Below are 99,431 nucleotides of genomic sequence, written 5' to 3' on the forward strand. Positions count from 1 at the left end.
CATGCCGTTCAACGGCTTCACTGGACGAGGTTAAGTGCTTGCAAAAGCTGCAAAATAGGCGCGTTTATGGACGGAAACTAGCTAGGATATTTTCCAGCAGGCATCCGCCATCGGGCGGGTGCCTATATCGCCCGGCCTTACCGGCTTGCAGCGACCGCCTTCCTGGCTTCCTTCATATTCGGAAGGAACACGGTCAGCAGCCCAAGCAGCGGCAGGTACGAGCAGACCTGGAAGACATAATCGATGCCCTTCATGTCGGCGACCACGCCGAGCACGGCAGCCGCGATGCCGCCCATGCCAAAGGCGAAGCCGAAGAAGATGCCGGCGATCATGCCGACACGTCCCGGCACCAGTTCCTGGGCGAAAACGACGATGTTGGAGAAGGCCGATGACAGGATCAGGCCGATCACCACCGTCAGCACCATCGTCCATTCCAGGTTGGCGTAGGGCAGGGCGAGCGTGAAGGGCAGCACGCCGACGATGGAGAACCAGATCATGGCCTTTTGTCCATAGCGGTCGCCGAACGGGCCGCCAAGCAGGATGCCTAGCGCCGAGGCGCCGAGGAACAGGAACAGCATGACTTGCGACATCTGCACCGAAACGCCGAACTTATGGATCGAATAGAAGGTGTAGTAGCTGGCGAGGCTGGCGATGTAGGCGTTCTTGGTCAGCACCAGCAGCGTCAGCACCGCCAGTGCCCACATCACCTTGCGGCGCGGGAAGGGCGAGACGAAGCTTGCCGTCTTGCGATTGCCCTGTGCTGCGCGCAGCCGGCTGTACCAGCCGCCGACCCGCCACAAAACGATGATGCCGATCAGCGAGCCGCCTGCGAACCAGGAGATGCTGGTCTGGCCGAAGGGCACGACGATGAAGGCAGCCAACAGCGGCCCCATGGATTGGCCGAAATTGCCGCCGACCTGGAATAGTGACTGCGCCAGACCGAAGCGGCCGCCAGAGGCGAAGCGGGTGATGCGAGAGGATTCCGGATGGAAGATCGCCGAGCCGATGCCGATCAGCGAGGCGCCGACCAGGAGCAGCGAATAGTGCCCGGCATAGGCGAGCACGACCAGACCGATCAGCGAAGACGCCATGCCGTAGGGCAGCGAATAGGGCATCGGCCGCTTGTCGGTGATCATGCCGATCACCGGCTGCAGCAGCGATGCGGTCACCTGGAAGGTGAAGGTCAGAAGGCCGATTTGCCAGAAATCGAGGCCGTAATTCTCTTTCAGCAAGGGATAGATGGCCGATAGCAGCGACTGCATGATGTCGTTGATGCAATGGCAGAAGCTCACCGCCAGGATGACGGTGAAGGCCGTCGCCTGGGCTGAAGCGTGACTGGCGGTCGGTGGGGCGACGCTGGCGGCTGTCGTATCGGTCAAGGTAGACTCCGTGATCTTTTTGGCGGCACGCCCGCAGGGCAAACTGGCGGACGCTGCTGAAGGCCGCCTAAGGAACGGGTTGCCTTATAAGCTGCTTGCAGGGTGACTTCTTTCGTGGTTTGGTCCAATAGTTTCGCAAGTGGGCCATACAAGATGCCGCACGGCAAAGAAGTCTTCCACGCCGGCAGTGCCGATCTCGAGCAGTTGCACGAGCGCCGCTGGCAGTGGTTGGAGCAAGTGGCCGGGCCGGCGGTGGCGCTGCCGACCGAATATCCTGACGGCTATCGTGTGCCGCTGCACCGCCACAGCCGTAGCCAGCTGCTGCATGCGCTGGTAGGCGTCGTGCTGGTGACCACGCGATACGGTCGCTGGATGGTGCCGCCCGACCATGCGATGTGGATTCCAGCCGGCACCGAGCATTCCGTCGAGATGCTGGGCGATGTTTCGATGCGTTCGGTCTATGTCATGCCGCAGGCGATACCCGGGCTGCCGGAAGGGTTGCGCGTCGTCGGCGTCACCGACCTGATGCACAGCCTGATCGTGGAATCGGAAAAGCTGCCACAGGGCGGCGAGTTGGAAGGGCGCGGCGGGCTGATCATGAATCTGCTGCTGCACGAAATCCCGACCCTGCCGGAACGGCCGCTCGGTCTGCCGTTCCCGTCCGATCCCAGGCTCTCGGCACTCTGTCGGCGCTTCGTCGCCGCACCTTCGCCGCACGCGACGATCGACGAGTGGGCCGATGCCGCCGGCATGAGCCGCCGCTCCTTCACCCGCGCCTTCCAGCGCCAGACCGGCCTGTCGCTGTCGACATGGCGCCAGCAAGCCTGCCTGTTCGCGGCGCTGCCGCGGCTGGCCGATGGCGAACCGATCACCAGGGTGGCGCTCGATCTTGGCTATGACAGCGTCCCGGCCTTCATCACCATGTTCAAACGCATGCTGGGCGCGTCGCCGCGCGGCTATATGCGCGGCGCACGCGAAAGCTCGAAGTCGCTCGTCGCCTGATTGGCCCGGTTCGACTGGAGAGTCCTGCGCCGTAAGGTCAGGTATCGGTCTTAGTCGAAGAGGCTGGACACCGATTCCTCGGTCGCCGTGCGCGAAATGGCTTCGCCCATCAGGTCGGCGATAGAGATGACGCGGATGTTGGGAGCATCGAGCACGCCTTGGGTCGGCTGGATGGAATCGGTGATCACCAGTTCCTGCAGTTTCGAGCCGCTGATGCGGGCAACCGCGCCGCCCGACAGCACGCCGTGGGTGATATAGGCGGTGACGCTGGTGGCGCCGTTGGCCAGCAGCGCATCGGCGGCGTTGCACAGCGTGCCGCCAGAATCGACGATGTCGTCGATCAGCAGGCAATCCTTGCCGGCAACCGCGCCGATGATGTTCATCACTTCCGATTCACCGGGTCGCTCGCGGCGCTTGTCGACGATGGCGAGTTGCGCGTCGAAGCGCTTGGCCAGCGCGCGCGCCCGCACGACGCCGCCGATGTCGGGCGACACCACCACGACGTTGCCGAGCTGCTTGTATTTGGCCTTCACGTCGCGGGCCATCACTGGCACCGAGAACAGATTGTCGGTCGGGATGTCGAAGAAGCCCTGGATCTGGCCGGCGTGCAGGTCGAGCGTCAGAACACGGTCGACGCCGGCGCGGGTGATCATGTTGGCGACCAGCTTGGCCGAGATCGGCGTGCGGCCGGAGGCGCGGCGATCCTGCCTGGCGTAGCCGAAATAGGGGATGACCGCCGTGATGCGCTTGGCCGATGAGCGCATGAAGGCATCGATCATGATGAGCAGTTCCATCAGGTGATCGTTGGTCGGGAACGAGGTTGACTGCAGGATGAAGACATCCTCGCCGCGCACATTTTCCTGGATTTCGACGAAGATTTCCTGGTCGGCGAAGCGCCTGACAGTGGCCTTGCCCAGCGGGACGTTGAGGTACCGGGCGACCGCTTCGGCCAGCACCCTGTTGGAATTGCCCGCGAAGAGTTTCATGCACCGTTCCTGGTGGAGGATGGAAAGCCCTGACGGACTCGCCTGCGCCCTTTAACCGGGCTTTTAGCGGCCCGCGCCGGTATTGCAAGCACCGAGATCGGGAATCCGTCGGATAATCCTAGGAAAGCCTTGCACCATCGCCGGTAGAAATCATTTCAGCCCGCCTTGCCGCCAAGCCAGGCCGCGAACTGGTCGATGGTCTGGTCGGCGATCGCCTGCATGGTGGCTGGCGAGACCCCCTTCCAGCTGTCACCGGCCCCGCTGGCGCCGCCACTAACCGAAGGCGCCTTCTGCTGGCCGTTGATGCGGTGCAGGCGGTTGCCTGCCGGGTCATAGACGTCCCAGACATAGATAACGGTGGTATCGGTGCCTTCAGACATCGTCGAGAAATAGCCTTTGAGCACATGCGTCGCGGTCTGGTCGGCGCTGCCGGCGAGCGTGATGCCGCGCTGCCGGGCGCGCGTCTGCAGTTCCGCCGTCAGTGGTGTCGCGGCCTCGACCGACGCGCCGACAATCGGCGCGATCTGCAGCCGGGTCCTCGCCAGGGCGGCGGCGCTTTGGGCTGATGTGACCGGTGTGGTGGTGGTTGCAGGAGCGCCCGCCACGGTGGAGGCAGGGCCGCCCGGGGCCGGAACAGCGGCTGCCGTGTTGCCTGATGTGGCGGGCAGTGTCTGGGTCGACGTTGCCGGCGGGGTGATGGCAGAGGGTTCGAGCACGTCCTTTGCGTTGGTGCAGGCGCCAAGAGCCAATGCCACAAGCAATGACACGGTCGTCACATGCGATCGTCTCATTTGCCTTCTAACTCCTTGGCGAAGAACGCCTCCCATTATGGATTCACTGTACGATCAAGTCGAGATCATGGCGGGACAGCGGCTTCGGCTGGGATTCGGTGGTCAGGTAGGTGCGGCCAAGCGTCATTGCCGTCTCGGTGTCGGAATCCATGATGATCATGTGGGCGAACAGCGTCATGTTGGGCGCGATCGGCTCGGGATTGCCTTGGTAGAACATCGGCATGTCCATCCAGGATGGCGTGAAGCGGGCTCCGACCGAATAGCCGCAGGCGTTCAACCGGTGCTTGGTCAGGCCGTGCGCCTCCATGGTGCGGGCGTGGGCGTCGAACACGTCGCCGAAGCTGTTGCCCGGCGTCATCGCCTTCTCGACGGCCAGAAGGGCGGCGCGGGCGGCGTCGAAGAGCTCCTGATGGCGCTTGGAGACCTTGCCGGTCAGCACCGTGCGCATCATCGGCGCATGGTAGTGGTTGAAGACGCCAGCCCATTCAAGCGTCAGCTGGTCGTTCTTTGTGAGCTTGCGGCGGCCGGCCTTGTAGCGGCACAACAGGGCGTCGACACCGGAGCCGATGATGAATTCGTTGGCTGGATAGTCGCCGCCGCCGGCGAAGATCGCACCTTGCATGGCGGCCAGGATCAAGGCTTCGTCGCCACCCTGCTTGATCAGCGGCAAGGCCGCGTCGAGCGCGTCGTCTGAGAGATTGGCGGCCTTCTCGGCCTTCGCGATTTCGGCTGGGCTCTTGAACAGGCGCAGCCGGCCGACGATGCCGGATGCATCGGCGATCTGGCCGAAGGTCTGCAACTGTTCGTCGAGCCGGCGGCCGTTGAAGGCGGTCAGGCCGTGAGTGTCGTATTCGACGCCAATGCGAGCGCCGAGCAGGTCGAGTTCGTTGAGAAGATTGCGCAGGTCGACCGCCGGATTGGCGCCATCGCGGTCGGTCCACAGAACGATGTTGTCGATGATCGAGGTCTGGCGCGCCTGACGCAGATCGGCCGAGCGGGTCAGAAGCACCATCGAACCGTCGGCCTTCACCACCAGGCACTGGAAGAAGCAGAAACCGAACGTATCGTAGCCGGTCAGCCAGTACATGCTCTCTTGCGCGAACAGGAGGATGGCGTCGAGCTTCTTCTCGGCCATCTCGATCATCAGCCGGTCGCGCCGCGCGTCGAATTCGGATCGTTCAAAATGCAGCGCCATTATTCCCTCTCCAAAACGATTGCCGAAACCTGCCGGCCGTAATCGGGCTCCTTGCGGTGCGTGGCGCGCCGGTAGGAGTAGAACAGATCTTCCTCGGCATAGGTGCAGCGTCCGAGGCCGTCGGCTATTACACCGGCCTTGGCCAGCCGGTCGACCGTGTAGCGGTTGAGGTCGAACATCGCATGGCCGGCGTTGGCGGAAGGCGCGAAATAGCCGATGTTCTCGGCGTCGGCCTCAACGAAGCGGGCAAGGAATTCCGGTCCGACTTCATAATTTTGCGGGCCGATCGAAGGGCCGAGCACGGCGATGATGTTTTGGCGATGGGCACCGAGGCTTTCCATGGCGATGACGGTGTTTTCAAGCACGCCTGTGAAAGCGCCTTTCCATCCGGCGTGTGCGGCGCCGATGATGCGCGCCTGCGGATCGGCGAAGAGCACCGGACCGCAATCTGCGGTCGAGGCGCCGATGGCGACGCCCGGCCGGTCGGTGACGATGGCGTCTGCCTTGGGGCGCTCGCCGGCAAAGGGTTCCCGGGCGATGACGACATCAGGTGAGTGGATCTGCCAGGCGGTCAACAGATGGCGTGCCGGCACGCCCATCCACGCAGCGACCCGGGCGCGGTTCTCGGCCACCAGGGCCTGATCGTCGTTCGATCCGGTGCCGATGTTGAGGCCGTGATAGATGCCGCTGGAGACACCGCCAATGCGGGTAAAATAGCCGTGGCGGATGCCTTGTGCCTGCGCCTTGTCCAGCAGCGGCGACCGAACGGGATCCGGTTTGGTCTGATTCAGCATGCGGGCGTTGTTGTCCGTGTGGGCGGTTTCGTCAAGAAGAAGGTGCTTCGTCGATAAGGAGGCGGGGCTGGGCGGTGTGACCGTCTCTTTTCGCCGGACGGGAGATTGGGAGGGGCGGCGGTGAAAAGTCAATCCGCCGCGAAGGTCGTTGTTGCAGAGAGTGGGACGGCCACGCCGCGCGGCAGCACCGCAAGCACCTTGAACAGTGCGCCCATGTTTTGCGGAGCGGCGAGGCGCTCGACGGCCTCAGTTATGTTGTCGCGTGTCGCCTGGTCGGCATCGGCGCCGAGGCGGCCGGCGCGTTCGAGAATTCCCATGCCGAGCAGGAAATCGCCCTGCGTCGACAGATGGGCGTCGAGGCCGTGCGCTCGAACGGCTGCGGCAAGGGCGGCGAAATCGACATGGGTGGTGAGGTCGGCCTCGCCGGGATTTGCCAGCACATCTTCGCGATTGTGGCCGCGCAATGCCTGCAGCGTGTCGCCGACGCCCGGCTGGAGATGTCCATAGTCGAGGAACAGGCCGGCACCGCCATGCCTTGATATGCGCTCTGCGATGGCCGCCATCAGTGCCGTGCGGGCAGGCGCCACTTCGACGATAGCGCCTTGCGGTGCGCCATCGGCATCGGCGGGCAGCAGCGTCGGGTCGACCGAGCCGGCACCGGCGAAGAAGCGCAGTTCGTTGGTGTCATCCAGACCAATCATGCGCTCGCGCCAGCCGGCGCCGGCGCGGACGAACTGGCGGACGGGCACGGCGTCGAACAGTTCGTTGCCGACGATGAACAGCGGCTGCTGCGGCAGCGTCTCAATGGTTTCGTGCCAACGAACCGCGAAAGGTGTGACGCCAATCGTCCGTTGCTGGACTTCTGTCAGGCGTGGGCTGGTCTCGATCATGGGGAAGGTGGCGCCGTTGGCGAGTTCAGGATCTAGCCGCGACAGCGTCCGCAGCATGTCCTTCATCAGCGTACCGCGGCCGGGGCCGATCTCGGCGATGGTGGCCGGCAGCGGCCGGCCGCTCGCCAGCCAGGCCTGGTACACCCACACAGCGACCAGTTCGCCGAACATCTGGCTGATCTCGGGCGCGGTGATGAAGTCGCCGGCCGCACCGAAGGGCTCGCGCGTCATGTAATAACCGTCCTGCGGGTCGAAGAGGCACAGCGCCATGTATTCGTTGATGGGAAGTGGCCCCAATGCCTCGATCAGGTCGACGATGCGGGTCTTCAGCCGGGTCATATCGGCTGCGGCTGTGCCACCGGCTTGGCGGTCAGCATCGCCCAGATGCCGGCCAGCACCATCGGAGTCGACAGGATCATGCCCATGGTCAGCCAGTTGGTGCCGAGGAGATAGCCGAGCTGCTGGTCGGGCTCGCGGAAGAACTCGACGAAGATGCGCGACAGGCCGTAGCCGCAGATGAAGGCGCCGCCGACGAAGCGCGGCGTCTTCAGCTTGAGGCGCCAATGGGTGAGGATGCGCAGCGCGAGGAACAGCACCACACCCTCGAGCAGCGCCTCGTAGAGTTGGCTGGGGTGACGGGCAAACGGCCCGCCATTGGGGAATTCGAACGCCCAGGGCACCTCCGTCGGCCGGCCCCACAGCTCGGAATTGATGAAGTTGGCGACGCGCACCAGGCCAAGGCCAACCGGCACGCCGGCCGCCACGACATCGAACAGCGACCATGTGCGGATGCCGCGCTTGATCGAAAACAGCGTCATGGCGAGGATAACGCCAAGCAGGCCGCCATGGAACGACATGCCGCCTTGCCAGACCGCGAAGATATCGAGCGGGTGCGCAATGTAGCGCGGCAGATCATAGAACAGCACATAGCCCGTGCGGCCGCCCAGCACGACGCCGATGGCCGCCCAGACGATGAAATCGTCGAGGTCCACCGGCTTCATCGGCAGGACGCCGTTCGGCCACAGCTTGGCACTGGCGGCAAGCCGCTTGGCATACCACCAGGCAAACAGGATGCCGACGATGTAACCGACGCCGTACCAATGCACCGCCAGCGGCCCGATCTGGATGAGGATCGGGTTGATGTTGGGGAAGGGCAGGGAGGCCAGCGGCTGCAGGAAATATTCGTTCAACGGGGAACTCTCGGTTGCAAAACGCGTTTTCGCGCGGACCATGCGGCAGGCTTTTGGCACGGTCAAGGCAAGGTGGGCGCTCTCGACTTGATGCCGCAACGCAGCGCAACATGCTTGCATTCGACGCGCAGCGCCACTACGTCAATTTGTGCAAGCGCGAGGATTTGCCATGTCTACCGGACCGAACCGCATTCTCGATGAATTCGCCAAGCTGATGACCGATGCCGCCGGCGCCGCCCAGGGCGTGCGCCGTGAGGTGGAGACCGCCTTCAAGGGCCAGGCCGAGCGCATTCTCAACACAATGGACGTGGTGCAGCGCGAAGAGTTCGAAGCCGTGCGCGAGATGGCCGCCAAGGCCCGGGAAGAAAACACCCGGCTTTCCGCCCGCATCGAGGCGCTCGAGACCAAGCTTGCCGAACTGGCCGGTGACGCCTCACCGGCGGCGGCGGCCAAGCCCCGCGCAAAAAAATAATCGTTAAACTTTTCCACATAGCCCGATCCTGAAAAGCGCTTTGCCGTGAATCGCTTAACGGCATTGCATGAATCTTTGTGACAGCGGCTTTCCACATGCGAATGACGCAGTGCGAAAAATTGGGCTGTTCACGCGACTCCCGATCAATAGACTGAATTTGTTGCATGATTCGGAGCAGGGTCATGTGGCCGGGCGGTGGGGTCCGGTCCGGGGTCTTTGTGTCGAGAAGTGGTCTTTGCGCGAAGAAAGTCCTGGCCGTCCGAGTTCTAGACAAGATTGTTCGTTGTGTGTGCCCTCCCGCTGAGCGTGTGGCGGCGCTCGTACAGAACGACAGGAAGCATTCCATGGAACTTCTCGAACTCGAATTCTCCCGCGAAATCCATCCGGTGGATGTTATCGAGCAGGTGGCCCACAACAACGACTGGTCCTTTGAGCGGGCCGGCGACGACGAAATTTCGATTTCGGTTGCCGGAAGCTGGACCGACTATCACGTTTCCTTCTCATGGATGGAGGATTTCGAGGCGCTGCACCTGGCCTGCGCCTTCGACATCAAGGTGCCGGAGACCCGCGCGCTGGAAGTGATGCGGCTCTTGTCGCTCATCAACGAACAGATGCTGTTTGGCCATTTCGACCTCTGGGAGCAGGAGGGCGCGATCATGTTCCGCCAGTCGCTGCTGTTGGCCGGCGGGGTCGAGCCGTCGAGCCAGCAGGTCGAGGTCTTGCTGTCGTCCGCGCTGGAAGCCTGCGAGTGCTATTTCCAGGCGTTCCAGTTCGTCGTCTGGTCGGGAACCTCGGCCAAGGACGCGCTGGCTGGCGTGCTGTTCGAGACCTACGGCAACGCCTGAACCAGCAGAAACGGAAGATGAGTTCGAGCAGCGCGCTTAAGCCCGAGATCAGTTTTGCCGATTTCGATCGTGTCGACATCCGCGCCGGCACCATCGTCGAGGTCGAACCGTTCCCCGAGGCGCGCAAGCCGGCATTCAAGCTGAAGATCGATTTCGGCCCCGGCATTGGCGTCAAGAAGTCGTCGGCGCAGATCACCAAATACTATACGCCGGAGACATTGGTCGGCCGGCAGGTGTTCGCGGTGGTCAATTTCCCGCCGCGCCAGATCGGGCCGTTCATGTCGGAAGTGCTGACGCTCGGCTTTCCCGACGAGGAGGGCGCGGTGGTGCTCGGCGCCATCGAGCGCAAGGTGCCGGATGGCGGCAGATTGTTTTAGACCGTTGCGTTCCTTCGCGCCGGTTCCGAGCATTCATTGCGGTTGCGCCTCCGTCAGGCCGCCAGCTTCCGCATCGCGCCGAGCGCCTCTTCGACCGTGTCGAGAAACATTTCGGCACAGGCTTTCCAGCTGTAGCGCATGGCGCGTTCGCGTGCTTCCGCACGATCTACGCTGAGGGCGGCAAGCGCTGCCTCGCGCAGATCGTTCGACACCGCGCCGCCAAAACCGTCGCCGACGATATCGATCGGCCCGGTCACCGGGTAGGCGGCGACCGGGGTGCCGCTGGCCAGTGCCTCGATGATGACGTTGCCGAACGTGTCGGTGCGGCTTGGGAAGACGAAGACATCGGCCGAGGCATAGATCTCGGCCAGTTCGTCATTGGGGCGGTGGCCCAGGAAATGCGCTTGTGGGAATTTCGCCTTCAGCCTGGCAAGCTCCGGACCCTCGCCGACGACCACCTTGCTGCCGGGCAGATCGAGTTTGAGGAACGCACCCAGGTTCTTTTCGATGGCGACGCGGCCGACGCAGAGGAAGACCGGCCCGGGGAAGCCGAGGTCCTTCTTCTTGTCCGGCCGGAAATGGTCGGTGTCGACGCCGCGCGTCCACGGCCGCAGCTTGTTGAAGCCGCGCGCCGAGAGGTCGTCGGCGAGCGACTGGGTGGCGACGAGCGTGCCCTGCCCGGAATTGTGGAAATCGCGCAGCCAACGATAGGTCCAGCTCTCCGGCACCGGCAGGCGGGCGCTGAGATATTCGGGAAAGCGCGTGTGATAGCTGGTGGTGAACGGCCGGCCGGCATTGCGGCAATAGCGCCGCGCCATGATGCCCAACGGACCCTCGGTGACGATGTGGATGTGGTCGGCCTTGCCGGCGTCGATCAGGCGCGCGACATGGCCGGGGGTGGTCAGTGCCAGCCTTATGTCGGGGTAGGTCGGCAAGGGTAGCGTGCGAAAGATGTTGGGCGTCAGGAAATCCACCGCGACATCGAAGGATTTCAGCGTCTCGGTGAGCTGCTCCAGCGTGTGGACGACGCCATTGACCTGCGGGCGCCAGGCGTCGGTGACCATCAATATGCGCATGGCGGCCCTTTGCAGGAAAGGTCGACGGTTGCTTTGAGACGATGCTTGAACGGCGACCAGCCGGCCGCCCTCGCTTCGCTCCAGCGCACCCGGGCGGGCACGGGGTCGAAGTGAGGCGGCAGGGCCGAATCGACTGAGGTCGCGCGCTTCATGGGCGTCCTTGATCATGGTTTCATGACGGGCGGATGAAGCCCGTGTTCCGCCGACTATGCTGGAACCTTGATGACGGCGCGCAGGCCGCCGAGCGGGCTGTCGTCCAGGGTGATATCGCCGCCATGGCTGCGAGCAATGTCGCGGGCAATCGACAGGCCGAGCCCAGTGCCGCTGGCGTCGAGGTTGCGCGCCTCGTCGAGCCGCACGAAGGGCTTGAACACCTCTTCGCGCCTGTCGGCCGGAATGCCTGGGCCGTCATCGTCGATGGTGACCAGCAGCGAGCCGCGGCCATGGGTGGCGTTGACCTCCACCGTCTTGGCATAGCGGAAGGCGTTGCCGATGACATTGGACATCAGTCGGGCGAAGGCGTTCGGCCGCACATGCACATCGCGGTCGCCGGCAAGCGTCGTCGACAGCTTGCGCTTGCGCAGCCTGGCTTCCTCGCCGAGCTTCTCGAAATAGGCTTCGAGATCGAACCGCCCGGCGTCTTCCGAAGCTTCGCCACGGGCAAAGGCGAGATAGCCTTCCAGCATCGACTGCATGTCGTCGATGTCCTGGTCGAGCGCCGCCTTGGTCTCGGCCTTGCCGCCGGCCAGCGCAAGCTGCAACTTGAAACGGGTGAGGATGGTTCGCAGATCATGGCTGACGCCGGTCAGCATGGCGGTGCGTTGCTCGATCTGGCGTTCGATGCGCTCGCGCATCTGCATGAAGGCAAAGCCGGCGCGGCGAACCTCCTCGGCGCCGCGCGGCCGGAAGTCGCGCGGCATCGGCCGGCCCTTGCCGAAGCTTTCGGCAGCTTCGGCAAGCATCAGGATCGGCCGGATCTGGTTGCGCAGGAAGGGGATGGCGATCATCAGGAGCACGAGCGAGGTGCCGACCATCCAGATCAGGAAGATGTGGGTGTTCGAGGCGTAGGCCTGGCTGCGGCGCACGAAGACGCGCAGCACCTTGTTCTCGAGCTGGACGCGCACCTCGACGATGTTGGAATTGCCGACCGTGTCGATCCAGAACGGGCGGTTGATCTGGCGGGTGATTTCGGACGAGAGAACATCGTCGAGGATAGAGAAGAAAGGTTTGGGTCCAGGCGGCGGCAAGGGGTCGGGCGGCAGCAGGTCGACCTTCAACTGCATGCGATCCTGGGCGATGCGGATGATGTTGGTGTAGTCGGCGTCGTGCGGATAGGTCTCGATCAGGTCGATGATGGCGGCGATGTCGCGTACGGTGGCCTGCGACAGGCGCTGCGTCACGGTTGCCCAATGGCGCTCCATGAAGACGAAGGCAACGACCGATTGCAGCAGGATCATCGGCGCGATGACGATAATCAGCGAGCGGGCGTAAAGCCGCTTTGGCATATAGAGCGACACGAGGCGCCAGAAGCGGTTCCAGGCGCGCGGCACAGCCTTCAGCGTCCGCGTGGCGCGTGCGCTCAAGCCGCCATTGCCCGGCTGTTCCAGTTCCGTGGTTGCCATTCGCTCTTTTCGCTCACCCGCAGCCGTTCAGCCGGCCGCAGGCGGCATTCTATTCCACGCTGAGCCGATACCCAATACCGCGCACGGTCTGCAGCCAGACCGGATTGGATGGATCGCGCTCGATCTTGCGACGCAGCCGGTTGATCTGGACGTCGATGGTGCGCTCGCCGACTTCCGAATCGTCGCCGACAAGCTCGTGGCGGGGTATGGTCTCACCTGCCCGCGCGGCAAAGATCGCCAGGATCTCCTGCTCGCGATCGGTCAGCTTCAGCGCCTCGCCGCCACGCTTCAATTCGCGCCTGGCGATCTGGAAGGTGTAGGGGCCGAAGACCAGCTGCTCGACCTTCGGCGTGCTCGTCGGGCCGCCGCGGCGCAGGATATTGTTGATGCGCAGGATCAGCTCGCGCGGATCGAAAGGTTTTGGCAGATAGTCGTCGGCGCCGGCCTCCAACCCGCTGATGCGGCTATCGGTCTCCGACAGCGCCGTCAGCATCAGGATCGGTACGTTCTTTTCGGCGCGCAGCGACTTGGTCAGGTCGACGCCTGTCTCGCCGGGCATCATGACGTCTAGCACCAGAAGGTCGAAGTCGAGGCCGGCAAGTTTGCGCCTGGCTTCGCCGGCATTGCCGGCGACGGTAACGCGAAAGCCGTTTTCAGTCAGATATTGCTTGAGAAGATTTCGGATGCGGGTGTCGTCGTCGACCACAAGCAGGTGCGGTGCGTCGTCGTCCGGTGCGGCCGCGTGATCTACCCGTTCAGTGCTCTCCATGGTTTTTCCCTGACATTTTTGCGGACCCCAGGTCGATCTGCGCCCTCAGTTCCGGATCGACCATCGCTTCGAGGAACCGTTCCACCAAGGTCCGTTCGGTTATTCCGGAATCTTCCAATGCAGCATGGATGCGGCGCGACTGTGGCCGCGCCAGCGCCAGCGCCAGCGCACGGCCCCTGGCCGTCGGATAAAGCTCGCGCTGGCGGCGGTCGCGTGGACCTTGCAACTGCACGACATGGTCGGTGTCGATCAATTGCTTGAGCACGCGAGCCAGGCTCTGCTTGGTGATCTTCAGCACGTCGAGCAGTTCGGCGACCGTCAGGCCCGGCCTGCGGTTGACGAAATGCAGCACCCGGTGGTGGGCACGGCCGAAGCCGTAGTCGGCCAGGATCTGATCCGGATCGGAGGTGAAGTCACGATAGGCAAAGAAGAGCAATTCGATGATGGCGAAGTCGATGCCGTCCTCGTCTGACATCGCGGTTCTGATCGGTTTCCCGGCTGCGTGGCTACGATCCGTCATCATTTCTCCGTGGGAAAGAGAGATTATGTCAGTACTATTGACGTAATTTCCCTGCAATGGTAATTTTTGACAAGCTTTTGGGCGAATTGCGAACGAAAAGGCAAGCCAAGCCGGCTTTTCCGGAACTTCCTTAGTTTGCCAGAGCGCAATTATCCGCCTACGCTCCTGAAAAAGCCGCCTTCCATAGGCGACAAGAACACACAACGACACAACGCTATGCGGGCTGCCGCCCGCGGGAGGTTACCATGGCATCCGTTCCCTTCGATCAACTGGAAGGCTTCATCTGGATGAACGGCGAATTCGTCCAATGGGGTGACGCCAAAATCCATGTGCTGACCCATGGTCTGCATTACGCCAGCGCCGTCTTCGAGGGCGAGCGCGCCTATGGCGGTGAGATATTCAAGCTCAACGAACACACCGAGCGCCTGCATGAATCGGCGCGCATGCTCGGCTTCAAGATTCCCTATTCGGTGGCCGAGCTCAACGACGCCTCCACCACGCTTTTGAAGAAGCAGGGTTTCCAGGACGCCTATGTCCGGCCGATCGCCTGGCGCGGCAGCGAGCAGATGGGCGTTTCGGCGCAGAACAACCGCATCAACTGCGCAATCGCCATCTGGCAGTGGCCGAGCTATTTCGATCCGGCGCAGAAGCTGAAAGGCATCCGCCTCGACGTGGCGGAATGGCGCCGGCCCGACCCGCGCACCGCACCGTCCAAATCGAAGGCCGCCGGCCTCTACATGATCTGCACCATGTCCAAGCACGCCGCCGAGGCCAAGGGCTATGCCGACGCCATGATGCTCGACTGGCGCGGCCAGGTCGCTGAAGCGACCGGCGCCAACATCTTCTTCGTCGAGGACGGCAAGATCCACACGCCCATGCCCGACTGCTTCCTTGACGGCATCACCCGCCGCACGGTCATTGGGTTGGCCAAGGATCGCGGTCTGGAGGTGATCGAGCGCGCAATCCTGCCGGAAGAGCTGGAAGGCTTCCAGCAGTGCTTCCTGACCGGCACCGCAGCGGAAGTAACGCCGGTGTCGGAGATCGGACCTTACCGATTCGAGGTTGGTGAAATCGCCAAGAACCTTATGGATGACTATTCTGCCGCCGTTCAACCCAAGCACGCGATCGCTGCAGAATAACGATAGTCACAGCTTTTTTAGCAAGCAGGGGCAGTTTTAGCGCCGCCCCTTCTATTTAAGCATTCTTGCATTTGACTTTCGTCCAATTCGGCGTCTCATGATGCTGTCGGCCCGGGAGGCTGGCAGTTATGGAGGGACTAATCATATGGACATGAACACGCTTCTTCCGATCATTGTGCAGGTGATTACAGGCATCATCGGTGGTCAGGCAGTCGGTGCGGCGCTCAAGACGGCGGCGATGGGTCAGCTTCCCAAAATCCTGGGTGGAGCCATTGGCGGCGTCGGCGGCGCGGCGATCCTCGGCAGCCTGCTTGGCGGCGGCGCGGTTGATACGGCGGCTGCGGCAGCAGCAACGAGCGGTCTCGGCAGCGCGCTGAACCTGCAGAATATCATCGGCGGCGCCGGCGGCGGCGCGATCCTGACCGGCATTCTCGGCGCGGTCATGGGCGCGATGAAGAAGTAAGCAGCGGCCATTCGGTCTTTCAAATGGGCGGCTTCGTTCGCCCATTTCCGCTTTGGAGCTACTAACTGTTCGTCTTTCGAGGGGTGGACGCCCTTCACCAGCGTCTCTAAATCACGGCTGGCATAGCGAAAGGACGATCATGGGTCAGCTCAATGCCGGCATCGTGCCGGTCACACCGTTCCAGCAGAATTGCACCATCCTGTTCGACATGGACGACAAGCACGGTGTCGTCGTCGATCCAGGCGGTGACATCGACAAGGTGCTGGCGGCGCTGAAGGACCATGCGATATCAGCCGGTGCGATCTGGATAACGCACGGCCATATCGACCATGCCGGCGGCGCCATGGAGTTGAAGGAAGCGCTCGGCATCGAGATCGTCGGACCGCATGAGGCCGACAAGCCGCTGCTCGACAATCTGGAAAACCAGGGCAGGCGCTACGGCATTGCCGGTGCGCGCAACTGCGTGCCCGACCGGTTCCTGGCCGAAGGCGAGACCGTCTCGTTCGGCGGCCATGTTTTCGAGGTGTTGCACTGCCCCGGCCACGCGCCTGGCCATGTCGTTTACTACAACCGCGCGGCCAAATTCGCCCATGTCGGCGACGTGCTGTTTCGCGGTTCTGTCGGCCGCACCGACCTGCCGGGCGGCGACCACGCGGCGCTCATCGCGTCGATCAAGGACAAGCTGCTGCCTCTCGGCGACGACATCGGCTTCATCTGCGGCCACGGTCCTGGCGGACGCTTCGGCGAGGAGCGGCGCACCAATCCCTTTCTGGTTTAAGGTGGAGCGATATTGAGCGCGATCCTGAAAAGCAAAAAGCGCCAACCTCGCGGCCGGCGCTTTTTGTTTGGGGGCAGGGAAGCCCTATAGTTTAATTTGCCGTGCAGAAATGCTGTTCGCCGTCACTGCCGGTGAACGTGCCGGTGCGGGCGTTGAACGTGCGGTAGCGGTCCGAGCAATACTCGTACCAACCGCGGGTCCACGGCTCGGCGTAGCCTTCATTGTAAACGACCCTCGGCTCCGCATAGTAGCGGCGGACCGGGGCCGGGCGCACCACTACGTCACGATCGTAGTAACTGTCGTCGTAGTAGCGGTCAGCGTAGGGCGGGGGCTGGTCGTTGGCCAACGCGCCACCGATCAGGGCGCCCGCCGCGAGGCCGAGGACGCCGGCGGCAATGGCATCGCCGTTGCCGTGATGGCCATGATGGTGGCGCCAGTCACCTGCATTAGCCGCGGGCAAGGTCACGAGCGTGGTGGCGACCACGGCTGCGGACAGGGCGGCGATCTTGAAAACTCGGTTCATCTTGGTCTCCTTCGTACCGGCCCGTGCAGTTTCGGGGGATGCGGTCCGGCTTTACCAAAGACTAATATGCGACCGTGGCTGAACAGGGGCTGAACGGATTTCGATGTGTTAATTCAAAAAAGGCGTAAATGGTCACACGCTCTCAACGGGGCGAAACTGCTTGCCGTCGACGGTCTGAGGCGGCTCAGCCGACCGACAGGTTGACGGCCTTCGGACCCTTGCCACGCTTGTCCGGCTCGGTGTCGAATGTCACTTTCTGCCCATCCTCGAGACCGGGAAGACCTGACGCCTGCACGGCTGAAATATGGACGAAAACATCCTTCGCGCCATCGTCGGGCGTGATGAAGCCGAAGCCTTTGGCATGGTTGAAGAATTTCACGGTGCCGGTCTGCGGCATGGGAAGCTCCTTTGTCCCATAAATTCCAGTCTCGGGCCGGCAAATGCCCGAATGGAAATTTGTCCTTTATTTTAGCGTCATCGGCAAGAGAAAGTTTTGCAGGCGGCCAAAGGGCGTCGCGGCGCGCCTCAGGTCCTTGCTTTCATGCATATCGGTCCCCCGAACCAGCCATTTTTGGGCGACAAGCATTGGTCTGCACCTTCGGCACGAAAAAGGCGCGACGAAGATCGCCGCGCCTTTCAAAAATCCAGATCCCTCTCCAAGCCAGGTTCAGGCGTTGGAGCTTCCGTCGCGCGTCCGAGAGACGCCCGAATGGCTCAGGCAGCGCGGAGGTTGACGGCCTTGGGTCCCTTGCCCATGCGGTCCGGCTCGACGTCGAAGGTGACCTTCTGGCCGTCGACGAGCGTGCGCAGGCCCGAGGCCTCGATCGCGGAAATATGGACGAACACATCCTTGGCGCCGCCGTCGGGCGTGATGAAACCGAAGCCTTTGGTCGCGTTGAAGAATTTAACGGTGCCGGTCTGGGCCATTGGGGAAACTCCTTCACCCGTTCAGTCTTTGGTGGTCCTGCCCGCCGCCTGGCGCAAAGGGCAGTTCCCGGTGGTTGCTTCGGCAGTCATGCATTGGCGCATGGTCAAACCCCCCGCCGAAAACGGGGCCGTCAGAGATTCACAGTATCGGGGAAAGGTCGTCCAAAACGTTCCGCTCTCCGGGTCGCAAATGCCCGAACACGGAATTTATCGCACGGAAACGTGATGGTTGCAAGATAGCGCCGCGGGCCGCCGCATTGGCGCATCCCGACGCATGGATCGACTGACCTGAACATCGATCGGCTCGGCATAGGCTGGCTTGCCGGTTGGGTCATCGGCCAGAGCCGGGGCACGAATAGGCCAGTTGTCGAGGTGGCTGGGCAAGCCGACGCCGGCCATGGTCGAGACGCCGTTTCCGTCTGAGGGGACTGCAAACAGGGGTTGCATTTGGCAAGGTAATGGCGAGGATCGGCAACCGGGGACGCGATCGTGGGAGATCAACATGCCATTTCTGGCGGCAATCTTTTCGCGACAGGGTTTTGCCATCCTGTTGCTGTCGACAATTCTTGCCGCTTGCACCGTCGTCGTCGATGACGGACCGGGGCCGCGTCCGCCACGTCCCGAACCGCAATATTGCAGCCGGCAGTACGAGCCGGTCTGCGCCCGCCGCGGCGGCGACCGCCAGACCTTCGCCAACGCCTGCCTTGCCGACCGGGCCGGCTATCGCATCGTCCGCGACGGTCCGTGTCGCGACGGAGGCGACGGCGGCGCCGGCGAAGAACAGACGTTCTGCACCCGCGAATATGCGCCGGTGTGCGCTCGCCGGCACGGCGAGATGCGTACCTTCCCCAACGCTTGCGAGGCTCGGGCTGCGGACTATCGCGTCGTTGACGACGGGCCGTGCTGAGAAGGCAAGGCGTGCCTTGCCTTCTCACCTTTTTGTTGGAGAAAGTGGCCGAGCGAAGCTCGGTCCTATGAGTTGGGCCGGCCTCAACCGTTTCGGTGCCGCGCGCCAATTCACCGCTTGGGCGGGGCGGGAGCCTCGCCGGCCCTTCGGGCCCCCCAAGGGGAGAATGAAAAACCGAGGCGTTCGGTCAAATTCCCGTCGGATAGGCTCCATCAGCCGGGCCGGCGTAAAGCTCGCTGCCATTGTCGTCGGAAATGCGCAGGCGATCGGGGATTTGCGGCATGGCCAGCGTGTGGAACAGCGCGGCGGCACCCTGCAGGGCGGCGCGCAGGTTCGGCGCTTCCAGCGACACCTTGTCGAGCGTGGCTTCGTCGGCGTCGCGCGACCGGTAGAACTCGATGACTAAGTTCAAGCGCGCCTCCGTAGTGGGCAGATGTTGCGCAGGCCTGCTATGTCAGTCCGTCGCCTCACATAGGGCGACAGAGAGGGCGCACGAGGCGCGCCCTCCGGTTTGTCAGCCCTTCGACTTCGGCTTCAGGCTGCTCTCGGCCTGCTTGACCGACGAGCCGAACGGGGAGGCGGGCTTGGCCACGACCTTGTTCTTCTTCGGCTTGCGCGTTTCGCGGTTGCTTCGCTGTTGACCCTTGGACATATCGTGCTCCTGTTGCGTGCTGACTTGGCTTTGCTGGGGTCTCAGACAATCGGGTTGTTAGCAGCAACCGGGTCGTTGGCAACGACCGGGTTGTCGGCCGGTTCGAGATTGTCTTCGGTGGTGACCCGCTCATGGGTCTCCTGCTCGCTGCGGATGCGGTATTGCGGCGAGCCGTCCTTGACCGGCAGCCTGCTCTTGATCTGGAACAGTTCGGCGGTCTTCTGGACGAGGCCGATACGGCTCTTCATGCGCACTGTCTGACCGATCGCAAACTGGTGCGCGGGCGTGTCGGTGCGCGGGCGCGCATTCTGCTGGAAACGGATCATGCTGCATTCTCCCTGTCGCGCTTCAGCGCTGTTTCGAGTTCGAGGTAATCGATGGCGACAAGCTGGCGGGTGGGCGGGTTTTTCACTGCCCTTGCCGGCAGATGGATGAAAGTGGCGACGCGGCGCCAGGCAAGTCGTGACATGCCCTCGATCAACTCTTCGTCGTGATCGATGTCGTAGTCGCCGGCCGGCAGTATCCCTTCCAGCCCGCCGAGCACGAAGGGCGTCGCGAAATGCGCGATGGAGTGGGTGGTGCGGTCCGGCATTGTCTTACCTATGCAAAGCAGCGGTCCTGAAAGCAAAAAAGCGGGGACGAACCCCGCTTTCCTATTTCCGGCAGTCGCTGGAAATAAGCCGCTTTCGAGAGCTGCCAGTACATCCGTGGTCAGCGTTCATCGAATTCGGCCGGATCAGATCAATTGCAAATTGGCGGCCGACTCGCGGCCCTTGGTGTCGCGCTCCAACTCGAACCGCAGCTTCTGGCCTTCGGCGAGGCCGGGGAAGCCGGCGCGCTCCAGCGCGCTGACATGGACGAAAACGTCCTTCCCGCCTTCGGTCGGCTGAATGAAGCCAAAGCCCTTCTGGCCATTGTAGAACTTTACGGTTCCGGTGTTCATATGGATCTTTCGAAAGAATGAGACATGGCCGCGGAGCAAAACGGACCGCGCGCCCGATATCGATGATTGGAATAAGAATGGCGGGTCGAGAACCTCCGACGCCGCGAGATGCCAATTCTGGCCCAAAGCGATATCGTAACATAGGCCGATAGGGCCCGTTATTCAAGAAGATTTATGAAAAACACTGACGATGGCAAAAAAATAGATCGCTGTAACTATTTGAAAAAGTCTGATATGGGTCGGCGACTTTCAAAAATTGCTTAAAGTCACGCTGGGCCGATTGTCCAGGAACTTGCATTTTATTTATTTCTGGAAGGATGAAAACCATGATTTCCGTCAGAACCCCGAGAGGCATGACCGTAGCGATCAACCCGATCATCAAGCCAGCCGTCATGCACACCATCGCCGCTGACCCGGCCGGCAAGCCGATGATCGTCAAGTCGGCACGACTGACCATCAGGAGCGACGAGGCTGCGAGGCGAAGGATCGCCGACACCGATGGAACAGTTCGGCGTGCCAGGCAGGTCGCCGAGACCAACCGGCTAATTTGATCCCTTCCACGCCGTTGCAACGAGCGAGACACCAAGCGAAGCCTTGAACCTGCCGCGCCGATGGCCTAGATCGCCACAGGCGTACAAAACACGGCAGGTTCCCATCAACAGAGATCAGAGACGAGCGGCGGGCGCGGGAGCCAGATCTGGCGCTGGAGGACAGCCGCCGTTGGGGCTCGACCAGCGTGTCCAGCAGGCGCTGCAGCTGCATCAGGCCGGGCGTCGGCAAGAGGCCGAAGCGATCTACCGGCAGGTGCTGGCGCAGAAGGCCAATCACGCCGCCGCGGCGCATTTCCTGGGGCTGCTGCTGCACCAGACCGGGCGCAGCGCCGAAGGGCTGGACCTGATCGAACAGTCGGTGCGCTTGCAGCCCGGCAATCCGGATTTTCAAAACAATCTAGGCACGGTGCTGCGCGACCTCGGCCGGGTCGCCGCTGCCGTCGACTGCTTCCGCAAGGCGGTGGCGCTGCGGCCCGATCAACTGGCGGCGCGCGACAATCTCGGTTCATCACTGAAGCAGCTCGGCCAGTTCGAGGGCGCCGAAGAGATCTATCGCGGCACGGTCGGGCGCAACCCCTTCCATGTCCGCGCGCGCATCGGTCTTGCCGAAACGCTGCAGGAAGCGGGACGCCTGGACGAGGCGCTTGCCGTCTTCCGCGAAGCGCTGGCGATCCGGCCCAAGGATGGCGACCTGCTGCATGGGCTCGGCGTCGGGCTGATGGAAAAGGGCAAGCTCGATGAAGCAGCCGAGCTGTTCCGGCAGGCGCTGGCGGTCGACCCCGGCATGGCGAGAGCCTGGCTGATGTTGACGCAGGTCAAGCGCCAGAAAGAACGTGATAGCGAATTGACCAGTATGGAAGCTCAGCATGCCAAGGCGCCGCAGGACAGCCTGGCGCGCATGCAGTTGTCCTTCGGTCTCGGCAAGGCCAATGACGATCTGAAGGATTATGGCCGAGCCTTCGACTATTTCGCCGAAGGCAATGCGATCCGCCGCAAGGGCATCGACTACGATGCGGCCAAGACGCGAGCCGAATTCGAGGCGATGAAGGCAACCTTCACCGCCGGCTTCTTCGAGAAGCACAAGCCGAGCACGATCGAGGACGACACGCCGATCTTCGTCGTCGGCATGCCGCGCTCGGGCACGACGCTGGTCGAGCAGATCATCGCCAGCCATCCCCATGTCCACGGTGCCGGCGAGCTCAGCATCCTGAAGACGGCGGTCGGCAAGCAGTTTCCCCTGACCATGAAGGGCGGCTTCCCGGCAGGGATTGCCGACATGCCCGACAAGGCTTTCGCCGAGGCCGGCGAGGCCTATCTCGACATGCTGCACGCCCGCTATCCCGGCTTCAAGCATGTCACCGACAAGATGCCGGGCAATTTCCTGCTGATCGGGTTCCTGCATCTGATGCTGCCGAAGGCCAAAATCGTCCATTGCGCGCGCGATGCGGCGGCCACCTGCCTGTCGATCTACAAGGTGCATTTCCGCAGCGACAGTCACCGCTATGGCTACGATCTCGGCGAACTGGCCGATTTCCACAATCTGTACACCGACATCATGGCGCATTGGCACACGGTGCTGCCAGGCGTCGTGCATGATGTGCGCTACGAGGATTTCGTCGCCGACCAGGAAGGCCAGACGCGGGCGCTGATCGCCCATCTCGGCCTGCCTTGGGACGATGCGGCGCTATCCTTCCACAAGACCGACCGGCCGGTGCGCACGGCTTCCGCCGCACAGGTGCGCCAGCCGATGTACCAGGGCTCGGTCGATCTGTGGAAACGCTATGGCGACAGGCTGAAGCCGCTGCTGGATAAACTGGATTAGCGGCCTGGCTACAGTTTATCCGAAGCCCCACGGGCGGAGCAGCCGCGAAGCGGCGTCGCAGAGACCCGAGGATCCATTCCGTGACCTCGATCGAAGGATGCAAACGGGGCAGAATTGTTCACCGTTTTCAACGTTTTAACGTCACCGCATGGATCCTATGGTCTGCGCCGCGTCGCCTCGCTCCTTGCTCCGCCATAGGATAACGAAGCGATGGGCACTCGGGCCAGTCTCCAACACCTACGATCAGTCAGACAGGCGCCAGCTACTTACTTAAAGCTCCATGAACGTTTCGAAGCCGCCGAAGATCATACGATTGCCGTCGAACGGCATGGTCGACCAGTCCGGCTTCATGCGCGGATCGGCCATCACCTTGGCCATGATTTCGTCGCGGCTCCTACGCGATCCATAGACGACCCAGGAGAAGACGACGATCTCGTCGTCCTTCGCCTGCACGGCACGCGGGAAGGACGTGACCTCGCCGTAGGGCACGTCGTCGCCGACGCATTCGACATAGGCGAGCGCGCCATGCTCCTTCCAGACAACGCCGGCGGTGTTGGCCAGCTTCTTGTAGTCGTCGAGTCTTGCCTTTGGCACGGCAAGCACGAAGCCATCGACATAGGACATTGTTGGTCTCCTGTTGCTGGAATCGGGCGCCGGGCCGGCAGCCCGGCGCAGATGAGCGCATCACCCCGTGGGGTAGGGCGTTGCTGCTCGCTAAATCTTACTTGACCGGTGCGTTCATCGCCCAGGCCACGCCGAACGGGTCCCTAACCTGACCCCAACGGTCGCCCCAGAACATGACCTGCAGCGGCACCACTTCCTCGCAGCCTGCATCGATCGCGCGTTGCCACCAGGTTTCAATGGTGTCGTCCTGGAGGTGCAGCTGCAGCGTGTAGCCCTGCGCATCCTTGTGCGGATGGCCGTGTTCAGGATAGGCATCGCCCAGCATCAACGTCGAACCGTTGACGTATAGATGGATGTGCATCGTGCGGCCTTTTTCGTCCGGCGGATAAGCAAACACCTGCTCGGCGCCAAAGGCCTTCTTATAGAATTCAGCGGCCTTGAAGGCGCCGTCAAGTTGCAGATAAGGGGTCAATCCGCCGAGCACTTTAGCGGCGGGCTGAACGGGGGTCTGATCAGTCATGTCTTGCTCCTTTTGCGTTTGGCCTTGCGAGCCATAGGACGGATGAGGCGGCGGCAATGCTACATGGCCGCCAAATTTTTTCGGCGGACCGGCCCTGGATAGGCCAAGCTTTCGAATGCGCATGTCGATGCAGGCGACACCGCTTTAGACGGTCGCTTCGGTCAGGATTCTCTGCGGATATGAGGAGCATTTTGGGCGTCGATCACGATTTCCGGCCAGCCGATGTCCTTGCGCAATTCGATCGGCAATGAAAGGAGGACGCGTTCGCTGCGATAGCGGGCGCGAGCCTGCGCGTAGCGGGTGGCGGCGTGACTTATGGATGACAGGGTGAACATGATGCTTTGTCCTCGGTTGAAGCCGGCATCATCGTGTCGGCATTCCAAGGACGTGGCGCGTGGTGGTCATCCGACAGACGGTCGATTTTTTTAGCTGCCTCCGTAGTCGGCTCAAGGCAGGTGTTGCCAACGCGGTTTACTTCAGGCAGCCGTTTCCAAACGTTCGATCGTTTCTAGATCGGCCTTCTTGGCCTCTCCCTCGATAGCCAGGTCGTAGCTCGCCTGCATGTTCATCCAGAACTGCGGCGTGGTTCCGAAGAATTTCGCAAGGCGTAGCGCTGTGTCGGGCGTCACCGGTGTTGTCTCGCTGGCGAGGCGCTCGATGCGTGTGCGCGGCACATGCAGCTTCTTGGCCAGCGTGTAAGGTTTCAGGCCAAGCGGCATGAGATATTCCTCGCGGAGGATTTCTCCCGGATGAATAGGTGGGTTGATGTTCAGCATTTGAAAACCTCAATGGTAGTCGGTTATTTCGACATCCTCGGCTTGTCCATCCACCCAGCGAAAGCAAATGCGAAACTGATCGTTGATGCGGATCGAATGCTGACCGGCACGGTTGCCTTTCAGCGGCTCAAGCCGGTTGCCGGGAGGCGTCTTCAGGTCCGATAGTTCGGCGGCATTGTCGATCATGAACAGCTTTCGCTGGCTGACCGGACAAGGTCCGACGGGAACCCCTTCGGAGCCTTGCCGTTCGAAACGGCCTCGCTGGTCTTGTCCTTGAACGAGCGTATCATCTGCCGTATCCGAGCAGCGTACCTTCACATGATACGCTTCGTAAGTCAAGAAAACGTCTCATATCGTGATACGAAATTTTGAACTGATGTCGATCGGCCGAAATTTCACAGGCATGGATACCGTCACGCCGCCAAAATCGTTACCCTTCCGCCTCAGCCACCGAGCGGAAGAAATCCTCCGGGTCCTCGACTTCTATCAGCCGCCGCTTCTCGATCAGCCAGAAGCGGTTGCCGATGGCGCGGATGAAGGAGCGATCGTGCGAGGCGAGCAGGCAGCTTGCCTGATGCGCCAGCAGCTCCGCTTCCAGCGCTTCCTGGCCGTCGATGTCGAGATGGTTGGTTGGCTCGTCAAGCAGATAGAAGTTGGGGTTGGCGAGCCTGAGCGCCAGCATCATCAGCCGCGCCTTCTGGCCGCCGGACAGCACGCCGATCTTTTTCTCCTGCATCTCGATGACCACGCCGGCGCCGGCCAGCAACGAGCGGGCGCGCTGCTCGCCGACATCGTAGCGGCGCGAGACCAGCCCCAGCGGCGTGTCGTCGCCGCTGATGCCGGACAGCGCCTGATCGCTGTAGCCGAGCACCGTCGACGGCGTCACCTTCACATTCCGCACCGTGTCCGGTTCGACAATGGCGTTGCGGATCAGGGTGACGAAGCGCGACTTGCCGACGCCATTGCGGCCGAGCAGGACGATGCGGTCGCCCTGGCAGATGTGGCGCTTGCCAGTCCTGAACAGCAGCGTGCCGTCGGGCGTTTCGACAGCCACGTCGTCAAGCGTGATCAGCACTTTGGCGTGCGTGCCGCGATTGGCGAGTTTTATGGCACCGGCCGACTTTTCGCGATGTGCCGGGTTCGCCGCTTCTTCGAGTCTTTCCGCGCGCTGGTTGAGCTGCTTGGTCTTGACCGTCAGCAGGTCGCTACCTGAATTGATGCCGATGTTGTTGAGCTTGGCCGCCTGCCGGCGCAATTGCTGCGCCACCTTCATGTCGCGCTGGAACTTGCGCTCCGTCGAGCGTCGACGTCGTCGAGCGCCTGCCTGGCGCGTGAATAGGGCAAGGCAAACACCGGCGACCGTTCAGGGCGCAGGAACAGCGTCCGGTTGGTGGTGGCGTCGAGAAAGGCGCGGTCGTGGCTGGCGATGACGACGGGCACCTCGCGCGGCAGCGTGTTCAGCCAGGTCTCAAGTTGGCTGATGCGGGCAAGGTCGAGATGGTTGGTCGGCTCGTCCAGCAGCAGCACATCCGGATCGGTGACCCAGACGCGGGCGATCAGTGCCAGCCGCTGCCAGCCGCCGCTCAGTGCCTGCATTGGCCGTTCGCGCATCGGCTCCGGCACGTCTAGCGAATCGAGCACCACGTCGACACGCCACACCTCGCTGTCGGCCTGCTCCGGCTGCAGGGCGTCGGCCACCACCTGATGGAAGGTATGGCTGAGAAGGGCTGGAGCGACGGACTGTTCGACATGGCCGACGCGCAGGCCGCGCGTGCGGGTGATGTCGCCCGAGGTCGGCTCCATCGCGCCGGTCAGACATTTGAGCAAGGTCGACTTGCCGCGGCCGTTGGCTGCGACGATGCCGAGCCGGTCGCCGCCGCCGATGGTGAGGTCGAGCTTGGAGAACAGCGGCGCACTCATGGTGACGCCGAGGGATTTGAGGCTGATCAGGGCCATTTTGATTTCTCTGGTCTTGGCCGCCTCTTTGTCGGAGCATGATCTTTTCCGAAAACCGGTTCCCACTTTTCGGGATCATGCTCTAGCGGCTCAATGCACTTTGACGGTGCGCCCACCGGCCATCAGGTTCGGCGTTGCGGCACCACGAAGGGCAGACCAAAAAATCGAAGCGGGAAAACCCGGACCGTCCCTGGTCAGCCCTGCAAGCAAGCTCGCAGGGCAGAAATCGGGCCACGCTGACGATGGTGACGAGAAAAATCGAACACGCAGCCCTCCTTTCAAGACGTTCGAGTGTGCGGACTGACTACACCAAGGGCGTGGCGGATGGCAAGGCTACCGCTTTCACCCGGCGCGGGAACGGATCGAGCACCAGTATGCAGCCGCCGATGATCGCGACAGCGCCGAAGCCCTGGATTACGGTCAGCGACTCCCCAAGCATGCTGGTGCCGACCAGCACCGCGATCACGGTCACGGCGAATTCGACGCTGATCGTCCTGGTCGCGCCGATACTGGCAACCAGCCGAAAATAGACGATGTAGGTCAACGCGCTCATCATGCAGGCGAGGACGGCGAGATAGAGGAAGTCGATGGCGCGCGGCATCGCCGGCACCGGTACGGCGAGAAGCAGTGGCAGCGTCATCAGGCCGCCTAACAGGAAGGCGGCACTGGTGAGTTCCCACGAGCCGGCCGAGCGCAGATGTCGGTTTGCATAATTGCTGCCGAAAGCGGCCGAGAAGGAACTGAACAGCGAGGCGGCGCAGCCGAAAGCGAAGGATGCTGTGATCGGCACCGCGGGAAAACCGACCAGGACGATGATGCCGAAGGCGCCGAGCAGCAGTCCGGCCAGCCCGCGAATGGTGATGCGCTCAAGCCCCCACAGCTGGCCGAGGATCATCGAGAACAGTGGGATCGCGGCAACAAGAATGGCCGCCACCGCCGTGCCGATGCGCGGGGTGGCATAGGATAGGCCGATAAGCTGCGCGGCAACCGTCGTCGCGCCGACAACGGCGAAGCGCCGCCAGCCGGCGCTGAAATCGAGCCGGCGCCGGGTCGCGGCGGCAAGCAGCAGGAGCGTGATGCCGGCGATCAGCGAGCGCAAGGTGACCGCGCCGACCCAGCCGAAGGCGTGCACCACCTTGAGCAGAATAAGGAACGACAAGCCCCAGGTGATGGCCAGGAAGATATAGGCGGCGATGTCCTTGGGTTTCATTCTGCGGGCGGCCGTGGGAGTTTCTTGCGGTTGGGAGCGGAGAAGCTGCCGTGGCCCGTATCGCTTCGACTGGCAACTGACAAGGCTGGGGGCGTGGCCCAGCCAGTCGACAGTGTGACTCCAGGCCCTACCGTCCCGGTCTGCCTGTCTTCCCCGGCCGGCGCTTTTCCCGGCGGGCGTCGCCAGGATCTTCATACGAGCCGATGCCGGCGCGCTCACGCTTGACCGGCTTGTCACCCTCGATCGGCGTCTCGGTTCGCCGCACGGTCATCTCATCGAGTGAGTTCTTCTTGAACAGCGGTTTGACCGGCTCGCCGGGAATGCCGAAATCGCTGCCATGTGCCTCTTCGGCCGACTGTTTCTTGAATAGCGAGCGCGATACCGCACCGGCCGGGGTCGGCATGTCCGTGCCTGGACCCATGTCGTCAATCGAAGGTTTGGCGAATAGCGGCTTCTTCGCCGGCACGGCGCCATCGGCGCCCATCTCGTCAAGCGCCGGCTTGCGGAAGAGGTTGGGGCGGGCAGCCTTGGCCGCCTCTTCGGCGGCACGCACTTCGTCGAGCCTGCGAAAACGCTCCTGTTCCTCGGCCGTGCGATGCTTGGCTACGCCCTTGTTGTGCTTGCCCTTTTCGCGGCCAGAGACCGGGCTTTCCATGTCGGCGTATTTGGCCAGCGGGTCATCGGAGATGGACAGTTCCATCTCACGCAGCCGCTTGATCTCGTCGCGGATGCGGGCCGCCTTCTCGAAGTCGAGATTGGCTGCGGCGTCGCGCATCTGCTTCTCCATCGCGTCGAGATGGGCCTTCAGATTGTTGCCCATCATGGCGCCAGCGCTGTCGGTGAACTGCGAGATGTCGGCGCGGACGTGATCCTTCTCATAGACCGAGTCCAGAATGTCCGAGATGCGCGACTTGACCGATTCCGGAGTGATGCCGTTGGCGGCGTTCCACTCCATCTGCTTCTCGCGGCGGCGGTTGGTCTCGGCCATCGCCCGTTCCATTGAGCCGGTGACCTGGTCGGCATAGAGGATGACCTTGCCGTCGACGTTGCGGGCGGCGCGGCCGATGGTCTGAATGAGCGAGGTCTCGGAACGCAGGAAACCTTCCTTGTCGGCATCGAGAATGGCGACGAAGCCGCATTCGGGAATGTCGAGGCCTTCGCGCAAAAGGTTGATGCCGACCAGCACGTCGAAGGCGCCGAGGCGCAAATCGCGCAGGATCTCGATGCGTTCCAGCGTGTCGATGTCGGAGTGCATGTAGCGGACGCGGATGCCTTGTTCGTGCAGATACTCGGTCAGGTCCTCGGCCATGCGTTTGGTCAGCACCGTCACCAGCGTGCGATAGCCAGCCTTGGTGGTGTCACGGATTTCGCCGACGACATCGTCGACTTGGCTCTTGGCCGGGCGCACCTCGACCGGCGGGTCGATCAGCCCGGTCGGGCGGATGACCTGTTCGGCGAAGACACCGCCGGCCTGTTCCATCTCCCAAGCGCCCGGGGTTGCCGAAACGGCGACGGAGAGCGGGCGCATGGCGTCCCATTCCTCGAAGCGCAAGGGCCGGTTGTCCATGCAGGACGGCAGGCGGAAACCGTACTCGGCCAGCGTCGCCTTGCGTCGGAAGTCGCCGCGATACATGCCGCCGATCTGCGGCACGGTGACGTGGCTTTCGTCGATGAAGACCAGCGCATTGTCGGGAATGTACTCGAACAGCGTCGGCGGCGGATCGCCCGGCTGGCGGCCGGTGAGATAGCGCGAATAGTTCTCGATGCCGGCGCAGGAGCCGGTGGCCTCCAGCATCTCCAGGTCGAAGCGGCAGCGCTGTTCCAGCCGCTGCGCCTCCAGCAGGCGGCCGGCGCGCTCCAGTTCCCCCAGCCTGTGCTTGAGCTCTTCCTTGATCGACTTGATCGCCTGGTTCAGCGTCGGGCGTGGCGTCACATAGTGCGAATTGGCGTAGATCTTGACGCTCTTCAGCTCGCCGGTCTTCTGGCCGGTCAGCGGGTCGAACTCGGTGATCTGCTCGATCTCGTCGCCGAACATCGAAATGCGCCATGCACGATCTTCCAAGTGGGCCGGGAAGATCTCGATCGTGTCACCGCGCACGCGGAACGAGCCGCGAACGAAATTGACATCCTGTCGCTTGTACTGCTGGGCAACGAGATCGGCGAGCAGAGCGCGCTGGTCGAGCCGGTCGCCGATCTGCATCTGAAAGGTCATCGCCGTGTAGGTTTCGACCGAGCCGATACCGTAGATGCAGGACACCGAGGCGACGATGATGACGTCGTCGCGCTCGAGCAGCGAGCGCGTCGCCGAATGGCGCATGCGGTCAATCTGCTCGTTGATCGAGGATTCCTTCTCGATGAAAGTGTCGGTGCGCGGGACGTAGGCTTCCGGCTGGTAATAGTCGTAATAGGAGACGAAATACTCGACGGCGTTTTCGGGGAAGAATTTCTTGAACTCGGAATAAAGCTGGGCTGCCAGCGTCTTGTTCGGCGCCAGGATCAGGGCGGGGCGCTGCGTCTCCTCGATCACCTTGGCCATTGTGAACGTTTTTCCGGAGCCGGTGACGCCGAGCAGCACCTGGGTGCGGTCGTTGTTGGCGACGCCTTCGACCAGATCCTTGATCGCCGTCGGCTGGTCGCCGGCCGGCTCGAAATCCGACACCATCTTGATGGCGATGCCGCCTTCGGACTTTTCCGGGCGGGCAGGGCGGTGCGGCGTCCACAGCACGCCGTCCTTGTGCAGCGGATTGCCGGACTCGATCAGCGCCGACAGCGCGGCGACGGTGGCGGTGACGCTGCCCGAGGCCATCGTCTCGGCGTCTTCCAACGAAATGTCGAGACCGGCGACCGGATTGAGGCCGGCTGCCGTGCGCTCCCTGGCTGATGCCGCGCCACCCATCGAGGTGCCGCGCGCGCTGCGCCCCGGCGAGCTCGAGCGCTCGGGTATCTTCTTCGACTTGGCGCTTTCCCTCCCCCTCGAGGGGAGGGTGGCGGCGGAGCCGCCGGGTGGGGTCGGTTCGACCGGGTTCGACGTCCCGGCGGTGCCTTCTGTGACGACCCCCTCTGTCGTCTTCGGCGACATCTCCCCCTCGAGGGGGGAGATCTGGCGACGTCCTTCCTTTTCGGCTTCCTCCTCGATCTGCTCGGCCCAATCCGCAATTGAACTGGTCAGCGGCGTGCCCGAGAGCTCCGGCTGCGGCATCTCGGCGAAACCGCCTCTGTGCAAGGGCTCCGAGGCGTCGAGGAAATCGGTCAGCGGACTGCGCCGCTTCGGCGAAGCGCGGTCGTCATTCGCCGTCGGCGGCGTTTTCTTATCGGGAGATTTGGCCATGACCCGAATATGGGATTTCCTGGCCAAAATGGAAAGAGTGGGATGAGATGAAGCGCTTCGCCAGATGCGGCTCCTGACAGTAGGCTGTCAGGAGGAAACGGCGGCCGCGTGCCTGTCCGGAAGGATCAGGCGCCGCGCGCGTTATCCGCCGCAACGCGGGTCGGCGATCCGTTCAGGCGCGGCACCACGACGAGGCGGTTGATCTTGCCCTTCTTGTAGGCGGCGAGGAAGCGCGCATAGTCCTTGAAGGCGACGCAACCGCTCGACTGGCCGTAGCGGCCCCGAAGCAGGTAGGTATGGGCCAGAAAGCCGTCGCGATTGTATTTGTTGCGGCCATCGGCCGGTGTCAGGCGCAAGGCCTCCACACCATGAAAGCGCGTCTCGCGCAGCGACAGATTGTAGGTATTGGGCGGTGTCGGTCCGCGGTTCTTCTGGTCGGCATAGCGCGGCTGGTCCGTCATGGCGCCGATGCCCGAATGCGCCTCGAGCCTCGAACCGTCAGGCATATAGACGGTCCCGGCGCTGATGTCGTAGACGGCGACGCCATTGCCGGCTCCGCTCCTGGACCCCGGCGAGTTGAACAGGTTCCTGAAAGCCTTGCCGAGGCCACCCGACGGCGTGTCCGGCTTGGCATAGGCCAGCACACCGCTGCCATCGGCCGGCCGTCCTTGCCGGTCCGGTTTGGCCGGTCGGGCAGTCTGGGCTTGCTGGACGGTTTCGCGAGCCGGCTTCGGTTGCTGATCAGGCTTCGTCTGCTGAACAGGTTTGGACTGCTGTACAATCTTGGGCTGCGGGGTGTCCTTGGGCTGCGGGGCGTCGAACTGCGGGCGACGGGTCGGCAACGGCACGTCGTCGGTGAGCGCGTCCGGCAGCGAGGCGGCGTCGCCTGGTTGGTCCTGCTGGGTTTCGACAGGCGAAACCGCGACGTCGGCCGGGGATTCCTCGATCGGCAGCGGCGAGGCGAACGCCTCGTCGTCGACTGGCAGCGACTGCACGAGGGCCAGCGCCAACTGCGAATTGTCTGGCGTCTGCGTGTCCGACTGGGCAAAGCCCATCGGTTGCGGCGCGGTCTGCACGACGTCCGAGCCGTTATCCAGCCGCGCGAAGCGTTCGGCCGCTGGAGCGGGCATGTCTTCCGAGAGGCTGGCCATAACCTTGACGGATGGCACCAGCGACGCTTCGGCAATTTGCGGCGCGACGGTGGAAATAACAGGGTGCACCGGCGCGTTGGCCACGACCACGGGCTTTCCAGCGCCGGCAAAGGCAGCGGCGAGCTTCATCGGCGAAAGCGATGCTTCGATGCGCTCGAAACGCTCCTGCGACTTCGACTTTGCGGCAGTGGGAACGGGCTTTGCCTGCGCCACGAGGCGCGCGGATTTCTCCGCCCGCGGGCTCAACCGGGCAAGCTTGAAGCAGCTGGCACCGCACTGCACGGCATGGTCGTGAAGGGCTTGCGTGCCGCCATTGGCATTGGCAAGCACGAAGGGTGCTCTCAGAAAATGCTGCTTGAACGGATCGGCCAGGGCGAGCGATCCCGGCATCGACAGGGTCTGCGGGAGGCCACCCGATGTCGCCGAAAGCGAGGCGCCGACGGAACTGAGGCCAGCCATGGTGCCTATCAACCACAGGCCAACGGCAGCACTGGCGCCGGGCACCGCGACCCAGCGGACGATCCGTTCAGGGGTGAAGGAAGAGGCACGTGGCGCGTCACAGGCGTTCTCGCCGTCCCAACGCTCGTCCCCGACAATTTTTTTACTCAACAACGCCATGCAACCAATCTTGCTCCAAGCGGCTCCCACGTCCGCGGCTGTAATAGCCGCGACGACCATTCTGTGAGTGATCCCAGGTGGTCCCCGACGCGTTTGCCGCGTCTGTCATTGGTTGCCGATTGCTTCAAAATATGGACAAAGTTGGTTAATCAATCCCTCTCAAAACCAACGACGAAATGTGGATTTAGGCCAAATAAGGCTTCGTCCACGGCCAGGAAAGTGGTGTTGTCGCCCTTCCGACGCAGTTTTGCTGCCTGCTTTTGATCGCCGAGTCAAGCAAAACAGCCGTTTCTAAATTTTTTCGCGGCGCGGTCAGCGATAAATGGAACGAAGCGGCTGCCGGTGAAAATTGCCCAAATGGGCGCCTGTCTCAGGTAGAACTGTTGCCTGCCTGTCACAATTTCTTCGCCTGGACGGCCGCCTTCAGTGGCACCTCAATTGAACCACAGGGCAAAGGTCAGAAAACCACCGCCGCCGAATTGGCGCTGGATCTGGTCGAAATCGTCGCTGGTCAGGATCCTGCCGCTTTCGAGATAGGGCGCGATTGCCGGGCCGGTGATCGACAGGACCAGGTCGAAGTTTTTGGGCTCGTCGAAGAACCGCTTCATGTTGATGCCCTTATCGACAATGCGGAAATGCGGCAGCAGCACGCGGCCTTCCAGGAGGTCCTCGGCCATGGTCAAGGTGGCGAGCCAGGCCTGGACCTGCTCCTCGCCGACGTCGAGGCCTGTGAGCGGGTTCTCGCCTTTCTGCTGCGGACCCGGCAGCCATTCACGGTCATTGTCGGTCTCGGCGCGGATCGCCTTCCAGTCCTCGCGTGACAGCCGGATCATTTCCAGCAGATGGCGGCGCGCCGCTTGCCGGCGCTCCGGCTCGATCACCGGCCAGTTGACGAGATGCACCAGCGAGATGAAATCAGCGATGCGCCACTCCGAGGAGAAGATGCTGCTGCCCATATCACCGGCCGGCGGTACGAGAATGTCCTGCAACGGCAGCTTGGCGCGCGGGAACAGCATGTGGAACGAGCCGTCAAAAGTGCTCCTGAAATCATGCGCCAGCCAGAAATCGGTCTGCGCCATCAGGAACTCCGCATAGCCCTGCAGCCAGAAACCGTCGGCGCGGTCGAAGCGGAATGTGAGGGTGGGGGCGGCGGCGTCCGACGAGATGCCGCCGTGTGACAGTGAGGTAATGATCGCCGCCATGCTTTCATCAGGTGCGATCGTGCCGTCCTCGTTGAGGTCGATGCCGGTGTGGGTGAGGTCGATTACGATGCCGATATCGGCGTTCGCCGGCACCGCCGCAAACGTTGCGGCGGATTTCTCCAACCGGTCGCGGAAGGCGACCAGGATGGCACGGAATTGTTCATAGGTCAGCGGCTCGGGGTTGGGATTGTCGGGTACCGGCAGCCGCATCAGCGGCAGCATGAAGGATTGCGGGCTCTCGAAGCCATGGCGATGGAGGCCGCTGGCCAGGATTTCCAGCGCGGTGAAGAACTCGCCGGCGCCGGCGGCATAGGCTGATGCCGGGTCTTTTGGCGCGGCGGCCTCCAGCGTCGACAGCGCGCTGTCGCGCCCGGCCACCGTTTTCGCCTCGAACAGAGCGGATGCCGCTTCGGGCATTGCCGCCGATGCGGAAGACAGCGGCAGAATCAGCATGAAAGCGGATGTCAGCAGGCTAGCCAGTCGTGTCATCTTTCCCCCCCAATATTTTGTCGCGCAGAGCAAATATACACCATTTGGAGCGTCGCGCTTCAACCCGTCCCGAGGACGGTCTACACAAGGCAAACAATTGGGCGCCGCGTGTCGAATTATCCGTTTTCCTACAAGCTGTCCTGGCTACCGCGTTTTCTGAAGCCGTCGCTGGCCGGCGACGCGCAAGACTTTGCGCCGATGGCGGGAACGCTGATGGATCCGCCACCAAAGCGGGCGGTGCGGCTGGTCTTCGTCGGCGACATCTCGGCGGTGGCCAACCGCAGCGCGCCGGACTGCGATCCGGAGATCAAGGCGCTGCTCGGCGCGGCCGATCTGGTGATCGGCAATTGCGAAAGCCCTGTTGTGGACAGACTAAGCGCGGTGCTGGGGACGAGGCTTGGTACCCATCATGCGATGAGCGAGCGGTTCCTGGCCGCAGCGCTGGCGGCGGCTGGTATTGCGCGCGAAAAGCTCGTGCTGTCGCTGGCCAACAATCATGTGTTCGACCAGGGCGTCGCCGGTTTCGACGAGACGGTCGGGGCGTTGCAGCGACTTGGGATCCGCACGGTCGGCCTTGCCGCCAATGGCCCGGTGGTGCCTGTCCAGGTCGGACCGCTTGATATCGGCTTCGCCGCCTTCACGCTGTGGCGCAACGCCGATGAAAATCTGTTCGCCGGGCGCGTATCGATGGACAGTGACGAGGTCCGCCGGCGGCGTGACGGTGTCGATCTTCTTTGCGCCGTGCCGCATTGGGACTGGGAGTTCAGGCATTTTCCGCGCGCTGAAACACGAGCGTTGGCCAGGCGGCTGGTCGGGCAAGGCGTCGGGCTGATCGCCGGCCATCACGCCCATGTCGTGCAGCCGGTTGAGCGGATCGACGGGACGATCGTTGCCTATGGGCTTGGCGATTTCCTAGGCACAGCCCTTGCCCGCCAGCCATGGCCCGGTCGCATCGGTGGCATCCTTGTCGTCGATGTCAGTGCCGATGGTGGCTCGCGCGGTGCCGTTGCGTCTTACCGGCTGCATCCCTTCATGCGCCTGCGCGCCGGCGACCATGAGCGGCTGGTACCGGTGGAGGCACTGGTGGGGCAAATGCGCGGCAAGGCCCAGGGTCGGCTGAGAGCGATCTTTCCCGCCTCTTCAAGCGAAGAGGGCGTCGCCGCTTAACCGTCTGGCGGCTCCTGCAAAACCGACTATCATGCGACGGCAGAGGCAGGCTTGCGGGGGCGGCGGTGGAAACAGCGGATTTCATGCCGAACGAGGCGGTGATTGCCGGCATCCGGAAGGATATCGAGGCCTATGAGGCAGCGAGGGCCTCGGCGGTCCGCCAGGTGCGCTGGCGGGCGCCGGTGTTCGTCGGGCTGGTGCTGGTGTTCGTGATGCTGGTCTCCTGGCTGTTCAACAAGGTCGCCGACCCCAACGAGCAATGGTTCTCGACGCCGCATGTGTTTCTCTATGGCACCGGCCTGGTGGCTTCGAGCGTGCTCTACTTCCAGGCCATGAAACCGGCGACGCGGCTGCAGCAATCTTTCCGCGAGACGCTGCTGCCAATCATCTTCGGCTTCATCGCGGATATGCGCTACCAGCACGGCGTGACGCCGAACTCTTTCGACCGGCTGCCGCGCGAGGCGGTCGGCGCCTTCAACAAGCAGTCGTTCGACGATGTCGTTTCGGGCCGTTACGAAGAGTTTCCGTTCGAGCTTTACGAAGCAGAACTGCGAGTAGGGTCGGGCAAGGATTCATCGACAGTCTTCAAGGGTGTCATTGTCGCTTTCGAAGCGATCGAGCCGTTCCCGGGGGTATTGGTGGCGACGCGCCGGACCAATGCGGTCGTCGGCTTCTTCCGCGGCATGTTCGCCGGCAAGATGCAGGATTTGTCGTCCGGTGTGCCCGAACTCGACGCTGCCTATGAATTCCGCACCGACAACGCCGAGCCGGCGCGGCCGCTGGTGACAGGTCGCCTGGCGCAGGCCCTGAAATGGCTTGGCGAAACCTGGCCGGACGACCCGGCCCGCGTCGCGCTCAACGGCAGCGACGGCTTCCTGCTGTTACCGCTGACGAAGAACTTCTTCGAGCTGCCGGTTATTTCGGTGCCGCTCGACTACACCACGCATGTCGCGCCGATGATATCAGACATGGGCGCGATGCTGGCGACGGCGGCGCTGGTGCGAAAGATCGGCGCGAAGGACGAGATCAGTTAATCGGGCCTCGCTGTCAGCAGTCGAAGCCATATTTGTCGCGCATGTAGTCTGCCCCTTCTTTCGACATTTTCTTGAACATCACGCAGACGGTGAAGCTGCCGACCTGATGCCCGTCGCTTGTGTATCCCCAGTCGGAAATTTCGTCCCTGGTGAATTCTATGTTCTGGCCGAGGACGACGTTGCGTACTTCCTCCGGCTGGTTCGCCAAAATGCCGGCAAATCCGGTCTCGGTGCGGCGGAACGGTATGACCCAGAAATGTTCGGTGACATTCCCGTCCCGTACCTTGACCTTCAGTTTGAACCTGTCTGTTCCGGAGGGAGGAGCCTCGGACAGCGCCAGGAATTCATCCAGGCTGGCGAGTGCCTGGGCGATCGCCGCCGCCATGTCGGTATCGCCCGGGGTAAAGATAATCGTCTTGTCGTCGCCTGGGTCCGCGCCTTGTGCACCGGCCGATCCCGTAGCAAGCGCCAGCATCAGGGACATCATGGTCCGGATTGCAAGCTTCATGGAAGGCCCCTCACCGTAGTCGCGGCCACCATGGTGCATTCATTCCGGATTTGCAACCCAAGCGCGAGTTTCAATCGGTTTTTGGCGTAATTGAGCCGACCATAATTCATATCGATTTTCTGGCGGAACGCTCTTCCGACCGACCGCTATGGTTTTTGCCAGGAGGCCGCGCTATCCCTTGGCCAACGGGGGATATCCATGGCTGGGCAACAAAAAGAATTTCGGCTGTCGCGGCGATTGCTACTCGGTGCGGCTGTCGTTGGCGGCGCGGTGCTGTGGGGCGGCAACACCGTGGCACGGCTGGCGCGCGGGCCTTTGGGACCGAAGAACGCAGGCCGCATCGCCGATATCGACGGCATCGCGCTGCCGCTGAAGTCGCTGGAGAATGCGCCGGCCTTTGACGCATCGCTGCCCTGGTCGGCAAAGGGCGGCGACATCAACGATGCCAGCGGCCTGTCGCAGACGCCGGTCTATGGCGTGGTGGAAGTCAGTGAGGAAGAGCACATCGCCAAGGCGCTGGCCTTCGCGCGCGCCAATGGCTTGAAGGTCTCGCTGGCGGCCATCCGCCATTCGATGGGCGGGCATGCCTTCGACGACAATGCGCTGGTACTCGACCTCAGAAAATTCAACAAGGTGACCGTCGACGCCGTGGCGGAGACCATGACGCTGCAGCCGGGTGCGCGCTGGCACGACATCCAGAACCTCTTGCATCCGCGTTTCGCGGTGAAGGCGATGCAGTCGACCGACATCTTTTCGGTTGGCGGCTCGCTGTCGGTCAATGCGCACGGCATGGACCATCAGGCGGGTTCGGTGGCAAGCTCGATCCGCTCGATGCGTGTGATGCTGTCCGACGGTTCGGTGACGACCTGTTCGCCCAGCGAGAATATCGATTTGTTCCGCCACGTCGTCGGCGGCTACGGCCTGTTCGGCGTTGTGCTGGAGGCGACTCTCGATATCGTCGACAACGCCGTCTACCGGACCTCTCGCGAAATCATCAAATCCGACGATTTCCCGAAATTCTTCGCCGAGGTGCTGGAGCCGAACAGGACGATCGGTCTGTTTTACGGCCATCTGTCGACGGCGCCGGGCAATTTCCTCGAGGACATGATCGTCTACCGCTATGACAAGGTGGCCGACCAGCCGCCGGCGGACCAGCCTGGTATCGGCGAGCCGGGTTCGGTCGGGCTGAAGCGCGTGATCATCAACATGGCGAAATGGGGCAGCCTGTTCCAGGAGCTGAAGTGGTTCACCGAAAAGACGCTGGAGCCGAAATTCGAAAGCTGCACGGTGGCGCGCACCTCGGCCATGGCCGAAGGCGAGGCCTGCCTCGTCACCCGCAACAACCCGATGCACGATTCGGTGCCTTATCTGTTCAACGACCTGACTGACGAGACCGACATTCTGCACGAATATTTTATTCCACGCGCCGCGTATAATCCATTCATCACGGAAGCCCGCGAGATCTTGCGCAATCAGTCGCTGCCGGTGCTCAACGCCTCGGTGCGCATCGTCCACAAGGAGGATGTCGCGCTGACCTACGCGCCGGAGCCTGCCTATTCGCTGGTGCTCTACATCAACCAGCCGACCGATGCCGACGGCAATGCCAGGATGCGGACGCTGACCCGGGCGCTGATCGACGTGACGATCAAGCATGGCGGCCGGTTCTTCCTGCCCTACCAGCTGCATTACACGTCCAAGGAGTTGCTGGCCTCCTATCCCGAACTGCCGGCCTTCCTGGCGACAAAGCGGCAATATGACCCGACGGAACTGTTTTCCTCGACCTTCTACCGTGCCATCAAGGCGCTGAGCGGGGTGGCATAAAAAGCAGGAGAACAACCCATGCGGATGGTATCGGCGGCGGCACTCACCCTCATTGCGCTGTGCGCTGGACCGGTCCAGGCCGAGGATATCAAGGCTTTCAAGCTGACCATCGACGGCGTGACCGTCGATATCGATCCCGGCGAGAGCACAAGCATGACGCTGCCCGGCGGCAGAAAGAGCAAGGTGACGCTCGAGCGCAACGACTTCGCCACCTTTGCCGGCAGCGATTTCTCGTTTGTCCATCCGAGCGACATCTCGGTGACCAAGTCCGACCTGGGTGAGAATATCACGCAGTATCTGATGGCGTCGGCGCTGGGTACCATCGTCATCGTCCAGGAGTATGGCAAGATGAATCCGGTGTCGCTCAACCAGCTGATGCTGCAGGAGATGACCAAGGACTCGGTGCAGGCCGGCGCCACGCTGACGCAGGAGCCGACGACGCGCAAACTTGCCGACGGCAAGGAATTAACTGGTATAAAGGCCGTCGTGAAGACACGCAGTGACACGGCCGATTTCGAGATCGTCGGCTACGGCGTTGCCGAACAGGGGCTGTTGTTCATCACCCGCATTGCCGGCGAGGACGTGGCGACCGAAAAGCCGCTGATCGACAAGTTCTGGCAGAGCCTGAAGGTCAAGCTGTAGGAGATCAGGGTCGTGTCCCAGTTTGGATTTCGGCTGGGGGTCCACTCTTTTGCGTAACGGCGGCCCCAGTTATTCTGAAGACCCTGAATTGGAGGTCTTACAGCATGGCGAAGCTCATTTTCAGAATGAACCAGTCCCTCGACGGCTATGTCGACCACCAGAAAATGCCGTCAGGGCCCACGATCTTTCGTCACTGGATAGAGCAAGTGCGCAACCTGAGCGGCAGCGTGTACGGTCGCGGCATGTACGAGGTGATGCGCTATTGGGACGAAGACAGTCCAGAGTGGAGCGCGGAGGCGCGTGAATTCGCGGCCGCGTGGCGGAGCCAACCGAAATGGGTTGTGTCGCGCACGCTGAAGTCGGTCGGCCCCAACGCCACCCTTGTCGCGGACGACGTCGAGGCAGTGATACGTGGGCTTAAGGCCCAACTCGTTGGGGAGATTTCAGTTTCTGGACCAAACCTGGCACGAAGCCTGACCGACCTTGGTCTTATCGATGCGTACCAACTCTACCTCCATCCGTTCGTGCTTGGTCATGGTAAGCCATTCTTCGCCGGCCCCCGGCCGCCGCTTCGCTTTGTGGCCAGCGACCTGATTGGCGATGACGTGATCAGGTTGACCTATGTGCCTGCCTAATCACGGACACCCGGTGCGACGATAGGATGCCGCATGTTGCGGTCGTCAAACCGAGACGCTTGCGGGATTACAGGCCCTTCGGCACAAGTCCGGCCAGCCAGTTCACAGAGCGTTTCGCGGCGTCGGCGGTCGCCGAGGCGGCGCGGCCGAGATCGGTCTTGACCAAGGCATAACCGTTTTTCGTGCGATAGAGCACGCCGGTTCCGCCATCGACCACTTGTTCATAGGCGACGGGCCGGGCGGCGTCCGCTTCCATGGCCGTCGTCGGCGAACCGACCGAGACGCTCGGCCGATGGCTCAGTTCAGGCGGCAACGGGCTTTCGGTTCTGACAACGCGGCTGGCGGGCTTCAGTTCAGGGCGCGACGCGGTCGCGGCCAGCTGCGAAGAGGACGACGAGCCCTTGGTGCGGCAGATGCCGGAGACGAGCGGATAGTTGAAATTGCGCTCGTGCAGCATCTGGCTTCTCATCGCCGCTTCGCACTCGGCGACGGTCGACCACTTGGCCGGCGTCTCGCCGATATATTCGCAAAGCTTGGCGTCGCAGTCGCAGCCGACGATGGTCATGGCGACAAGGGCGGTCTTGATCACGGTCTCGTCCCTTCGAGATGGCTCCCCGGCAGCTCATTCAGGTGCATGCAACATTCCATCGCGCGTGAACAAGGCGGGATTTGGCCGCGATTGTGGAATGAGCGTGGCGGGGCGCTCGCGATAGCCGATCCTTGCGGAACGTGGCCGGATCGTCTCAGTAGTCATAGACATGTTCGAGCCTAGCGCCCGACTTGATCAGCGCCGGCAGCACGAGATGCAGCTTGCGTACGGCGACGATCATGCCGGTGCGGCGCGTTGCTGGATCTGCCGGCAGAGGATAGCTGAACAGGATGCGCATGCCTTCGGGGATGGCGATCGAGTCGGTGGAGAGCATGGTGACCATGATCTCGTCGTTGCCGCCGATCTCAACGAACGACACGCCCTTGTCGATCAGGCGCGGAATCATTTCGGTGAACACCTCGTGATCGAATTCATCCGCTACCGCTTCCAGGACGTCAGGATCACCGTCGATGACAGCGCCCCGGTCGAGGCGCGCATGGCGCTAGTGGCGGTGGCCAATGGCAAATTCTTCGGCGGCGGCATGATGATCGCCCCAGATGCCGATTTGACCGACGGGCAGTTCGACATCGTTATCTTGCGGGCCGCCGGCAAGCTGAAGCTGATCTGGGATATCCGCCTGCTCTATGGCGGCCGGCACCGCAATCATCCAGCGATCACCATCCTGCGCGGCAGGAAAGTGGTGGTCGAGCCGCTCGGCGATGTGGAGAAGAACGGTGCGCTGGTCGATATAGACGGCGAGTCGCCCGGACGCATACCCGCGACCTTCGAGATCTTGCCCGGCGCGCTGACGCTCAGATACTGAATCAAGTCGTTAACGGGTTGATTCAGATGGATTCGCCCGCCCATACAACATATTGAAATCGCTTGGTTTTCTGCATGGAGTCAGATCGCTAGTTTGGCCGGAAAGCCAGGGGCACGCAGGTCGGTGCCGACGGCATCTTCCAGCAACTTGACGATCTGGGTCGACCAGGCGCTGCCGCCATAGGCAGCCTTGCCCTGTTCGAAAATCGTATTGACGCGCGTGGCGAGGTCGAGTGGCACGCCTGACTGTTCGCCCATGGCGAGAGCGAAGCCAAGGTCCTTCAGCGCCAGATCCATGGTGAAGCCGATGTCGTAGGAGCCGTTGAGAATGAGCTGGCTTTCGGTCTCGTGGACGAAGCTGCTGCCTGAGGAGGCCACGATGGCGTGGTAGGATTGGGCGAGGTCGAGACCGCCTTGTTTGGCCAGCATCAGCGCTTCGCCGGCGGCGACAAGGTGGATGAAGGCGAGCATGTTGGTGATGACCTTGATCACCGCCGCCGACCCGATTGGTCCCATCAGGAAGGACTTCGCGCACATCGCTTCGATCGCCGGGCGATGACGCTCGTGGAGCGCCGCATCGCCGCCGACCAGCGCGGTGATCTTTCCGGCCGCCGCCAGGTGCACGCCGCCGGTGACCGGGCATTCCAGCGTCTCGACGCCATTGGCCGAAGCGAGGGCAGCGAGGCGAAGAATCTCGTCGCGGCCATTGGTGGACATCTCGATCCAGGTGCCACCCTTCGGCAGGCCTTCGAGCAATCCACCGGGGCCGGCCAGCACCGCTTCGCTGACCTTCGGCGACGGCAGGCACGTGATCGCGTTGCCGGCCCGTGCGGCGGCGTCGGCGGGGCTGTTCGCAGCGGAGGCGCCGAGTGCAACGAGGCACTCGACAGCGGCGGGATCACGGTCGAAGACGGTCACGGAAAAGCCGTTGCGGATCAGGCTGGCGGCAAGGTTGCCGCCGAGATGGCCAAGGCCGATGAAGGCGTAGCTTTCGCTCATGGCATCAGCGGCGTCTGCATCATCTGCAGATGCAGTTCCTTGCCCGTGTAGGGATGCGCGTCGCAGACCGCCTCGTCGAGTTCGACGCCGAGGCCGGGCTCCTTCGACGGGATGACGTTGCCGTCCTGCCACTCGATCTTCTTCTTCAGCAGCGTGGCGTGAAACCCGTCCCACTGCTTCAGCGATTCGAGGATGAGGAAATTGGGCAGCGTCACCGCCAACTGGATGTTGGCGGCACCGACGATCGGTCCGCAGTAGCAATGCGGGGCGATCTGGATGTGGTAGGCCTCCGCCATGGCGGCGATCTTCTTGGTTTCCAGGATGCCGCCCGAGCGGCCGAGGTCCGGCTGCAGGATGGTCGCGGCGCGGTTCTCGATGACGCGAGCGAACTCGAATTTAGTCGTCAGCCGTTCGCCGGTGGCGATCGGGATCGAGGTCGCGCGGGCCACTTGGGCCATGACCTCTGGCATGTCAGGCGGCACCGGCTCTTCGAACCAAAGCGGATCATAAGGCTCGATGGCGCGCGCCATGCGTAGCGCGCCGGAGGCGGTGAACTGGCCGTGTGTGCCGAACAATATGTCGGCGCGCGTGCCGACCGCCTCGCGGATCGCCTTGACCATACGGGTGGACAGGTCGATGTCGACAAGCCGCGGCTGGTGGCCGTCAAAGGCGGTGTAGGGGCCGGCTGGATCGAGCTTGACGGCGTTGAACCCCTGCTCGACATATTCGAGCGCGCAGGCGGCGGCGAGATCGGGATCGTTGTAGACGTTCTTGCCGTGCGCGTCCTCGGAATGGACGCTGCCGGTGTGCGGGTAGAGATAGGTGTAGGAGCGCAGCGTCTCGTGCACCTGGCCACCGAGCAGTTTGTAGACCGGCTTGTCGGCCTCCTTGCCGATAATGTCCCAGCAGGCCATCTCCAGCGCCGAGAAGCAACCCATGCCGGACACATCGGGACGCTGGGTGAAACCCGAGGAATAGGCGCGGCGGAAGAAGTTCTCGATGTCGTGCGGATCGCGGCCGACGAGATAGCGCTCGGCCATGTCCTCGACCATCCTCGCCGTGACATGGGCCGAGAAGGTGGCGTTGTAGGCCTCGCCATAGCCGACCACGCCGCCGTCTGTGGTGAGCTTGACGAAGATGAAATACTTGCCGCCGATGCCGGGCGGCGGGTTGCCGACAACCCAGGTCTTGACGTCGGTGATCTTCATCTTTGGTCCTCCAGAACCAACTCGGCGCCCTTCCAACCGGTCATGATCGAGGCGGCGTTGGTGTTGCCGGTGATGTTGTCGGGAAAGATCGAGGCATCGATGACGCGCAAGCCTTCGACGCCGTGCACCTTGAGACGCGGATCGACGACGGCGCGCGCGCGATCCGGCCCCATGCGGCAGGTCGACACCGGGTGATAGACGGTCCCCGAGCGCTTTCGGAAATCCTGTATCAGATCGGCGTCGGAAGTGATCGACGGACCGGGCAGGACCTCTTCCTCGATGATCTCGGCCATGGCGGGCATCGAGGCGATCTTGCGCACGAATTTCACCGCTGCCAGCATCTCCTGGACATCGGCATTGGTGGAATAGGCATTGGCGACAATTTTGGGGTAGTCGCGCGGGTTGCTGGAGCGGATCATGATCTCGCCACGGCTCGACGGGCGGCAATTGGACAGGCCGATGGAAAAGCCCGGCCATGGATCCGGCGTCAGGATCGGGCGCTCTCCGCTCTTGGGAATGACGGTCGAGAAGGCCTGGAAATAGAGCTGCATGTTGGGCCGGCTGGCCGCCGGGTCGGTGCGGAAGAAGCCGCCGGCATTGTTCATCGACAGCGACAGCGGGCCCGAACGCGTCAGGATGTATTGCATGCCGACCAAGAGCTTGCCCCACCACGGACGCAGGATCTGATTGAGCGTCGGCAGCCGGCCCTTGAAGGTATAGTTGATGCCGACATGATCCTGCAGATGCGCACCGACATTTTCGTTGGCGTGAACGACGGGAATGCCCAGCCCCCCAAGCAGAGCGGACGGGCCGACGCCGGACAGCTGCAGCAATTGCGGCGAGTTGACCGAACCGCCCGACAATATGACCTCGCGGCCGGCACGCGCCGTCTTCGTCTCGCCGTTCTGCAGATATTCGACGCCAACGGCGCGCTTGCCCTCGAACAGGACCCTGGTCGCCAGCGCGTTCATCTCGACGCGGACATTGGCGCGTCTCATTGCCGGACGCAGGAAGGCGCGCGCCGCCGACATGCGGCGGCCGTTGCGGGTCGAGATCTGGTAGACGCCGACGCCTTCCTGGACGGCACCGTTGAAATCCGGGTTGAGCGCCAGGCCGGCCTGCTGGCCGGCAGCGAGATAGCGCCTGGTCAGCGGGTGGACGGCGTCGGCACAGTCGGTGATGTGCAGCGGTCCGCCGATGCCGCGCCATTGGTCGGCGCCGGCCTGGTTGTCCTCGAGCGCCTTGAAGGCGGGCAACAGGTCGTCATAACCCCAGCCGGGATTGCCGGCGTCGCGCCAGGCGTCGAAATCCTCGCGCGCGCCCCTGATCCAGACCATGGCGTTGATCGAGCTCGAACCGCCGAGCAGCTTGCCGCGCGGCCAGTGGTCGGCATTGCCGGCAAGGCCCGGGTCCGGCTCGGCCTTATAGTTCCAGTTGACATCAGGATCGAAGAAGGTCTTGCCGTAGCCGAGCGGCATCTGCACGTAGAAGCGGCGGTCGGTGCCGCCGGCCTCCAGCACCAGCACCGAAAAGCGCCCGGAGGCCGAGAGTTTGTCGGCCAGGACCGAGCCGGCCGAGCCGGAGCCGACGATAATGAAATCATAGGTCTGCATGATGGTCTGCACGATTGGTTTGGGCGGCGCCGGAAATCTGGCGCAGCCTAGACGCCATGGGTTCACCGCGTAGCCGTGCCTTCCGGCATCAGTTGTGAAAAAAGCGACCGTCGAAATGGTCGGGTTCGAGGGGATTCCGGACAATCGTGCTTGATATGCACCGGCTCGACGGCCTATGCGATGGCATTACTTTGGCGCATGATTTTTTCCGAAAAGTCTGCAACTTTTCGGAATCATGCTCTGGCCAATCTGCGGAAGGCAGGAAATCATATGCGGACCCTTCCTGACGCGTTCATTCCCGAACTGCCGGGCCACTACAGCGGCAAGGTCCGCGAAAACTACGATTTGGCGGATGGCAGGCGCATCATCATCGCAACCGATCGCCTCAGCGCCTTCGACACCATCCTGACTTCGATCCCATACAAGGGAGAGATCCTCACCCAGACGGCTCGGTACTGGTTCGAGGAAACAGCCGATATCTGCCCGAACCATGTCCTGGAGTATCCCGACCCGAACGTCGTCGTCGGCACAAGGCTCGACATCCTGCCGGTCGAGATCGTCGTGCGTGGTTATCTGGCGGGAACCACCAGCACCTCGATCCTGACCCGCTATCGTCGCGGCGAACGGGAGATGTACGGGATGCGCCTGCCGGACGGGCTGCGCGACAATGAAAAACTGGCGGAGCCGATCATCACGCCGACCAGCAAGGCTTCGCGGGGTGGTCATGACGAGCCCCTGTCCAAAGCCGAGATCCTTGAACAGGGCCTGCTCACGAAGGCGCAGTGGGATATCGTATCGGGCTATGCCTTACAGCTGTTCGCTCGCGGCCAGCAGCGCGCCGCCGAGCGAGGCCTCATCCTCGCCGATACGAAATACGAATTCGGCACCGATAGGAACGGCACCATCATTCTTGCCGACGAAATCCATACGCCCGACAGCAGCCGGTACTGGATCGCGGCGAGTTACGAACAGGCGCTCGCCAGCGGCAGCCGGCCGGAGAGTTTTGACAAGGATTTCATCCGTTCTTGGGTGTCGGCTAGGTGCGATCCCTACAGCGACCCTGTCCCCGAGATACCCGACCAGATCGTCGAACAGGCCTCCAGGGTCTATGCGCAGGCTTATGAGTCGATCACGGGCAAGGAGTTCTCTCCCGATCTTTCCGGGGACACAGTCCTCGATCGCATTCGCACGAACCTTGAGCGTTACTTTTAGCGGCCAAGTGAGCCTTCGCCGGGGGCAGTCGGCAGTGGCGCGTTGACCTGTCGGCGCCATGACGTTACGGGATCGAGGGCAACCGGTCTCGAAGGATTTTCCCCATGGTGCACTATGCGGATGGACGGCCGATCGGAGACCTGACGTTGCGCACGCTGGCCATGCCTTCGGATGCCAATGCAGCCGGCGACATCTTCGGCGGCTGGGTGATGGCGCAGATGGACCTGGCCTGCGGCATCCGCGCTGCCGAGCGCGCCAAGGGCCGCGTGGTGACGGCGGCGGTCAAGGAAATGTCTTTCGCCAAGGCGATGAAGATCGGCGACACGCTGTGCATCTACACCCATGTCGAGCGCGTCGGCCGCACCTCGATGACGCTCAAGGTCGAAGCCTGGGCGCAACGCTACCTTTCCGACCTGATGGAAAAAGTTACCCATGCCGATTTCGTCATGGTGGCGCTGGACGGCGAGGGCAAGCCGAAAGCGGTTCCTGCCGAAGGCTGATGGAAGCCGGTTCTCCAGCGCTCAGTCATTTGTAACACCAGGTGATGCGCTTCGGGACATACACGCTTCGTCGCTCACCGCAAATTCCGGATACCTTGCCAGGCAAGGATTTCAGGCATGCATACCGTCGAATTTTTCACGTGCGGCCCGCACGCGCGCGGTGTTCCTGCGCGCCCATTCACCAAGCGCGCTGACCGGGATCAGCAACTCGTGACCGAGCTCGGTCAGTTCGTAGTCGACACGCGGCGGGATGGTCGGGTACACGGTGCGGGTGACGAAGCCGTCGCGCTCCAGCCCACGCAAGGTCGTAGTCAGCATCTTCTGTGAAATGCCGCCGACGGCTGCGCGCAATTCGTTGAAGCGCAGCGGTCCGTCGCCCAGCTTGCCAACCACCAGAACGGTCCATTTGTCACCGACGCGCTGCAGGATTTCGGAGATGGCGCGACAATCCTCGGTGCGGTGCGGGTGCCTCAGTAACAAAAAGGTGCCTCCTTGCGTCGGGAGTTGACAGTATCTCATATAGCGCCGGTATCTAAATGATACCAGCTTTTACTGAATGGAGAGCCCCCATGTCAAAACCCAAAATCGCCATCGTCATCGGTTCGACACGCGCCGCGCGTTTCGCCGATGTGCCGACCGAATGGATCGCCAAGATCGCCAAGTCACATGCCGACATCAACGTCGAGATCGTCGACCTGCGTGACTTTCCGCTGCCTTTCTTCGACGAGGTTGCATCCTCTGCCTGGGTGCCGTCGACGAATGAAGTGGCACAGCGCTGGCAAAGGAAGGTCGCCGAATTCGATGGCTTCATCTTCACCGCCGCCGAATACAATCATGGTCCGACGGCTGTGCTGAAGAATGCCATCGATTACGCGGCCAACGAATGGAACAAGAAGCCGGCCGGGTTTGTCGGCTATGGCAGCGTCGGTGGTTCCCGCGCCGTCGAGCAGCTCCGCCTTCATGCGGTCGAATTGCAGATGGCGCCGGTCAAGTCCGCCGTCCATATCGCCTGGGGCGATTTCCTTGCCGTCCGCCAGGGCGAGAAGAAGCTGGAAGATCTCGAGCATCTGAACCAAGCCGCTACCGCGCTGGTCAACGATGTTGCGTGGTGGGCCAAGGTGCTCAAGGCAGCGCGTCAGGCCGATGCCGTTGCCGAGGAAGTCAGGGCGGCCTGACCGCCGGTTCGAATTATCCTCCCAAGGATCAAGGGCGGCGCTTGCGCCGCCCTTTTCAATTGTTAGAGGCATGTCAATTGTCAGAGGCGGCCGCCTCCCGCGCCTGTCTTGACCGGACGATGCGGTCGGTGAGCGATCCGCCTCGTTGAGTTCGTCCGCACGGTGCCGACCCCATTGGCAGAGCGCCAGCAGGACCTGAAGGCGATGATCGGCCGCAACCAGTCGCTGAAAGGCTTCGCACTGCTGCCGTTGCTGTCTCCGACGTGCTGAGAACCAGCCTGTCCGAGCTGTTCCAACTGGCGGTCAGCGGCCGGCTTCGGGCAGCGATCAGCGGCTGCTTCCGGCTCTACCGGCCCGGCGAAGCGCACCGGTTGCTTGAGGAGCGCCGCTAGACGGGGAAAGTGGTGCTGGTGCCTTGGCGCCGCGGCGGACATGACGTCAATCGGGATTGGACCTCCATATGGGCGGTCCTGCCATCTGGTGCCGCCCTTTGCTCTGAGATATCCGGCTGCAATCCGTCACATGAGTTGAAGCCGTGAAGACATCCAGCCTGACCGGCGCCGTTTCCCCGATGATCCCGGTGCTCGTCTGCGCGCTCGGGATCTTCCTGCTGTCGGGGATGGACGCGGCGATGAAGACGCTGGTCATTGCGGTGGGCGTCTATAACACGGTGCTGTGGCGCAGCATGCTGGCGACCGTGGTCGCGGGTGCTGCCTGGTCGACAGGGCCGCGCTCAAAGCCAACCTTTCCGGTGCTGAGGCTGCATGCGCTGCGTGCCGCAATTGTCGGCATCGTTCTGATATCCTTCTTCTGGGGTCTTGCCAGGCTGCCGCTGGCGGAGGCGATCGGGCTCAGCTTCGTGGCGCCCTTGTTCGCCCTTTTCCTCGCTGCGCTGCTGCTGGGCGAACGAATCCGGCGCCAGGCAATCTGGGCATCGTTGGCCGGCATCGCCGGCGTCGCGATCATCATGGCCGGCCAGTTCGGGCATGCAAGCACTACGCAGGATGCCGTGCTTGGCACGGCGGCGGTCCTTGTATCAACGGTGTTCTACGGCTACAATCTGATCCTCGCCCGGCAACAGGCGCAGTTGGCCAAGCCTATCGAGATCATGTTGTTCCAGAACCTTTGCGTTGCAATCATCGTCGGTCTCGCGGCACCTTGGCTCGCCGTCGCCCTGCCGAATAATCTTTGGCTGCCGCTGGCCGGGGTGACGGGGCTGTCACTTGCAGGGCAATTCCTGATGAGCTGGGCCTACGCCCGCGCCGAGGCGCAATATCTGATCCCGACCGAATACTCGGCTTTTATCTGGGCGGTCGCGCTTGGCTGGTTCTTCTTCGGCGAGGAGGCGACCTGGACCACGCTGACCGGAGCATGCCTGATCGTCGCCGGCTGCCTGATCGCCGCGCGGGCAAATCCCCGGCTTGCCGAACCAATCGAAGCGGCGGTTTGAGGACGCACGTCCGTCCGCTCGGGACTCCGCCTGCGCGTCATTCCGGAAGACCGGCCTTGCGGAAGCCATCAACGAAATGCTCCTGAATGGCGGCGTCGCGAAACGGTTCCGTCATGACCCAGTGGCGGGTCGTAAAATGCGGGTTGCTGATGAGGAACATTTCGACCTCCGCGCGCGCCTCTTCGAACCGGCCCAGTTGCGCAAGGCTTGCCGCAAGGAAGCGGCGCGAGCTTGTGCGATAGGTTTCGTCCCGGCGCAGTGTCTCGACAGCGGCTTCGTATTCACGCGCCGCATATTGCGCCGCGCCGAGCGTCAGATAGTACCAGCTTGCGGGAAACGGGTTCAGCCGAAACGCCTTGCGAATGTGCTCCAGGCCCTCCTGGACCCGCCCGGCGAGGACCGCGATGTCGGATAGTGTCGCCCAGGCGTCGGCCTCGTTCGGGTCTAGCTCGAATGCTTTGGCGAATTCCGCATCTGCCTCGGCGAAGCGGCGTTCATAGGCGAGCAGGTTGGCAAGGACCCAGCGGCAGCCGGCATCGTTGGGATCGATCGCCACGGCCTTGCGCGCCAACTCCAAAGCAACACTACGGTTGGGCTCGATGGGTTCGCCCCAATGCACCCATCCCATCCAGTGGTTCATGGCAAGCCAGCGATAGGCCTCGGCGTAGTCCGGATCGAGGGATACCGCACGCATGAGCATGAGGTGCGCTTCCCGCGCCGTCTGCGGCGAATCATCGATCAGCTTGCGCGCCCGCACGCAGAGATCGTAGGCCTCGAGATTTTGGGGCCGGTTGCGCGGCAGCGGTGCGCGCAGCCGGCCAAGCAAAGCCTCGACGATCTTGGCCGTGACCTCGTCCTGAACCGCAAAGATATCCTCCAGGCTCCGATCGAAGCGTTCCGCCCATAGATGTTCGCCGCTCACCGCATCGACCAACTGGGCGTTGATGCGCACGCGATCCGCGGCGCGTCTTGCGCTGCCTTCCAGCAGATAGCGCACGCCAAGATCCCCGGCGATCTCGCGCACGTCCATCGCCTTTCCCTTGTAGGCAAAGGTCGAGTTGCGCGCGATGACGAACAGGCCGGAGATCCTTGAAAGGTCGGTGATCAGGTCCTCGGTCAACCCATCCGCGAAGGAATCCTGCTCGGGATCGTTGCTGAAATTGACGAAGGGCAGCACGGCTATCGACGGTTTGTCGGGCAGCGGCAGAGGTTTTCGCTTCGCGCTGCCGAGCTGTTCGACGGCGCCCGTGAAGCGGTAGCCGACGCGCGGAACGGTGGATATCCATTCGCTGCCATCGGCTGCCGGACCAAGCAACTTGCGCAGTTGTGCGATCTGGACGGTGAGATTGCCTTCCTCGACCGCCGTCCCCGGCCACGCCGCGTCCATCAACTCGGCTTTGCCCAGGACTTGCCCGGGCCGTCCGACGAGTGCCGCAAGCAGACTTAGCCCGCGGTAGCCAATAGCAACAGGAACATCGTTCCGAAGCAGCGTACCCGCACCCGGATCAAGCACGAACGGACCAAAGGCAAAACGCGATCCCTGCATAGGGCGCATCTATAGCCGGTTTGGAAGTTTTGAGAACTATTTGGGAGGGCTTAATTACGGCGCTGTCCGTATCGCGCAGAATTCAACCTCATTTCGATCGAGAACCCCTGAGCCCTCAAATCAGATGGAGGTTGCGATGACCAATACCCGTGCCTCGGCCCCGCATCGCGCAGCGCGGCTGGGAACGCGCGTGGGGCCGGCGTCGCGCCGGCTCCTGACGACCTTGCGAAGCATTATCACGACCCTGCGCGAGCGGAGCTGGCGCGAGCGGATACGCTTTCGCTGGCAACTCAGGCAAATGTCGAACGACAATCCCTATCTTATCGACGATATCGGTCTGACGAAACGGGAGGTCGAGGAAGAGATCGCCAAGCCCTTCTGGCGACCATAAAGCGAATGCCGCACATCGTCTTGACCGTCAGCGCACCGCCTCGCGCTGAGCGCCGGGCAGCCGGGTGGCGATCAGCTTGTCGATGCGGCGGCCGTCGAGGTCGACCACCTCGAAGCGCCAGCCCTGCGCATCGACGCATTCGCCAGTCGCCGGCAGATGGTGCATGTGTGCCAGCACATAGCCGGCCACGGTCTCGTAGTCGCGGTTTTCCGGCAGGTCGATGCCGAGAATGTCGGCCATCTCGTCGGCTTGCATGTAGCCGGCGAGCAGCCATGAGCCGTCCTCGCGCTTGACGGCATTTTCCTCGTCGCCGGCATCGGTGTCCGCCCGGAACACGCCGGTGATGGCTTCGAGGATGTCGGCCGGGGTGACGATGCCTTCGAAATGGCCGTATTCGTCATGTACCAGCGCCATCGGCACGTCGGATTCCTTGAGCTTCTGCAGCACATCCAGCGCGTCGGCCTGGTCATAGACGATGGGTGCGGCTTGCACATGCCTGCGCGGATCGAGCACGAGGCCGGCAAGCAGCGCCGCCAGCACGTCTCGCGTCTGGACGACGCCGACCATGACATCGACGCCACCGTCGCCGGCGGGCAGGCGCGAATGCTGGGTTTCCATCAAAAGCTTGCGGATGGACGCCTCGTCGGATTGCAAATTGATCCAGTCGACCTCGGTGCGAGGCGTCATCACCGCGCGCACGGCGCGGTCGCCAAGCCGCATGACGCCGGCGATCATGCGCCGCTCGTCGGATTCAATGGTGCCGTGATGCTCGGCCTCGGCAACCAGCATCTTGATCTCCTCGTCGGTGACCTTCTCCTCGCTTTCGCCGCGCTGGCCGAGCAGCCACAAGATGGCGCGGCCGGAAAAATCGAGCAGGAAAACCAGCGGTGCCGAGACAGTGGCGAGGATGGTCATGGCGGGCGCCGCTCTTGCGGCCACCCGTTCAGGGTCACGCAACGCGATCTGCTTGGGAACCAACTCGCCGACGATCAGAGAGAAATAGGTGATGATGGCGACGACGATGCCGACGCCGAGCGGATCGGCAACGGCCTCACGTATGCCGGTCGTGGCCAGGAACTGCGCCAGCCGCTCGCCAAGCGTGGCGCCGGAAAAGGCGCCGGAGAGGACGCCGACCAGGGTGATGCCGATCTGCACCGAGGACAGGAACTTGCCGGGATTCGAGCCAAGCTCGAGAGCGCGGCCGGCGCCATTGATGCCGCGGTCGATCATCGCTTTCAGCCGAGCAGGCCGCGACGAGACGATGGCAAGTTCTGACATCGACAAAAGGCCGTTTACGCAGATGAGGACGAACACGGTAGCGATTTCGACGTATAGCATGACCGGTCAATAGCATTGCGGCGCGGTGTTCGAAAATAGTCCGGCGTGGTTTTTGCGGAATGACCGGTATTTCGGTCAGGCGTCGGCCCCTCGCACCCAGCCAAAACGCAGGCAGTCATGATGGACATAGACCAAGGTCGTCCGTTCGAACCAGAAGCCCGGGCGGGTTTTCAGGACCTGATCGATGTGATGGAGCAGCGCCTCGGCTTCCGAGATATGCACCGTGGGCTCGATGTATGTGCCTTCCTGTTCGAATGAGGCGAACAACAGCGACGCTCTTTAGGCGCCGGATCGAACCAGGCCGCGCGATCTACTGTTTGAGTATGCCGACGATCGCCTCGCCATCCGTGAAATAGGGATCGCCGCCGCCATTGCGTCCGGTGGTTGTCGCGCCGATGCCAGATATGTCACTGGTCGAGACCAGTGTGCCGGCGGTGGCCAGGTCGCGCATCAGGAAATCGCGCTCGGCATCGATGTCGGAGCCGATATGGTGGGTGACGGCGCCGGTATCGCGGCTGAGGCCAACGCCGCGATCGAAGCTGGCCGATCCCAGCCACAGCGGCCGGCCATCATCGCCTGCAGCATCGGTCTGCCAGAAGCGGACATGATGCCGGCGATCGGCGCTGCCGCCAACCGGCTTTTCGAAGGCGAGATCCTGGGCGCGGCCGTCGAACAGCAGCCGGCTGACCGGCGCATCGGGGTAGGGGTGGTCGAACAAAACGCTCTCGCCGATCTCGATTGCAGTCTTCAGGGTCACGGCGTCAGCGGTGTCCCAACCGGCGACGGCGAAGGCATGGGCCACCTCCTTCCGCGTGCCGACAAGGCCGACATTGATCGGGTCGCCAAGAATACCTTGCGGAGTGTGCGTCACCATCTCGAAACGCTGGGTGCGAAAGCCGCGATCGCGGAACGTCCAGAACTCGGGCACCGCGAAATAGGCGAGCGCCAGGTAGCCGGCCAGCAAGGCCACCATCCAGATCGTGATGCGTCGCCGAAGACTTCGTTGGCTCATGAAGGAGGCTCAAACGTCCGGCATCACATTAGGCGGTGCGTGGCACTCCCGCAAAGGATACCCGGCATCGATCTACCGGCAGGCGCGATAACCGTTCTTGCGGTTCTTGATGTCGAAATGAAAATGGTTGCGGTGGTCGTAATTGTAGCCGGGGCCGAGCACGGTGGTGAAGTACTGGCAGCCGTCGGCGCGCACATTGTTCAGGAAGCCGCGGGTGCGGAAGGCAAACAGGCCGGGCTTGCGCACGTCGATGTCGTCGCCGTTGTTGAGCTCGATGCTCATGACGTCGAGCGCGTTGCCCTTGCCATGTTCCGACAACACGCCTTCACCCGCGATGTTGCGGCAGGAATAGCTGGAGCCCTGGTGGATGGTCTTGACGCCCGAGAAATAGCGCCATCGGGCGGAGGGGACGAGCTCATTCTTTGTCCAGCCGGCAAAGGTGGCGGCCATGTCGCAGGTCAGCGTCGCGGCTGGCTTCATCTGGATGTTGCCGATGGCCGAGACCTTTACGGGATAGTCGATGCCGCACTGGCCTTCATGGATCGGCGCCAGGTCGGTGAAGGCGACGTCGAGGCGCTTCAATTGCTGGCGGCAGTCGGTTTCACTGGCCGGCATCTGCTCGACCGGCGACATCGGCTCGTCCATGCGCGGATAAGCGGCCTGCGTCATATAGGGATTGGAGGGAACGAGCTTCTGCAGGCCGGTGTATTGCGGCACGGTTGAAGTCTGGGAGCCGACGTCGACAGCCGGTTCAAGCGATAGCACGCTGCCGGTATTGCAGGCGGAAACCGCCACAAGGGCAAGGCCGGCGGCCAGCCTGCCGGCTGCCGCGCACATGCGTCTCGACTGCCGTACGGCGGCAAATATCCCGGCCATCAGCGGAATCCCTGTCCCAGATGTCCGGCATTTTAACGATCAAGGGTAAAGGAAAACTCAGCGCTCGCGTTCATGCCTGCGGCCGAATTGGGGCACGCGGTCCGGCCAACCATGCTCACTGACAGAATGTTCCGCCATGCTGTCTAGGCTCGAGATCGAGATGGAAATGCAAGGAATGATCGGCATCGCTGCCCGGTCCGAGCACGGTCTTGAACGGTCCGCAGGCCGCCTGACGCACGGTGTCGAGAAATTTGGCGTCCTTCTCGGGTGGCGCAGGACCGACTTCGATCTTCTTGCCATCCGACAGCGTGAAGCTGGCGATATCGAGCGCGTTGCCGAAGGCATGCTCGGACAATTTTTGTGTGCCGTTGCGTGGCCGGCAGACAAAGGCCGATGCCTGGCCGATCGATTTCAGGTCGGCACCGAATTCGGCTTTCGCGGCCGGCTGGATCACATCGGCGGCAAAACGGGCAGCCGCCTCGGCCATCTTGCAGTTCAGTTCGGGGTTGGGGCCGATGTCGACGGACTTTCCAAGCGTCTTCAGCACGATCGGATACGGAATCGAGCAGCCGATTTCGGGATTGCTTTCCGCCTTGCGCTCCTCGAATTCGACGCCAAGCGTCTTCAGCCGATCGCGGCAGGCGACTTCCTCGGCGGGCATCTTGGCGTCGGGCAGATCGGCCGAGCGAGGGTCGGGCAGCATCTTCTTGTCGCCTGCATCGGCCGGCTTTTGCGGCGGCTGCGGGGCGACGGTTGGGGGCTCAACATCGGGCGCTTTTTCGGTGTCAGGTTTCTGTGTCGGCGTCGGCGCAATGGCTGGCAGCTCCGGCTCGCCTACCGTATCGATTGACGGCTCTGTGGCCGACGGCTCGGGGCGTGCCTGCTTTTTCTGATGGGATTGTTCTTCATTGAACCGGTCGGATGCTCCGGTGGTCTCCGGCCCTTCCGTCTTTTGCTTTTCCGGCGCCTCAGTGTCCGCCGGGCGTGGTTCGGGCACCGGAACGGGACTGGGCAATGGACTACCGGGCCCGGGCAGCACCGGAACATCGGCAGGCGAGGGCCGCGGAGCCTGAGTCTCCTGTTGTGTCTGGTTCGGTGTGTGGTGCCGGTGGCGCCGCGGTTTCAGGCGCAGTCCGCCCCGCGGCTTCAAGGGCTGATCGACCCGCTGTGTCAGCGGCTGGTCCACCCGCGGCGTCAGCGGCTTGGCAGGTCGATGGCGATGCCGGGCGTCTGCCGACACCACCGGCAAGGCCGTGATGGCCATGATCAACGCAATTTTGCATGTTCGGGAAAAGACAGGCGACCCCATCACCATCAACGGCGCCGACGCAAGGAGGTTGCTTGCGCCGCATCACGAACGGTAACCGCCTCGTTACGCGCCGATCGCTTCCAGCCCTTCCTCCAGCCAGTCGGCGAGAAGCGGCATACCAAGCAGGTATTTTGCGGTGCGCTTGTTGGCGCGCTCTCGCGCCGTGGCAAGCGCGTCCGCCCATTCCGTGGCGTCGTAGTCGCCGCGACCGACCCAGGCCAGCGCAATCAGTTCGGCGGCTTCATCGACATTGAGGTCGTTGATCAGCTCGCGCAGCTCTTCCTCGGTGAGATCTTCGGAGCTTTCCTCGGCAAGGCCGTCATGATGATGGCTGGCATGGGACTCGCCGTCGAGTTCGACCTCGTGTTCGGCGCCATCGGCATAGTCTTCATTGACGGCGGCACTCAGCGCCTTGGCTTTGAGAATGAACAGGCGCACGGTGTCGGGGCCGATCGAAAGCTCCCAGTCCTTTTCAAGCCGCCGCTGCACGAGCAGTCTCCCAGTGCCGAAATCCTGGCTGATGATAGCGGATTTGCGGCATCCGTCACCTGATGTTCTGCGGCACGCATTTTTCCGGGATGAAATGCGAACCGTCCGGCGTTAGTGTTGCATTCTCACCCCTCCAGGAGGCTTCGATGCATAAAAGAATGCTGATCCAGGCTGCGACTGCCCTTGTCGCGCTGCAGTTCCTTGCCGTTCCCGCGTTTGCTGCCGGCAGCGGTGGCGACACTAATACGACCACCCAATGCAAGAAGGGCATGGTCTGGGACAAGCAGAAGAAGAAGTGCGTCGCGCCCCAGGAAGGCATGCTGGACGACGACAGCATCTACTATGCCGGGCACGACCTGGCGATGGCCGGGCGTTATGATGAGGCGATTGCCGTGCTCAGCCTCGCGGCCAACAAGCAGGATCCGCGCATCCTCAACTATCTCGGCTATTCGCACCGCCACTCCGGCCGCGTCACCGTCGGCCTCGGCTATTACGAGGAAGCGCTGCGCATCGATCCCAACTATACGCTGGTGCGCGAATATCTCGGCGAAGCGCATCTGCAGATCGGCGATCTGGCCGGCGCCCAGCAGCAGCTGATGGAAATCGAGAAGCGGACCGGCAAAGGTTCGCGCGAATACGGCATGCTGGCCGAGCAGATCGACCATTTCATGAGGAGTTGAGACGGCCTCAAGGGCTCTTCGAAGCGACCGCGAGCAATCGCGGTCGTTTTTTGTGGCCCTCACTCCCGCTGGCCGCCCCCCGACTGATGAAAGCGGGGATGATTTTTGCAAAACCAATTTTTGGGCGTGAAAAACGCGCGAATATTGCTATATTCAAGGAAATTGCGGTGACACGGTTCCGTTGGCTCGAGGCTGCCGGACCGTTTTCTTTTTGTACTCATCGACGAGGCTTCCCCCGAAACGCGGGGGTGGCAGCAGGAAAGGCAGGCATTATGAACAAGGTCCCGATGACAGGCGAGGGTTTCGCGTCATTGAAGGAAGAACTGCGCTGGCGCCAGCAGGAAGAGCGGCCGCGCATCATCGAGGCGATCTCCGAAGCGCGCTCGCATGGCGACCTGTCCGAGAATGCCGAATATCATGCCGCCAAAGAGGCGCAGAGCCTCAATGAGGGCCGTGTCAACGAGCTTGAAGATTATATCGCGCGCGCCGAGGTGATCGACGTGAGCAAGCTCAGCGGCGACAAGATCAAGTTCGGCGCCACCGTGGTGCTGGTCGACGAGGATACCGAGGAAAAGAAGACCTATCGGATCGTCGGCGACCAGGAAGCGGATGTGAAGTCCGGGCGTATCTCGATCTCGTCGCCGATCGCCCGCGCGCTGATCGGCAAGGAAGTCGGCGACGCTATCGAGGTCAACGCGCCTGGCGGTGCCAGGGGCTATGAGATCGTCCAGGTGCAGTTCATCTAGGACCTTTGATAATTCTACTCTGGCGGCCGACTAGCGCGGTTTTCTGCGCTTCCGGTGCTCACGTACTTTAAGTACGCTCCGCTCCGGTTCTCGAAGAACCACGCTATTCGACTCGCCAGAGCGAATTCTGAAAGGTCCTATGCCGGCGCTTGTGATTTAAGTGCCGTTAGCCTCTCTGCCTCCGCCACCACCTCCGCCGGAATCACACTCTCCCCAGGCGCTGCCAAAAGTGTCGATGAATAGGGCCCGCGCGGGCCGGTGAGACCTGGCTCGGTTGCCAGGAACACCGCAACCGTCGGCAGGCCGAAAGCGCTGGCGAGGTGGGTCAGCCCGGTGTCGGCGCCGATCACCAGCGTCGAGCGGCCGATGATGGCGGCGATCTCGGCCAGCGGCGATTTCGGCATCACGACCGTTGACGGGACGGCTTTGGCGATCGCTTCGGCCACGGCCTTCTCGCGCTCGTTCGACCAGGTGGTGACCGGCGCCATTCCCCGCTCAACCAGCAGGCGGGCGGTTTCGATCCAGTCCTGGACGGGCCATTTCTTGTCTTCGCGGCTGGTGCCGTGCAGCAGGAAGGCGGTTTTCCCGGCGATGCCGGCCAGAGTGCCGGCCGGCGGCACAATTCCGGAATCCAGCGTCGAAAGCTCGGGCTGATAGCCGAGCGCCAGCCCGAACAGTTGCCGCGTCCGTTCGATGGCGTGCAGGTTGCGCGACACGGGATAGGCGACGTCGTAGAACAGAGTTGCCGACGGTTCGCGCGCGCTGGAGCGGTCGAAGCCGGCAATCGGAGCGCCGGCTTGTCTTGCAACCAGGGCCGATTTCAGCAGGCCTTGTGCGTCGATGACGAGATCGTAGCGGCACTCGCGCAAGGTTCGGCGCAAGGCGGCGGCCTCGCGCCAGGTGCCACCGTCGAACGGCGCCTTTCGCCAGCGCCGGATCGCCACCGTGTGAATTCTGTCGATCGCCGGGTGCAGCGCCACGATGCCGGCGAACGCCTCTTCGACGCACCAATCGAAGCTTATGTCCGGCCGGTTAAGGCTGGTATCCTCGACAGCCGGAAAAGTATGGATGACATCGCCCATCGAGGATGTCTTGACGATCAGCACCTTCATGCGGCGGCCGGGATTTCCAGCAGGCGGTCCGCCGCCGCCGCGACCTGGCCGACTTCAAGCGTCTTCAGGCAATTGAGGTGGCCGAGCGGGCAGATTTTCTGATGGCAGGGCGAGCATGACAGGCCAAGCCAGACCAGTTCCCGGTGCTCGGCCAGCGGCGGCGTGTTCCCAGGCGAGGTCGAGCCATAGACGGCCACGATCGGCGTGCCGACGGCAGCGGCGACATGCATCAGCCCGCTGTCGTTGGACACCGCGAGCCTCGCGGCAGCGATCAGGTCGATGGCGTCCTCCAGGCGCGTCTGGCCGGCGAGATCGACGACGCCAGGGGCGAGTGCGGCGATCTCCGCCGTCACGTCGCGGTCGTTTTTCGAACCGAACAGCGCGACCTTCAGGCCCTTGCCGATGAAGCCGCGGGCAAGGCCGGCATAGCTTTCACTCGGCCAGCGCTTGGCCGGGCCGAATTCGGCACCAGGCATCAGTGCCGCGAATTTTTGCGGCGCCAGCCCGAAGCGGTCGAGCAGGTCAACCTGGTTTTTCGTGTCCACGCTTAGTCGAGGCGCCCGGAAACTAGCGCCTTGGGCGAGGCCGAAATAGGCCTGCGCGGTACGTCGTTTGACGCTGTCGGGCAGCGGTACGATGTCGGTCAAAAGGCCATAGCGCATTTCGCGCAGATGACCGACACGGCGCGGAATGCGGGCAAAGAACGGGATCAGTGCCGATTTCCAGCTTCCCGGCAGGACAAAGGCCACGTCATAGCGGCCCTGCAGCAGGCGGCCGAAGCGGCGACGATGCGTGAATTCGAGCGCACCGGGTTTGAGCGGAAAGTCGATCTGCTGGCGGATTTCGGGCATGCGCTTGACCAGCGGCGCGGCCCATGCCGGCGCCAGCACATCGATGGCGGCGTTGGGATGCAGCTCCTTCAGCGCCGAAAACAGGCACTGCGCCATCACCATGTCGCCCACCCAGCGTGGACCGATCACGAGGATCGTTGGGCTCTCAGCCATTCGACATAGTCTCTGACGCCGGTTTCCACTGTCCGGAATTGGCCATTGTAACCGGCCGCGCGCAAACGTGACATATCAGCTTGCGTGAAGCTCTGGTAGCTGCCCTTGAGATGGTCGGGGAATTCGATGAACTCGATCTCGCCCTTGCCCAGCGTGTCGATCACCGTTTCGGCGATGGCGCGGAAGGGCTGGGCGCGGCCGGTGCCGCAATTGAAGATGCCGCTCAGATCCCGCTTCCACAGCCACAGATTGACGTCGGCGACATCGCCGACATGGATGAAATCGCGGCTTTGTTCGCCAGGCCCGAAGCCGTCATAGGCGCCGAACAGTTTCGGGTTTTCGCCCCGTTCGACCTGGTTGACCAGGTGGAAAGCGACCGACGCCATGGCGCCCTTGTGCGCTTCGCGCGGCCCATAGACGTTGAAATAGCGCAGGCCCGCGACCTGCGAATGGTCGGTATCGAACACCGTTCGCCTGACATAGTCGTCGAACAGCTTCTTGGAATAGGCATAGACGTTGAGTGGCCGCTCGAGCGCCGGGTCCTCGCGAAACTCCGCGCCGCCGCCGTAGACGGAAGCCGAGGAGGCGTAGAGGAAGGGCACGCGCAGTGCCTGGCTTGCATGCAGCAGCCGCTTGGAAAAGGCATAATTCACCTCCATCATGAACTTGCCGTTCCACTCGGTGGTGGTCGAGCAAGCGCCTTGGTGGAAGACGGCCTCGATGCGGCCGAGTGAACCTGCCTCCATGCGGGGCAGGAAATCATCCTTGTCCAGATAGTCGGCGATCTGCAAGTCGGCGAGATTGGCGATCTTGTGGCCGTCGGTGAGGTCGTCGACGATAAGGATATCGTCATGGCCTTCGGCATTCAGAGCTGCGACGATGTTGGAGCCGATCATGCCGGCGCCGCCCGTGACGATGATCATGTTGCTGGCCCTATACGCGTTTCACTTGCCGATTCCGGCCCTTATAGGGGAGGCAGGGTGGGCTGTCGATAAAGCAGGCGTGGTCGCCAGATCTATCATTTCTTAGGCTTGTCCGTTTTGTCTATTTTGTCTATTATGTGCAAAACGGAGTGGCCTATGAAACGCTATCCATCGACCGATCTGAAACAGAATCTTGGAGACGTGCTCGCGGCTGCCAGCCAGCAGCCTGTCTCCATCACTCGTCACAACAAGCCGAGATACGTCCTGATGAGCATAGAGACCTACGAAGCTCGCTTCGTCAACGATAGCCGCCGCGTCTACGCGACCGAAGACGCGCCACCCGAACATGTCAAGATGCTTGAAGAATACATGGCGGAGTTGGATCGTGATTAGACCCATCGCCGCCGACGTCTGGAGATATCCATATCTGTGTGGTATCGCCAACACGGAGACGGCGAGACCGAAGGCCGCAAGACACGGCCTGTCGCCTTCGTGGCCATCATTCCATAAGAAAATCATGTCCGCTTTTATCGCGGCTGTCCGTACGGGCCGGTCCGAAGCCATCCCGCGCGCCGACTGAACCGACAGGAGAGAGGCATGATCGTAAGGGACCAATAATGCCGTCGACCGAACTGCTCATCGCGTTTTTCGTCACCACCGCGATCTTCGCCTACATCCCCGGCCCCGCCATGCTCTATGCCGCGGCGCAGACGATGGCGCGTGGCCGCTGGTCCGGCCTTACTGCAGCCCTTGGCATCCATCTGGGCGGTTATGTGCATGTTTTCGCCGCTGCCGCCGGTCTGTCGGTGCTGTTTCACGCCGTGCCGACGCTCTACATGGCGGTCAAGCTGGTCGGCGCGCTCTATCTGATCTGGCTCGGCGTCTCGCTGTTTCGCAAGCGTGTGGAGGGCGATACGGCGCTGCCCGCTATCGAGCGCAAATCGGCACGACGTGCCTTTTTCGAGAGCATCACCGTCGAGGTGCTCAATCCCAAGACGGCGATCTTCTTCATGGCATTCCTGCCGCAGTTCATCGATGCCTCGGCGGCGTTTCCGGTCTGGCTGCAATTCATCGTGCTGGGCACGACAGTCAATTTGATGTTCTCGTCGGCCGATGTCGTCTGCGTGTTCCTGGCCGGTGCCGTGATCGGTCGCTTGCGACGTTCGAGCCGCGCACAGCGGCTGATGCAGCGGGCCGGCGGCGCGGTGCTGGTAGGGCTGGGCGTCCATGTCGCCCTGCAGAAGAGCTGACCGCCTGGGCCGTCGCGATCATGCCCTGCCGTTGCGCTGCATGGAATTGCGGTATATCGGCTTCGCCGTGACCGACCGACCTCGCAATCCGAGCACTATGACCTATCTGAGATCGACTTTTCCCGCGCGCCGCAGATGACATGATCAAGCACAATCCGCCTTCTCCCGAGCCCCTGCACCGCGCCATTGCGCGGTTCGGCCAGGCCACCGTGCTGGTGGTCGGCGACTTCATCCTCGACCGTTTCGTCAACGGCGTCATTGAGCGGATCTCGCCGGAAGCGCCGATCCCAGTGCTGCACGGGCGCGGCGAGACCTCGACGATGGGCGGTGCCGGCAATGTCGTGGCCAACATCGCTTCGCTCGGTGCTACCGCTGTTCCCGTCTCGGTAATCGGCACCGATGTGGCAGGCGACAGCCTGCTGCGGATGCTTGGCGAGCTTGGCGCCGACACGACCGGCCTGGCGCAGGAGCGCGGCCGCATGACATCGTCGAAGAGCCGCTTCAGCGCGCTCAACCAGCAGGTGTTGCGCTTCGACGAGGAGGAGGTCAAGCCGCTGGATGCGTCGGAGCGCGCCGGCCTGATACGTCATTTCCGCGCCGCACTGACGCGCGCCGACATCGTCATCCTGTCCGATTACGGCAAGGGCATCCTGCTCGACGGCGTCGCTGCCGACCTGATCGCCATCTGCCGCGAGGCGGGAAAGCCGGCGCTGGTCGACCCGAAGGGTCGCGACTATGCGCGCTATGCCGGGGCGACCGCCATCACCCCGAACCGTAAGGAACTTGGCGAAGCTGTCGGCCACGCGGTGTTTGCCGATGACGAGATTGTCGGCGCGGCACGTCAGCTGATTTCGGCGCACGGCTTCGACTTCGTCGTCGCGACGCGCAGCGAAAAGGGCATGAGCGTCGTCGGTCCGACCGAGGCGCGCCACATCGCGACCCAGGCGCGGGAAGTGTTCGACGTCTCGGGTGCCGGCGACACGGTGATCGCCAGCTTCGCGCTGGCGTTGGCCGCAGGCGCCGATACCGTCATGGCTGCTTCGATCGCCAATGCCGCCGGCGGCGTCGTGGTCGGAAAACGCGGCACTGCCCGGCTGACGGCCGAGGAACTCACCGGCGCGCTGTTCCGCTCGCACGGACCGACCGCCCACAAGGACGCCATCCTCGATGCCACATCGGCCGCACGCATGGTGGCGGCGTGGAAGGATGAGGGCTTGAGCGTCGGCTTCACCAATGGCTGCTTCGACATCCTGCATGCCGGCCATGTCAGCCTCTTGCACGCCGCGCGCAGCCAGTGCGACCGGCTGGTGCTCGGTCTCAACAGCGATGCCTCGGTGCGGCGCCTGAAAGGCGCCGGGCGCCCGGTCAATGATCAGCACGACCGCGCCTGCGTGCTCGCCGCCTTGGCTTCGGTCGATGCGGTCGTGGTGTTCGAAGAGGATACGCCTTTAGCGCTGATCGAGGCTCTGCTGCCCGACATACTGGTCAAGGGCGCCGATTACACGGTCGACACCGTCGTCGGCGCCGATGTGGTGCAGAAGGCCGGCGGACGGGTCGTGCTGGTCGATCTCGTCGCAGGCAAGAGCACCACCGGCACCATTGGCAAATTGCGTGCCGGCGGCATCACCAACTGAGGTTTTCATGGCTGATCTGAACGATTACCTGGTCCGTTCCGCGGCTGCGATCTCCGCTATGGTCGAGCGCGACCTGACCGGCGAGATGGAGCGTGCGGCGAGCGCCGTGGTGACGGCGCTTTCCTCTGGAAAAGCTTTGCTGATTGCCGGCAATGGCGGCTCGGCGAGCGACGCCATCCACATCGCCGGTGAACTGGTCGGCCGCTTTCTCAAGGAGCGCAAGGCCTACAATGTCATCGCGCTGCCGGCCAATGCCGCCGTGCTGACCGCCTGGGGCAATGACTATGGCTTCGACACGGTGTTTGCGCGCCAGGTCGAGGCGCATGGCGCGGCCGGCGGTGTGCTTCTGGCAATCTCGACCAGTGGCAACTCGCCGAGCATCCTCGCCGCAGCCGAACAGGCGCGGATGATGGATATGACGGTGATCAGCCTGACCGGCGACACCGGCGGCAAGCTGAAGTCGCTGACGGACATCCTGCTCAACGTGCCGTCGACCTCGACGCCGATCATCCAGCAGGGGCATCTGTGCCTCTATCACCATCTGTGCGAGGTCGTCGAAGCGCGTCTCAGCGATGGCTGAAACGCACGACACGCCGCCTGGATCCTATCCGCTGGCGGAGCCTGGCCTATGGGTCGAGCGGGTCGGATCGAGGGTCTTCTCCGCAGGCACGCCGGCGCTGTTCCTCGACCGCGACGGCACCATCAACCTCGATACCGGTTATCCTGACGATCCCGGCGAAATAGTACTGCGCGAGGATATCGCCGCAGTGATCGCCGCTGCCAACCGGGCCGGCATTCCCGTCGTCATCGTCACCAACCAGTCGGGCATCGCGCGCGGCTATTACGGTTGGGCCGATTTCGCCGCCGTCAATGGCCGCGTGCTCGAACTGCTGGGTGCCGAAAATGCATTCGTGGATATGGTCCTCGCCTGCGCTTATCACGAGGCGGGCTCCGGCCGGCTCGCGGCCGCCGACCATCCGATGCGCAAGCCCAATCCGGGCATGCTGCTGGAGGCGGCCAAGCATCTCGGGCTCGATCTGCAACGTTCGCTGATTGTTGGCGACAAGCTGGCCGACATGGAAGCGGGACGGCGCGCCGGGCTGTCGCAGGGCTGGCTGGTCGACGGGCAAGCGGCTGTTCAACCGGACTTCACCGTCAGGTCCTGGCGCGATCGCGCGGATTTCGACGGACTGCTCACCGCGATAGCGGCACTTGGCGCCGTTTCGGGCGAGCCGTGACGGCTCACACCGGATCGTTGTCTCGCGACGCTTCGTAGAGCTTGGCCTCGGTGGCGAACGAATACACCATCACCATCATCGAATAGACGAAGCCGTGCCGGCCGCACAGGAAGTAGCGCTTGGCCAGATAGAACTTCAGGAAGTTGCCGAACGGCGACAGCACAAGTTTCACGAGGCCAGGCTTCTTGCCTTTTTCGATCAGCGTGGCAACCTTGAGGCCGGAATAGGTGTTGGCTCTTGCCAGGTCTTCGGCGACGGTCATTTCGCGGCGATGCAGCAGCACGCCATTTTCAATCGTGCCGGTTTCGCCCGGCACCTCGAACGATTCATGGACCCGCAAGTTGAGGTCCATGGTGGCCTTGTCGCGGCGGAAAAGACGCAGCAGCCTGTTGTGCAGTACCCAGCGGTGCGCGTAGCCATAGCCCTTCAGCTTGTCTCGGCGTCTTATGTACCATCCGTCGAAGGCGTCATTGCGAGGCTGCGTCACGTCGATGATCGACTGCCTGAGCAGGTCGTCGATGGCCTCATCGGCTTCAATCGAAATGCACCATGGCTGCGTGGCCTGATCTAGCGCGAATTGCCGCTGGCGTGGAAAGCCCGGCCAATCATTGTGAAACAGCCTTATAGGGTAGCCCTTGGCGATGAACTCCTGAACAACATCCAGGGTGCCGTCCGTCGAGCCTGAATCGACGACGATGATCTCGGCGCAGAAGTCGACGCTTTCCAGGCACTGGCCGATCATGTCGGCTTCGTTCATGCAGATGATGAGCGCCGAAACGGGGCTAGCAAATCGAGTCATGATCTCACCCCGCGGCACCCTGTTCTCGGAAATTGCGCTGCTTGCGCCATCTCTTTTTTAGCAATCCCGGACGGAAACCGTTACACATTTTTCCCGGAATTGCTCCAGGAAACCCACCAGAGCGGGCACGGCAAAACGATCCGGCTTTCTACACGAGAGGCTATCGAACGCCAAAGCGGCCCTGGTGTGGCGAAGCCGAGAATTCGCGTCGCCGTTCGACCGACTCAAGGCTGTGCGAACGAGACCAGCCCTTCGTCCTTGACCCGGCGGATGGTGAGCGCGGTGCGCACCGTGTCGACATTGGGGGCAGAGGTCAGCTCCTCGATGACGAAGGTCTGGAAGGCGCCGAGGTCGCTCGCCACGCAATGCAGCAGGAAATCGGATTCGCCCGACACCATCCAGGCGTCGCGCACGATCGGCCAGCCTCGGGTGCGCTCGGCAAAGATGCGCAGCTCGGCGTCGGCCTGATGATGAAGGCCGATCAGGCAAAAGGCGACGACATCGAGACCGAGCGCCGGCGCGTTGAGCAAAGCGCGGTAGCCACGGATGATGCCGGCTTCCTCCAGCCGCTTCACGCGGCGCAGGCATGGCGGTGCCGAAATACCGACGCGGCTCGATAGTTCGACATTGGTCATGCGGCCGTCGCCTTGCAGCTCGCGCAGGATCTTCCAGTCGATGGCGTCGAGGTCGGCCTTGAGCGGCATGAGGGCTCTCGAGAAGTCAGTGGCAAGACGCAAGGATCTTGCGTGATTTCGTAATTAAACGACTTCGCTGTCCATTCCATCCCTTGCCCGGAATATTTCGCAGGTTCAGACGGCGCAAGGGTGCGACAAAGCTTTCCGGGGACGAACGCCAACTTGCCTTGCTGGCGTCGTGGGCAACACTTACATTACGCGCGGTAGCGACGAGTTTTCCATGCCGCAATCGCCGGCAACCCTCCGCAGAGGCTTTGAATGACCACCAAGCACGCGCCTGTTCTCATTATCGGTTCCGGCCCGGCCGGCTATACCGCGGCCGTCTACGCCGCCCGCGCCATGCTGAAGCCGATGCTGGTCGCCGGCCTGCAGCAGGGTGGCCAGCTGATGATCACCACCGATGTCGAGAACTATCCCGGCTTCGCCGACCCGATCCAGGGGCCGTGGCTGATGGAGCAGATGCTGAAGCAGGCCGAGCATGTCGGCACCGACATCATCAACGACATCATCACCGAGGTCGATCTCAACGTGCGGCCGTTCCGTGCCAAGGGCGATTCCGGAACCACCTACACCGCCGACGCGCTGATCATCGCCACCGGCGCGCAGGCCAAATGGCTGGGCATCCCGACCGAACAGACCTTCATGGGTTTTGGCGTCTCTGCCTGCGCCACCTGCGATGGTTTCTTCTATCGCGGCAAAGATGTCGCGGTGATCGGCGGCGGCAATTCGGCGGTGGAAGAGGCGCTCTATCTGTCCAACCTCGCCAAGAGCGTGACGGTCGTCCACAGGCGCAGCGATTTTCGCGCCGAACGCATCCTGCGTGAGCGGCTCTTGAAGAAGGACAATGTCCGCGTCATCTGGGACACGATCGTCGACGAGATCACCGGCCGTCCCGGCAAGACACCGTTGCCGCCCTCGGTCGAAGGGCTGAAGCTCAAGCATGCGGTGACCGGCGAGGTGTCGCACCTCAAGGTCGATGGCGTATTCGTGGCCATCGGCCACGCACCGGCAGTAGAACTGTTCGCCGGGAAGCTGAAGCAGAAGCCGAACGGCTATCTGTGGACGGCGCCGGATTCGACCCGCACCGACGTGCCCGGCGTGTTCGCGGCCGGCGATGTGACCGACGATATCTACCGCCAGGCAGTGACGGCGGCGGGACTCGGCTGCATGGCCGCACTCGAGGCGGAGAAATATCTGGCCGGCATTGAGGTGCACCGCGAAGCGGCCGAGTAGAGAGTTCAGATAACGGCTCAGAAATGCCGTGTAAAAGCCTGATTTTTCATTCAGACGCCAAAACAGAACGAGGGGAATCATGGCGTTGGACTGGGACAAGCTACGCGTGTTTCACGCTGCGGCGGAGGCGGGGTCGTTTACCCATGCGGCCGAGACATTGCATCTGTCGCAATCGGCGATCTCGCGGCAGGTCAGCGCGCTCGAGCATGATGTCGGCGTGCCGCTGTTCAACCGCCACGCCCGCGGGCTGGTGCTGACCGAGCAGGGCGAGATGCTGTTCCGCACGGCGCATGACGTGCTGATGAAGCTGGAAACCATCAAGTCACGGCTGACCGAGACCAAGGACCGCCCTTCCGGCGTGCTCAGGGTGACGACGACGGTCGGTCTCGGCGCCGGCTGGCTGACTGAACGGGTGCAGGAGTTCATCGAGCTCTATCCCGAAATCAGCCTGCAGCTGATCCTCGCCAACGAGGAACTCGACCTCACCATGCGCCAGGCCGATTGCGCCATCAGGCTGCGCCAGCCGCAGCAACCGGACCTGATCCAGCGCCGGCTGTTCACCGTGCACTTCCACCTCTACGCGGCGCCTTCCTATGTCGCCAAGTACGGCAAGCCGGCTTCGGTCGCCGAGCTGAAGGCTCATCGCATCGTCACCTTCGGCGTGCCGGTGCCTTCGCATCTGTCGGAGCTGAACTGGCTGGAAACGGTCGGCGATTTCGAAGGCGGACAAAGGGTGCCGACGCTGCAGATCAACGACATATTGTCGATCAAGCGCGCGGTGCAAGGCGGTGCCGGCATTGCGATGCTGCCCGACTACGTGATCAGCAAGGACTCCGACCTGGTGCAGTTGCTGCCGGAAACCGAAGTGCCATCCTTCGACACCTATTTCGCCTATCCGGACGCGATGAAGAACCAGGCCAAGCTGCACGTCTTTCGCGATTTCATCATTGCCAAGGCGCGCAGCTGGTCCTTCTGAGGGGCATATCGATATTCAGGTGATGAGGGCCTGCGAACGAGGGCTTCCTGCGCTTCCGGTACTCACGGATCCAATGTCCGCTCCGTTCCGGTTCTCGGAATCTCACGCTCTCGGCTCGGCCTGACCTGAATCTCAACATACCCCATGTGGCTCTGCTTGACCTAATCTAGCCCCGCCAAGGCGTCAGGCGAGGCAGCCAGCCAGGCACATTGCGACGGTAGGTCTCGTATTCGGCGCCGTAGCGGCGGGCCAATGTCGGCTCCTCGTAGAGCCGCACGAAGGAGCCCATGGCGATCGCGCCGATGACGGCATAGGCGACCAGCGTCCAGCTCGAGAACAGCAGCGCCTGGCCGAGGATGATCGAAAGCACGGCGACATACATCGGGTTGCGGACATGGCGGTAGATGCCGCCGATCACCAGTCTCTCGGTCGGCGCGACCGGAGCGGGCGTGCACAGCCCTTCGAGCGCAAAGCGGCCGAAGGCATGCAGCAACGCAGCGATCGCGGCGACGATCAAGAGCCCGCCAGCAGGGACAAAGCCCGGCAGGTTCGACCACGGCAAGCCCCAGCGGTCGGTCAACAGCCAAGGCACCAGCCCGGCAATCACGCCCGGGGCTGCAATGAAGAAGGCCGCACTGCCGGCGATCGCCGAAAACGTCCGCATGGCAGCTTTCCTCCCGATTGCCTTAGAAATGAACGCCTGCTGCCCGCTTCCACGTCACTGCGCAGTTTTGGCATCTCGAGCCGAGAACCAGCGACGATTGGCGAATCTGTAGTGGAAATTGCCCAGTGCAGCGCTCCATTTTGACGATTTTTCTGGTCCTATTGGCTCCTGGAATGGGGTAGACCACAGCCTGCGTCTTTTTGCATGCGAGTGTTGCAAAATAGATGCTTGTTTCTTGGGCATGATGAGCACATATATAGATCATCTCCTGGGCGCGTTCTCCTCCCATTAGCGCCCTCGAGTGTTCCCCTCTGGAGGTTAGCCTTAACAGGCACTTCCAATCAAACTCAGCCGGATCTTCATTGATCCGGCTTTTTTGTTGCCTGTGCCCTGCTGGGTCGGCCAAAAAATCCATCACAATTGCCGCGTAACAGTGACATGTAACCTCTGGTAACATATCGCGGACGTCCGCGGCCTGCTACGCCGACCATAGGACGCGGTGTGGTTCGGACGGGAGATGGGGGCATCACTCGTTCGGCCCGGGCTCAGGCGGCTACCGCGTCCGAACCGTTTCATCCGCCGAAGTTCGGCGATACACAATGCGGCGGACCTGCCGTTTTACCTCCCAAGGAAACGGTCCGCAGACAAAACGACGCCCGGTCCCCGCTGGGCGTCGTTTCTTTTTTGCCCCTCGAACCGAGGCGTTTGACGATGCTGCAGGTCAGGCAGCCTTGCCGTTGGTGTTCATTGCCTCGTCAGCCAGGCGACCCGTGAGTTCGGCCATGTGGTCGAAGACGGCACGGTAGCTGGCGACGCCCGAGGTGGCAGAGCGCAGTTCGATGATCAGGTCGCCGATCTCGGCCTGCGGCATGGTGGCCTCGACGACATCCCAACCCGGCCAGCCGGGCCTCGCATCGTAACCAAGGATCTGGCCGCGCCGCTGCGGGATGAGCGCAATGATCTTCGAGGTGGCATCGGACGGCGTGACGATCTCAACCTTCATCACCGGTTCCAGCAGCACCGGCGAGCAGGCGGCCATGCCTTCCTTCATTGCCAGCCTGGCCGCCATCTGGAAGGCCATGTCGGAGGAATCCACCGCGTGGTACGAGCCGTCCGACAGGTTGACGGCGACATCGACGACGGGAAAGCCGAGCGGCCCGGACTTCAGATAGTCACGCACACCGGTTTCGACCGACTGGATGTAGGTCTTCGGCACGACGCCGCCGGTAATGGTGTCGGTGAACTGGAAGCCGGAGCCGCGCGGCAGCGGCTTGATCTCGATCACCACGTCGCCGAACTGGCCATGACCGCCGGACTGTTTCTTGTGACGGCCGCGCTGCTGCGCCGGCTTGCGGATCGTCTCGCGATAGGGCACCGCAGGCGCATGGCCTTCGACCGGTATCTGGTTCTTGCCTTCCAGCCGCTCGCGCACCACGCGCAGATGCATCTCGCCATGGCCGGATAGCACGGTCTCGGCCGAGTCCTGGTTGTGGCGCAAGCTGAGCGAGGGATCTTCCTCGGCCAGCCGCTGGATGGCGGCCGACATCTTCACTTCGTCCTTGCGTTCCTTGGGGCGCAGCGCGAAGGCGAAGACCGGCTGCGGCGGCTCGAGCTCGATCAGCGGCTTGATGCCGCCCTTGACCGAACTCAGCGTCTGGCCGGTCTTCACCTCATCCAGTTTGCCGAGCGCCACCGTGTCGCCGGCCTTGGCGATGGTGAGCTTGGACTGATCCTTGCCAAGCATCCGGTAGATGCCGGACACCTTGGCCGTATCGCCGCCGGGCAGCCAGAGTTCGGAGCCGTCGACGACCTGGCCGGAGAGGATGCGCGACACCGACAGTTTGCCGCCATGCGGCGTGTGGATGGTCTTGATCACCTGGACCAGGGTGGCCGCGCCATCCGGTGCGCCGAGCCGCTTGCGTGTCGCGTCGATGTCGGGTGCGTCGTGGCGGATCGCCTTCAGGAGGCGCAGCACGCCGTTGCCTTTCTCGGCGGTGCCGATCAGCACCGGCGTCACCGCGCCATCGCGCAGATCGGCGGCAAGATCATCAAAGATGGCGTCCTTGGGCGGCTCGATCTCTTCGAGCAGCTGTTCCATCAACTGGTCATCGTGGTCGGCCAGCGTCTCCAGCATGGAGAAGCGTGCCTCGAGCTCGCGCGCCTTTTCGTCGCCCGGAATTTGAGCCACTTCGCTCTCGGCATATTCGCGATAGATGTAGGCACGCTCCAGCGCCAGATCGATCGAACCGATGACGACGCCGTCCTTGCGCAACGGAATCTGGCGCAGCAGCAACGGCACCGAGCTTGCCGGCTGCAGCATCTTCAGCGTGTCGCGCACACCGGTGATTGCCTTGTCGACCTTGTTGAGAAACAGGATGCGCGGCACGCCGAGATCGTCGAGCTTGCGCATGATCAGCTGCAGGGCGGGGATCTTCTTTTCGTCGGCCTCGGCAACGACCACGGCAAGGTCGCAGGCTGCCAGCACCGGCTCGGCCTCGAAGGAGAATTCGATGGAGCCGGGACAATCGACGAAGGTGATCTGCTCGCCCATGAATTCGGTGGTGGCGATCGTCGCCTCGACGCTCATGGCATGAGCCCGTGCCTCGGGCGAATAATCTGAAACGGTATTGCCTGATGAAACGGGATTTTGTCGGGGAATTGAGCCGGTACGGGCCAAAATGGCTTCGAGAAGTGTCGTCTTACCGCTTGCGAAGGGACCGACTATGGCAATGCATTTCGGTCCCGTGCGTCGTCCTCCGGCGCGAGTACCCATGACTGACCTCCACTCAGGCGTTTCCCGCAGGACCGACTGGCATTCATGGTTCAGGCGTGGTCAATCGGTCCTGAGCGGCGGCCGGCCTGTTCGACCGTCGCGGGCGGTTCTTTTCGTTTCGCTACCTGCCCAAAGCCATCGTCCCACTTGTTTGCCAGCAGGGCAAGAAAAATAGAAATCCGGCACTCGGAAGCGGACACGCGCTGCTCGGACGCTGGGCGTCGGCGGTCGAACACTGTTGCACGTTGGCCGATATCGGCCGAAACTGGGACAGGCGACCCGTCGCCCTCCGTTTCAAGGAACCATCGACCATGAAGATCATTGCCTGCGGCAGCGTGCCGACCATCGTAGCGCCAGACAAGTATTTCACCGGCCGGGTGTTGCAGACGCCGATCATCGAGAAAGAGGCGCCGGCGCGGCTGCGGGCCACGCTGGTCAGCTTCGAGCCGGGCGCGCGCACCCATTGGCACACGCATCCGCTTGGTCAGACACTCTATGTCACCATGGGCGCCGGTCTCGCGCAGACATGGGGCGAACCGGTTCAGGAGATCAGGGCGGGCGACGTCATCTCGTTCGCCCCCGGTGAAAAGCACTGGCATGGCGCGGCGTCGACATCGGAGATGACGCATATCGCCATGCAGGAAGCCCTTGACGGCGTCCATGCCGATTGGCTGGAGGCGGTAACCGCGGAGCAATATGGCGGCTGAGGGGCGAGCCCGGCGGGCTCCACGCCGGGATGCTGACGGCGGCGATTGCCGCATTCCAGGCCATCGCCCTGCTGGTCGCCGAGGCGGCGCCAGCCGAGGCGCGCTCGGCCAAAGAGGGCAAGCAAGAGGTGTCAGGCTGACGGCCAAAATAAAAACCCGGCGGTGAAGCCGGGTTTTCTGTTCCAGGGCTGACCCGATCAGGTCAGCGATGCCGTGAAGCGCTGGATGCGCGTGCAGGCTTCTTCCAGCAGTGTCTCCGAGGTGGCGTAGGAGATGCGGAAGTTGGGGCCAAGTCCGAAAGCCGAGCCGAACACTACGGCGACACCCTCGGCCTCGAGCAGTTCCGAGCAGAAGGTCTCGTCGGTGTCGATCAGCTTGCCGGCTTTTGTCTTCTTGCCGATCAGCTGGGCGCAGGACGGATAGACGTAGAAGGCACCCTCCGGAGACGGACAGGTGATGCCGCGCGCCTGGTTGAGCATCGAGACGACGAGATCGCGCCTGCCTTGAAAGATCGCCTTGTTCCTGGCGATGAAGTCCTGCGGGCCGTTGAGCGCCTCGACGGAGGCCCATTGCGCGATGGTGCAGGCACCTGATGTCTGCTGGCCCTGGATCATATCCATCGCCTTGATCAACTGGACGGGACCGGCCGCATAGCCGATGCGCCAGCCGGTCATGGCATAGGCTTTCGACACGCCATTCATGGTCAGCGTGCGGTCGTAGAGTTTCGGCCCGACCTCGGCGATGGTCTTGAAGACAAAATCGCCATAGGTCAGGTGCTCGTACATGTCGTCGGTCAGCGTCCAGACATGCGGGTGCTTCAACAGCACGTCGGCAAGCGCGCGCAGTTCAGCCTCGGTGTAGGCGGCGCCCGACGGGTTCGACGGCGAGTTCATCAGCAGCCACTTTGTGCGCGGCGTGATCGCCTTTTCCAGCACAGAAGCGGTCAGCTTGAAGCCGTTGTCGATCGAGGTGTCGGCAAACACCGAGGTGCCGCCGCAGATCGCCACCATCTCGGGATAGCTGACCCAGTAGGGGCGCGGAATGATAACCTCGTCGCCCGGGTTCAGGGTCGCCATGAAGGCGTTGAACAGGATCTGCTTGCCGCCGGTGCCGACGATGGTCTGCTCGGGCCTGTAGTCGAGACTGTTCTCGCGCTTGAATTTCTTCGTGATCGCCTCTCGTAGCGGCACGATGCCCGAAACCGGCGGATACTTGGTCTCGCCCCGGCGGATCGCCTCGATCGCCGCATTCTTGATGTTGTCGGGCGTATCGAAATCCGGCTCGCCGGCGCCGAGGCCGATAATGTCACGGCCGGCATTTTTCAGCTCGCGCGCTTTCTGCGTCACCGCGATGGTGGCCGAAGGCTTTACGCGGGAAAGGGTGTCGGCAAGAAAAGCCATGACCTTGAACGTCTCCATGGAAGATCGGTGCGACCAGGAGCGGCCGCGGCGCTTCTCATGTCGCATGATTTCGCGCAGTGCAAGCATTGTCGGCTGATCCAGCCGTCAATGACCCGTGATCGGGACTCGTGATCGGCAACAATAAATTCATTAACGAGCGGTAGAGGCTTGAGTGACAGGATCGCAGACCAATTCCGCCGGTTCGCGGAGCGAGGAACAGTGTCGCGCAGCATCGGGCTTGCCCACATCATCCGTCAGGACGACGGCACCTCCACCGGTGTCTGGGGCATCTACACGCTGCAGAGCGCCTTCCAGCCGATCTTTGCCTTCAACGAAGGCAAGCTGTCGGTGGTCGCGTTCGAAGGGCTGATCCGGCCGTTCCGCGACGGCGAGCCGCAATCGCCGATGAATTTCTTCTCGACCTGCCCGGCCGCCGACCGTTTGCATATCGAGGCGCTGACGAGGACGCTGCATCTTCTGAACGCCGGCGCCTACCTGCCACAAGAGGCGTCGATTTTCATCAATTTCGACCCGTCGGTGTTCACCGAACGCCCCGTTGCCGACGCCGCCTTGCGCGAAATGCGGCTGGTGCTGCATGAGGCCGGCATCGATCCACGCCGGGTCGTCTGCGAAGTGACCGAGCAGCGCTCTGCGTCGCAGGAAACCCTGCACAGTTTCGTCGCGGCACTGAAAGCCAACGGCTTTCGCATTGCCGTCGACGATTATGGCGCCGACGATTCCGACATCAACCGCGTCAGGGAGTTGAAGCCCGATATCGTCAAGTTCGATGCCGATTGGATCACGCAACTGATGGAATCCGGCGCCGGCTTCGCGCTCTTGACCACCATGGTGAGAAGCTTCGAGGCGCAAGGCATCCGGACGGTGTTCGAAGGTATCGAGGAGAGCTGGCAATTGGAGCTTGCCGAGAAATCGGGAGCATCGATGGTGCAGGGTTTCGTGCTGGCGCGGCCCGAACTGGCGCCGACCAGCTTTCGCGTCTTCGACAAGAACAGGCAGGCCCCCGCCGCCGCCGACACGCCTGCCGCCGCCCCGGCACCGCATTCGGCGCGGCAGGTGAAGGCGTTTGGACGCAGGGTGGTGCCATGAGGCTTGAGAGGCGTCGCAATATCGGCGATGCGATCTGGGTCGACGAAGTCGGCATCGTATACGGCGTCCATGGCGAGTTCCGGCTGCGCAGCGCCTATCAGCCGATTTTCGCGCCGCGTGGCCGGTTCCTTCACGCGGTCGCCGTCGAAGCCCTGATCGAGCCGCACCGCGGCGAGCGCCCCAGTGCGCCACGGGTTTTCTTCGACAGTATTGCCGCCTCGGATCGACTGTTTGTGGAGACCATGTGCCGGGCGCTGCACCTCAGGAATTTTTCCAATATCGGCGTTGACGGGCTCGACCTGTTCTTCAACTACAATCCGCTGATCAACGACCATTCCGGGCGGGCGCTGGCCGAGATCCGGCTGATGACCAGGCATCTCGGCGAGTTCGGCCTCGCGCCAGCCATGCTGGTCTGCGAGATCACCGAACAGGCGGCCGATGACGCGCTTCTTGCCCGGTTGGCGCGCGAAATGCGGCGCGACGGCATCCGCATCGCCATCGACGATTTCGGCACCGGGCACTCGACCGAGGAGCGGGTGAACCTGCTCAAGCCCGACATCGTCAAGATCGACGGCATCTGGTTCTCGGAGTTCTGCCGCCACGCAGCCGCCGAACGCTTTTTCCGCCCGCTGGTTTCCAGCCTGCATGACCGCGGCGCCAAGGTGCTGGTCGAAGGCATCGAGCAACCCACCCATCTTCGCGTTGCGATTGAAGGCGGCGTCGATCTTCTGCAGGGTTATCTTCTCGCCCGCCCGGCGCTTGCCGGCACGATATTTGATGAAAAGCCGCTGCATATCGATACGCTGCTCGGCAATGTCGGCAATGTCATCCCGTTGTTTGGCTAGGTCGCCGGTATCAGCGGCGCTGATCGTCGTACCAAAACAAATCATTGGTTGAGGGCGCCGCCGCTGCGATAATCGCGACAGCAGAGACAGCGCTCCGGGGAACAGCCATGATACTTTACGGCATGATCGACAGCGGCAATTGCTACAAGCCGCGCCTGCTGATGGCCAAGCTTGGCCTTGCTTTCACCAATGTCGAGGTGAGTTCGCACACCGGCGACACCCGGAAAGCAGACTTTGTCGCCAAGAACCCGAACGCCATGGTGCCGCTGCTCGAACTCGACGACGGCCGTCGCCTGGCCGAATCCAACGCCATCCTGCTTTACCTCGCCGAAGGAACGCGTTTTTTGCCGGTCGACAGATATGAGCGGGGACTCGCCTATCAATGGCTGTTTTTCGAGCAGTACAGCCACGAGCCTTACATCGCCGTGCGCAAGGCGCTTCTGACTTTCCCTGAAAGAGCCGCGGATGCGACGCCGGAGCGGCTGGCGGTGACGCTGGAGCGCGGCAACAAGGCGCTCGGCGTGATGAACAAGCATCTGGAAGACAATGCCTTCTTCGCCGGCGGCGCGCTCAGCGTCGCCGACATCGCGCTCTATGCCTATACCCATACGGCGGAGCAGGGCGGCTTCCAGCTCGACGCCTATCCGGCGGTCGCCGCCTGGCTGAAAAGGGTGGAGGCCGATCCGGGGCATGTACCGATTGAGTGGCTGGGGTAGTTTTTGTCCTTACGCCATCGCCATTGCTCCGATTGGGCGCAGAGATAGGCGCGACGCCTGATCGGGCTTGCGGCCTTGGCCAGGAGTATTGGTTACTTCAGGAGATGATCGTAATCAGCATGGGTGCCGATCCAGAACCAGATCACGTCATCATTGATGCGGACGGCAACAGCTCGGTAATTGTCGTCAACTCGCGCCGACCAATATCGTCCAACTTGTTTGAAACGCAGTGATGGAATGGATGAAAGGGATCAGAACGCAGGCTTGCAAAACGTCTGTCAGCCTTTGCCCTGATGGACAATGGCAGTTTTTCATAAGCCTCCCAGAACGATGGGGAGGCGACGTGATTCACAGTGGCCGGGTCCGGCCAGCGCGATGGTCAGCCAGTGCCTGTTCGGCAAGCTTGTCCAATCGGCCCGAGTCGGCCTCGATCTGCCGATCCCACATGTCCGCCCGAAGCGCTTCGAACCAGGCGGCAAAGGCCTTCAGTTCCTCGGCGCTCAGTTCGGCGACGGATTTTTCGATTTGCTCAAGCTTGGTCATGGCTGAATAGTACCACAAATTGGGTCAAAAGTGTCACCAGAGGTGGGACTATAGTTCCTGGCCGTCGGCGTTAAACCCCAGACAGCAAAAAGGCGGGAAAAATCCCGCCTTCCATGGTAGCCTGATCGGGAGCGTCCGGTCCGGGCTGGCAGCTATCCGCTGATCCAGCTTGTCGGGTCTTTCCGCTCCGGCGCGCTTCTCGCGCGACTATCAGTACATCCGTGACTTGCCGCGCGCCCCGGGCTCTCGCCCGGCGCGCGCTATCGCAAAATCAGGCTGCCTTGCTCAGAGATCCAGCGGACGACTTGCCAGTGCGGCGGTCCTGCTCGATCTCGAAGTTGATCTTCTGGCCTTCGACCAAGGTCGACAGTCCAGCACGCTCGACAGCGGAGATATGGACGAAAACGTCCGCGCCGCCTGCGTCAGGCTGAATGAAGCCGAAGCCCTTGGTGGCGTTGAACCACTTGACCGTTCCAGTTGCCATTTTTAATAGTCCTTCAACATTTGCTTTAGTTTGACCAGACCGAAGTCCAGCCGGTGTGCATCGAGATTTTGGAGATAGACGTCAGCAAACGCGAAGATCGCGAGGCCCGGATCGATCGGCCGAAATATCAATGGAAGGCATATAGGCTGGTTTCGCATAAAATACAAGACTGCGTGAGAAAGCCGTGATCGAGGGGCTGCCCAACGGCCGCCCCAATCTGCTGAAAACGTTGCGGCAGGTCACGCTGTCGTCGAGCGGCGGATCAGGGGAGAGGACCATGAAAACCATTCTGCTTGCCGCCTGCCTGACGCTGGTGGCGGCCGAGGCGCAGGCGATCTCGCGCTACGATCCGACGCATATGAGCTGCTGCAAGGTTCAGACGACGATAGGCCGGCAAGGCGCCGTCATCCTGCGGTACCAGTCGACGCGGGTGCCGGGATTGCCGCTTTACGACCGCTATGTACAGAGCCAGCAATTCTGCACCATGGGCGAGGTGAGGACGCGCGCCTACGTGCCGAGCGCCGACACCAAGTCCTGTCCGGTCTATAACTGCAAGCGTCCGGACAATGACCGGCATTTCCGCAGGCGGTTCTTCCACAACAACTAGAACTTGTCCGCGTCAGAACCCGAAGGAAACCTGCGCCGGTGGCGGCGGGCCGACGCGCACGCCCTCCATGGCCAGCATCTTCTCCTTGGTGACCGAACCGCCCGGTGCCGAGAAGCCGCCGATCTTGCCGCCGGCCGCTAGGATGCGGTGGCAAGGAATGACCAGCGGCACCGGATTGGCGCCGAGGGCGGCCCCGGTTTCGCGGGCGAGTCCGGCATGGCCGGCCGTCTTGGCCAGCTCGCCATAGGTGGTGGTTTCGCCGAAGGAGAGTTTTCGCGCCGCGTCATAGATGGCGAGGCGGAAATCGTCGACGCCGTCGAGATCGACCGGCACGCCGGAGAAATCGACGTCCTCGCCCGCCGCATAGGCCTTGATCGAGGTGATCAGCTCGACCACCCATGGCGGCTGGGCCGTGGAGGCGGAAACGCCGCCATGGCGCAGCAAGCGCCGCTCCACCGCTTCGCGGCTGCGTTCGGGCAGACAGAGCCTGATCAGGCCCTTTTCACTCCAGGCAATGCCCATGAAACCGATCACTGTTTCTAACACTGCGTGGCCGGCCGTGATCGAGGAGGTCGTGTCCATGATGCGTTCCTTTCCGCAAAGTGGCGAAAACCGGGATTCGCCCCAGTACATATCCAGAACAATATGGCATCGGGGGCCAAGTCTTGCCACCCGAAAACCAGCCGGTGGCCCCGATTGCCGGTCATGAATCGCTGGTGTAAGGGATTTCTTAACACCCCGACAAATCGGACCCGAGCTCGGCTTGCCAGCAAAATTCAACCTTATCGCGATCGGCGTGATCCTGGCCGCCGCCGGCATCAGCGGTTGCACGTCGACCTCGCAGATGAAGGCCGCGCCGGCTCTTACCGAAACCGCGACTGTCGCCGGCACTGACGCCGGCTTCACCGTGCCGCTGCCGGAGACGGTTTCTGTGCTGCCGGAATCCTCCGGTATCGCACCCGTTCAGACAGCCGAGCTGCCGCTCGATCCCGCAGCGCAACCGGCGGCAGTGACCGCCGCCTTTGCCGGTTCGACGCCGGCGGCACCAGCCGTGCCTGCCGTGATGACCGCCAATGCCTGGCAGGCGCCTGCGCCGGCCAGTGCGGGCGAGCCGATCCGGGCTGCCGAGACCTATACGACCGCGGGGCTGGTGATGCCGGCGACCGCCAAGGGCGACCGGATGCCCGGCGTCCAGCAGGTCGCCTATATCGTGCCGCAGAACCCGGCCGCCCTTGTGCAGGGTCCGGTCGGGCCGATGGAAGAACGCTCGACGGGCGTGCGTGGCGATGTCGAACGGCTGATCGAGAAATATGCCGCCCTCTATCAGGTGCCGGTGGACCTGGTGCGCCATGTCGTCAACCGCGAGAGCACCTTCAACCCGAAAGCCTACAACAATGGCCATTGGGGACTGATGCAGATCAAGCACGCGACGGCGCGCGGCATGGGCTATGACGGTCCGGCCAAGGGCCTGTTCGACGCCGAGACCAATCTGAAATACGCGGTCAAATATCTGCGCGGCGCCTGGCTGGTGGCCGGCGGCAACGCCAAGAAGGCCGACTGGCTCTATCAGACCGGCTATTATTTCGATGCCAAGCGCAGGGGCCTGCTCGAGGCGACCGGCCTTGGTGTCGACCGTCAGCGACGCCGCCTGCAGCCCGACGCCTGAGCGCGATGCCTGAAACGCGTCCGCGGCTTTGAACGACATCCGACTGCGCAAGATCCTCGACGAGACGCTGGGTCCGCCGCACGGCTGAAACCGTTCCAGCCGCGTGATTTGGGAACCCAAAGCGTCGCTCCGCATTCATTGCAGGGTGGGGTCTGACAAGCTGCCGGTTCGTGGGAGGATTTTCCGTCGCCGGCGGCGGAGGGACATCCACCACCATGAAGCTTTTTCACGCATTTCTGGCGCTCGGCGTGGCCGCCATGCTGGTTGGCACGCCCGCGCAGGCCGTCGAGCTGTCGATCGTGTCGGGCGATACGGGCGACGGCATCAAGGTGCTGCGCGAGATCCTCGACCGTTACGAGAAAGACAGCGGCAACAAAGTCGGCATCGTCGTCATGCCGACCTCCGGGACCGACCAGTTCGGCCAATACCGGCTTTGGCTCGCCGCGGGAAACAGCGACATCGACGTCTATCAGACGGACGTGATCTGGGCGCCGCAGCTCGCCAGCCAGCTCGTCGATCTGACCGCCGCGACCAAGGATGTCGTCGGCGCCCATTTCCCGTCGATCATCCAGTCGCAGACGGTCAATGGCAAGCTCGTCGCGCTGCCGATCTTCACCGATGCGCCGGCGCTCTACTACCGCAAGGATCTCCTCGACAAGTACCGCGCCAAGGTGCCGGCGACCTGGAAGGAGCTGGCAGACACCGCCAAGCTGGTCATGGACGGGGAGCGTGCGGCGGGCAATCGGGATATCTGGGGCTTCGTCTTCCAGGGCAACGCCTATGAGGGCCTGACCTGCAATGCGCTCGAATGGGTGATGTCGAGTGGCGGCGGCCAGGTCATCGAGCCGGACGGCTCCATCTCCATCAACAACCCGAAAGCGGCGGCGGTGCTCGATATGGCCAGGGGCTGGGTCGGGACCATCGCGCCGCCCGGCGTGCTTGCCTACCAGGAAGAGGAATCACGCGGCGTGTGGCAGACCGGCAATGCGGTGTTCATGCGCAACTGGCCCTATGCCTACGCGCTCGGCAACGGCGGAGGCTCGCCGATCAAGGGCAAATTCGACGTGGCGCCGCTACCGGCCGGCACGGGCGAAGGTGCCCGGCCGATCGCCACCTTGGGCGGCTGGAACCTCGCCGTCTCCAAATATTCGAAGCATCAGGATGCCGCGATCGAGCTGGTCAAGTTCATCGCCTCGCCCGCGATGCAGAAATACCGCACGCTGAAGACATCCAACCTGCCGACAATCCAGGCGCTGTATGACGATGCCGACATCGCCCGGCAACAGCCGATCGTTCCGCGCTGGAAGCAAATCTTTCTCAATGCGGTGCCGCGTCCCTCGGCCGCGACCAGGATAAAATACAACGAGGCGTCGAGCCAGTTCTGGAACGCCGTTCACAACACGCTCTCGGGCGACGGCACTGCCGCCAACAATCTGGCCGACCTCGAAGCGATGCTGACCAAGCTGAAGGGCCGAGGCTGGTGACGCGACGATGCCGGAGTATCCGCCTGGCGGAGCCGCAACGAGCGGGTGCGGGATGATAAGAATGGAACCTGAAAAAGCCAGGGCTGCGCACTCGTCGTTGACGGCACAGCGCGTTCGCTCGGCCTGGCTTTTCCTGGGGCCAATGCTTCTGGTGCTCGCCGCGGCGGCCGGCTGGCCGCTTGCCCGCACGGTTTACTTCAGCTTCACCGACGCCTCGCTGGCCGACCTCGACGCACGCCAATGGGTGGGCTTCGGCAATTATTTCTCGGTGTTCAGCATGCCGAGCGGGCGGGTCCTCTACGATGGTCTGCTCGTTGATCCGGTCTGGTGGCGTGCCGTCTGGAACACGGCGCGCTTCGCGGTGATCTCCGTAACCTGTGAGACGATCCTCGGCATGATCGTTGCGCTGGTTCTCAATGCCAAATTCCCTGGCCGCGGCATCGTCAGGGCGGCGATCCTGATCCCCTGGGCCATCCCGACGATCGTCTCGGCGAAGATGTGGCAGTGGATGCTCAACGACCAGTTCGGCATCATCAACGTCGTGTTGCTCAACCTCGGCCTGACCAGCGCCAAGATCGCCTGGACGGCCAACGCCGACACGGCGATGGCGGCGATCCTCGTCGTCGATATCTGGAAGACGACACCATTCATGGCGCTGCTCATCCTGGCCGCGCTGCAGATGCTGCCGAGGGAGATCATCGAGGTCGCCAGGCTCGACGGCGCCAACCCGTGGCAGATCTTCTGGCGGGTGACGTTGCCGCTCATCCGTCCGGCGGTGATGGTGGCCGTGATCTTCCGCGCGCTCGACGCGCTGCGCATCTTCGACCTGATCTATGTGCTGACGCCCAACAATGTGCACACCAAGTCGATGTCGGTGTTTGCCCGCGAGAACCTGTTCGAGTTCGACAAGTTCGCCTATGGCTCCGCCGCCTCGACCTTGCTCTTCCTCATCCTCGCCTTGCTCACCATCGCCTATATCCGGATCGGCCGGATAAGCCTGGACGGAGGCCGCTGACATGTGGATGCTGAAGCGCACGGCCTTCACCCTGCTGGTCGGCGCAATCGTCTTCGTCGCGGTGTTCCCGTTCTACTACGCCATCGTCACCAGCCTGAAATCGGGCACCGATCTGTTCCGTGCCGATCTGTGGCCGACGACGGTCAGTCTTGCCAACTACCGGAATGTGCTGACCGAGGGCAGCTTCGTGCGCAATCTCATAAATTCGCTGTTCGTCTCGGGCGCGGTCGTCGCGCTGTCGCTGTTGCTCGGCGTCACATCAGCCTATGCGCTTGCACGCATCCGCTTTCGCGGCCGCTCGGCCCTGCTGTTCACCATCCTGTCGGTGTCGATGTTCCCGCAGGTGGCGCTGCTGGCCGGGCTGTTCGAACTGGTCCGCATGTTCGGCCTCTACAATTCGCTGTTCGCGCTGATCTTCTCATACATGATCTTCACCTTGCCCTTCACCGTCTGGGTGCTCACAACCTTCGTCCGCGACCTGCCGGTCGAGGTCGAGGAGGCGGCGATCCTCGACGGCGCGACGCCGTGGATCATCATCACACAAGTCTTCCTGCCGCTGATGTGGCCGGCGCTGGCGACCACCGGGCTGCTGGCCTTCATCGGCGCGTGGAACGAGTTCCTGTTCGCCCTGACATTCACCTCCAACAACGCGCAGCGGACCGTGCCGGTGGCGATCGCGCTGCTCTCGGGCAACTCGCAGTTCGAGATCCCGTGGGGCAACATCATGGCAGCGTCGGTGATCGTCACAGCGCCGCTGGTGGTGCTGGTCCTGATCTTCCAGCGCAAGATCGTCTCCGGCCTCACCGCCGGCGGGGTCAAGGGGTGAGGTGGCGGCTGTCATCCTGCGGCGCGTCTTGCCGAGCTGCCGCGAGAACGGGGCAAGTAAAGGCACTGTCCACCAACGCGGCAGGCGGCATCTTGCCTGCACTCGTCCGGTTGCTAAGCTTCGCCTGCGTGGGGCGCTGCTGAACCGGAGGAAAACTGATGCGGTTTCTGCTCTCCAGCCTTGCCACCCTGATACTTGCCGTTCCGCTCTATGCCGGCACCGCGCGGGCCGCCGACGACTGCGCCAACGCGGAGGACCAGGCGACCATGAACGCGTGCGCCGGCAAGGCATTCGACGCGGCCGACAAGAAGCTCAACGACGCCTACAGGCAGATCGAGCGCAGGCTGAAGGACAATGCGGCGTCGAAGAAGCTGCTGGTCAATGCGCAGCGCGCCTGGGTCGCTTTCCGCGACGCCGAATGCAGTTTCCAGGGCGGTCCGCCTGCCGATGCGGGCAGCACGTATCCGATGGTCGTGGCCTCCTGCCAGGCGTCCCTCACCAACAACAGGCTGAAGGACCTGCAAGGCTACCTCAATTGCACGGATGCCGACACGGACTGCCCGGTGCCGGCAGCGCGGTAGCGTCCGTCCGACGTTTTCGGGAAGGCTTCGTCGCCGCGCTCCTGCGCAAATGTCGGATCCGGTGGCCGCAAAACGTCCTTGGGTCGCAGAGCAACCGTGCCGGGACGCCGGCGCGACGACCCAAGGAGACTGTCATGATCACCTTTCCCAACGAATCCGCCAGATACCGCACCGCGCGTGAAAAACTGCTGCGGAAGGAAATCGAACTGCGCCGCGCCATGGAGGCCGTGGCCGAGGCACGGCGGGCGCTGCCGCCGGGCGGACTGATCCGCCAGGACTATGCGTTCGACGGGCTGGACACCGAAGGCAGGCCCGCGAAAATAAAACTGTCGGAGCTGTTCGCGCCGGGAAAGAACAGCCTGATCCTGTACAACATGATGTTTCCCCGCCATCCGCAGGAAAAGCGCGACGTGGCCACCAGCGGCGGCACGGCGAAGCTCGCGCGACAGGACCAGCCATGTCCGTCCTGCACGGCGCTGCTCGACCAGTTCGACGGCGCGGTCGGGCATCTCGAGGCGGCCGGCTTCAATTTCGCGGTGGTCGCAAAGACCGCGCTCGAAAACCTGGTCACGCTCGGCCGCGACAGGGGCTGGCGCAACATGCGGCTGGTATCTTCGGCCGACAACAGCTTCAAGCGCGACTACAATGCCGAGGATGCCGACGGCGCGCAGATCCCGGTGCTGTCGGTATTCCATCGTGACGCGGATGGCATCCGCCATTTCTGGTCGTCCGAGCTCAGCTTCGCGCCCCCGGAGCCCGGCCAGGACCCACGCGCCATCGGCACCTGCGAGATCCTGTGGAACCTGATGGATTTCACGCCGGAAGGCCGGCCGAACTGGCACGAACAGCTGCAATATGGCGAGGCTTGCTGCCATTGAGATGCCGTCGTTTGGGGAGAAAAAAGGTCCGCGCAACCTCGTCGCTTTAACCGCGTTGGATTGTCCGAGGGATAGTTCAAACCCGGAGACCTGCCATGAAGACCCTTCTTGTCCTTACCGCCGCGGCATTGCTGGGCGCCGCGCCCGCCTTTGCCCAATCGACGACGGTCGCGCCGCTTGTCGCCACGACCAAGGTCGACACTTCGACCTTCATCAAAATGGTGCCAAGCGCCAATGAGTTCGAGATCCAGTCCAGCAAGCTCGCCGAGCAACAGGCGACCGACGCTGATGTCAAGGCGTTCGCCAAGCAGATGATCGCCGATCACACCAAGGCCAGCGAGGATTTCAAGACGGCTCTCAGCCTCGGCCAGACAACCTCGGCCACGGCGCCTTCCGGTCCGGCACTGCAGCCCAAGGAGCAGAAGATGCTCGATGAGCTGAAGGGCGCAACCGGCGGTCAGTTCCAGGCGAAATACATCGAGATGCAGACCAACGCCCACAAGGAAGCCGTCGCGCTGTTCAGCGCCTATGCAAAGTCGGGCGACGATCCGGCGATGAAGGAATTCGCCAAGAAGACGCTGCCGACGCTGAAGATGCACGAAAGGCACGTGAAGGAACTGGCGGTCGCGCACCAGGGTTGAAGGCGTTCAAGTCCGCGCTCTACGGCGGAGCCGTAGAGTGCTGCGGTGGATGCCAGCCCGTCTGGCAAAACCAAGCACCACAAGCTGGCCCTGGCGGCACCGGCCTTTCCCGATGTGATTTGACCTTGCCGTGCCGTGTCCTACTCTCGATTGCCTGCTGAATGAACCGAGGAGACCAGCGATGCAGTCACCTTTCAACGCAATTCGCGGCGTCGCGCTGACGGCGACCGTGATCCTCGCCGCCGGCACCGCAGCCTATGCCCATCATGGCTGGTCGTGGACGCAGGATGGGTTTTTCGAACTCAGGGGCAAGATCACGGCCATCTATATCGGCAATCCGCATGCCACGCTGGATGTCGACGCAAAGGGAGAGGCCTGGCGAGTGGAGCTGGCGCCGGCATCCCGCACGATCGCCGCCGGCTTCACGGAGGACGTTGCCAAGGTCGGCGACGAAGTGACCGCGATCGGCAACCGCTCGCTCGAGGGGACCGAAAAGCGCATGAAGGCGGTGCGCATCATCGTCAATGGCGAGACATACGTTGTCCATCCAGAGCGTGTGCCACCGGCCTAGATGGCGGAGTTCCTAGCCGGTATCGAGCAACTTGCCTTCGCGCGCTGGCTGAAGGCCTCCTTCGTTGCCTACCCCGTGGTCAATGCGCTCCACATCATGTCGATCGGCGCGCTGCTGACCAGCGTCGTTCTGATGGACCTCAGGATCTGCGGCGCCTTCCGCTCGCTGCCGCACGCGGCGTTCGTCGCGCTGCTGCGCCGCATTGCATTGGCGGCGTTCGCGGGTGCGCTCGTCACAGGCTCGCTGCTGTTTTCAGTGAGGGCGAGCACCTATGCGGCGATGCCGATCTTCCTGGCCAAGATGACACTCATCCTTGTTGCCGGCGTCAACCTGCTCGCCTTCCTGCGCTTTTGCCGCGCTACAGGCAGCGACGAACCGGCAGGTGGGACCGCTCTGGCCGTGCTTTCGATTCTGCTGTGGACCTCAGTGCTTTTCGCCGGACGGTTCATCGGTTTTCTCTAGCGCCGCATCTTCCTTCTCCCCCTGGGGGAGAAGGGAAGAACGGCGCTGGCGTTCCGCCCGTGCCAGGATAAGCTCCTGCAAACTCAGGGAGGATTGCCATGAAGAAGGAAATCATCGAAGTGCCGGTGCTGTCGGCGGCCGTGCGCACGCTGGGCGTGCCGCTGTCGCTGGTGACCAGGGCCGCGGGGCTGGTCTTCGTGTCCGGCACGCCGCCGCTCGACATCGCGACCGGCAGGCTGGTCAAGGGCGACATCGAAACCCAGACCGAGGCGTCGCTGAAGGCGCTGAAACACTGCCTGGAAGCGGCGGGCACCTCGCTGGACAATGTGGTGATGGTGCGCATCTACGCCGTCAATTCCGGCTTCTACAACGCCATCAACCGCGTCTATGCCAGGCATTTTCCCGAAAACCCGCCATCGCGGACCTTCGTGCCGGTGGCGTCGTGGCCGATGGAGTTCGATATCGAGATCGAGTGCGTGGCGACGGGTTGAGGCCTGGACCATGCGTCGGCGCTGGCGTTCCGCCAGTGCCGGGACAAGCTCCCCGAAATCAGAGGTTCACGCAAAAGACCCCCTCATCCGACCGCTGCGCGGCCACCTTCTCCCCGCTGGGGAGAAGAGGAAGGCGCCGACGTTGCAAGTCTCCTCTCCCCTCGGGGAGAGGTCAGCCGAGCGAAGCGGAGGCTGGGTGAGGGGGCCTTTGCGCCAACCTGTCCAACAAAGGGGAGGAGAACCACCATGAAGAAAGAAATCATCGAAGTGCCGGTCATGTCGGACAAGGTGCGGGCGCTCGGCCTTCCCTGTTCGACAGCGGTCAAGGCCAACGGCTTCGTGTTCATCTCGGCGACGCCGCCGGTGGACATGGTGACCGGCGAGATGGTGCGCGGCGACATCGAAACGCAGACCGAGGCGTCGCTGAAGGCGCTGAAACATTGCCTGGAAGCGGCCGGCACTTCGCTGGACAACGTGGTGATGGTGCGCATCTACGCCGTCAATTCGGGCTTCTACAACGCCATCAACCGGGTTTACGCGAAGTACTTCACCGTCAACCCGCCGGCGCGCAGCTTCGTGCCGGTGGCGTCTTGGCCGATGGAGTTTGACATCGAGATCGAGTGTGTGGCTGTGGCGTGAGGAGTCTGGAGGACGCCGTGATCGTGCCCAAATTTCCCAAAACGGGCGTTGATGGCAATTATATTGACAAATCTGCGGAAAAGGCGCAAAATAACGCGTTAAAATAAAGGACCATGGCTATGTTGATCGAATTTAGTGTTGAGAATTTTCGATCATTTAGGGAGAAGCAGGTGTTCTCCATGGCGGCGGCAAATGCCAACCGAGAACACTTGTCAACAAACACTTTCAAGACGACCCTGCCGGGTTTCGGGAGGTTTCTACGCTCTGCCGCAATCTATGGACCAAATGCAGCAGGCAAAACCAACTTGCTGCGCGCCATGCAGTTCATGAAGACACAGGTCGTGACTTCGGCCGGAAAAACCACTTCCCAGCAGTTCGCATATTCGCCGCATAAAATGTCTGAAAAAACGCGTAGCGCGCCCAGCGAATTCATTATCACGTTCGCAGAAAACGGCGTCAGGTATGAATACGGGTTCTCTCTGTCGTCTATAAGATTTGAAAGTGAATGGCTTATTGAGTATGTAAATCCGCGCGGCCGAACGCTTTTTCAAAGAGATTATAACCGCGTTAATGAAGAATATGAATGGAGATTTAGCTCGTTCATGGTCGGTCAGAAATCCTTGTGGAGCGATTCTACTAGGCCGGATGCTCTATTTCTGTCGACAGCTGTTCAGTTGAATAGCACGCAACTGCTCCCAATTTTTGAATGGTTTCAAAAAAGGCTGGTGGTTATAGTCGATGAAACACGCCTGAATCCAAACATGACCATACAGCTGCTCGATTCTACAGGTGGAAAAGAGAAGCTTCTGCCTTTCTTGCAAGAAGCTGATCTTGGGATAGCTGATCTGGAGGTTAAGCGAGAAAGTATTGCTGCCGGGGCGGTTGTTATGGGCGGTGGATTGGATTTGATCCTTCATCAAAGGGCAGGTCAACCTTCGCCTGATCTCTTGAAAATAAGGTTGTCCCATTGGGATGATGAAAGAAAAGGCCAGATCGATTTGGACTTCGAGGATGAATCGAGTGGAACAAAGATGCTTTTTAGAACCGCTGGCGCCTGGCTAAATGTTTTTGAAAGAGGCGAGGTATTATTGATCGATGAAATTGACACTAGCCTTCATCCGCTATTGATCAGATATCTAATAGAGAAATTTAACTCAAACGAAAGTAATTATCAAAACGCCCAGTTGATTTTCAGCACGCATAATACTTCATTGTTGTCAGCAGACCTCTTCCGCCGCGATCAGATTTGGTTCGTTGAGAAAGACAGACGTGGCGCTTCAAGCATTTATCCTTTGACGGATTTTAGTCCTCGAGTTGACGAAGCTTATGAACGAGGATACTTACGTGGGCGTTACGGGGCGCTTCCAATCCTTCCATCATAGTAAGCATCGAAGATGGCACCTGTCCGCCGTGGAAGATCATCTAGGCAGTACGCACGGCGGGCGCCGACTCGTGCTCCATATGACTATGTCTTGATAATATGTGAGGGCAGCAAAACCGAGCCTAATTATTTCAATGGTCTTAAGGCGGATTGCCAGCTCAGCAGCGCAAACATTCGAGTGGAGAACGCTGCTGGAACAGACCCAATGACTATCGTAAGCGCCGCCGAGGCGGCAATTAGATCGCGAGAGCCTTTCGATAGGGTATATTGCGTTTTTGATAGGGACGGCCACCAAAATTATGACGCAGCTATTGAAAGATTAAACAACCATAGTGCTGCCAAGGCCGGAAAATTATTTGCAGTTACGTCGACTCCCTGCTTTGAAATATGGGTTTCGTTGCATTTCATTTATTCGACAGCTGCCTTCAATGCGGTCGGCAAGAAATCTTCGTGTGACCATGTAATAGATAAATTGAAAGAATATTTCACTAAGTATGAGAAGGAGCAAAGAACTCTTATGAGGTCCTTTCGAAGAATACTGAAAAAGCTATCTCGAATGCCAGGAAGCTCCAGGATTTTAATGCCAAATCCGGTTCTAATAACCCATCAACTTTGGTGCACGAGCTTGTCGAATATCTTCGCGACTTGAAAAAACCAAAGGCTGAAAAGAAGTAGCTAGTCGCCCTGTTGCCGCGAGGGCGAATGTTCGTTAGCCAAAATACTCCTGCAGCGGCCTGACCTCCAAACTCCCCGCCTTCAGCGCCGCAATCGCCTCCGCCACAGCCGCCGCGCCCGAAAGCGTCGTATAATACGGCACCTTCTGCATCAGCGTGGCTCGCCGCAGCGACTTGGAGTCCGATACCGCCTTCTGGCCATCAGTCGTGTTGAAGACGATCTGCACCTGCCGGTTGCGGATGGCGTCTTCGATGTGGGGGCGGCCTTCCAGGACCTTGTTAATTTTCTCGGCGACGACGCCGTTTTCGGCGAGGAAGCGGGCAGTGCCGGAGGTCGCCATGACCTTGAAGCCGAGGCCGGCGAGGCGCTTGACGGCCGGCAGGATGCCTTTCTTGTCCTCGTCGCGCACCGAGACGAACAGCGTGCCGGAGCGGGGGAGATCAACACCGGCGCCCAGCTGGCTCTTGGCGAAGGCGAGCGCAAAATCGCGGTCGAGGCCCATGACCTCGCCGGTCGAGCGCATTTCCGGGCCGAGCAATATGTCGACGCCGGGGAAGCGGGCGAAGGGGAACACGGCTTCCTTGACCGCGATGTGGCCGGGGTTCCTGGGGTCGGGCATGGCGCCGTAATGGGCGAAGGCGTCTTCCAGGCTCTCGCCGGCCATGATGCGGGCAGCGATTTTCGCGATCGGCCGGCCGATGGTCTTGGCGACGAAGGGCACGGTGCGGGATGCGCGCGGATTGACCTCCAGCACATAGACCGTGCCGTCCTTGATCGCATACTGCACGTTCATCAGCCCGCCGACATTGAGCGCGCGGGCAAGTGCGGCCGTCTGCCGTTCCAGTTCGTCGACCAGTTCCGAAGGCAGCGAGTGCACCGGCAGCGAGCAGGCACTGTCGCCCGAATGGATGCCGGCCTCCTCGATGTGCTCCAATATGCCGGAGACGAAGGTGTCCTTGCCGTCGCACAGGCAGTCGACATCGACCTCGATGGCACCGGAGAGATAAGTGTCGAACAGCAGCGGGTTCTTGCCCAGCAGCGTGTTGATCTGGCCGGTCTTGTCGTTGGGGTATTTCTGCTTGATGTCCTCCGGCACCAGGCCGGGCACGGTGTCGAGCAAATAGGTTTGCAGCATGCCCTCGCTGTGGATGATCTGCATGGCGCGGCCGCCGAGCACATAGGAGGGGCGCACCACCAGCGGGAAGCCGAGCTCGCCGGCGACAAGGCGGGCCTGCTCGACCGAATAGGCGATGCCGTTCTTCGGCTGGCTGAGGCCGAGCTTGTGCAGCAGCTTCTGGAAGCGGTCGCGGTCTTCGGCGAGATCGATCATATCGGGCGAGGTGCCGAGGATCGGGATGCCGGCCTTCTCCAGCGCATCCGCCAGCTTCAGCGGCGTCTGGCCGCCGAACTGGACGATGACGCCGACCAGTTCGCCCGACGCCTGCTCGGCGCGCAGGATTTCCAGCACGTCCTCCGCCGTCAGCGGCTCGAAATAGAGCCGGTCGGAGGTGTCGTAGTCGGTCGACACGGTCTCCGGGTTGCAGTTGATCATGATCGCTTCATAGCCGGCGTCGCGCAGCGCAAAGGCCGCGTGGCAGCAGCAATAGTCGAACTCGATGCCCTGGCCGATGCGGTTGGGTCCGCCACCGAGGATGACGACTTTCTTGCGCGACGAGACCTGCGCCTCGTTGGCGAGCGCGCCGGCAAACGGCACTTCATAGGTGGAGTACATGTAGGCGGTGGGCGAGGCGAACTCGGCCGCGCAGGTGTCGATGCGCTTGTAGACCGGATGGACGTCGAGCTTTTCACGCGCCTTCTCGATCACTTCGATGTCGGTTCGGGTCAGCGAGGCGAGGCGGGCGTCCGAAAAACCCATGGCTTTCAGCATGCGCAGATTGACGGCGTCCTCGGGGATGCCGTGCTCGCGGATGCGGGCTTCCATGGCGAGGATGCCGGCGATCTGCTCGAGGAACCACGGGTCGATCTTGCACATGGCGTGCACGTCTTCCAGCGAGGTGCCCATGCGGATCGCCTGCGCCACCATGCGCAGCCGGTCGGGCGTCGGGGTGCCCAGTGCGGCGCGGATGGCGTTGCGGTCGTCGGCATGGTTGGCGGTCGCGGCGCCGTAACCGAGGCCGGGGATCTCGATTTCGTCGAGGCCGGTGAGGCCGGTTTCGAGGCCGCGCAGCGCTTTCTGCAGCGATTCCTGGAATGTGCGGCCGATGGCCATGACTTCGCCGACCGACTTCATCGCGGTGGTCAGCACCGGCTCGGCGCCGGGGAACTTTTCAAACGCAAAGCGCGGGATTTTCGTCACGACATAGTCGATCGACGGCTCGAAGGAGGCGGGCGTCGCGCCGCCGGTGATGTCGTTCTCCAGCTCGTCCAGCGTGTAGCCGACGGCAAGCTTCGCCGCGATCTTGGCGATCGGGAAACCGGTCGCCTTCGAAGCCAAGGCGGAGCTGCGCGAGACGCGCGGGTTCATCTCGATGACGACCAGACGGCCATCGGCCGGGTTGACGGCGAACTGCACGTTGGAGCCGCCGGTCTCGACGCCGATCTCGCGCAGCACCGCGATCGAGGCGTTGCGCATCATCTGGTATTCTTTGTCGGTCAAGGTCAGCGCAGGGGCGACGGTGATCGAATCACCCGTATGCACGCCCATCGGGTCGATGTTCTCGATCGAGCAGACGATGATGCAATTGTCCGCCTTGTCGCGGACGACCTCCATCTCATACTCCTTCCAGCCGAGCACGCTCTCCTCGATCAGCACTTCGGTGGTCGGCGAGGCGTCGAGGCCTGACTGGACGATCTCGTAGAATTCGGCGCGGTTGTAGGCGATGCCGCCGCCGGTGCCGCCCATGGTGAAGGACGGGCGGATGATGGCGGGCAGGCCGACATGGTCGAGCGCCTGGGCGGCGATCGCCATGCCATGGCTGATGTAGCGCTGCTTGCGATCGCCTTCCCCGAGGTTCCAGCGGGTTTCCAGCGCATCGAGCGCGGCGTCGAGATCGGCCGGCTTCTCGGCCTTGAGTGCTGCGCGCTCGGCCTCATGCGTCTTGCGATCGGTGTTCTTGACGTCGGTGGCGTTGGCCAGCATCGACTTCGGCGTCTCCAGGCCGATCTTCTTCATCGCCTCGCGAAACAGCGCCCGGTCCTCGGCCTTGTCGATGGCCGTGGCGTCGGCGCCGATCATCTCGACATTGTAGCGCTCCAGCACGCCCATGCGGCGCAGCGACAGAGCGGTGTTGAGCGCGGTCTGGCCGCCCATGGTCGGCAGCAGCGCGTCGGGCCGCTCCTTGGCGATGATCTTGGCCACCACTTCAGGCGTGATCGGCTCGATGTAGGTGGCGTCGGCCAATTCCGGGTCGGTCATGATGGTGGCCGGGTTGGAATTGACCAGGATGACGCGGAAGCCTTCTTCCTTCAGAGCCTTGCAGGCCTGGGTGCCGGAATAGTCGAACTCGCAGGCCTGGCCTATGACGATGGGGCCGGCCCCGATGATCAGGATCGACTTGATGTCGGTGCGTCTTGGCATGTCACAGGTCCGTTCGGCGGGCGGCTTGCACAAAAAACCGGGACGGGAAGACCCGGCCGGTTGTGCTCGCGATTCTGGTATCAGGCTAGGAGGGCCTTATAGGGAAGAGTTTTGACTGATGTAACCCCGAAAATGCGAGAGAGCAGGGAGTAGGGATTGGGGAGTAGGCAGTACGGGACGTTCGAGCGCCTAATGCCTATTCCCTACTGCCCAATCCCTGATCCCTAATCCCCCAGCGCCAACTGATCCGTGATCTCGAAGCGTTCCGACACGCCAACGCGGATCATGTTGAGGCTGCCTTCTCGGGTGAAGCGGAAGTCGCCGGGCGCGTCGGAGCTGGCCGGCTTGCCGGCGACGAAGGAGATGATGCGCGTGCCGCCATCGGGCCAGGTGACCGTGATGTCGGCCTTGTCGGCGGTGCGCACGGCGCTGACCGTGCAGCGCTGCATCGGCTGGCCGACATAGCGGGCGCAGGGGATCTCGTCGGCGGCAGCAGCGGGCGGCGGTGACGCCGCGGCGTCCTGGACATCTCCTGTCAGAGAGGTTTCGGCCGCCGCCAGTGCCAGGCCATAGGCATCCTGCATCGCGGCGCGGCCGATTTCAGTGGCGGTTTTCGGTATGCTTTCAGTTGCCGGACCGGTGCCGCCAAGCCGCGCCGCCAGGTCGGGCGGCGGCTGGGCCGCAGCCTCAGCGGCGGCTCCGGCGTCCGGCTTGCCCGCCGCGTCGCCAGTGGAGGCAACCACCGGCGCATCCGCCGGTTTTGTCTCGCCTTCGACAAAGGGGGCCGGATTGAGGGGGACGAGGTAGCGCGCCGGCGCCCAGCCGCTGGCCTTCGCATCGTCGGTTTCAACCTTGCACCACTGATGGCCGTCAATGTCGTTGCAACCGAGATTTTTCACGCGTGCACCACTGGCCAGGCGTGTCTCGGTCTTGCCGACCGGCGATGGCTTGGTGCGGAGATTGAGCAGATCGTCCGGCGCCAGGCCTGTGACGATGGAAAAGACGAGATCCGGCGCTTCTTCGGCCATGGTGGGGGCAAGGACGGGCCATGCCGCCATCAGCAGCGGAGCGACAATCAGCGCATGCAGGGATGTTCGGAGCGTAACTGTGCGCCTCATCGTTTGGCCGTGCGGTGATATCATACCGCGACCGGTCGAGCCCGCCGCGTACCCGGCCGGTTTTATAAGGGACGAGGCGCCGCCATGTAAGCCCGAAAATTCGATCGCTGTTCTGGCCGTGCCGTCAGCGGGCCAGCCCGACCAGTTCAGCCTGGCGGCATGAACGCAAGTGCGTTCAGCCAGGCATGAACGCAAGTGCATTCAGCCTGAGGCATGAGCTTCGCTCAGCCTGGTGGCATGAACGCAAGTGCGTTCAGCCAGACATGAGCTTCGCTCAGTCTGGTGGCATGAACGCAAGTGCGTTCAGCCAGACATGAGCTTCGCTCAGTCTGGCATGAACCCCGTCCTGAGCGCGTGGGCCCATTCCGGCTGGTCGGCCTGTTCGGCTTGGCGCGCCGCTGCCTCATGGTCGTAGCTGACGGCGATGTTTTCGAAACCGTCGGGCTGGCCCGCGTCACCCAAGGTCACGATGCCGTAGCGGGCGTGCGATGAGCCTTGCTCGGAGACATGGGCAGGCGGTGTCGCATCATCATAGGCGGGGCAGCCGATGCTTCCGGGATTGAAGATGACCGGACCATCGGGGATGCGGATCAGCTCCGCCCGGTGGCTGTGGCCGCACAGTGCGATGCGGCAGGCGGGATCGAGCGGCTTCAGCCGGCGCCGGATCGCCGCCAGCGGCGCGCGCACCAGCTGGCCATTGACGATCGTATCGGCGAGATATTTCTCGTCGTGGTCCGGGCGGGCGTGGAAGGCGATCACGCCGGGCGTGATCTCCAGCGTCAGCGGCTGTGTGAAAAGGACTTCGCGCTGCGCCTGTGTCAGCCGCTGCTGCGCATAGACGTCGGAGGCCCACATGGTCTCATCGGCCGGGTCGGCGGCGACGCGGCGATCGTGGTTGCCGCGCACCGTCGGCAGGTTGAGCGCCTCCAGCCGCGCAAACGTCTCGCGCGGCCATAGCGGCCCGGAAACGCTGTCGCCGAGATTGACGGTCAGGTCCGCGCCGCCGCGCTGGCGCAGATCCTCAAGCACGGCGTCCAACGCCAGCACATTGCCATGGATATCGGCGAGGACGGCAATGCGCATTTTTGGCGGCTCCGTGGGTTGACGAGCGGGAAGGCAGGCCTTGCAGAACAACCGAGCTTTGGAGGCTTACGCCGGCACGTCGATGTCGTGGGAACCAACCACCGGCAGCGCCGGATCGTCGCCGGCCGCGGCGATGACGCTGTCGAGCAGGCCGGGGAAGCGGGCGTCGAGATCGGTGCGGCGCAGCGTGATCATGCGGTTGGTGCCGACCACTTCGGCGCGGGTGACGCCGGCCTCGCGCAGTTTGGCGAGGTGGTAGCTCAGATTGGTCTTCGAGCCGAGATCGAGGAACCGGCTGCAGTTCAGCGGCACGCCTTCCTTGCTGGCGAGATAGCGCACAATGGCGAGCCGGGTCGGGTCGCCGAGCACGCCGAGCACGATGGGCAGGCTGATCTGGTCCGTATTGGGGTGTGGCAAGGTCATGGCTGGAAACTAAGCGCAGTTTCGGCCGATTTCAACGCATCCATCCCGCCGTAGCTGTCCACACTGTTGTGCGTAATCCATGCTGACACAGGGCTGTCAGGAGGGGTCAGCTAATTTTCCCTCGCTTCATTGACATCATGCCCTTTCCTGTCCAATTGTTCAATAACTGTTGAACTAAGGACATCGCCCCATGGACAAGCGCCTCTTTTGGCTTGCACTCGGATCGTTCACCATCTCGACCGAAGGCTTCGTCATCTCCAGCCTTCTGCCCGACATCGCGGCGGACGCCGGCATCTCCATCCCGCTCGCCGGCACGCTGATCACCGCCTTCGCACTCGCCTATGCGGTCGGCACGCCGATCCTGGCGACGCTGACTGGCGAATGGGACCGGCGCCGCGTCATCCTGTGGACGCTGGTGTTCTTCGTGCTCGGCAACATCGCCGCCGCCTTGAGCTCCTCCTTCGAACTGCTGTTGATCGCGCGTGTCGTAATGGCGCTGTCGTCGGGCCTGTTCGCGGCGACCGCGCAAGGCACGGCGGTGGCGTTGGTCGATGACCATCACCGGGCGCGTGCCATCGCCGTCGTCGTCGGCGGCACCACGGTGGCCGTCGCCGTCGGCGCGCCGCTCGGCGCGCTCGTTGCCACCATTGCCGGCTGGCGCGGCACCTTCTTTGCCATCGCCGGCCTTGGCGCGCTTGCGGGCGCGATTCTGTGGTATCGGCTGCCGCAGGGTATCGTTGGCACCAGGCTGCCCTTGAAGCGCAGGCTGGCTGCCGCGCTGCGTCCCGGCGTGATGCCGATCCTGTTGACGACAGTGCTGGCGCTGATCGGCGCCTTCACCGTCTTTGCCTTTGTCGCGCCGCTCGCCATCGAGGGCGGCGGGCTCAGCCAGATCGCGCTGCCCGGCATGCTGCTCGCCTTCGGCGTCGGCGCCGTCATCGGCAACATTGGCGGCGGCCAGGCAGCCGACCGGTTCGGCGCGACCCGCACCGTCGGTTGGTCGTTGGCGCTGAGTGCCGGCATGCTGGTCCTGCTGTCGGTCATCCCGACCTTCCTGCCGCACCATCTTGCCGGGCCGGCGCTGATGGCGATGATGGTGCCGTGGGGCATAGTCGGCTGGGCGTTCCCACCGGCGCAGGCGAGCCGCATCATCAAGCTGGCGCCCGATGCCGCCCCGATCGTGCTGTCGCTTAACGCCTCGGCGCTCTACCTGGGCGTCGCGTTGGGTGCCGTGGTCGGCGGCGTCGTGCTGCGCTACGGCGCGCCGGCCGATCTCGGCCTTGTCGCCGCAGCCTTCCCGATCGTCGGGCTCGGCATCCTGCTGGCCGGCAACTGGGCGGCCAGGACGGTCGCAATGCCGGCTGAGTAGTACGGCCGGCTCAGCTGGCCGGCGGCAGATCGAAATCCAGCGCGGCGATCTCATCCAGAGCCGCGCGCAGCCTTTCCGCCTTGTCCTTGCCGGCCACGTCCTCGAAACGCTGCTGGGCAATTTGCCACAGCTTCATCGCCTCATCCAGCTTGACTAGGCCTTTTGGCGTCAACCGTACGCGCTTGATGCGGCGGTCCGCCGGGTCGGCGAAGGTCTCGACATAACCGTCGCGGATCAGCGGCTTCAGCGTATGGCCGAGTGCCGACAAGTCCATGATCAGCGAGGCCGCAATAGCGCCCATCGCCGGCTCATCGCCGATATGAATCTGGTAGAGCAGGCCCTGCTGCGTGGCCTTCAGGCCCGAAGGCGCCATCACATCATCATAGAACTGGCCGAGCTTGCGCGCCGCACGGCGCAGCGCGGCGTTGTTGCAGAGCGTCAGGCCGGGCAGGGTATCCTTCGACATACTGTGTCCTTGGTGCCGGCGAATAATGCCCGGCCGCCACGTCTCAAATAATCCCCATTCCGATCATTGACAAGATAGTGGCATATGCCTATTTGCGTGATGGTGGCATATGCCACTAAATGAATCAAATGGCTTTGCCTGCAAGGCGAGGGTGATCTCTCGGGGCCGGCGGCGAGGTCGAAACGAAGCAAAGCAGTTCGAAGAAGGAGCAAGACAGTGAGTGGACAGAGCAACAAGGGCACGGCAGTCGTCACCGGTGCTTCGGCGGGCATCGGCGCGGTCTATGCGGACCGGCTGGCGGGGCAGGGCTATGACTTGGTGCTGGTGGCGCGGCGCGCAGACCGGCTCGAGGACCTGGCGGAGAAGCTACGAAATGCCTATGACCGCAAGGTCAGCGTGATCAGCGCGGATCTGGCCAACGACAATGACCTGCGCCGCGTCGAGCAGGCGATATCAGCCGATGACAGCGTGACGCTGCTGGTCAACAATGCCGGCCTCGGCGGTGCGCAAGTGGTGGCGACGGCGGACGCCGATGTCGCCGAGCGCATGATCAAGGTCAATGTCGTCGCCCTGACGCGGCTGACCCGTGCCGTGTTGCCCGGCCTGATCGCACGCAATCGCGGCGCCATCGTCAACATCGCATCGGTGCTGGCCTATGACACCTCGTTCGGCGGCATCTACAGTGGCACCAAGGCGTATGTCGTCAACTTCACCGAGGCCCTGCAGCGTGAGGTCGCTGACACCCAGGTGAAGGTGCAGGTCGTGTTGCCGGGCGCGACCCGGACCGATTTCTGGGAGATTGCCGGCAGCGATATCGACAGCGTCCCGCAAGAGATCGTCATGAGCGCCGACAATCTGGTCGATGCAGCACTTGTCGGCCTGGCCAGGGGCGAAGCCGTCACCGTGCCGGGACTTGCCGATCCGGCCAAGCTGGACACTTTCCTCGGCGCCCGGCAAGTCTTCTTCGGCAGCCTGCACGCCAACAAGCCGGCCGCGCGCTACGCGGCTTGAGCTGGCAAGGCTGGTTCGCTTGCGAACCAGGTCCCCCACCCCGCTGCTCCGCAGCGACCCTCCCCACAAGGGCAGGGGAATCGCACATGAGTACAAAGGGACTCTTGTGTGGTGTGCGGAAATCGATTCTGAAAGGACCTCTGGATGATCGGAG

106 protein-coding genes and 4 pseudogenes are annotated in these 99,431 nt (G+C 62.7%); 50 read left to right on the forward strand and 60 right to left on the reverse strand.

Annotation, left to right across the window (positions count from 1 at the left end; genetic code table 11):
• Positions 1 to 137: 137 nt before the first annotated feature.
• A complete protein-coding gene (locus tag NKJ90_RS25390) occupies positions 138 to 1,379 on the reverse strand; it encodes an MFS transporter (RefSeq protein WP_352487113.1) in 1,242 nt (413 codons plus the stop codon).
• 153 nt (positions 1,380 to 1,532) lie between these two features.
• Here NKJ90_RS25390 and NKJ90_RS25395 point away from each other — a divergent pair, with 153 nt between their 5' ends.
• Positions 1,533 to 2,381 (forward strand): AraC family transcriptional regulator, encoded by an 849-nt coding sequence (locus NKJ90_RS25395; protein WP_023761205.1) that lies wholly within the window; start codon positions 1,533 to 1,535, stop codon positions 2,379 to 2,381.
• A 50-nt stretch (positions 2,382 to 2,431) separates the two neighbouring features.
• Here NKJ90_RS25395 and NKJ90_RS25400 read toward each other — a convergent pair whose 3' ends face one another.
• From NKJ90_RS25400 to lgt, 6 genes are all read right to left on the reverse strand, one after another.
• Positions 2,432 to 3,367, reverse strand: coding sequence for a ribose-phosphate pyrophosphokinase (locus NKJ90_RS25400; protein WP_013530002.1), 936 nt, complete (start codon positions 3,365 to 3,367; stop codon positions 2,432 to 2,434).
• Between the two features lie 155 nt (positions 3,368 to 3,522).
• A complete protein-coding gene (locus tag NKJ90_RS25405) occupies positions 3,523 to 4,158 on the reverse strand; it encodes a hypothetical protein (protein WP_031260726.1) in 636 nt (211 codons plus the stop codon).
• A 43-nt stretch (positions 4,159 to 4,201) separates the two neighbouring features.
• The gene (locus NKJ90_RS25410; RefSeq protein ID WP_023761207.1) at positions 4,202 to 5,353 is read right to left on the reverse strand and encodes a M24 family metallopeptidase; all 1,152 of its coding nucleotides are present in this window, start codon (positions 5,351 to 5,353) and stop codon (positions 4,202 to 4,204) included.
• The gene (pgeF, locus tag NKJ90_RS25415) at positions 5,353 to 6,147 is read right to left on the reverse strand and encodes a peptidoglycan editing factor PgeF (RefSeq protein ID WP_023761208.1); all 795 of its coding nucleotides are present in this window, start codon (positions 6,145 to 6,147) and stop codon (positions 5,353 to 5,355) included. Before pgeF ends, NKJ90_RS25410 begins: the two co-directional genes overlap by 1 nt.
• A gap of 128 nt (positions 6,148 to 6,275) precedes the next feature.
• Positions 6,276 to 7,376, reverse strand: coding sequence for a class I SAM-dependent methyltransferase (locus tag NKJ90_RS25420; protein WP_023761209.1), 1,101 nt, complete (start codon positions 7,374 to 7,376; stop codon positions 6,276 to 6,278).
• Positions 7,373 to 8,227, reverse strand: coding sequence for a prolipoprotein diacylglyceryl transferase (lgt, locus tag NKJ90_RS25425; RefSeq protein ID WP_031260727.1), 855 nt, complete (start codon positions 8,225 to 8,227; stop codon positions 7,373 to 7,375). The genes NKJ90_RS25420 and lgt overlap by 4 nt, the downstream gene beginning before the upstream one ends.
• A 169-nt stretch (positions 8,228 to 8,396) precedes the next feature.
• On the opposite strand from lgt, the gene NKJ90_RS25430 reads away from it, so the two are divergent.
• From NKJ90_RS25430 to NKJ90_RS25440, 3 genes are all read left to right on the forward strand, one after another.
• Positions 8,397 to 8,699 carry an accessory factor UbiK family protein gene (locus NKJ90_RS25430; RefSeq protein ID WP_023761211.1) on the forward strand — a complete coding sequence of 101 codons (303 nt, stop codon included), beginning with the start codon at positions 8,397 to 8,399 and terminating at the stop codon, positions 8,697 to 8,699.
• A 344-nt stretch (positions 8,700 to 9,043) separates the two neighbouring features.
• Positions 9,044 to 9,544 (forward strand): type III secretion system chaperone family protein, encoded by a 501-nt coding sequence (locus NKJ90_RS25435; protein WP_013893499.1) that lies wholly within the window; start codon positions 9,044 to 9,046, stop codon positions 9,542 to 9,544.
• A 17-nt stretch (positions 9,545 to 9,561) separates the two neighbouring features.
• Entirely contained in the window at positions 9,562 to 9,921 is a 360-nt protein-coding gene (locus NKJ90_RS25440; protein WP_023761213.1) for a tRNA-binding protein, read from the forward strand.
• A 53-nt stretch (positions 9,922 to 9,974) separates the two neighbouring features.
• Here NKJ90_RS25440 and NKJ90_RS25445 read toward each other — a convergent pair whose 3' ends face one another.
• The 4 genes from NKJ90_RS25445 to NKJ90_RS25460 all read right to left on the reverse strand — a co-directional run bounded on the left by NKJ90_RS25445 (position 9,975) and on the right by NKJ90_RS25460 (position 13,908).
• Positions 9,975 to 10,997 carry a glycosyltransferase family 4 protein gene (locus NKJ90_RS25445; protein WP_031260728.1) on the reverse strand — a complete coding sequence of 341 codons (1,023 nt, stop codon included), beginning with the start codon at positions 10,995 to 10,997 and terminating at the stop codon, positions 9,975 to 9,977.
• Positions 10,998 to 11,203: 206 nt separating this feature from the next.
• The gene (locus NKJ90_RS25450) at positions 11,204 to 12,619 is read right to left on the reverse strand and encodes an ATP-binding protein (protein ID WP_023761216.1); all 1,416 of its coding nucleotides are present in this window, start codon (positions 12,617 to 12,619) and stop codon (positions 11,204 to 11,206) included.
• Between the two features lie 49 nt (positions 12,620 to 12,668).
• On the reverse strand, positions 12,669 to 13,388 hold the full coding sequence (locus tag NKJ90_RS25455) for a response regulator (RefSeq protein ID WP_023761217.1): 720 nt from the start codon (positions 13,386 to 13,388) through the stop codon (positions 12,669 to 12,671).
• Positions 13,375 to 13,908, reverse strand: a complete 534-nt coding sequence (locus NKJ90_RS25460) for a MarR family winged helix-turn-helix transcriptional regulator (RefSeq protein ID WP_031260729.1) — start codon at positions 13,906 to 13,908, stop codon at positions 13,375 to 13,377. The genes NKJ90_RS25455 and NKJ90_RS25460 overlap by 14 nt, the downstream gene beginning before the upstream one ends.
• 245 nt (positions 13,909 to 14,153) lie before the next feature.
• Between NKJ90_RS25460 and NKJ90_RS25465 the strand changes: the two genes are divergently transcribed.
• From NKJ90_RS25465 to NKJ90_RS25475, 3 genes are all read left to right on the forward strand, one after another.
• Positions 14,154 to 15,047: a branched-chain amino acid aminotransferase gene (locus NKJ90_RS25465; protein ID WP_023761219.1), complete on the forward strand. Its 894-nt coding sequence runs from the start codon at positions 14,154 to 14,156 to the stop codon at positions 15,045 to 15,047.
• Positions 15,048 to 15,192: 145 nt separating this feature from the next.
• Positions 15,193 to 15,510, forward strand: coding sequence for a hypothetical protein (locus NKJ90_RS25470; protein ID WP_023761220.1), 318 nt, complete (start codon positions 15,193 to 15,195; stop codon positions 15,508 to 15,510).
• 139 nt (positions 15,511 to 15,649) lie between these two features.
• Positions 15,650 to 16,288 (forward strand): MBL fold metallo-hydrolase, encoded by a 639-nt coding sequence (locus NKJ90_RS25475; protein ID WP_023761221.1) that lies wholly within the window; start codon positions 15,650 to 15,652, stop codon positions 16,286 to 16,288.
• Between the two features lie 91 nt (positions 16,289 to 16,379).
• Here NKJ90_RS25475 and NKJ90_RS25480 read toward each other — a convergent pair whose 3' ends face one another.
• The 3 genes from NKJ90_RS25480 to NKJ90_RS25490 form a co-directional block, all read right to left on the reverse strand.
• Positions 16,380 to 16,811 (reverse strand): BA14K family protein, encoded by a 432-nt coding sequence (locus tag NKJ90_RS25480; protein WP_023761222.1) that lies wholly within the window; start codon positions 16,809 to 16,811, stop codon positions 16,380 to 16,382.
• A gap of 184 nt (positions 16,812 to 16,995) precedes the next feature.
• The gene (locus NKJ90_RS25485; RefSeq protein WP_008877668.1) at positions 16,996 to 17,208 is read right to left on the reverse strand and encodes a cold-shock protein; all 213 of its coding nucleotides are present in this window, start codon (positions 17,206 to 17,208) and stop codon (positions 16,996 to 16,998) included.
• Between the two features lie 317 nt (positions 17,209 to 17,525).
• On the reverse strand, positions 17,526 to 17,738 hold the full coding sequence (locus NKJ90_RS25490; RefSeq protein WP_006202520.1) for a cold-shock protein: 213 nt from the start codon (positions 17,736 to 17,738) through the stop codon (positions 17,526 to 17,528).
• 502 nt (positions 17,739 to 18,240) lie between these two features.
• Between NKJ90_RS25490 and NKJ90_RS25495 the strand changes: the two genes are divergently transcribed.
• The gene (locus NKJ90_RS25495) at positions 18,241 to 18,645 is read left to right on the forward strand and encodes a Kazal-type serine protease inhibitor family protein (protein ID WP_023761224.1); all 405 of its coding nucleotides are present in this window, start codon (positions 18,241 to 18,243) and stop codon (positions 18,643 to 18,645) included.
• A 187-nt stretch (positions 18,646 to 18,832) separates the two neighbouring features.
• On the opposite strand, the gene NKJ90_RS25500 is transcribed toward NKJ90_RS25495, so the two are convergent.
• From NKJ90_RS25500 to NKJ90_RS25520, 5 genes are all read right to left on the reverse strand, one after another.
• On the reverse strand, positions 18,833 to 19,057 hold the full coding sequence (locus NKJ90_RS25500; RefSeq protein ID WP_023761225.1) for a hypothetical protein: 225 nt from the start codon (positions 19,055 to 19,057) through the stop codon (positions 18,833 to 18,835).
• A 102-nt stretch (positions 19,058 to 19,159) separates the two neighbouring features.
• A complete protein-coding gene (locus NKJ90_RS25505; RefSeq protein ID WP_023761226.1) occupies positions 19,160 to 19,297 on the reverse strand; it encodes a hypothetical protein in 138 nt (45 codons plus the stop codon).
• 41 nt (positions 19,298 to 19,338) lie between these two features.
• Positions 19,339 to 19,623: a hypothetical protein gene (locus tag NKJ90_RS25510; protein WP_023761227.1), complete on the reverse strand. Its 285-nt coding sequence runs from the start codon at positions 19,621 to 19,623 to the stop codon at positions 19,339 to 19,341.
• Positions 19,620 to 19,889: a hypothetical protein gene (locus tag NKJ90_RS25515; protein WP_023761228.1), complete on the reverse strand. Its 270-nt coding sequence runs from the start codon at positions 19,887 to 19,889 to the stop codon at positions 19,620 to 19,622. The genes NKJ90_RS25510 and NKJ90_RS25515 overlap by 4 nt, the downstream gene beginning before the upstream one ends.
• A 144-nt stretch (positions 19,890 to 20,033) precedes the next feature.
• Positions 20,034 to 20,240 (reverse strand): cold-shock protein, encoded by a 207-nt coding sequence (locus NKJ90_RS25520; protein ID WP_031260730.1) that lies wholly within the window; start codon positions 20,238 to 20,240, stop codon positions 20,034 to 20,036.
• A gap of 326 nt (positions 20,241 to 20,566) precedes the next feature.
• Between NKJ90_RS25520 and NKJ90_RS25525 the strand changes: the two genes are divergently transcribed.
• Both NKJ90_RS25525 and NKJ90_RS25530 read left to right on the forward strand, forming a co-directional pair.
• Complete coding sequence (locus NKJ90_RS25525; RefSeq protein ID WP_352487115.1) at positions 20,567 to 20,791, forward strand: hypothetical protein; 225 nt, start codon at positions 20,567 to 20,569, stop codon at positions 20,789 to 20,791.
• Between the two features lie 169 nt (positions 20,792 to 20,960).
• The gene (locus NKJ90_RS25530) at positions 20,961 to 22,613 is read left to right on the forward strand and encodes a tetratricopeptide repeat-containing sulfotransferase family protein (protein WP_023761231.1); all 1,653 of its coding nucleotides are present in this window, start codon (positions 20,961 to 20,963) and stop codon (positions 22,611 to 22,613) included.
• A 270-nt stretch (positions 22,614 to 22,883) separates the two neighbouring features.
• On the opposite strand, the gene NKJ90_RS25535 is transcribed toward NKJ90_RS25530, so the two are convergent.
• From NKJ90_RS25535 to NKJ90_RS25580, 10 genes and pseudogenes are all read right to left on the reverse strand, one after another.
• The gene (locus NKJ90_RS25535; RefSeq protein WP_023761232.1) at positions 22,884 to 23,237 is read right to left on the reverse strand and encodes a DUF1428 domain-containing protein; all 354 of its coding nucleotides are present in this window, start codon (positions 23,235 to 23,237) and stop codon (positions 22,884 to 22,886) included.
• Between the two features lie 97 nt (positions 23,238 to 23,334).
• Positions 23,335 to 23,757, reverse strand: a complete 423-nt coding sequence (locus NKJ90_RS25540; protein ID WP_031260733.1) for a VOC family protein — start codon at positions 23,755 to 23,757, stop codon at positions 23,335 to 23,337.
• A gap of 161 nt (positions 23,758 to 23,918) precedes the next feature.
• Positions 23,919 to 24,092: a hypothetical protein gene (locus tag NKJ90_RS25545; RefSeq protein ID WP_084025581.1), complete on the reverse strand. Its 174-nt coding sequence runs from the start codon at positions 24,090 to 24,092 to the stop codon at positions 23,919 to 23,921.
• A 141-nt stretch (positions 24,093 to 24,233) separates the two neighbouring features.
• On the reverse strand, positions 24,234 to 24,533 hold the full coding sequence (locus tag NKJ90_RS25550) for a HigA family addiction module antitoxin (protein WP_023761235.1): 300 nt from the start codon (positions 24,531 to 24,533) through the stop codon (positions 24,234 to 24,236).
• A gap of 9 nt (positions 24,534 to 24,542) precedes the next feature.
• Positions 24,543 to 24,823: pseudogene (locus tag NKJ90_RS25555) on the reverse strand (type II toxin-antitoxin system RelE/ParE family toxin).
• A 140-nt stretch (positions 24,824 to 24,963) separates the two neighbouring features.
• Positions 24,964 to 26,489, reverse strand: a pseudogene (locus NKJ90_RS25560) (ABC-F family ATP-binding cassette domain-containing protein).
• 304 nt (positions 26,490 to 26,793) lie between these two features.
• Positions 26,794 to 27,699: a DMT family transporter gene (locus NKJ90_RS25565; protein ID WP_352487116.1), complete on the reverse strand. Its 906-nt coding sequence runs from the start codon at positions 27,697 to 27,699 to the stop codon at positions 26,794 to 26,796.
• Positions 27,700 to 27,826: 127 nt separating this feature from the next.
• The gene (gene uvrB, locus NKJ90_RS25570) at positions 27,827 to 31,027 is read right to left on the reverse strand and encodes an excinuclease ABC subunit UvrB (protein WP_023761240.1); all 3,201 of its coding nucleotides are present in this window, start codon (positions 31,025 to 31,027) and stop codon (positions 27,827 to 27,829) included.
• A gap of 125 nt (positions 31,028 to 31,152) precedes the next feature.
• Entirely contained in the window at positions 31,153 to 32,796 is a 1,644-nt protein-coding gene (locus tag NKJ90_RS25575; protein WP_352487117.1) for a DUF2778 domain-containing protein, read from the reverse strand.
• A gap of 434 nt (positions 32,797 to 33,230) precedes the next feature.
• A complete protein-coding gene (locus NKJ90_RS25580; protein ID WP_023761242.1) occupies positions 33,231 to 34,487 on the reverse strand; it encodes a hypothetical protein in 1,257 nt (418 codons plus the stop codon).
• A 108-nt stretch (positions 34,488 to 34,595) separates the two neighbouring features.
• On the opposite strand from NKJ90_RS25580, the gene NKJ90_RS25585 reads away from it, so the two are divergent.
• Together NKJ90_RS25585 and NKJ90_RS25590 are read left to right on the forward strand one after the other, a co-directional pair.
• The gene (locus tag NKJ90_RS25585; RefSeq protein WP_023761243.1) at positions 34,596 to 35,654 is read left to right on the forward strand and encodes a CapA family protein; all 1,059 of its coding nucleotides are present in this window, start codon (positions 34,596 to 34,598) and stop codon (positions 35,652 to 35,654) included.
• Positions 35,655 to 35,719: 65 nt separating this feature from the next.
• Positions 35,720 to 36,688 carry a DUF3137 domain-containing protein gene (locus tag NKJ90_RS25590; RefSeq protein ID WP_023761244.1) on the forward strand — a complete coding sequence of 323 codons (969 nt, stop codon included), beginning with the start codon at positions 35,720 to 35,722 and terminating at the stop codon, positions 36,686 to 36,688.
• A 13-nt stretch (positions 36,689 to 36,701) separates the two neighbouring features.
• On the opposite strand, the gene NKJ90_RS25595 is transcribed toward NKJ90_RS25590, so the two are convergent.
• Entirely contained in the window at positions 36,702 to 37,196 is a 495-nt protein-coding gene (locus NKJ90_RS25595; RefSeq protein ID WP_031260738.1) for a DUF2314 domain-containing protein, read from the reverse strand.
• Positions 37,197 to 37,394: 198 nt separating this feature from the next.
• Between NKJ90_RS25595 and NKJ90_RS25600 the strand changes: the two genes are divergently transcribed.
• From NKJ90_RS25600 to NKJ90_RS25610, 3 genes are all read left to right on the forward strand, one after another.
• Positions 37,395 to 39,017, forward strand: a complete 1,623-nt coding sequence (locus NKJ90_RS25600) for an FAD-binding oxidoreductase (RefSeq protein ID WP_031260739.1) — start codon at positions 37,395 to 37,397, stop codon at positions 39,015 to 39,017.
• An 18-nt stretch (positions 39,018 to 39,035) separates the two neighbouring features.
• Positions 39,036 to 39,659 carry a hypothetical protein gene (locus NKJ90_RS25605; protein ID WP_031260740.1) on the forward strand — a complete coding sequence of 208 codons (624 nt, stop codon included), beginning with the start codon at positions 39,036 to 39,038 and terminating at the stop codon, positions 39,657 to 39,659.
• A gap of 104 nt (positions 39,660 to 39,763) precedes the next feature.
• Positions 39,764 to 40,294 carry a dihydrofolate reductase family protein gene (locus NKJ90_RS25610; protein WP_023761248.1) on the forward strand — a complete coding sequence of 177 codons (531 nt, stop codon included), beginning with the start codon at positions 39,764 to 39,766 and terminating at the stop codon, positions 40,292 to 40,294.
• Positions 40,295 to 40,361: 67 nt separating this feature from the next.
• Here the strand turns inward: NKJ90_RS25610 and NKJ90_RS25615 are convergent, their stop codons facing one another.
• Together NKJ90_RS25615 and NKJ90_RS33610 are read right to left on the reverse strand one after the other, a co-directional pair.
• Positions 40,362 to 40,883, reverse strand: coding sequence for a hypothetical protein (locus NKJ90_RS25615; protein ID WP_023761249.1), 522 nt, complete (start codon positions 40,881 to 40,883; stop codon positions 40,362 to 40,364).
• A 154-nt stretch (positions 40,884 to 41,037) separates the two neighbouring features.
• Entirely contained in the window at positions 41,038 to 41,289 is a 252-nt protein-coding gene (locus NKJ90_RS33610) for a hypothetical protein (protein ID WP_502904948.1), read from the reverse strand.
• A gap of 15 nt (positions 41,290 to 41,304) precedes the next feature.
• Here NKJ90_RS33610 and NKJ90_RS25620 point away from each other — a divergent pair.
• A pseudogene (locus tag NKJ90_RS25620) lies at positions 41,305 to 41,706 on the forward strand (diacylglycerol kinase family lipid kinase); the annotation flags it as partial.
• 80 nt (positions 41,707 to 41,786) lie between these two features.
• Here NKJ90_RS25620 and NKJ90_RS25625 read toward each other — a convergent pair.
• The 3 genes from NKJ90_RS25625 to NKJ90_RS25635 are packed head-to-tail and all read right to left on the reverse strand — an operon-like array spanning position 41,787 to position 45,525.
• The gene (locus NKJ90_RS25625; RefSeq protein WP_023761253.1) at positions 41,787 to 42,704 is read right to left on the reverse strand and encodes an NAD(P)-dependent oxidoreductase; all 918 of its coding nucleotides are present in this window, start codon (positions 42,702 to 42,704) and stop codon (positions 41,787 to 41,789) included.
• Complete coding sequence (locus tag NKJ90_RS25630) at positions 42,701 to 43,912, reverse strand: mandelate racemase/muconate lactonizing enzyme family protein (protein ID WP_023761254.1); 1,212 nt, start codon at positions 43,910 to 43,912, stop codon at positions 42,701 to 42,703. The genes NKJ90_RS25625 and NKJ90_RS25630 overlap by 4 nt, the downstream gene beginning before the upstream one ends.
• Positions 43,909 to 45,525: a GMC family oxidoreductase gene (locus tag NKJ90_RS25635; RefSeq protein ID WP_031260742.1), complete on the reverse strand. Its 1,617-nt coding sequence runs from the start codon at positions 45,523 to 45,525 to the stop codon at positions 43,909 to 43,911. Before NKJ90_RS25635 ends, NKJ90_RS25630 begins: the two co-directional genes overlap by 4 nt.
• Positions 45,526 to 45,795: 270 nt before the next feature.
• Here NKJ90_RS25635 and NKJ90_RS25640 point away from each other — a divergent pair, with 270 nt between their 5' ends.
• Positions 45,796 to 46,737, forward strand: coding sequence for a phosphoribosylaminoimidazolesuccinocarboxamide synthase (locus NKJ90_RS25640; RefSeq protein ID WP_031260743.1), 942 nt, complete (start codon positions 45,796 to 45,798; stop codon positions 46,735 to 46,737).
• A gap of 104 nt (positions 46,738 to 46,841) precedes the next feature.
• Positions 46,842 to 47,237, forward strand: a complete 396-nt coding sequence (locus NKJ90_RS25645; RefSeq protein WP_023761257.1) for an acyl-CoA thioesterase — start codon at positions 46,842 to 46,844, stop codon at positions 47,235 to 47,237.
• A 111-nt stretch (positions 47,238 to 47,348) separates the two neighbouring features.
• On the opposite strand, the gene NKJ90_RS25650 is transcribed toward NKJ90_RS25645, so the two are convergent.
• Positions 47,349 to 47,717 (reverse strand): winged helix-turn-helix transcriptional regulator, encoded by a 369-nt coding sequence (locus NKJ90_RS25650; protein ID WP_023761258.1) that lies wholly within the window; start codon positions 47,715 to 47,717, stop codon positions 47,349 to 47,351.
• Positions 47,718 to 47,806: 89 nt separating this feature from the next.
• On the opposite strand from NKJ90_RS25650, the gene NKJ90_RS25655 reads away from it, so the two are divergent.
• Entirely contained in the window at positions 47,807 to 48,412 is a 606-nt protein-coding gene (locus NKJ90_RS25655) for an NADPH-dependent FMN reductase (RefSeq protein ID WP_023761259.1), read from the forward strand.
• Positions 48,413 to 48,983: 571 nt separating this feature from the next.
• The gene (locus NKJ90_RS25660) at positions 48,984 to 49,862 is read left to right on the forward strand and encodes a DMT family transporter (RefSeq protein ID WP_050589574.1); all 879 of its coding nucleotides are present in this window, start codon (positions 48,984 to 48,986) and stop codon (positions 49,860 to 49,862) included.
• 37 nt (positions 49,863 to 49,899) lie between these two features.
• Here the strand turns inward: NKJ90_RS25660 and NKJ90_RS25665 are convergent, their stop codons facing one another.
• Entirely contained in the window at positions 49,900 to 51,417 is a 1,518-nt protein-coding gene (locus tag NKJ90_RS25665; RefSeq protein WP_031260744.1) for a winged helix-turn-helix domain-containing tetratricopeptide repeat protein, read from the reverse strand.
• A gap of 127 nt (positions 51,418 to 51,544) precedes the next feature.
• On the opposite strand from NKJ90_RS25665, the gene NKJ90_RS25670 reads away from it, so the two are divergent.
• Complete coding sequence (locus NKJ90_RS25670; RefSeq protein WP_156938596.1) at positions 51,545 to 51,799, forward strand: DUF1127 domain-containing protein; 255 nt, start codon at positions 51,545 to 51,547, stop codon at positions 51,797 to 51,799.
• 27 nt (positions 51,800 to 51,826) lie between these two features.
• Here NKJ90_RS25670 and NKJ90_RS25675 read toward each other — a convergent pair whose 3' ends face one another.
• The 6 genes from NKJ90_RS25675 to NKJ90_RS25700 all read right to left on the reverse strand — a co-directional run bounded on the left by NKJ90_RS25675 (position 51,827) and on the right by NKJ90_RS25700 (position 56,823).
• On the reverse strand, positions 51,827 to 53,137 hold the full coding sequence (locus tag NKJ90_RS25675; RefSeq protein ID WP_023761265.1) for a hemolysin family protein: 1,311 nt from the start codon (positions 53,135 to 53,137) through the stop codon (positions 51,827 to 51,829).
• A 75-nt stretch (positions 53,138 to 53,212) separates the two neighbouring features.
• The gene (locus tag NKJ90_RS25680) at positions 53,213 to 53,404 is read right to left on the reverse strand and encodes a hypothetical protein (protein WP_023761266.1); all 192 of its coding nucleotides are present in this window, start codon (positions 53,402 to 53,404) and stop codon (positions 53,213 to 53,215) included.
• A gap of 43 nt (positions 53,405 to 53,447) precedes the next feature.
• A complete protein-coding gene (locus NKJ90_RS25685) occupies positions 53,448 to 54,149 on the reverse strand; it encodes an LssY C-terminal domain-containing protein (protein WP_031260746.1) in 702 nt (233 codons plus the stop codon).
• Between the two features lie 72 nt (positions 54,150 to 54,221).
• Complete coding sequence (locus tag NKJ90_RS25690) at positions 54,222 to 55,025, reverse strand: extensin-like domain-containing protein (RefSeq protein ID WP_352487120.1); 804 nt, start codon at positions 55,023 to 55,025, stop codon at positions 54,222 to 54,224.
• A gap of 115 nt (positions 55,026 to 55,140) precedes the next feature.
• Complete coding sequence (locus tag NKJ90_RS25695; RefSeq protein WP_031260748.1) at positions 55,141 to 56,211, reverse strand: extensin-like domain-containing protein; 1,071 nt, start codon at positions 56,209 to 56,211, stop codon at positions 55,141 to 55,143.
• Positions 56,212 to 56,397: 186 nt separating this feature from the next.
• The gene (locus NKJ90_RS25700) at positions 56,398 to 56,823 is read right to left on the reverse strand and encodes a DUF3775 domain-containing protein (protein WP_023761271.1); all 426 of its coding nucleotides are present in this window, start codon (positions 56,821 to 56,823) and stop codon (positions 56,398 to 56,400) included.
• Positions 56,824 to 56,969: 146 nt separating this feature from the next.
• On the opposite strand from NKJ90_RS25700, the gene NKJ90_RS25705 reads away from it, so the two are divergent.
• Positions 56,970 to 57,503 (forward strand): tetratricopeptide repeat protein, encoded by a 534-nt coding sequence (locus NKJ90_RS25705; protein WP_031260749.1) that lies wholly within the window; start codon positions 56,970 to 56,972, stop codon positions 57,501 to 57,503.
• 272 nt (positions 57,504 to 57,775) lie between these two features.
• On the forward strand, positions 57,776 to 58,249 hold the full coding sequence (gene greA, locus NKJ90_RS25710; protein ID WP_013530066.1) for a transcription elongation factor GreA: 474 nt from the start codon (positions 57,776 to 57,778) through the stop codon (positions 58,247 to 58,249).
• Between the two features lie 137 nt (positions 58,250 to 58,386).
• On the opposite strand, the gene waaC is transcribed toward greA, so the two are convergent.
• From waaC to rfaD, 3 genes are read right to left on the reverse strand one after another with little or no spacing between them, the layout of a single operon-like run.
• Positions 58,387 to 59,361, reverse strand: a complete 975-nt coding sequence (waaC, locus tag NKJ90_RS25715; RefSeq protein WP_352487121.1) for a lipopolysaccharide heptosyltransferase I — start codon at positions 59,359 to 59,361, stop codon at positions 58,387 to 58,389.
• Positions 59,358 to 60,365 carry a lipopolysaccharide heptosyltransferase II gene (waaF, locus tag NKJ90_RS25720; protein ID WP_023761275.1) on the reverse strand — a complete coding sequence of 336 codons (1,008 nt, stop codon included), beginning with the start codon at positions 60,363 to 60,365 and terminating at the stop codon, positions 59,358 to 59,360. Before waaF ends, waaC begins: the two co-directional genes overlap by 4 nt.
• Positions 60,338 to 61,288, reverse strand: coding sequence for an ADP-glyceromanno-heptose 6-epimerase (rfaD, locus tag NKJ90_RS25725; protein ID WP_023761276.1), 951 nt, complete (start codon positions 61,286 to 61,288; stop codon positions 60,338 to 60,340). Before rfaD ends, waaF begins: the two co-directional genes overlap by 28 nt.
• Positions 61,289 to 61,444: 156 nt before the next feature.
• On the opposite strand from rfaD, the gene NKJ90_RS25730 reads away from it, so the two are divergent.
• The 5 genes from NKJ90_RS25730 to NKJ90_RS25750 all read left to right on the forward strand — a co-directional run bounded on the left by NKJ90_RS25730 (position 61,445) and on the right by NKJ90_RS25750 (position 65,410).
• The gene (locus tag NKJ90_RS25730) at positions 61,445 to 61,681 is read left to right on the forward strand and encodes a type II toxin-antitoxin system Phd/YefM family antitoxin (RefSeq protein WP_023761277.1); all 237 of its coding nucleotides are present in this window, start codon (positions 61,445 to 61,447) and stop codon (positions 61,679 to 61,681) included.
• A gap of 224 nt (positions 61,682 to 61,905) precedes the next feature.
• Positions 61,906 to 62,538 carry a LysE family translocator gene (locus NKJ90_RS25735; protein ID WP_023761278.1) on the forward strand — a complete coding sequence of 211 codons (633 nt, stop codon included), beginning with the start codon at positions 61,906 to 61,908 and terminating at the stop codon, positions 62,536 to 62,538.
• 140 nt (positions 62,539 to 62,678) lie between these two features.
• Positions 62,679 to 64,172, forward strand: coding sequence for a D-glycero-beta-D-manno-heptose-7-phosphate kinase (gene rfaE1, locus NKJ90_RS25740; RefSeq protein ID WP_023761279.1), 1,494 nt, complete (start codon positions 62,679 to 62,681; stop codon positions 64,170 to 64,172).
• 7 nt (positions 64,173 to 64,179) lie between these two features.
• A complete protein-coding gene (locus NKJ90_RS25745; RefSeq protein WP_023761280.1) occupies positions 64,180 to 64,752 on the forward strand; it encodes a D-sedoheptulose-7-phosphate isomerase in 573 nt (190 codons plus the stop codon).
• Complete coding sequence (locus tag NKJ90_RS25750) at positions 64,745 to 65,410, forward strand: D-glycero-alpha-D-manno-heptose-1,7-bisphosphate 7-phosphatase (protein ID WP_023761281.1); 666 nt, start codon at positions 64,745 to 64,747, stop codon at positions 65,408 to 65,410. The genes NKJ90_RS25745 and NKJ90_RS25750 overlap by 8 nt, the downstream gene beginning before the upstream one ends.
• Positions 65,411 to 65,414: 4 nt before the next feature.
• On the opposite strand, the gene NKJ90_RS25755 is transcribed toward NKJ90_RS25750, so the two are convergent.
• A complete protein-coding gene (locus NKJ90_RS25755; protein WP_031260750.1) occupies positions 65,415 to 66,209 on the reverse strand; it encodes a glycosyltransferase family 2 protein in 795 nt (264 codons plus the stop codon).
• 224 nt (positions 66,210 to 66,433) lie between these two features.
• Complete coding sequence (locus NKJ90_RS25760) at positions 66,434 to 66,913, reverse strand: Lrp/AsnC family transcriptional regulator (protein WP_023761283.1); 480 nt, start codon at positions 66,911 to 66,913, stop codon at positions 66,434 to 66,436.
• A gap of 249 nt (positions 66,914 to 67,162) precedes the next feature.
• Between NKJ90_RS25760 and trxB the strand changes: the two genes are divergently transcribed.
• Together trxB and NKJ90_RS25770 are read left to right on the forward strand one after the other, a co-directional pair.
• Positions 67,163 to 68,137, forward strand: a complete 975-nt coding sequence (gene trxB, locus NKJ90_RS25765) for a thioredoxin-disulfide reductase (RefSeq protein ID WP_023761284.1) — start codon at positions 67,163 to 67,165, stop codon at positions 68,135 to 68,137.
• Positions 68,138 to 68,216: 79 nt separating this feature from the next.
• On the forward strand, positions 68,217 to 69,113 hold the full coding sequence (locus tag NKJ90_RS25770) for a LysR family transcriptional regulator (RefSeq protein ID WP_023761285.1): 897 nt from the start codon (positions 68,217 to 68,219) through the stop codon (positions 69,111 to 69,113).
• Positions 69,114 to 69,279: 166 nt separating this feature from the next.
• On the opposite strand, the gene NKJ90_RS25775 is transcribed toward NKJ90_RS25770, so the two are convergent.
• Together NKJ90_RS25775 and NKJ90_RS25780 are read right to left on the reverse strand one after the other, a co-directional pair.
• A complete protein-coding gene (locus tag NKJ90_RS25775; protein ID WP_023761286.1) occupies positions 69,280 to 69,777 on the reverse strand; it encodes a methyltransferase family protein in 498 nt (165 codons plus the stop codon).
• A gap of 721 nt (positions 69,778 to 70,498) precedes the next feature.
• A complete protein-coding gene (locus NKJ90_RS25780) occupies positions 70,499 to 72,550 on the reverse strand; it encodes an elongation factor G (RefSeq protein ID WP_031260751.1) in 2,052 nt (683 codons plus the stop codon).
• Positions 72,551 to 72,861: 311 nt separating this feature from the next.
• Between NKJ90_RS25780 and NKJ90_RS25785 the strand changes: the two genes are divergently transcribed.
• Positions 72,862 to 73,257, forward strand: a complete 396-nt coding sequence (locus NKJ90_RS25785) for a (R)-mandelonitrile lyase (protein ID WP_023761288.1) — start codon at positions 72,862 to 72,864, stop codon at positions 73,255 to 73,257.
• A 197-nt stretch (positions 73,258 to 73,454) separates the two neighbouring features.
• On the opposite strand, the gene NKJ90_RS25790 is transcribed toward NKJ90_RS25785, so the two are convergent.
• Positions 73,455 to 74,657 carry a pyridoxal phosphate-dependent aminotransferase gene (locus NKJ90_RS25790; protein ID WP_352487129.1) on the reverse strand — a complete coding sequence of 401 codons (1,203 nt, stop codon included), beginning with the start codon at positions 74,655 to 74,657 and terminating at the stop codon, positions 73,455 to 73,457.
• A gap of 219 nt (positions 74,658 to 74,876) precedes the next feature.
• Here NKJ90_RS25790 and NKJ90_RS25795 point away from each other — a divergent pair, with 219 nt between their 5' ends.
• The 3 genes from NKJ90_RS25795 to NKJ90_RS25805 all read left to right on the forward strand — a co-directional run bounded on the left by NKJ90_RS25795 (position 74,877) and on the right by NKJ90_RS25805 (position 77,325).
• Positions 74,877 to 75,764: an EAL domain-containing protein gene (locus NKJ90_RS25795; protein ID WP_023761291.1), complete on the forward strand. Its 888-nt coding sequence runs from the start codon at positions 74,877 to 74,879 to the stop codon at positions 75,762 to 75,764.
• Positions 75,761 to 76,609: an EAL domain-containing protein gene (locus tag NKJ90_RS25800; RefSeq protein ID WP_023761292.1), complete on the forward strand. Its 849-nt coding sequence runs from the start codon at positions 75,761 to 75,763 to the stop codon at positions 76,607 to 76,609. Before NKJ90_RS25795 ends, NKJ90_RS25800 begins: the two co-directional genes overlap by 4 nt.
• A gap of 107 nt (positions 76,610 to 76,716) precedes the next feature.
• A complete protein-coding gene (locus NKJ90_RS25805) occupies positions 76,717 to 77,325 on the forward strand; it encodes a glutathione S-transferase family protein (protein ID WP_352487126.1) in 609 nt (202 codons plus the stop codon).
• A 92-nt stretch (positions 77,326 to 77,417) separates the two neighbouring features.
• Here the strand turns inward: NKJ90_RS25805 and NKJ90_RS25810 are convergent.
• The 3 genes and pseudogenes from NKJ90_RS25810 to NKJ90_RS25820 form a co-directional block, all read right to left on the reverse strand.
• Positions 77,418 to 77,677 (reverse strand): annotated as a pseudogene (locus tag NKJ90_RS25810) (type II toxin-antitoxin system RelE family toxin).
• The gene (locus tag NKJ90_RS25815; protein ID WP_023761295.1) at positions 77,674 to 77,868 is read right to left on the reverse strand and encodes a hypothetical protein; all 195 of its coding nucleotides are present in this window, start codon (positions 77,866 to 77,868) and stop codon (positions 77,674 to 77,676) included. The pseudogene NKJ90_RS25810 and the gene NKJ90_RS25815 overlap by 4 nt, the downstream one beginning before the upstream one ends.
• Before the next feature lie 271 nt (positions 77,869 to 78,139).
• Positions 78,140 to 78,352, reverse strand: coding sequence for a cold-shock protein (locus NKJ90_RS25820; protein WP_010910991.1), 213 nt, complete (start codon positions 78,350 to 78,352; stop codon positions 78,140 to 78,142).
• 277 nt (positions 78,353 to 78,629) lie between these two features.
• Between NKJ90_RS25820 and NKJ90_RS25825 the strand changes: the two genes are divergently transcribed.
• A complete protein-coding gene (locus tag NKJ90_RS25825; RefSeq protein ID WP_031260754.1) occupies positions 78,630 to 78,959 on the forward strand; it encodes a hypothetical protein in 330 nt (109 codons plus the stop codon).
• Positions 78,960 to 78,971: 12 nt separating this feature from the next.
• On the opposite strand, the gene NKJ90_RS25830 is transcribed toward NKJ90_RS25825, so the two are convergent.
• Positions 78,972 to 79,541, reverse strand: a complete 570-nt coding sequence (locus tag NKJ90_RS25830) for a methylated-DNA--[protein]-cysteine S-methyltransferase (RefSeq protein ID WP_031260755.1) — start codon at positions 79,539 to 79,541, stop codon at positions 78,972 to 78,974.
• A 181-nt stretch (positions 79,542 to 79,722) separates the two neighbouring features.
• On the opposite strand from NKJ90_RS25830, the gene NKJ90_RS25835 reads away from it, so the two are divergent.
• From NKJ90_RS25835 to NKJ90_RS25895, 13 genes are all read left to right on the forward strand, one after another.
• Positions 79,723 to 80,625 (forward strand): lytic transglycosylase domain-containing protein, encoded by a 903-nt coding sequence (locus NKJ90_RS25835; RefSeq protein ID WP_023761299.1) that lies wholly within the window; start codon positions 79,723 to 79,725, stop codon positions 80,623 to 80,625.
• Positions 80,626 to 80,840: 215 nt separating this feature from the next.
• The gene (locus NKJ90_RS25840; RefSeq protein ID WP_023761300.1) at positions 80,841 to 82,109 is read left to right on the forward strand and encodes an ABC transporter substrate-binding protein; all 1,269 of its coding nucleotides are present in this window, start codon (positions 80,841 to 80,843) and stop codon (positions 82,107 to 82,109) included.
• A 52-nt stretch (positions 82,110 to 82,161) separates the two neighbouring features.
• Positions 82,162 to 83,124 (forward strand): carbohydrate ABC transporter permease, encoded by a 963-nt coding sequence (locus NKJ90_RS25845; RefSeq protein WP_032907893.1) that lies wholly within the window; start codon positions 82,162 to 82,164, stop codon positions 83,122 to 83,124.
• A 1-nt stretch (position 83,125) separates the two neighbouring features.
• Positions 83,126 to 83,950, forward strand: coding sequence for a carbohydrate ABC transporter permease (locus tag NKJ90_RS25850; RefSeq protein WP_023761302.1), 825 nt, complete (start codon positions 83,126 to 83,128; stop codon positions 83,948 to 83,950).
• Between the two features lie 158 nt (positions 83,951 to 84,108).
• Positions 84,109 to 84,531 (forward strand): lysozyme inhibitor LprI family protein, encoded by a 423-nt coding sequence (locus NKJ90_RS25855; RefSeq protein ID WP_023761303.1) that lies wholly within the window; start codon positions 84,109 to 84,111, stop codon positions 84,529 to 84,531.
• 134 nt (positions 84,532 to 84,665) lie between these two features.
• Positions 84,666 to 85,409, forward strand: coding sequence for a DUF899 family protein (locus NKJ90_RS25860; protein ID WP_023761304.1), 744 nt, complete (start codon positions 84,666 to 84,668; stop codon positions 85,407 to 85,409).
• A 95-nt stretch (positions 85,410 to 85,504) separates the two neighbouring features.
• Positions 85,505 to 86,050, forward strand: a complete 546-nt coding sequence (locus tag NKJ90_RS25865; protein WP_023761305.1) for a DUF4142 domain-containing protein — start codon at positions 85,505 to 85,507, stop codon at positions 86,048 to 86,050.
• 181 nt (positions 86,051 to 86,231) lie between these two features.
• Positions 86,232 to 86,621, forward strand: a complete 390-nt coding sequence (locus NKJ90_RS25870) for a DUF6152 family protein (RefSeq protein ID WP_023761306.1) — start codon at positions 86,232 to 86,234, stop codon at positions 86,619 to 86,621.
• Positions 86,622 to 87,083, forward strand: a complete 462-nt coding sequence (locus NKJ90_RS25875; RefSeq protein ID WP_023761307.1) for a DUF6644 family protein — start codon at positions 86,622 to 86,624, stop codon at positions 87,081 to 87,083.
• A gap of 98 nt (positions 87,084 to 87,181) precedes the next feature.
• The gene (locus NKJ90_RS25880) at positions 87,182 to 87,574 is read left to right on the forward strand and encodes a RidA family protein (protein ID WP_023761308.1); all 393 of its coding nucleotides are present in this window, start codon (positions 87,182 to 87,184) and stop codon (positions 87,572 to 87,574) included.
• 246 nt (positions 87,575 to 87,820) lie between these two features.
• Complete coding sequence (locus tag NKJ90_RS25885; RefSeq protein WP_023761309.1) at positions 87,821 to 88,213, forward strand: RidA family protein; 393 nt, start codon at positions 87,821 to 87,823, stop codon at positions 88,211 to 88,213.
• A 119-nt stretch (positions 88,214 to 88,332) separates the two neighbouring features.
• Positions 88,333 to 89,595: an AAA family ATPase gene (locus tag NKJ90_RS25890; RefSeq protein ID WP_023761310.1), complete on the forward strand. Its 1,263-nt coding sequence runs from the start codon at positions 88,333 to 88,335 to the stop codon at positions 89,593 to 89,595.
• A gap of 12 nt (positions 89,596 to 89,607) precedes the next feature.
• Entirely contained in the window at positions 89,608 to 90,243 is a 636-nt protein-coding gene (locus NKJ90_RS25895) for an RloB family protein (RefSeq protein WP_084025591.1), read from the forward strand.
• Positions 90,244 to 90,303: 60 nt separating this feature from the next.
• On the opposite strand, the gene carB is transcribed toward NKJ90_RS25895, so the two are convergent.
• From carB to NKJ90_RS25915, 4 genes are all read right to left on the reverse strand, one after another.
• The gene (gene carB / locus NKJ90_RS25900) at positions 90,304 to 93,807 is read right to left on the reverse strand and encodes a carbamoyl-phosphate synthase large subunit (protein WP_352487128.1); all 3,504 of its coding nucleotides are present in this window, start codon (positions 93,805 to 93,807) and stop codon (positions 90,304 to 90,306) included.
• Positions 93,808 to 94,031: 224 nt separating this feature from the next.
• Entirely contained in the window at positions 94,032 to 94,925 is an 894-nt protein-coding gene (locus NKJ90_RS25905) for an SH3 domain-containing protein (RefSeq protein ID WP_031260757.1), read from the reverse strand.
• Between the two features lie 324 nt (positions 94,926 to 95,249).
• Positions 95,250 to 96,008 (reverse strand): metallophosphoesterase family protein, encoded by a 759-nt coding sequence (locus tag NKJ90_RS25910; protein ID WP_023761314.1) that lies wholly within the window; start codon positions 96,006 to 96,008, stop codon positions 95,250 to 95,252.
• A gap of 66 nt (positions 96,009 to 96,074) precedes the next feature.
• Positions 96,075 to 96,431 carry an ArsR/SmtB family transcription factor gene (locus NKJ90_RS25915; RefSeq protein WP_023761315.1) on the reverse strand — a complete coding sequence of 119 codons (357 nt, stop codon included), beginning with the start codon at positions 96,429 to 96,431 and terminating at the stop codon, positions 96,075 to 96,077.
• A gap of 190 nt (positions 96,432 to 96,621) precedes the next feature.
• Here NKJ90_RS25915 and NKJ90_RS25920 point away from each other — a divergent pair, with 190 nt between their 5' ends.
• Positions 96,622 to 97,800, forward strand: a complete 1,179-nt coding sequence (locus NKJ90_RS25920) for an MFS transporter (protein ID WP_023761316.1) — start codon at positions 96,622 to 96,624, stop codon at positions 97,798 to 97,800.
• Between the two features lie 10 nt (positions 97,801 to 97,810).
• On the opposite strand, the gene NKJ90_RS25925 is transcribed toward NKJ90_RS25920, so the two are convergent.
• Positions 97,811 to 98,266 (reverse strand): MarR family winged helix-turn-helix transcriptional regulator, encoded by a 456-nt coding sequence (locus tag NKJ90_RS25925; RefSeq protein ID WP_023761317.1) that lies wholly within the window; start codon positions 98,264 to 98,266, stop codon positions 97,811 to 97,813.
• A 216-nt stretch (positions 98,267 to 98,482) separates the two neighbouring features.
• Between NKJ90_RS25925 and NKJ90_RS25930 the strand changes: the two genes are divergently transcribed.
• Entirely contained in the window at positions 98,483 to 99,277 is a 795-nt protein-coding gene (locus NKJ90_RS25930) for an SDR family NAD(P)-dependent oxidoreductase (RefSeq protein WP_023761318.1), read from the forward strand.
• The last annotated feature ends 154 nt before the right edge of the window (positions 99,278 to 99,431 follow it).

Origin of the sequence: Mesorhizobium sp. M0051 (assembly GCF_040323235.1) — a bacterium.
Classification (GTDB): Bacteria; Pseudomonadota; Alphaproteobacteria; order Rhizobiales; family Rhizobiaceae; genus Mesorhizobium.

Bases quoted from the DNA above. Each gene is read 5' to 3' on its own strand.
- NKJ90_RS25395 (WP_023761205.1), top strand. From the start codon at position 1,533: ATGCCGCACGGCAAAGAAGTCTTCCACGCCGGCAGTGCCGATCTCGAG.
- NKJ90_RS25400 (WP_013530002.1), bottom strand. From the start codon at position 3,367: ATGAAACTCTTCGCGGGCAATTCCAACAGGGTGCTGGCCGAAGCGGTC.
- NKJ90_RS25405 (WP_031260726.1), bottom strand. From the start codon at position 4,158: ATGAGACGATCGCATGTGACGACCGTGTCATTGCTTGTGGCATTGGCT.
- NKJ90_RS25410 (WP_023761207.1), bottom strand. From the start codon at position 5,353: ATGGCGCTGCATTTTGAACGATCCGAATTCGACGCGCGGCGCGACCGG.
- pgeF (WP_023761208.1), bottom strand. From the start codon at position 6,147: ATGCTGAATCAGACCAAACCGGATCCCGTTCGGTCGCCGCTGCTGGAC.
- NKJ90_RS25420 (WP_023761209.1), bottom strand. From the start codon at position 7,376: ATGACCCGGCTGAAGACCCGCATCGTCGACCTGATCGAGGCATTGGGG.
- NKJ90_RS25430 (WP_023761211.1), top strand. From the start codon at position 8,397: ATGTCTACCGGACCGAACCGCATTCTCGATGAATTCGCCAAGCTGATG.
- NKJ90_RS25435 (WP_013893499.1), top strand. From the start codon at position 9,044: ATGGAACTTCTCGAACTCGAATTCTCCCGCGAAATCCATCCGGTGGAT.
- NKJ90_RS25440 (WP_023761213.1), top strand. From the start codon at position 9,562: ATGAGTTCGAGCAGCGCGCTTAAGCCCGAGATCAGTTTTGCCGATTTC.
- NKJ90_RS25445 (WP_031260728.1), bottom strand. From the start codon at position 10,997: ATGCGCATATTGATGGTCACCGACGCCTGGCGCCCGCAGGTCAATGGC.
- NKJ90_RS25450 (WP_023761216.1), bottom strand. From the start codon at position 12,619: ATGGCAACCACGGAACTGGAACAGCCGGGCAATGGCGGCTTGAGCGCA.
- NKJ90_RS25455 (WP_023761217.1), bottom strand. From the start codon at position 13,388: ATGGAGAGCACTGAACGGGTAGATCACGCGGCCGCACCGGACGACGAC.
- NKJ90_RS25460 (WP_031260729.1), bottom strand. From the start codon at position 13,908: ATGACGGATCGTAGCCACGCAGCCGGGAAACCGATCAGAACCGCGATG.
- NKJ90_RS25465 (WP_023761219.1), top strand. From the start codon at position 14,154: ATGGCATCCGTTCCCTTCGATCAACTGGAAGGCTTCATCTGGATGAAC.
- NKJ90_RS25470 (WP_023761220.1), top strand. From the start codon at position 15,193: ATGGACATGAACACGCTTCTTCCGATCATTGTGCAGGTGATTACAGGC.
- NKJ90_RS25475 (WP_023761221.1), top strand. From the start codon at position 15,650: ATGGGTCAGCTCAATGCCGGCATCGTGCCGGTCACACCGTTCCAGCAG.
- NKJ90_RS25480 (WP_023761222.1), bottom strand. From the start codon at position 16,811: ATGAACCGAGTTTTCAAGATCGCCGCCCTGTCCGCAGCCGTGGTCGCC.
- NKJ90_RS25485 (WP_008877668.1), bottom strand. From the start codon at position 17,208: ATGCCGCAGACCGGCACCGTGAAATTCTTCAACCATGCCAAAGGCTTC.
- NKJ90_RS25490 (WP_006202520.1), bottom strand. From the start codon at position 17,738: ATGGCCCAGACCGGCACCGTTAAATTCTTCAACGCGACCAAAGGCTTC.
- NKJ90_RS25495 (WP_023761224.1), top strand. From the start codon at position 18,241: ATGCCATTTCTGGCGGCAATCTTTTCGCGACAGGGTTTTGCCATCCTG.
- NKJ90_RS25505 (WP_023761226.1), bottom strand. From the start codon at position 19,297: ATGTCCAAGGGTCAACAGCGAAGCAACCGCGAAACGCGCAAGCCGAAG.
- NKJ90_RS25510 (WP_023761227.1), bottom strand. From the start codon at position 19,623: ATGATCCGTTTCCAGCAGAATGCGCGCCCGCGCACCGACACGCCCGCG.
- NKJ90_RS25515 (WP_023761228.1), bottom strand. From the start codon at position 19,889: ATGCCGGACCGCACCACCCACTCCATCGCGCATTTCGCGACGCCCTTC.
- NKJ90_RS25520 (WP_031260730.1), bottom strand. From the start codon at position 20,240: ATGAACACCGGAACCGTAAAGTTCTACAATGGCCAGAAGGGCTTTGGC.
- NKJ90_RS25525 (WP_352487115.1), top strand. From the start codon at position 20,567: ATGATTTCCGTCAGAACCCCGAGAGGCATGACCGTAGCGATCAACCCG.
- NKJ90_RS25535 (WP_023761232.1), bottom strand. From the start codon at position 23,237: ATGTCCTATGTCGATGGCTTCGTGCTTGCCGTGCCAAAGGCAAGACTC.
- NKJ90_RS25540 (WP_031260733.1), bottom strand. From the start codon at position 23,757: ATGACTGATCAGACCCCCGTTCAGCCCGCCGCTAAAGTGCTCGGCGGA.
- NKJ90_RS25545 (WP_084025581.1), bottom strand. From the start codon at position 24,092: ATGTTCACCCTGTCATCCATAAGTCACGCCGCCACCCGCTACGCGCAG.
- NKJ90_RS25550 (WP_023761235.1), bottom strand. From the start codon at position 24,533: ATGCTGAACATCAACCCACCTATTCATCCGGGAGAAATCCTCCGCGAG.
- NKJ90_RS25565 (WP_352487116.1), bottom strand. From the start codon at position 27,699: ATGAAACCCAAGGACATCGCCGCCTATATCTTCCTGGCCATCACCTGG.
- uvrB (WP_023761240.1), bottom strand. From the start codon at position 31,027: ATGGCCAAATCTCCCGATAAGAAAACGCCGCCGACGGCGAATGACGAC.
- NKJ90_RS25575 (WP_352487117.1), bottom strand. From the start codon at position 32,796: ATGGCGTTGTTGAGTAAAAAAATTGTCGGGGACGAGCGTTGGGACGGC.
- NKJ90_RS25580 (WP_023761242.1), bottom strand. From the start codon at position 34,487: ATGACACGACTGGCTAGCCTGCTGACATCCGCTTTCATGCTGATTCTG.
- NKJ90_RS25595 (WP_031260738.1), bottom strand. From the start codon at position 37,196: ATGAAGCTTGCAATCCGGACCATGATGTCCCTGATGCTGGCGCTTGCT.
- NKJ90_RS25600 (WP_031260739.1), top strand. From the start codon at position 37,395: ATGGCTGGGCAACAAAAAGAATTTCGGCTGTCGCGGCGATTGCTACTC.
- NKJ90_RS25605 (WP_031260740.1), top strand. From the start codon at position 39,036: ATGCGGATGGTATCGGCGGCGGCACTCACCCTCATTGCGCTGTGCGCT.
- NKJ90_RS25610 (WP_023761248.1), top strand. From the start codon at position 39,764: ATGGCGAAGCTCATTTTCAGAATGAACCAGTCCCTCGACGGCTATGTC.
- NKJ90_RS33610 (WP_502904948.1), bottom strand. From the start codon at position 41,289: ATGATTCCGCGCCTGATCGACAAGGGCGTGTCGTTCGTTGAGATCGGC.
- NKJ90_RS25625 (WP_023761253.1), bottom strand. From the start codon at position 42,704: ATGAGCGAAAGCTACGCCTTCATCGGCCTTGGCCATCTCGGCGGCAAC.
- NKJ90_RS25630 (WP_023761254.1), bottom strand. From the start codon at position 43,912: ATGAAGATCACCGACGTCAAGACCTGGGTTGTCGGCAACCCGCCGCCC.
- NKJ90_RS25635 (WP_031260742.1), bottom strand. From the start codon at position 45,525: ATGCAGACCTATGATTTCATTATCGTCGGCTCCGGCTCGGCCGGCTCG.
- NKJ90_RS25640 (WP_031260743.1), top strand. From the start codon at position 45,796: ATGCGGACCCTTCCTGACGCGTTCATTCCCGAACTGCCGGGCCACTAC.
- NKJ90_RS25645 (WP_023761257.1), top strand. From the start codon at position 46,842: ATGGTGCACTATGCGGATGGACGGCCGATCGGAGACCTGACGTTGCGC.
- NKJ90_RS25655 (WP_023761259.1), top strand. From the start codon at position 47,807: ATGTCAAAACCCAAAATCGCCATCGTCATCGGTTCGACACGCGCCGCG.
- NKJ90_RS25660 (WP_050589574.1), top strand. From the start codon at position 48,984: ATGATCCCGGTGCTCGTCTGCGCGCTCGGGATCTTCCTGCTGTCGGGG.
- NKJ90_RS25665 (WP_031260744.1), bottom strand. From the start codon at position 51,417: ATGCGCCCTATGCAGGGATCGCGTTTTGCCTTTGGTCCGTTCGTGCTT.
- NKJ90_RS25670 (WP_156938596.1), top strand. From the start codon at position 51,545: ATGACCAATACCCGTGCCTCGGCCCCGCATCGCGCAGCGCGGCTGGGA.
- NKJ90_RS25675 (WP_023761265.1), bottom strand. From the start codon at position 53,137: ATGCTATACGTCGAAATCGCTACCGTGTTCGTCCTCATCTGCGTAAAC.
- NKJ90_RS25685 (WP_031260746.1), bottom strand. From the start codon at position 54,149: ATGAGCCAACGAAGTCTTCGGCGACGCATCACGATCTGGATGGTGGCC.
- NKJ90_RS25690 (WP_352487120.1), bottom strand. From the start codon at position 55,025: ATGGCCGGGATATTTGCCGCCGTACGGCAGTCGAGACGCATGTGCGCG.
- NKJ90_RS25705 (WP_031260749.1), top strand. From the start codon at position 56,970: ATGCATAAAAGAATGCTGATCCAGGCTGCGACTGCCCTTGTCGCGCTG.
- greA (WP_013530066.1), top strand. From the start codon at position 57,776: ATGAACAAGGTCCCGATGACAGGCGAGGGTTTCGCGTCATTGAAGGAA.
- waaC (WP_352487121.1), bottom strand. From the start codon at position 59,361: ATGAAGGTGCTGATCGTCAAGACATCCTCGATGGGCGATGTCATCCAT.
- waaF (WP_023761275.1), bottom strand. From the start codon at position 60,365: ATGGCTGAGAGCCCAACGATCCTCGTGATCGGTCCACGCTGGGTGGGC.
- rfaD (WP_023761276.1), bottom strand. From the start codon at position 61,288: ATGATCATCGTCACGGGCGGCGCCGGCATGATCGGCTCCAACATCGTC.
- NKJ90_RS25730 (WP_023761277.1), top strand. From the start codon at position 61,445: ATGAAACGCTATCCATCGACCGATCTGAAACAGAATCTTGGAGACGTG.
- NKJ90_RS25735 (WP_023761278.1), top strand. From the start codon at position 61,906: ATGCCGTCGACCGAACTGCTCATCGCGTTTTTCGTCACCACCGCGATC.
- rfaE1 (WP_023761279.1), top strand. From the start codon at position 62,679: ATGATCAAGCACAATCCGCCTTCTCCCGAGCCCCTGCACCGCGCCATT.
- NKJ90_RS25745 (WP_023761280.1), top strand. From the start codon at position 64,180: ATGGCTGATCTGAACGATTACCTGGTCCGTTCCGCGGCTGCGATCTCC.
- NKJ90_RS25750 (WP_023761281.1), top strand. From the start codon at position 64,745: ATGGCTGAAACGCACGACACGCCGCCTGGATCCTATCCGCTGGCGGAG.
- NKJ90_RS25755 (WP_031260750.1), bottom strand. From the start codon at position 66,209: ATGACTCGATTTGCTAGCCCCGTTTCGGCGCTCATCATCTGCATGAAC.
- NKJ90_RS25760 (WP_023761283.1), bottom strand. From the start codon at position 66,913: ATGCCGCTCAAGGCCGACCTCGACGCCATCGACTGGAAGATCCTGCGC.
- trxB (WP_023761284.1), top strand. From the start codon at position 67,163: ATGACCACCAAGCACGCGCCTGTTCTCATTATCGGTTCCGGCCCGGCC.
- NKJ90_RS25770 (WP_023761285.1), top strand. From the start codon at position 68,217: ATGGCGTTGGACTGGGACAAGCTACGCGTGTTTCACGCTGCGGCGGAG.
- NKJ90_RS25775 (WP_023761286.1), bottom strand. From the start codon at position 69,777: ATGCGGACGTTTTCGGCGATCGCCGGCAGTGCGGCCTTCTTCATTGCA.
- NKJ90_RS25780 (WP_031260751.1), bottom strand. From the start codon at position 72,550: ATGGGTACTCGCGCCGGAGGACGACGCACGGGACCGAAATGCATTGCC.
- NKJ90_RS25785 (WP_023761288.1), top strand. From the start codon at position 72,862: ATGAAGATCATTGCCTGCGGCAGCGTGCCGACCATCGTAGCGCCAGAC.
- NKJ90_RS25790 (WP_352487129.1), bottom strand. From the start codon at position 74,657: ATGGCTTTTCTTGCCGACACCCTTTCCCGCGTAAAGCCTTCGGCCACC.
- NKJ90_RS25800 (WP_023761292.1), top strand. From the start codon at position 75,761: ATGAGGCTTGAGAGGCGTCGCAATATCGGCGATGCGATCTGGGTCGAC.
- NKJ90_RS25805 (WP_352487126.1), top strand. From the start codon at position 76,717: ATGATACTTTACGGCATGATCGACAGCGGCAATTGCTACAAGCCGCGC.
- NKJ90_RS25815 (WP_023761295.1), bottom strand. From the start codon at position 77,868: ATGACCAAGCTTGAGCAAATCGAAAAATCCGTCGCCGAACTGAGCGCC.
- NKJ90_RS25820 (WP_010910991.1), bottom strand. From the start codon at position 78,352: ATGGCAACTGGAACGGTCAAGTGGTTCAACGCCACCAAGGGCTTCGGC.
- NKJ90_RS25825 (WP_031260754.1), top strand. From the start codon at position 78,630: ATGAAAACCATTCTGCTTGCCGCCTGCCTGACGCTGGTGGCGGCCGAG.
- NKJ90_RS25830 (WP_031260755.1), bottom strand. From the start codon at position 79,541: ATGGACACGACCTCCTCGATCACGGCCGGCCACGCAGTGTTAGAAACA.
- NKJ90_RS25840 (WP_023761300.1), top strand. From the start codon at position 80,841: ATGAAGCTTTTTCACGCATTTCTGGCGCTCGGCGTGGCCGCCATGCTG.
- NKJ90_RS25845 (WP_032907893.1), top strand. From the start codon at position 82,162: ATGATAAGAATGGAACCTGAAAAAGCCAGGGCTGCGCACTCGTCGTTG.
- NKJ90_RS25850 (WP_023761302.1), top strand. From the start codon at position 83,126: ATGTGGATGCTGAAGCGCACGGCCTTCACCCTGCTGGTCGGCGCAATC.
- NKJ90_RS25855 (WP_023761303.1), top strand. From the start codon at position 84,109: ATGCGGTTTCTGCTCTCCAGCCTTGCCACCCTGATACTTGCCGTTCCG.
- NKJ90_RS25860 (WP_023761304.1), top strand. From the start codon at position 84,666: ATGATCACCTTTCCCAACGAATCCGCCAGATACCGCACCGCGCGTGAA.
- NKJ90_RS25865 (WP_023761305.1), top strand. From the start codon at position 85,505: ATGAAGACCCTTCTTGTCCTTACCGCCGCGGCATTGCTGGGCGCCGCG.
- NKJ90_RS25870 (WP_023761306.1), top strand. From the start codon at position 86,232: ATGCAGTCACCTTTCAACGCAATTCGCGGCGTCGCGCTGACGGCGACC.
- NKJ90_RS25875 (WP_023761307.1), top strand. From the start codon at position 86,622: ATGGCGGAGTTCCTAGCCGGTATCGAGCAACTTGCCTTCGCGCGCTGG.
- NKJ90_RS25880 (WP_023761308.1), top strand. From the start codon at position 87,182: ATGAAGAAGGAAATCATCGAAGTGCCGGTGCTGTCGGCGGCCGTGCGC.
- NKJ90_RS25885 (WP_023761309.1), top strand. From the start codon at position 87,821: ATGAAGAAAGAAATCATCGAAGTGCCGGTCATGTCGGACAAGGTGCGG.
- NKJ90_RS25890 (WP_023761310.1), top strand. From the start codon at position 88,333: ATGTTGATCGAATTTAGTGTTGAGAATTTTCGATCATTTAGGGAGAAG.
- NKJ90_RS25895 (WP_084025591.1), top strand. From the start codon at position 89,608: ATGGCACCTGTCCGCCGTGGAAGATCATCTAGGCAGTACGCACGGCGG.
- carB (WP_352487128.1), bottom strand. From the start codon at position 93,807: ATGCCAAGACGCACCGACATCAAGTCGATCCTGATCATCGGGGCCGGC.
- NKJ90_RS25905 (WP_031260757.1), bottom strand. From the start codon at position 94,925: ATGAGGCGCACAGTTACGCTCCGAACATCCCTGCATGCGCTGATTGTC.
- NKJ90_RS25910 (WP_023761314.1), bottom strand. From the start codon at position 96,008: ATGCGCATTGCCGTCCTCGCCGATATCCATGGCAATGTGCTGGCGTTG.
- NKJ90_RS25915 (WP_023761315.1), bottom strand. From the start codon at position 96,431: ATGACCTTGCCACACCCCAATACGGACCAGATCAGCCTGCCCATCGTG.
- NKJ90_RS25920 (WP_023761316.1), top strand. From the start codon at position 96,622: ATGGACAAGCGCCTCTTTTGGCTTGCACTCGGATCGTTCACCATCTCG.
- NKJ90_RS25925 (WP_023761317.1), bottom strand. From the start codon at position 98,266: ATGTCGAAGGATACCCTGCCCGGCCTGACGCTCTGCAACAACGCCGCG.